We start from the raw sequence: 112,950 nt of genomic DNA on the forward strand, positions 1-112,950 counted from the left end.
CGCGGCGGTGAGCCCGGCGGGACGGGCCAGCTTCTCCGAGACGGCGAGCAGCTGGCCGTTCAGCCGGAAGACCCCGAGCGCGGTGCGGCTGAGGAGCTCCTGGAGGTGCCGTTCGACCGGGGTCACGCGTTCAGCTCCTCGTAGGCGGCGGGGTCCGAGTCGTGGAACAGCCGGTACCAGGCGTCGAGCTTCGCGCCCCCGAACGCGCCCATCCTGCCGAGCACCTCCCGCGCGAACGCCACCGGCTCCGTGGGCCCGGCCGTGATCAGGTCCCCGTCGGTGACGGCGTCCGCCTCGACGTACTCCTCGCCTCCCTTGTAGCCGGTCGCGGCGAGGTAGAAGGGGGCCGCGCTCGTGTGGCGGCGCCCGTCGAGCAGCCCCTCGCGGGCCAGCCCGGCGGTCGCCCCGCATATCGCGGCCACCGGCACGCCCGCGTCCAGGAACGCGCGCGCCTTCGCCGCGAACGGCGCCAGGTCGTCGGAGGTGTCCCACAGGTCGGCGCCCGTGAGGATGAGCAACGAGCTGTCCTCGGGCCGCAGCTCCGCCAGGGCCAGGTCCGGTGTGATGCGCAGACCGCCGATGGTGGTCACGGGGTCGGTGGTGGGGCCGACCGTGCGGACGTCGAAGCCGCTGCGCGCCAGCCAGGCGGTGGCATGACCGGTCTCCCAGTCGGCGAAGGTGTCGTAGACGGCGAGGTGAACGGTCCTGGGCGAACTCTCGGCCGAGGTCTCGGACGAGTACTTGGTCGAGACCTCGGCCGAGTTCTTGGTCGAGCTCTCGGGTGAGGTGGTGCCGGTCATGGTGGCCTCCCGTGCGTCACACACGTCGCACACTCGTGCGGGATATGACTACATGCTGTCATCTCGACAGAATGCTGTCAACGAATTTCCGTGGGCCCGAGCATCTCGTCCTCGTCGTAGCCCAGCTCGTCCTCGATGCCGAGCTCCACCGCCGCGTTCCACCGCAGCACACCGGGATGGTCGCCCGTGGCCACCGCGCGCAGCACCGCCTCCGCCTCGGCGGTGCGGATGCCCCCGAGCGCGTGGACGCACTTCAGGCTCAGCGTGAAGTACGGCGCGTCCGCGCCCGACTCCCGCCGCCCGTCGATCAGCGCCGCCAGCGCCGGGACGGCCTCCACGGCCCCGATCTCACCCGCGATGTCCACCAGATCCTCAAGGAGGCCCCCGGCCCCACCAGCCCCACCCGCCCCGTCAACGCCACCCGCCGCGCCCGACGCGATCACCGGCACCACGACCTCCGCCAGACCCTCCGGATGCAGCTCCGCCGCCAGCAGCGCGAACCTGACGAAGCGCGCCCAGGCCCCGGCCCCCGCCAGCACCCGCAGCCACTCCAGCACCTCCCGAGACGCCGCACGCGGCTCGGCCGCCGCCACCTCCGCCGCCTTCTCCCGGCCGACGTAACCGCCCCTCAGCAGGGCGTCGACCCGTTCGACGACCCCCTCGGCACACTCCACTCCGCCGCCACCCCCGACACCTTGCCGACCCCCGCGCCTTCCGCCATACAAGATGGCCATACCAACCTCCACCAGCACATCTTTACCCTGGGCCGCATGACCCCTCATGCCGATCCCGCCGCCCACGCCGATCCGCAGGCCGGCGCCGCCGTCAAAGCCGCCGACCGCGCGCACGTCTTCCACTCCTGGTCCGCCCAGGGTCTGATCGACCCGCTCGCCGTCGCCGGCGCCGAGGGGGCGTACTTCTGGGACTACGACGGCAACCGCTACCTCGACTTCACCAGCGGCCTCGTCTACACCAACATCGGCTACCAGCACCCCAAGGTCGTCGCGGCCATCCAGGAGCAGGCCGCGAAGATGACGACCTTCGCGCCCGCCTTCGCCATCGACGTACGCTCCGAGGCCGCACGCCTCATCGCCGAGCGCACCCCGGGCGACCTCGACAAGATCTTCTTCACCAACGGTGGCGCCGAGGCCGTCGAGAACGCCGCACGCATGGCCCGGCTGCACACCGGGCGCCCCAAGATCATGAGCGCCTACCGCTCGTACCACGGCGCCACCTCCACCGCGATCAACCTCACCGGCGACCCGCGCCGCTGGGCCTCCGACACCGCCACCGCCGGTGTGGTGCGCTTCTGGGCGCCGTTCCTCTACCGCTCGCCGTTCTACGCCGAGACCGAGCAGCAGGAGTGCGAGCGCGCCCTGCAGCACCTGGAGGACACCATCGCCTTCGAGGGGCCGGCCAGCATCGCTGCGATCATCCTGGAGACCGTCCCCGGCACCGCCGGGATCATGGTCCCGCCGCCCGGCTACCTCGCCGGCGTCCGCGAGATCTGCGACCGGTACGGCATCGTCTTCATCCTCGACGAGGTCATGGCCGGCTTCGGCCGCACCGGCGAGTGGTTCGCGGCCGACCACTTCGACGTCGTACCGGACCTGCTGACCTTCGCCAAGGGCGTCAACTCCGGGTACGTGCCGCTCGGCGGCGTCGCCATCTCCGCCGAGATCGCCGCCACCTTCGACAAGCGGCCCTACCCCGGCGGCCTCACCTACTCCGGCCACCCGCTCGCGTGCGCGGCCGCCGTCGCCACCCTCCAGGTCATGGCCGACGAGAAGGTCGTCGAGAACGCCGCCCACCTCGGCGAGCACGTCCTCGGCCCCGGCCTGCGCGAGCTCGCCGAGCGCCACCCCTCCGTCGGCGAGGTGCGCGGCCTCGGCGTCTTCTGGGCGCTCGACCTCGTCCGGAACAAGGAGACGCGCGAACCGCTCGTCCCGTACAACGCGACCGGCGAGGCCAACGCGCCCATGGCCGCCTTCGGCGCCGCCGCCAAGAAGCACGGCCTGTGGCCCTTCATCAACATGAACCGCACCCACGCCGTCCCCGCCTGCACTCTCACCGAGGCCGAGGCCAAGGAGGGCCTCGCCGCCCTCGACGCGGCGCTCGCGGTCGCGGACGAGTACACCGAGCACGCAGCGTAACGATCTGGAACGCGCCCCCTCCGGCTGGCTTAAGGTGTCCGGAACCGGACGGAGGGGGCCAGAACCATGCCCGCGAGCGGAGGTGTGACCCGCAACACCCTGCGCCAGCAGATCGCGGACGCGCTGCGTGACGAGGTGCTCGCGGGGCGTCTGCAGCCCGGGCAGGAGTTCACGGTCAAGCAGATCGCCGAGCAGTACGGGGTGTCCGCGACACCCGTCCGCGAAGCGCTCGTCGATCTGGCCGCGCAGGGCCTCCTCGACTCCGACCAGCACAAGGGCTTCCGCGTGCACCAGTTCTCCGTCGACGACTACCGGGGCATGGTCGAGGCCCGCGCGCTCATCGTGGACGGGGTCTTCAAGCGGCTCACCGTCCACGTGCACGCCGTGCAGGGCGCGCCGCTGGTGTCCGTGCGCCGGCGCGCGGAGGAGGCCGCGCGGGCGGCGCGCGCCGGGGACCTGGACATCCTCATCGGCTACGACCTGCGCTTCTGGCGCGAGCTCAGCGGCTTCGTGGCCAACCGTTACATCGGCGACTTCCTGCACCGGCTGCGCGTCCAGGCCTGGGTGTTCACCGTGCCCCACCTGCGCGCCGACCGGCGCGCCTGCGACTGGCTGTGGAGCGGCCACGAGGAGCTGGTGAACGCGGTGACGCTCGGCGACCCGGACGCCGTCATGGCCGTGATCGACGCCTACAACGCGCACGCGCTCGCCTGGGCCGACCACCTGGAGGGGCTGGAGGGCGTGGAGCGCCCCGAGCGCCTGGACGGACCGGAGTACCCGGAGCGCCGGGAGCACGGCGACGGCCCGGGCGGTATGCGCCCGTGACCGACCTCAGCGTCGTCGTCCCGGCGTACAACGAAGAAGCCCGCCTGCGTCCCACCCTCGACGCCATCCGCGCCCACCTGACTGCCGACCCCGGCCGCTGGGGCGACTGGGAGGTCATCGTCGTCGACGACGGCTCGACCGACGCCACCGCGCGCGTGGCCCGGGACTTCGCCGCCGAAGAGCCGCGCGTCCACGTCATCACCGGCCTCGACAACCGCGGCAAGGGCCACGCCCTGCGGCGCGGCGTCCTCGCCTCCTACGGGCGCCGCGTGCTCGTCACCGACGCCGACCTGGCCACGCCCATCGAGGAGCTGGACCGGCTCGACAAGGAACTCACCGCGGAGGGCGCGGACGCCGCCATCGGCTCACGCGCACACCCCGACTCCCGCATAGAGGTCCACCAGCACCGTCTGCGCGAGTGGCTCGGGCGGATCGGAAACCGGTTCATACGGGCCGTGGCCGTACCCGGCGTACGCGACACCCAGTGCGGCTTCAAGCTCTTCGACGGCGACAAGGCCCGCGCGGCCTTCGCCGACTCCCGCCTGGACGGGTGGGGGATCGACGTCGAGATCCTGCGCTTCTTCCGGCAGGCCGGCTGGCCGGTGACGGAGGTGCCGGTGCGCTGGTCCCACCAGGCGGGCTCCAAGGTGGCGCCCCTGGACTACGCGCGCGTGCTGGCCGAACTCGTGACGCTGCGCGCCCGCTCCGTCCGGCGGACGGACCTGGCCGTGGCCGGCCTCTTCGTCCTCGCCTCCGTCCTCCTCTACCGGGGCCTGTGGGCGGACCTGGACCGCGCCTACCTGGCCGACGCGGGCCAGGACCAGAACCAGTGGGAGTGGTTCTTCGCGGTCACCGCCGACAACGTGGTCCATCTGCGCAACCCGCTCTTCACCACCGTCCAGAACTACCCGGACGGCGTGAACCTGATGGCCAACACGGTCATGCTCGGTCTGTCCGTGCCCCTGACCCCCGTCACGCTCGCCCTCGGCCCGACCGTCACCTGGGCCCTCGTCCTCACCGGCGGCCTGGCCGCCACGGCCTGCTCCTGGTACTGGCTGCTCGCGCGGCGGGTCGTACGCAACCGGTGGGCCGCCGCGACCGGCGCCGCCCTCGCCGCCTTCGCGCCGCCGATGATCTCCCACGGCAACGCCCACCCCAACTTCCTGCTCCTCTTCATGATGCCGGTCCTGATCGACCGGGCCCTGCGCCTGTGCGAAGGGCGGGCGGTCGTCCGCGACGGGGTGCTGCTCGGGCTCTTCGCGACGTACCAGATCTTCCTCGGCGAGGAGCCGCTGCTGCTCGCCGCCGTCGGCATGCTGCTCTTCGCCCTCTCGTACGCGCTCGCGCGCCGCGAGGTGGCCCGGGCGGCGTGGCGGCCTCTGCTGAAGGGCCTGGGCGTGGCCCTGGCGGTCTGCCTGCCGCTGGTGGCCTTCCCCCTGTACTGGCAGTTCTTCGGCCCGCAGAGCTACCACAGCGTCCTCCACGGCCCGAACGCCGGCAACGGCCCGCTCGCCTTCCTGGAGTTCGCCGGACGGTCGCTCGCCGGGGACGAGGCCACGGCGGACCGGCTCGCCATGAACCGCACCGAGCAGAACGCCTTCTACGGCTGGCCGCTCACCGCCCTCGCCTTCGCCATCGCCGTACGCCTGTGGCACCGGCCCCTGGTGAAGGCGCTGACCGCCACGGCGGTGTGCGCAGCGCTGCTGTCGCTCGGCCCGCGCGTCCGCATCCCGTACACGGACGTCGTCGTCCCCGGGCCGTGGCGACTTCTCGCCGAGAAGCCGCTCTTCGAGTCGGTCATCGAGTCGCGCGTGGCGATGATCTGCGCACCGGTGCTCGGCATGCTGGTGGCCCTCGCCGTGGACCGCCTCGCGGCCTCCCGGACCCCTGCGTACCGGGTCGCGGGCCTCGCGGCGGTGGCGCTCGCGCTGCTGCCGATCCTCCCGACGCCGTACCCGGTGCGCGAACGGGCCCCGGTCCCCGGCTTCCTCGCGTACGGCGCCTGGCGGCAGTACCTGGGGCCCGGCGAGTCGATCGTGCCGGTGCCCCTGCCGGACCCGGGCAGCGCGGACGCCCTGCACTGGCAGGCGCAGACCGGCTTCGGCTTCCCGGTGCCCGGCGGGTACTTCAACGGGCCGTACGGGCCCGAACGGATCGGGATCTACGGCGCCGTGCCGCGCCACACCTCCAACCTCCTGCGGGAGGTGCGCTGGAGCGGCCGCGTCCCGGCGATCGGCCCGCGCTGGCAGGAGCAGGCCCGGGCGGACCTGGCGTACTGGCGGGCGGGCGTGGTCGTCCTCCCGTCGCAGTACAACGAGGGGCCCCTTTACGAGACCGTGTCCAAGCTTCTGGGGCGACCTGGTGAGCGGATCGCCGGTGCGTGGGTATGGGACCTGCACTGAAGCTCCTCAACTCCAACTAGGCTTCCTTGGCTGTCCCGAACTGTCCTGACGTGCCCTTCGTGAGGAGAGCGAGTGTCCCTTGGCCTGTGACCTGTGGTTGGTCCCACTCGTCGACGTGCTGTGCCACAGCCCCGACAACCCCTTCGCGGAAGAGATCGCCGCCTACGACAAGGCGCTGCGCGAGGCGGGCCTGCCGACCGTGCCCGTCTTCGCCTACATGCCCGGCCTGTCGGGCGACGTGGCGCCGGTCGCCGGGTTCGACTACGACGCCCTGCACTTCCTGCGCCGGGCGTACCTGCTGCAGATCTGCGGGCTCGCCGTGACCCCGGTCGACGAACTGGGCGGGGACTACGAGCAGTTGCTGGAGATGTTCGAGTCGACGGCCCAGCAGTCGCACCTGGTGTGGCACTACGACCACGCGGGCGCGTACGTCCCCGTCGACTTCCCCGCGCCGCTGTCCACCGAGGAACTGCTCGCGGGCGGCGGGCCGCTCGGCTCGGCGCAGGGCCTGCTGCGGGAGCTGGAGTACGTCGCCCCCTCGATCGGCATCGACCCGGCGAACCCGCCCGCCGCGCCGCTGCCACCGGAGCGGCCCACGTCGCTGGAGGAGCCGGCGGGGCCGATCCCGTACGACGAGAGCCCCTTCGCGCGGGAGCGGCACGTGTGGCTGGGGCTGCACGCGGCGGCGACGCGGAGCCTGGGGCAGGGCTCGATGATCATCTTCAGCTGAGCGCCGCGCCACCGTGAGAGCCCCCCGGGACCGGCCCTACCGCGGCTCCGGGGGGCGCTGGCGCGGCATGTTCGGGCGGGTGCCCGGCGGAAGGGGGAACCGTCCCGGCAGGGGCGGTGCGTCCTGCCGGGCCGGGGTCGGGAGGGTGGACTGCATCACCAGCGGCGCCGAGCCGGAGCGGAACTCCACCATCCACTCCGCCGTCTCCGTACGCACCAGCTCCGTCACGTCCTCCGCGAACCGGCGCAGCACCCCCAGGCACCGCTCCGCCGCCTCGCTCGCCGTGCCCTCCGTCGGGCCCAGCACCTCACGGATGGACTCCGAGGCCCAGTCGAACTGCAGCGCCTGCAGCCGGCGCTGGACCGCCTGCGCGGTCGCCACGTCCCGCATCCAGCCCGACGTGAGCCCGAAGTACCGGTCGCAGATCAGACAGGCCGCCGCGGCCAGCAGGGAGACGTACCCCCACTCCCAGTGGCCCAGCAGCGGCAGTGCGGCGCCGACGACCGCGCCCAGCGCCGTACCGACGCGCAGGGCACGCGCGCAGCGGCGCTTCCAGACGCGGTCGGAGAGGTACCACTCGGCCGTGCGGAGCGCGTTCGCCTCGACCCAGCGGTACAGCTCGTCCAGGCGCTGAGCAGGCTCGCCCCAGTCCCCCAGCGGAAACGGCCGTCCGGTCAGATCGCCGCCGTACCCCTCCGGGCTTTCGCCCTCCCCCCGGGCGGGGCCCCCGGGCTGCATCTCCGGCTGGCTCACCGGGGCACTCCTCTGCGCTCAACGTGACATATCGATGACGTGACGTGCGGTGACCTACGGTGCGCGGGGTGCGCATGCCCCCTTCCTACCGCCGAATGGGGGGTCGACGGCCGGGAATCCCGGTATTTCCGCCCGCAAGAGGGTCTTGATCAGGTGGGGGGCGCGCCCGTTTTTCACCCGAAGGAGTGGCACCCCATGGATGAGGCACACCGTCCGGCGACCACGTAGGCTCGGCATACCGAATATTCATCGTCATACTCATCGCGAAATGCCAGGAGTGCCCGTGATTCCCGGTGGCGGCCAGCCCAACATGCAGCAGATCCTCCAGCAGGCCCAGAAGATGCAGCAGGACCTCGCCCGCGCCCAGGAGGAGCTGGCGCGCACCGAGGTCGACGGTCAGGCGGGAGGCGGTCTGGTGAAGGCCACCGTCACCGGCTCCGGCGAGCTGCGCTCCCTGGTCATCGACCCCAAGGCGGTCGACCCCGAGGACACCGAGACCCTCGCGGACCTCGTCGTCGCCGCCGTACAGGCCGCGAACGAGAACGCGCAGCAGCTGCAGCAGGCCAAGCTCGGCCCGCTGGCCCAGGGCCTCGGCGGCATGCCGGGCCTGCCCTTCTAGGCCGGGCCCGCCTGGGCCGGCCCGCCCCTCCGGGCCGGGTCATCGGGGCCGGGTCCTCCGGCCCTTCTAAGTCGCCCGTCCAGCAACTACCGTAAGCATCACAGCACTCCAGGAGAGGCTTTCCGTGTACGAAGGCGTGGTTCAGGACCTCATCGACGAACTGGGCAGACTGCCCGGCGTCGGTCCCAAGAGCGCCCAGCGGATCGCCTTCCACATCCTGCAGGCCGAGCCCACCGACGTACGCCGCCTCGCCCACGCCCTCCTGGAGGTCAAGGACAAGGTCCGGTTCTGCGCGGTCTGCGGCAACGTCGCCCAGGAGGAGCGGTGCGGCATCTGCCGTGACCCGCGCCGGGACGACGCGGTCATCTGCGTGGTGGAGGAGCCGAAGGACGTCGTCGCGATCGAGCGCACGCGCGAGTTCCGCGGGCGGTACCACGTCCTCGGCGGCGCGATCAGCCCGATCGAGGGCGTCGGCCCGGACGACCTGCGCATCCGGGAGCTGCTGGCGCGACTCGCCGACGGTACGGTCACCGAGCTGATCCTGGCGACCGACCCCAACCTGGAAGGGGAGGCCACCGCGACGTACCTGGCGCGGATGGTCAAACCCATGGGCCTGAAGGTCACGCGCCTCGCCAGCGGGCTCCCCGTTGGCGGAGACCTGGAATACGCCGACGAGGTCACGCTCGGGCGAGCGTTCGAAGGGAGACGACTCCTCGATGTCTGACGCCACTCTGCACGCGCACACGCTGGACCCGGACAGCTTCGCGGTCCAGATCGCCGACTCGATCGAGTCCTTCATCGTCGCCACCACGGAAGTGGCCAAGGGGGACGAGCCCGACAGCGCGGTGCCCTTCCTGCTGCTGGAGGTCTCCCAGCTGCTGCTCGCGGGCGGCCGGCTGGGCGCGCACGAGGACATCGTCCCCGACGAGCGGTACGAACCGGACGCCGGCCCGGACATGGACGTCGACGAGCTGCGCGAGCGGTTCGCGACGATGCTGGACCCGGTGGACGTCTTCTCGGAGGTCTTCGACCCGTACGAGCCCCGCAAGGCGCCCGTGCCGTTCCGGATCTCCGACAACCTCGCCGCCATCATCATGGACCTGCGCCACGGGCTCGCCCACTACCGCGCGGGCCGCACCTCCGAGGCGCTGTGGTGGTGGCAGTTCTCGTACTTCTCCAACTGGGGCCCGATGGCCTCGGCGACCTTGCGCGCGCTGCAGTCGCTCGTCTCGCACGTGCGCCTGGACCAGCCGCTGGAGGAGCTGGACGGGCTCGACACGGACGAGGACCTCGCGGAGGACGCCCTCGCGGAGGAGGCGGGCCGGGTGATGGCCCGGGAGATCGCGGGCCCGCTGGGCATCCATCCCGCTCCGTAGCCCGGCGGACGGCCCCTCCGGGCGGATCACGCATTCCAGGTCGTACGGACCCGGTCGCGCAGCCAGCTGTGCGCCGGGTCCGCGTCGTTGCGCGGGTGCCACGCCATGCCGAGCGCGACCGGCGGCAGCTCCAGCGGGACCTCGAAGGTGTGCAGGCCGAGCGCTGCGGCGGCGCGGGCCGGTGTGAGGCACACGAGGTCGGTCTCGCGGCACAGGAACAGCGCGGCGGACCAGCTCGGTACGGTGGCGACGACCCGGCGCCGCAGGCCCAGGGCGGCGAGCGCCTCGTCGGCCGGGCCGCGCACCCGGCCCTGCCGGGAGACCCCGACGTGCTCCGCGGCGGCGAAGGCGCGCGCGGTGACCTTCGTGCGGACGGCGGCCAGGGGATGCCCGGGGCGTACGGCGCCCACGAGGCGTATCTCGCCGAGAGCCTCCACCCGCGTCTCCGGGTCGGGGTGGCCGATCACCCCCAGCTCCAGGTCGAGCCGGCCGTCCCGCAGCGCCGGGGTGCCTTCCAGGCTTTCCGGCAGGAAGCGGAGGGTGGCGCCCGGTGCCTCACGGGCGACGGCCGTGATCAGCCGGGCGGCGAACCCGGCCAGGACCAGGTCGCTCGACTGGACGGTGAACGCGCGCACCATCTTCGCGGGATCCGCGGCCGGCGCGGGGACGAGGAGCCCGCGCGCCTGCCGGACCACGGCGCGCACGCGGGGACGCAGCTCCACCGCGCGCGGTGTGGGGACGAGGTGCCGTCCGGCGCGTACGAGGACGGGGTCGCCGAGCGCGGCGCGGATGCGGCCCAGGGTGCGGCTCATGGCGGGGGCGGAGACGTGCAGGCGGGCGGCGGCGCCGGTGACGCTCTCCTCTTCGAGGAGGGCGTCGAGGGCGAGCAGCAGGTTCAGATCGAGGGATTCCACGTGTGACTCCGATCACCGGTTCCGCCGGCGGTCCGCGACACCAGCTCGTGCTTTGCGTACGACGCAAACACACCTTGCCGGCGTTGCACTGGAGTCAATCGCCCGGCCTCCGGAAGCTGAGCCCATGACCGAGATGAACGATGTCCTGGCGGTGGTGAGCCAGAGCGGCCCCACCGTCGCCTTCTTCGACGCGGTGACCTACGAGCGGCTCGGCGAGGTCGCCGTACCGTCCGAACCGCACGAGCTGTGCTTCGACGCGGCGCGGCGCCGGCTGTACTGCACGATCACCTACCGCTCCGGCTACTACCACGCCAACACCGGCCGGGCGCGCGAGCTCGTCGTGATCGACCCCGACGAGCGCCGGGTGGTCGACGTCGTCGACCTGGCGCCCGAGTGGGCGCCGCACGGGCTGGCCCTGGACCCGGCGGGCGAGCTGCTGTGGGTGAGCGTCGAGGCGTACGGCGACGAGGAGGGCGCCCTGGTCGCACTGGACGCGCGGTCGCTGAAGCCGGTGCGCCGGGCGGCGGTCGGGGCGCCCGGGCCGCACTGGTTCGTGCTCACGCCGGACGGCCGGCGTGCGTACACGGCGAACAAGGAGGCGCCGTTCGTGTCGGTCGTCGACGTCGAGTCGGGCGCGCTCGTGGACCGTATCGAGGTGCCGGGCGGCAGCGAGGGCATCACGGTGTCGCCGGACGGGCGGTACGTGTACGCGGCCGGGCCGAAGGGCGACTTCGGCCCGGGCCCGGCGCGAAGCCCCGGGGTCCGGGTCATCGACACCGCGACCGGCGCCGTCGTCCGCACGCTGCCGACGGAGGGGGTCGTCTTCCCGGTGCACGTGACGTCCACCGGGCTCCTGCTGGCGGGCGAACTGCGCATGACGGCGGGCGGATCCGCATTGGGCAGCCAGGGCCCGGGACTGCTGCACGTGTACGACGGCTTCGAGGAGCGCACGCGGGTGGTGGTGGGCGCCTTCCCGCTGACGATCACCTCCTCGCCGGACGGCCGGTACGGATACGTCGCCGCGGTCTCGTCGTCCACGGTGACGGTGGTGGACCTGGGGGAGTGGGCGGTCGTCACGACGCTGGAGGTCGGCAGGTCCGGGGAGCCGGGGGCGCACGGCATGGCCTACGTCCCCTGCCGCGCGCCCCGCGATGCGGAGTGAGCCCGTCGCCGAGTGAACCCGTCGCCGAGTGAGCCCGCCGACGAGTGACCCCCCACACATTCCGCGTACGGCCGCCGGGGAGGGGCAGGCGCCAGCCCGAGCGGCCGTGGGGTCGTCCCCGGGTGCTGGGGCGGATCGCACGCTGAGCGGGACATCTCACCATGTGATATCGGAGAGGCGATTCCCGGCCGCTCGTTAGACTGAGCTGACCGCAAACGGACTGAGCGAGGAGCGCACGTGGGCCTTGTCGTGCAGAAGTACGGAGGCTCCTCCGTTGCCGATGCCGAGGGCATCAAGCGCGTCGCCAAGCGAATCGTCGATGCCAAGAAGAACGGCCACCAGGTGGTCGTCGTGGTTTCGGCGATGGGCGACACGACGGACGAGTTGATCGATCTCGCCGAGCAGGTATCCCCGATCCCTGCCGGGCGTGAGTTCGACATGCTGCTGACCGCCGGGGAGCGTATCTCCATGGCCCTGCTGGCCATGGCGATCAAAAACCTGGGCCACGAGGCCCAGTCGTTCACCGGCAGCCAGGCGGGCGTCATCACCGACTCGGTCCACAACAAGGCGCGCATCATCGATGTCACGCCGGGCCGGATCCGTACGGCGCTGGACGAGGGCAACATCGCCATCGTCGCCGGCTTCCAGGGTGTGTCGGCGGACAGCAAGGACATCACCACCCTCGGGCGCGGCGGGTCGGACACGACCGCCGTCGCGCTCGCCGCGGCGCTGGACGCCGAGGTATGCGAGATCTACACCGACGTCGACGGTGTCTTCACCGCCGACCCCCGGGTCGTGAAGAAGGCCCGGAAGATCGACTGGATCTCCTTCGAGGACATGCTGGAGCTCGCCAGCTCCGGCTCCAAGGTGCTGCTGCACCGCTGCGTCGAGTACGCACGCCGTTACAACATCCCGATCCACGTCCGGTCCTCCTTCTCGGGGCTCCAGGGCACGTGGGTCAGCAACGAACCGCGAGGGGACCGCAAGGTGGAGCAGGCCATCATCTCCGGTGTCGCCCACGACACCTCCGAGGCGAAGATCACCGTCGTCGGGGTGCCGGACAAGCCGGGCGAGGCCGCCGCGATCTTCCGCACCATCGCGGACAACGAGATCAACATCGACATGGTGGTGCAGAACGTCTCCGCCGCGTCGACCGGGCTGACGGACATCTCCTTCACGCTGCCGAAGGCGGAGGGCCGCAAGGCCATCGACGCCTTGGAGAAGCGCAAGGACGTCATCGGCTTCGACTCGCTGCGCTACGACGACCAGATCGCCAAGATCTCGCTCGTCGGCGCGGGCATGAAGACGAACCCGGGCGTCACGGCCGGCTTCTTCGAGGCGCTGTCCGACGCGGGCGTGAACATCGAACTGATCTCGACGTCCGAGATCCGCATCTCGGTCGTGACCCGCGCCGACGACGTCAACGAGGCCGTCCGCGCCGTCCACACCGCCTTCGGCCTGGACAGCGACTCCGACGAGGCCGTCGTCTACGGAGGCACCGGCCGGTGATTCCGGTGATGGCGGGCTCCGCGCGATGAGCGGCAAGCCGACGCTCGCGGTCGTCGGAGCGACCGGGGCCGTCGGCGCCGTCATGCTCCAGATCCTGTCGCAGCACGCCGACGTCTGGGGCGACATCCGCCTGGTCGCCTCCCCCCGCTCGGCCGGCCGCAAGCTGGCCGTGCGCGGGGAGGAGACCGAGGTCCTCGCACTCGCCGAGGAGGCGCTGGACGGCGTCGACGTGGCGCTGTTCCTGGTGCCGGAGGAGATCGCCGCCCGCTGGGCGCCGGTCGCCGCGGCCAAGGGCGCGGTCGTGGTGGACGCCTCGCCCGCCTTCCGGGCGGACCCGGACGTCCCGCTGGTGGTCCCGGAGATCAACCGGCACCGCGTACGCGCACGGCCGCGCGGGATCGTCGCCTGCCCCGGCGACACCACGCTGGCGCTCATCGTGGCGGTCGGCGCGCTGCACGCCGAGTTCGGCGTCGACGAGCTCGTCGTCTCCACCTACCAGGCCGCCAGCGGCGCCGGGCACGCGGGCGTCGAGACCCTGCGCGCGCAGACGCTCCGTGTCTCCGGCGCGGAGCTGGGGACCACCCCCGGCGACGTACGCAGGGCCGTCGGCGACGACACCGGGCCCTTCCCCGCCCCGCTCGCGCTCAACGTGGTGCCCTGGGCCGGGTCGCTCCAGGAGGGCGGCTGGTCCTCGGAGGAGCTGCGCCTGCGCGACGAGACGCGCAAGGTCCTGGACCTGCCGCAGCTGCGGGTGACGGCCACCTGCGTCCGCGTACCCGTCGTGACCACGCACTCCGTCTCCGTCCACGCGCGCTTCGAACGCGAGGTGACCGTCGCCCGGGCGCACGAGATCCTCGCCACCTCGCCGGGCGTGGTGCTGTACGACGACCCGGCCGCCGGGGACTTCCCGACCCCCGCCGACGTCGTGGGCACCGATCCCACGTGGGTCGGGCGCGTACGGCGGTCGTTGGACGACCCCCGGGCCCTGGAGCTGTTCGTGTGCGGCGACAATCTCCGCAAGGGTGCCGCGCTGAACACGGCTCAGGTGGCGGAGGTCATCGCCGCGGAATTGTCGGTGCGCTGAGCTGCACTCTTTGTAGGATCTGTGAACGCCCTGTGAGCAAGTCTTCGGACCGTACCGCTTGAACTGGGGCGATGGCATGTTCGACGATGCTTCTCCCCCTTGCTGCAACCGGTGGTCGGGCGGGAAGCGTCTACGCGGTCGCCCCTGACGCGCCGCTGCGCGAAATGGGCAAAGGGGAAGAGCGAGTACGCATGAGGGCAATCGACGCACCGTTCGCACGGTCAAAACCGGTGGCGTGCGCGTACAACCCTGACGGGGGGCAGCGTGTCCAACAGGCGTGGCACAGGTACTCGACATCACAGCGGCGGTCCCGCTCCGCGGCGCGGCCGTGGCCCCGCTGCGCCCCGGCGGCGGGCCGGCGCAGCCGCTCCGGCGGCCCCGTCAGCGCCGTCAGCCCGGCGGCATGCCGGTGATCGCGCCCATGCCCGCAGCTAGGCGCACCACCCGCATACCGTCCCCCCGCGGCGCCGCCGAGGCCGCCGGCACCGCCGGCGTACCGGGTGCGGCCGCGACCGCGACCGCCGCGGCCGGGACGACCGTCGACCACCTCACCGAGACCTACCGCGCCCACTACCGGTCGCTGCTGGGTCTCGCCGCGCTGCTGCTGGACGACACGGCCTCCTGCGAGGACGTCGTCCAGGAGGCGTTCATCCGCGTCCACTCGGCCCGCCGGCGCGTACGCGACCCCGAGAAGACCCTCGCGTACCTGCGGCAGACCGTGGTCAACCTGTCCCGGTCCGCCCTGCGCCGCCGCATACTCGGGCTGAAGCTGCTCTCCAAGCCGATGCCCGACATGGCGAGCGCCGAGGAGGGCGCGTACGACCAGCTGGAGCGTGACGCGCTGATCAAGGCGATGCGCGGGCTGCAGCGCCGACAGCGCGAGGTACTGGTGCTGCGGTACTTCGCGGACATGACGGAGGCGCAGGTCGCCGAGACGCTGGGCATATCGCTCGGGTCGGTGAAGGCGTACGGCTCACGCGGCATCGCGGCGCTGCGCGTCGCCATGGAGGCCAACGCATGAGCGAGCCGCACAAGGGCGAGGACGGGTTCGAGCAGTACGGGCCGGACGGACCGTTGCACGTGAACGACCACCGGACTGGGAACGGAATTGTGAACGACGGCGACCGCCTGGGCGGTCTGCATGGACTGGGCGGCCTGGACGCCCAGGATGGTTTCGGCGAAGACGAACTGGCCCTGCGCCGGATGCTCCAGGGCGCGGTGGGGGACCTCCGGCCCTCCGACGGAGCCCTCGACCACCTGCGCAAGGCGGTGCCCGCGCGCCGGGCCCGCAAGCGGCAGGCCCTCGTCGGCATGGCGGCCGCAGCGCTGCTCTTCGGTACGGCGGTGCCCGCGTTCGTCCACGTGGCGAGCTCCGGCGGCACCTCCGACGACCGCCCGGTCAACGCCGGGCACGGCGAGGACGCCCAGGGCGGCACGGGCGAGGAGACCGGCGGCGAGGGCGGCGAGGCCGGCCCCGGCGGCGGTGTCACGGGCGGCGGCGAGGGCCCGGGCGGCCCCGGCGGCAGCGGCCGCGGCGACGCGCAGAAGCCGCCGGAGTCCGCCTCCGGCGCCGCGGACGGCACGGTCGGCGGCGGGCAGGTCCCCCCGACCCACTCCGTGCCGCCGAGCACACCGGTGTGCGCGGCGGACCAGCTGGCCGTGGCCACGGCACAGGCCGGGGAGCCGGACGCGGAGGGCAAGGTGTACGGCACCTTCCGCATCGCCAACGTCTCCGGTGGCGACTGCGCCATCCCCGGTGACGGGACCATCGGCGTCCGGACGAGCGGCGCGGCCGACAGCGCGAAGATCACGCGCGTCCGCCACATGCCGGGCGACGCGGCGACCGGCCTTCCGGACCCCTCGGGCCCGGCGGACGGGCCGCTGCTGCTGAAGCCCTCGGGTTCGTACGAGGTGAGGTTCGCCTGGGTGCCGAGCGAGACGTGCCCGACGACGCCGCCGGACGGCGGCCCCTCCCCGGACCCGAGCCCCTCGGCCGACGGGGGCGCGACCTCGACCGGCTCCAGCGGCTCGGACGGCTCGACCGGCACGGCCCCGGAGGGCACCGAGCCCCAGCTCGCCACGGAGGACGGCACTCCGGCGGACGGCAGCGTCACGATCACCCACACCCCGGACGCGGGCTCGCCGACGGCCGAGGCCACGATCCCGAACGCCTGCGCGGGCACGGTGTACTACACGGCAGCGCGGGTCGCGCAGTAGCCGCTCGTCCACCTGTCGGTGGGGCCGGGCCCCGGTGACTCAGCCCCGTGCCGGGGCCGCCGGGGCCTGCTCCGTCTCCGGCGGTTCCGGTGATTCCGGCGACCCCGGCGCCGGTGCGGGTCCCGGTGATTCCGGTGACTCCGGTGCGAGGCCGAGGGCCGCGTCCCGCGCCGCCTCCGCCTCCCGACGGAACAGGCGGAACCACATGAAGAGCACGAAGCCCACGAAGGCGAACCACTCGCCCGTGTAGCCGAGGTTCTGGAACGCCTTCAGGTCCAGCCCGCTGCCCTGCGCCGCCGTCGCCGGCACCGGCGTCAGACCCGCCGGCGACTCCGTCAGCGTGACCCACGCGTCGTACACGTCGTCCGGCACCAGGTTCACCAGCGAGGCCGCGCTGATCATGCCGACCTGCCCCGCCGGCAGCCCGCCCGCCGCGCGCACGCCCTTGGTGCCGGTGTTCTCCGACGCCTGGAGCGCGCCGGTCACCGTGACCTCGCCGGCCGGGGCCGCCGGGGCCTGACGCCCCTCCGGGAGCCAGCCGCGTACCACCGGCAGCGTCTTGCCGCCGTCCGTACGCAGCAGCGTCAGCACGTACGCACCGGTGCGGCCGTCCAGCTCGCGCCCCGGCACCAGGAACTGGGGCCCGTACCGCCCGGTCGCCGTCGCGTGGCGGCCCGAGGTCTCCTGGGTGACCGGCAGCAGCTCGTCCAGCGGCTCCGCGGTCCGCGCCGCGGCGCCCGGGTCGGGGCGCCGCTCCGCCTCCTGGTGGGACTCGACGCGGTCCTCGAACCTGCCGAGCTGCCAGGTCCCCATGAAGACGCAGAAGGGGATCGCCAGCAGGACGAAGATGTTGATCCCCCACCAGCGGGGTGTCGTCAGGAACCGGTACACCCCTCCACGGTACGGAACCCCCTCACCTCCCCGGCGGCGGGGTACCTGGGGGGTGTCTTGCCGATCTTGCCGGGCTCGCGACGCCTGGCACCGTTCCTCGCCGCGTTGTCGTCGGTCGCCGATGGCCCCCGTAGCCCTTCGGGCAACGGGGGAGGCTCCCTCCTCCGCCTTGCGAGCCGTCCCCTCGGCCCCAAGGGGCCTGGGGAGACCCCATGCACCAAACGCCGCTCACTGATCCGGCCTGATCGGCAAGACACCCCCCAGGTGCCGCGCGGCGAAGTCGAGCTCCAGCCGCACCTGCTTGATCCGCTCCTCCACCACCAGCGAGCCGTGCCCTGCGTCGTACCGGTACACCTCGTGCACCGCGCCCCGGGCCGCGAGCCGGTCGACGTAGTTGTCGATCTGGCGGATGGGGCAGCGCGGGTCGTTGACGCCCGCCGAGACGTAGACCGGCGCCCGGACCTCGTCCACGTACGTCAGCGGCGACGACGCCCGGTACCGCTCCGGCACCTCCTCCGGGGACCCGCCGAAGAGCGTGCGGTCCAGCGCCTTCAGCGCCTCCATCTCGTCCTCGTACGCCGTGACGTAGTCCGCCACCGGTACGGCGGCCAGACCCAGCGCCCACGCCTCCGGCTGCGTACCGAGCCCCAGCAGCGTGAGGTACCCGCCCCAGGAGCCGCCCGCCAGCACCAGCTTCGCGGGGTCGGCGAGGCCGGAGGCCACCGCCCACTCCCGGACCGCCGCGATGTCCTCCAGCTCGATCAGCCCGATGCGGTGCTTCAGCGCGTCCGTCCACTCGCGCCCGTAGCCGGTGGAGCCCCGGTAGTTGACGCGGACGACCGCGTACCCGTGGTCCAGCCAGGCGGCGGGCGCCGCGGCGAACGCGTCGCTGTCGTGCCACGCGGGACCGCCGTGGACCTCGAACACCGTCGGCAGCGGGCCCGTGGCACCCGCCGGGCGCTGCACGAGCGCGTGGACGCGGCCGCCGGGCCCGTCCACCCACACGTCCTCGACCGGCACGGAGGCGGGTGCCTTCAGGCCGGGCGGCTCCAGTACGACGCCGCCCGCCGTGGACCGCACCGCCGGCGGGTGCGCGGCGGAGGACCACAGGTACTCCACCGTCCCGTCCGGCCGCGCCGTCGCGCTCGACACCGACCCGGCGGGGGTCTCCACCCGCACCAGCTCGCGCGCCGCGATGTCGTACCGCCACAGATCGCTGCGCGCCTCGAAGCCGTGCACGATCAGCAGCCCGGACCCGTCCGGATACCACTCCGCCGACACGTCGCCGGGCAGGTCGAGCCCCAGCTCCGTCTCGGTCCCGGTGGCCACGTCCCACAGCATCGGCTCCCAGCGCCCGCGCCGCTGGTGCCCGACCAGCAGCCGGGTGTCCCCGTCCACCGGCGCGAAGCCCAGCACCGCGAGCCCGAGCTCCTCCGTACCGCCCTTGGTGTCGTCCAGCTCCGCCACGACCGACCCGTCCAGCCGGACCACGCGCAGCGCCGCGTGCATGGCGTCCCCGTGCTCGGTGTGCTCGATCGCGAGGAGCGTCCCGTCGCGCGACAGGTCGCCGACCCCGGCGGACTCCCGGTGCCGGTAGATCTCCACGGGCGGCCGGCCGGGCCGTATGACGTGGATGGTCGTCCCCTCGTCGTCGGTGGAGCACCCGATCACCGCCGTGCCGTCCCGCCCGATCGCCAGGCCGGCCGGGTACGACGGCTCCAGCCCCGGCGCGGCCGGCTCGTCGGCGCCGCCCTCGAACGGCTGGCGCATCCAGCGGCCGAACTCGTCGCCGTCGGTGTCGGCGAACCACCAGATCCAGGCCCCGTCCGGCGACAGCTCGCCGTCGGTGGTGCCGTTCGGGCGGTCCGTGACCTGCCGCTGCGCTCCGGTCGCGCGGTCCCAGGCGTACAGCTCGTACGTGCCGGTCGCGTTCGACACGAACAGCGCACGGTCGGGGGCGTCCTCGGCCCAGTCGGGCAGGGAGACGCGGGGGGCGCGGAACCGCAGCTCCCAGTCGGGCGTGGCGTGTGCATCCGTCATGCCCCTATCCAACCCGACGGCTCGGGGCGCGGGACACGGTGCCCGGACGTCAGCGCACGGCGGGCGGGGTGTCCTCCGTGCACAGCGCCCAGATGACGAAGACGCCGATCGCGATCGAGACCACGGCCCAGACCGGCTGGTACGGCAACCAGACGAAGTTCGCGATCACGGCGAGCGACGCCAGTGCGACACCGCTCGCCTTGGCCCACGCCGCCCCGCTGAGGATCCCGGCGCCGATGAGCGCGACGAGGATCCCGAGGACGAGGTGGATCCACCCCCACGCGCTGACGCTGAACTCGAAGACGTACTCGCCGACCCGCCCGTACACGTCGTCCTCGGCGATCCCCGCGATGCCCTGCAGCATCCCGAGCACCCCCTCCACCAGCAGCAACACCCCGGCGAACATCGCCCCGGCGGACCCCCACCCCGCCCGCCCGGTCCCCCCGCCCGGCACCCCGTCATGCCGCGCGTACGCATGCCGCTCGGTCCCCCCGACACCCCCGTGCTCCCCGTGCCCCCCGGCCCCGCCGTGCCCCGCGTGTCCCCCGGCGCCCGCGTGCCCCCCGCCGGCCCCGCCGCCAGCCTGACTCATGGCCGCCCCTCTCTCCTCCGGTAACCACCTGAGCTTCCGAGCCTGCGGGGGGCGGGGGGCGGCGTCGACCGGGGGAGTCCGACCGGGTGAGGGGTGCGCGCCGATAGGTCGCGCCTCGTTTCACGGGCGATGGGAGGAGTCGAGGTGCTCCTGGAGCACCTGAGCGATCTCGTCGACGCTGCCGTGGGCAGGAAGAACCTCGTAGGTCTCCTCGCCGTAGCTCAGCGCCAGTTCGCTGGTGAAGTGGACCAGACCAGGAGAGGGGACAAACGAGTCACGCAGCCAGGCGGCGAAGGTCGCGGCCTCGACTGCGGACGCTTGCATCACCATGACCGAGCCGATGCCGGGGACGAGTGTCGTGGCAAGCCCTTCCAGCCATACCCCGTTATCGAATGGCACTTCAAAGGACAATGCGTCGGCGGAGCGCGGGCCGAGGCCTCCACTCAAAGAGGTGGACGCCCCGGGAAACGCTTCGACAAGCCTGGCCGCAAGGTCGTCGAGCCGGAGGTGCCAAGCGGTGGCGTCGTCAACGGGCGGAGCGAAACTGAACGTGCTCCTCGGCGACTCCTGGTCCATCACAGTGTCTCCGTACGGGGCTTCTGCTGGGAAGGACCAGCTCAACCCATCTGCTCGCGCGCGGCCTTGAGGTCGTCGACCAGAAAGACGTCCTGAGACCACTGCCCAGGCCATGCGGCGAGCACGAGGTCCTTCGCACCCGCCTGGGACAGCATCGCCCGCTTCTCCGTTATGCGGGTCGCCTGGGTGACGATCCCCTTGGCGTCGACTCGTATCAAGGTCACGGTCTGACCGCGCCAAGGAAATCCGCCCTCTACTGAGCTGGTACGACGGAGGGACGAGGCATCGAACTCGGCGAACCTAGGCATGGACTGGACTCTACTGGGGGTCCACCCCTGAGGATGACGGAACGTACGGACCCGGAGGACAGCGCTCCGGGGCGACCATCGGAGGATGACGACGTTCATGCGTCGGTGATGCCGATCACCGCGCTCGGATATCCGTACCGGGTTGGCAGTGCGACCGGTGCTGGGCCAGATCCGCACGACGCTCTGGGGGAACGATGTGGCTTCCCGATCCTGGGGGACTGCTCAAGCCAGGTCCTTGCCTGCAGTCAACCGGCGAGGCCACCTCCTGGATCCCCGAAACCACTCACGGGCCCGACCCGCTCTTGCGGAAAGGCCCCTGAACTGGTGCTTCACTGTCGGGGTGGCGGGTTTTGAACCCACGACCTCTTCGTCCCTAAGCAAGTTGAGCGGGCTTTCTTCCTGGGGCTGGTGTGCTTCTCGCCTGCAGCGATGGTCCATAAGTGTGCGCGCTTGTCCGCCGCTGTGTGCTGACGTCGTCACGCAGTGAGACACTCAGCCGTGCCGCGGCTCATGTCATGGGCTGTAGAGCAGCCTGGGGGGTGAGCGGGACACGGCCGAGCACGCATCGCGGCCGGAGTCCTTAGCGAGCATGGGCGAGGCGCAGAGCCGTCACCCGGCTGTGACCCATTCATAGATGGACTTAAGTTCCTGAGAATTCGTGATAAACCATTCAGACCCGCCCGTTTCATCGTGACGGTGTCCGCGCAAGGTGAGGATGCCGTGCAGAACCCTTTCTAGTAGAGCGGCATTATCGGTCCTGATTATTGCCGCAATTTTGGGGATGTCGGGCAAGGCTGTTCGATGGGTTGCCATTCGAGCTTCCAGGGGTCCAGTGGTCATTCCGATTTTTATGGGCCACCGCCGCTCTCCGCGTGACTCGGCCAGCTCTCGGTAGACGTCGAGATAGTATGCGTATACGAGTTGCTTACCGCTTCCAACCTCTACTTCTGCAGGAGGGAGCTCCTGGTCCTCCTGCTCTTGGAAGTCGTCATTACTTAGCGTTTCACTCGTCGGGGCGGGGCTCGTTGGTGTGTACTCGGTAAGTGTCCAAATTCCATGTGCGCCGGTTGGTCGAATGATGCCCTGCGTCTCCAGCTGTTGAAGTGCTTTCTTGACCTTTGCCGTTGCCGAGGTTTTCATTGCTCGCCCCGCCGCCCTTTTCCAGGCGGCTTCTACAGCAAGCAGCAAGTCGACTCTTTTGGACGGGCCATTCGATTCTAGATATTGGACCAGGAATGCCCCTACGGCAGTCGGAGTCGGCTCAGTGTTCATTTGTGCGAGTTCGGAAAAATCCACGTAGGCATGTTGCCACTCGCGGTGACGGCTTGTACGACGATTGCCATAGGTCGGTGGGCGGCTTTGGGCTGGCCACACCCCCGGCGAATCGTGGCTCGCCCAGACCATCGCCCCGGACATCCAAGACGGCCGCCAGTTCGCCCGAGAGATCCGTGCGGACCTCGACGCGCTGGACGGCGGTGGCTGGGATGAGTGACGAGCTGCTGACCGTTCCCGAAGTCATGGCCCGGCTGAAGATCGGCCGCACCGCCGTCTACCACCTGATCCGCACTCGCCGCCTCCCCCCCCCGCTGACGATCGGGCGCAGCCGCCGCATCCCCGCCGACGGACTGCGCGAGTTCCTCGCATCCCGCTTTGAGGAGGCAGCCTGATGGCCCAGCGCCGCAGCCGAGGCGACGGCGGCCTCCACTGGGACGACAAGCGGCACGCTGGATCGCCACTGCGAGCCTCGGGTACCCGAGTGGCAAGCGGATCGTGAAGCGCGCCTGGGCGCCCGGAAGCTGCTGAGTGCGGAGGACGTGGACCGCTGGCTTGCGATCAAGGCCAAGAGTCTCAGCACGCGCATACTTCAGGCGGTTCACTCCTGCCTGAATCGCTCGGTCAAGCGGGCCATGGCACGGGACAAGGTGAACGCAACGTCGTGGAGCTGTACTCCGTACCGCAAGGCCAGCCAGGACGTCCCTCCAAGGCGCTCACCTTTGCCCAGGCTGAGGCGGTGCTGAAGGCCGCTGCCCGGGACCTCGATGCACGCTTACATCGTCGTTGCCCTCCTGACCGCACCACGTACCGAGGAGTTGCGGGCGCTGACCTGTGACCACGTTCTCCTGGAGGGCCCAGCCAGTGTGGCGCTCGGTCCGGCGCGGTGGGGATACCAAGACCCGTAAGTCCTGTCGCACGCTCGCTCTGCCGGCGCGCTGCGTCGAGGTCCTGTGGCAGAACTTCGAGGACCAGGGCTGGGAGCGGCTGGCTGCTGGCGACAAGTGGGAGGAACACAGGCTCGTCTTCTCGTCGGCAGTGGGCAAGCCACTCGACGCCACGGACGTACGACGGGCCTTCCGCCAGGCACTCCAAGGATGTGGTGTCTACCGGAAGCAGATCCGCCCCGTGATCCAGACCGGGGCCGTGGTCATGGACGGCATCTTCAAGCGAGATCCGGAGCGGTAGTCACGCAGATAGACACGCACACGAAACAAGGCCCCCCGACCACTCATGTGAGTAGTCGGGGGACCTTGTGTTTCAGCTGTCGGGGTGGCGGGATTTGAACCCACGACCTCTTCGTCCCGAACGAAGCGCGCTGCCAAGCTGCGCTACACCCCGATGTCGTCCGGTGTCCCGGCGACGTCGTTTACTTTAGCCCACCGGCGCCCGGAGACGAAATCCGGTTTTCGCGGAGCCGCGGCGTGGGCCTGATCCGGTCCAGGCCGACCAGTGCGAAGGCCAGCGCGGCGAAGGCCAGGCCCAGCATCGCCGCGTCCGTCAAGGTGGCGGCGTAGCCGTGGGCGGCGACGTCGAGGAAGGGGTACGGGTAGCGGGCCGGGGTGCCGGGGGAGAGGAGGGCGCCGCGGGTGAGGGCGAAGACGAGGTACGCCAGGGGGTAGAGGAGCCACAGGGTGGCGTGGCGGGCGCGCAGGCCGCCGGGGCGGGTGAGGAGCAGCCAGTCGAGGGCCGCCGCGATCGGCGTCACCGTGTGGAGCAGGTGGTTGGCGAGGAGGTGCCAGCCGGTTGCGGTCGACGGGCCGCCGTCCGTCATCGAGAAGCGCGCCGTGTCGCCCGCCAGCAGCAGGTGGTAGACGGTGCCGGTGATGGTGATGAAGAGCAGCGTGCCGCCCGTGACCAGCGGCGGCAGCGACTGGCGGCGGCGCGACCAGGCGCGGTGGGCCGACGCGGCGAAGACCGCCGCGACCAGCAGGTTGCTCTGGATCGTGAAGTAGCTGAGCACCCGGCCCGGACTGCCGAGGGCCAGGTCGATGGCGATTCCGGTGAGCGCGGCCAGCGCGATCAGGGCGCGGAAGGCGGCCGCGTACGGGCGGCGGACGGGAGGGACGACCGCCGATGCGGGCACATGCGTCGAAAAGGGGGCAGTCATCCCTCCACCGTAGGGGGCCTTGATCAGCACCGGCCGGGCAGGTGGTGCTGATCAGTCCCCGGCGGGCCTGGATAGGGGCCTTGATCGGCGCGGGGCTCGTGAGGTCCCGGTCGGCCCCCGCCGCCAGGGGCCTGAACAGCACCAGGCGGGACCCCCAGTGCCCCCGCTCAGTCCCGCGCCGTCAGCGTCAGCAGCGTCGCCTCCGGCGGACAGGCGAAGCGCACCGGCGTGTACCGGTTGGTGCCGCAGCCCGCCGAGACGTGGAGGTACGCGGTGTTCCCCCCGGCGCGGTGCGTGGAGAGGCCCTTGACACGGTCCGTGTCCAGGTCACAGTTGGTGACCAGTGCCCCGTAGAAGGGGATGCACAGCTGGCCGCCGTGCGTGTGGCCCGCCAGGATCAGCGGGTAGCCGTCCGCGGTGAAGGCGTCCAGGGAGCGCAGGTACGGCGCGTGCACGACCGCCAGGGAGAGGTCCGCGTCCGGTTCCGGGCCGCCGGCGACCAGGTCGTACCGGTCGCGCTTGATGTGCGGGTCGTCCAGGCCCGTGAACGCCAGCTCCAGGCCCTCCAGCTTGAGGCGGCCGCGCGTGTTGGTGAGGTTCAGCCAGCCCGCCGCGTCGAAGGCGTCGCGCATCCCCTCCCACGGGTTGTGCACGGCGCCGACGGCGGGCGCGTTGCCGTTGAGGCCGTGGCGGCCCTGGGCCTTCTCGAACAGGTAGCGGGCCGGGTTGCGCAGCTTGGGCCCGTAGTAGTCGTTGGACCCGAAGACGTACACGCCGGGGAATTCGAGGAGCGGACCGAGCGCGTCCAGGACCTCCGGTACGCCCTCGGGGTCGGAGAGGTTGTCGCCGGTGTTCACGACGAGGTCCGGGCGCAGCCCCGCCAGGGACTGGAGCCAGGCACGCTTCTTGCGCTGGCCGCTCACCATGTGGATGTCGGACACCTGGAGGATCCGCAGGTCGCGCGTGCCGGGTGGCAGTACGGGGACGGTGACCCGGCGGAGCCGGAACGAGCGTGCCTCGAAGCCGGCGGCGTAGACCAGGCCGGCCGCGCCGACCGCTGCGATTCCTGCGGTGACTTTCAGGGGGACTCCGTATCGCGCGCGCATGAGGTCATCGTCCCAGACGGAGCACCGCACGGAAATCAGCGGGCGTGCAGGTCATCGCACCTGCCACACTTGTGCGCATGACCACGCTCAAGTCCAAGCTGCAGGAAGACCTCAACGCCGCGATCAAGGAGCGCGACGAGCTGCGCTCCTCGACCCTCCGGCTCACCCTCTCCGCCATCACCAAGGAGGAGGTCTCGGGCAAGGAGAAGCGCGAGCTCTCCGACGACGAGGTGCAGAAGGTGATCGCCAAGGAGGCGAAGAAGCGGCGCGAGGCCGCCGAGGCCTTCGCGCAGGGCGGTCGCGCCGAGCAGGCCGAGCGCGAGAAGGCGGAGGGCGCCGTCCTCGACGCCTACCTGCCGCAGCAGCTGAGCGACGACGAGCTCCGGTCCATCGTGTCCCAGGCCATCGACGAGGCCAAGGCCGCCGGTGCCGAGGGCCCGCGCGCGATGGGCGCCGTCATGAAGATCGTGAACCCGAAGGTGGCCGGCCGCGCCGAGGGCGGCCGCGTCGCCGCGGTGGTCAAGCAGCTGCTCGCCGGCTGAGTTCCCCGCGCGACCCGGGCTGGCCCCCGCCCAACCCCGGCTGAGGTCCGCGCCTCACAACGGGCCCGCCCCTCACACCGCGCGGGCGCAGCGACAGCCAAAAGGGGGCGCCCACCGGTTTTCACCGGTGGGCGCCCCCTTTCGCGCACGGTCCGGCAGGCTCAGCGGTCCCAGTCCCAACCGCCGTTGCCGCCACCGTTGTTCCCCTGGCCGCCGCGTCCGTTGCCGCCGCCGATCAGGTCCGGCGGGATGGAGATGCCCGGCCACGGCGAGTGGCCTCCGCCGCCCGGCTTGGGGTCGTCGCCCGGCTTGGGCTTCCCCTTGCCGTCGGGCTTCGGCGACGGGTCCGGGATGTCGACGTGGACGAACGGCGGCGAGTCCTTGCCCTCCAGCGCGCCCGACATCGCGTCCTTCCAGATGGGGCCGGGGACCTGACCGCCGAAGACCTTCTCGTGGTACTGCCCGCCGATGGTGATGTACTCCATCTCCACCTGCTGGCTGGCGCTGCCGACCCACACCGCGCCGCTCAAATTCGGCGTGTAGCCGACGAACCACGCGTTCTTCCGGTAGTCCGTCGTACCCGTCTTACCCGCGTTGTCGCGGTCGCTGAGGCCGGCCTGCCGGCCCGTACCGGAGTCGACGACTCCGCGCAGCAGGTGGTTGATCGTGTCGGCCGTCCGCTCCGACATGGCCTTGCTGCACTCGCTCTTCGGCACGTTCAGGCTCTTGCCGTCCGCCGTCTTGATGGACTCGATGGCGATCGGCGTGCAGTACGTGCCCCGGTTGGCGAAGGCCGCGTACGCCGACGCCATCCGCAGCGGCGAGATGCCGGTGGAACCGAGGGTGAGCGGGGACGGCTCCTCGGGCAGCTTCTTGCCGTTGCCCTGGACCACGCCCAGCTTGTCGGTCATCTCGACGACCGGGCACAGACCGATGTCCTCGATCATCTGCACGAAGTACGTGTTGACCGACTTGGCCATCGCCTCCTGGAGCGCGTACGGGCCGACCTCGGACTCGTTCTCGTTCTCCAGCCGCTGCTTGTCCCCGTAGTTGACCCACGGCTTGCCGCTGCACGTCGAGATCGAGCTCGGGTACGGCATCTCGTACGGCGCCGAGTACGTCTGCGTCGGCGGCCTGCCCTGCTCTATGGCCGCCGCCGCGACGAACGGCTTGAACGTCGAACCGACCGGGAAGCCGTAGTTCGAGCCGCCCATGCGCTGGTCGACCGAGTAGTTGATCTGCGTCTCGTCCTTGCCGAAGCCGTACGGCTTGGACTGGCCCATCGCGAGGATCTTGCCGGTGCCGGGCTGGACCATCGTCACCGCCGTCGCGACCTTGTCGCTCTGGTAGACGTGTTCCGTTATCGACGCCTGCGTCGCCTTCTGCGCCTGCGGGTCGAGCGTCGTGCGGATCGTCAGACCGCCGCGGTTCCAGATCTTGTTGCGCTCCTCCCGGTCCTTCCCGAAGACAGGACTGGAGAGGAAGGCCTCGCGGACGTAGTCGCAGAAGAAGCCCGCGCCGTCGACGGCGGTGATGCAGCCGTTCTTCGGCTTGCTGACCTTCAGCTGGATCGGGGTGGCCTTCGCGCGGTCGGCCTCCGCCTGGCTGATGTCACCGACGGCCGCCATGCGCTGCAGCACGATGTTGCGGCGCTTGGTCGCCTCCTCCACGTCGTTGACGGGGTCGTAGCGGCTCGGCGACTGGACGAGGCCGGCCAGCATCGCGGCCTCCTCCAGGTTCAGGTCCTTGGCGGACTTGGAGAAGTAGCGCTTGGCCGCGGCCTCGACGCCGTACGCCTGCTGCCCGAAGAAGGTGATGTTGAGGTAGTTCTCGAGGATCTTCTTCTTCCCGAGCTCCTCCTCCACCTGGATCGCGTACTTCAGCTCCTGGATCTTGCGGCCGAGCGTCTGCTGCGTGGCCTGCGCGACCTTGTCGGGGTCGTCGCCGGCCTCCTCCACGAAGACGTTCTTCACGTACTGCTGCGTCAGCGTCGAGGCGCCCTGCGCCACACCGCCCGACTGGGCGTTGCGGTTGAGCGCGCGCAGCACGCCCTTGAGGTCGATGGCGCCGTGCTCGTAGAAGCGCGAGTCCTCGATGGCGACGATCGCCTTCTGCATGTACGGGGAGATGTCCTTGAGGTCCACGACCGTGCGGTCGCGGGAGTAGACGGTGGCGATCTGGCCACCCTCGGAGTCGAGGATCGTGGTGCGCTGGCTCAGTGGCGGCCGCTTCAGGTCGGCCGGGATCTCGTCGAATCCCTGGACCGTCCCCTTCGCCGCGAGGCCCAGCACGCCGGCGGCGGGCAGGGCGATGCCCGCCAGTACGGCTCCGGAGAGCACGCTGACACCGAGGAACTTGGCGGCCTGCTGGGTGCCGGTCAGGCCTCCGCCCGAGCGCTTCTTTGGCATGGCAGCAGCCTACGTTCTCATTCGCCGGACACGCGTATATGCCTTGGCCTAAGCTGGTCACAACTGTCACAGCAGTCGCGGATCTTTCGGCCCGACCACCGAAGGAGCCTGTACCGCCCCTCTCTTCGTGCCCTCCGGCCGCCCTCGCCGGGCGGTGTCCGTTTCCGCCGCATGCGTCAGCGGACGCCCGTTGTTGATCATCGGACATGTCATGTTGTAGGGGATGAGGGGGATATGTCCACGGGTCACTCCCCTGGGTGATCTGCCGCGTACGCATAGTCCGTTCGGGCCATTCAAGATTGGGCCCGAAGGGGGTGTTGCGCTGTGTCCACCTTCCGTAACGTCCTCAACTGGCGGCGGTGAATATGCCGCTCGCCGCCGTGGGGGAGCCTCGATTCGGGAGAGGACGGCGCCGGTATGGGCTGGGTAGCTGACTGGAGTGCGCAGGCGGCCTGCCGCACTACCGATCCGGATGAACTTTTCGTGCAGGGAGCGGCGCAGAACAGGGCCAAGGCGGTGTGCACCGGATGTCCGGTGCGGACCGAGTGCCTGGCCGACGCGCTGGACAACCGCGTCGAGTTCGGCGTGTGGGGCGGTATGACGGAGCGTGAGCGGCGCGCGCTGCTGCGTCGGCGCCCGACCGTCACCTCGTGGCGCCGGCTCCTGGAGACCGCGCGCACGGAGTACGAGCGCAGCGCGGGCATCCTGCCCGTCGCGCTGAACGACGACGAGACGTACGAGTCGTACGCCGCCGTGGGGTAGCCGCCGACAGCCCGGCTCCGGCGAGGCCCTGGCTCCCCGGCTCCGGCGAAGCCCCTCCGGCAATGCCCCACTCCAGCAAGGGCCCGACTCGGGCCAGGGCCCGGCTCAGGCGAGGGTCAGGGCCCGGCTCCGGCGAGGGCCCGCCGCCGTTAGCGCGTGCCCCCGGTCGTGCCCCCGGTCGCGTCCCTGTCCGGGTTCGCCGTCGCCAGCCGGTCACCGATGGCGCGAAGACCGGCGAGGTCGTGTACGTCGCCGGGCAGAGCGGCCACTTCCGCCACCGCCACCTCAGGGTGGAGCGCGGCGAAGCGGTCACGCGTGCGGCGCTCGCGTGCGAGCACCTGCATGCGCTCGGCGTGCAGGCGGAGCAGACCGGCCGTCACCTGGGCGACGGCGGGCGAGACCTCGACAAGGGCATCGCTGATGGGTGATGCGGGGGGCGGCTCGGGAGAGGTGGCCTCCGACGGGCTGTCGTCGTGGCCGCCACGAACACCAGTCTTCCCGTCGCCCTGATCCACAATGCGGCTCTCGTCAAGATTTTCCGCATGCTCCCCGTCCAGGACCTCCGCCGCCGCCAGCGCCCGCTCGGCCGACAGCCGTGCGGCGCCGCTCCCGTGGACCCGGTTGAGGACCAGACCGGCCAGCGGCATCTCCTCCGCCGCCAGCCGCTCCACGAAGTACGCCGCCTCGCGCAGTGCGTCCCGCTCGGGCGCGGCCACCACCAGGAAGGCCGTGCCCGGCGCCTGGAGCAGCCGGTACGTGGCGTCCGCGCGCGTACGGAACCCGCCGAACATCGTGTCCATCGCCGCCACGAAGGTCTGCACGTCGCGCAGCAGCTGGCCACCGAGCAGCTTGCCGAGGGTCCCCGTCATCATCGACATGCCGACGTTCAGGAACTTCATCCCGGCCCGGCCGCCCACCTTCGCGGGCGCCATCAGCAGCTTGATGAACGTCCCGTCCAGGAACGACCCGAGCCGCTTCGGCGCGTCCAGGAAGTCCAGCGCCGAGCGGGACGGCGGCGTGTCGACCACGATCAGGTCCCACTCGTCGCGCGCCCGCAGCTGGCCCAGCTTCTCCATCGCCATGTACTCCTGCGTGCCCGCGAAACCGGCCGACAGGGACTGGTAGAAGGGGTTGCCCAGAATCGCGCGGGCCCGCTCCGGGTCCGCGTGCGCCTCGACGATCTCGTCGAAGGTGCGCTTCATGTCCAGCATCATCGCGTGCAGCTGGCCGCCGCCTCCGATGCCGTCGACGCGCCGCGGGACGTTGTCCAGCTGGTCGATGCCCATCGACTGGGCGAGCCGGCGGGCCGGGTCGATGGTCAGCACCACCACCTTGCGGCCCCGCTCCGCCGCCCGTACGCCCAGGGCCGCCGCGGTCGTCGTCTTGCCGACGCCGCCCGCGCCGCAGCACACGATGATGCGGGTCGCCGGGTCGTCGAGGAGCGGATCGACCTCCAGGGCCGGGGCCGGGTCCAGGGCTCGGGCCTGGTTCGGAGTCATGCGGTCCCCCCAAGCTGCTCGCGTACGTCCTTGGCCAGCCGGTACAGCCCCGCGATGTCGGCGCCCTCCCCCAGGAAGGGCAGTTCGTACGTCGGGACCTGAAGCTTCGCCAGTACCTCGCGCTGCTCCCGCTCCAGCTCCACCCGGCGCGCGTGCTCGGCGGCCTGGTCGAGGAGCGGGGTGACCAGCCGGGCCGGGGCCTTCACACCCGCCGCGGCGAGCGCCTTGGCGATGTCCTTGCGGTGGTCGCCGGCGGCCGCCCGTACCGCGTGCTCGTCCAGCACGTGCGGCCGGACCATGTTGACGATGACGTTGCCGACCGGGAGCGAGGCGTCGCGCAGCTCGGCGATGCCGTCCGCGGTCTCCTGGACGGGCATCTCCTCCAGCAGGGTCACCAGGTGCACGGCCGTCTCCGGGGACTTCAGCACCCGCATCACGGCCTGCGCCTGGTTGTGTATCGGGCCGATGCGCGCGAGACCGGCCACCTCGTCGTTGACGTTCAGGAACCGGGTGATGCGGCCGGTCGGCGGGGCGTCCATGACGACGTAGTCGTACGTGAACCCGCCGTGCTTCTCCCGGCGGCGTACCGCCTCGCACGCCTTGCCCGTCAACAGGACGTCGCGTACGCCGGGGGCGATGGTGGTCGCGAAGTCGATGGCGCCGAGCTTCTTCAGCGCCCGCCCGGCCGAGCCGAGTTTGTAGAACATCTGGAGGTAGTCGAGGAGGGCGCGCTCGGCGTCTATGGCCAGCGCGTACACCTCGCCGCCGCCCGGCGCGACGGCGATCTTGCGCTCCTCGTACGGAAGCGCCTCCGTTTCGAAGAGTTGTGCGATGCCCTGTCTGCCTTCGACCTCCACGAGGAGGGTCCGCTTGCCCTCGGTCGCGAGGGCGAGCGCGAGGGCGGCGGCGACCGTCGTCTTACCGGTACCGCCCTTGCCGCTGACGACCTGGAGCCTGCTCACGCCTTCGAGCCTAACCAGTGCCCCGGCACGGCTAGCAGGAGGCTGCCCTTGGCGGCGTCGCCGTCGGTGGCAGCGGCTACAGTCGGCACCATGACCAAGTGGGAATACGCGACTGTGCCGCTTCTCGTGCACGCGACCAAGCAGATCCTGGACACCTGGGGCGAGGACGGCTGGGAGCTCGTCCAGGTCGTGCCGGGACCGAACAACCCCGAGCAGCTCGTGGCGTACTTGAAGCGGGAGAAGGCGTGACCGGCCGGGTCGAGGCGACGCTGGCCGAGCTCGGCCTGACGCTGCCGCAGGTCGTACCGCCGCTGGCGGCGTACCAGCCGGCCGTCCAGTCGGGCGTGTACGTGTACACCGCGGGCCAGCTCCCGATGGTGGAGGGCAAGCTTCCGGTCACCGGCAAGGTGGGCGGCGAGGTCACGCCCGAGGAGGCCAAGGAACTCGCGCGCATCTGCGCGCTGAACGCGCTGGCGGCCGTCAAGTCGGTCGCCGGGGACCTGGACCGCATCGCGCGCGTCGTGAAGGTCGTCGGCTTCGTCGCCTCCGCGCCGGACTTCACCGGGCAGCCGGCCGTGCTCAACGGCGCGAGCGAGCTGCTGGGCGAGGTGCTCGGCGACAAGGGCGTGCACGCGCGCAGCGCGGTGGGCGTCGCGGTGCTGCCGCTGGACGCGCCGGTCGAGGTCGAGATCCAGGTCGAGCTCGTCCAGGACTGACGGTCTGGACTGACCGGTCTGGGCTGACGGTCTGGGTTGACCGGTCTGGGACCGACCGTCTTGGACCGACCGTCTTGGACCGACCGTCCGGGACTGGCCGTCGAGGACTGACGGTGCGGGACCGACCGTCTGGGACTGACCCCGTCCGGGACCGGACCGGAGGCGGCGGGTTTCCGGGCTGCCGGGTCCCTCTCGAACATCGGGCCGGATGCGCATAGCATCCGGCCATGTCCAATGGTCAGTGGTACCCACCCGAGTGGCCCGATCGGATCCGCGCGCTCGCCGACGGCTCCCTCGAGGTGGTGCCCCCGCGGCGGGCCGCGACCGTCATGCTCCTGCGCGACGCCGCCGAGGCCCCCGAAGGCGCCGAGAACACCCAGGGCACGCAGGTCCACATGCTGCGCCGGCGCACCTCCATGGCGTTCGCAGGCGGCGCGTACGCGTACCCGGGCGGCGGAGTCGACCCCCGCGACCGGACCCCCGTGCGCTGGGCGGGCCCTTCCCCCGCCGACTGGGCGGCCCGCCTCGGGGTCGCGGACCCCGCCGAGGCGCAGGCCGTCGTCTGCGCGGCGGTGCGCGAGACGTACGAGGAAGCGGGCGTCCTGCTCGCCGGGCCGACGGCGGACTCCGTCGTCGCCGACACCACGGGCGACGACTGGGAGGCCGACCGGGCGGCCCTCGTGGCCCGGGAGCTGGCCTTCGCGGAGTTCCTCGACCGGCGCGGGCTGGTGCTCCGCTCCGACCTCCTCGGGGCGTGGGCGCGCTGGATCACCCCGGAGTTCGAGCCCCGCCGCTACGACACCTGGTTCTTCGTGGCCGCCCTGCCCGAGGGCCAGCGCACCCGGAACGCCTCCACCGAGGCCGACCGCACGGTGTGGATCCGCCCGGCGGAGGCGGCGGCCGGGTACGACCGGGGCGAGCTGCTGATGATGCCCCCGACGATCGCCACCCTGCGCGCCCTCGCGCGGTACGCCACCACGCCCGCCGCCGCCCTGGCCGCGGCACGGGACCAGGACCTCACCCCCGTACTGGCCGAGGCGCGCCTGGAGGGCGACCAGGTGATCCTGAGCTGGCCGGGCCACGACGAGTTCACCAAGCGGGTGTCCTCGCAGCTGCCGACAGGGGGGCCTTCCGCATGACCGACGCCGCCGCGCTTCCCGGACAGCCGCGCGGAGCCGTGATCTCCGGCCCCGCCACCCGACGCGCCGTCAACGTGCTCGCGCCCAACCCGTCCGCCATGACCCTCGACGGCACGAACACCTGGATCCTTTCCGAGCCGGACTCCGCGCTCGCCGTGGTCGTCGACCCCGGGCCGCTCGACGACGGCCACCTGTCCCGGGTCGTCGAGACCGCCGAGCGGCTGGGCAAGCGCGTCGCGCTCACGCTCCTCACGCACGGCCACGCCGACCACGCGGAGGGCGCCGCACGCTTCGCCGAGCTGACCGGGACGCCGGTACGGGCCCTGGACCCGGCGCTGCGCCTCGGCGACGAGGGGCTACGGGCGGGGCAGCTGATCGAGGTCGGGGGCCTGGAACTGCGCGTCGTACCGACGCCCGGGCACACCGCCGACTCGCTCAGCTTCCACCTCCCGGCCGATCGCGCCGTACTGACCGGGGACACCATCCTGGGCCGCGGTACGACGATGGTGGCGCACCCGGACGGCCGTCTCGGCGATTACCTGGACTCGCTGCGGCGGCTGCGCTCGCTGACGGTCGACGACGGGGTCCACACGGTGCTGCCGGGGCACGGGCCGGTGCTGGAGGACGCCCAGGGCGCGGTCGAGTACTACCTGGCCCACCGCGCGAGCCGGCTCGCCCAGGTGGAGACGGCCGTCGAGAACGGCTACCGGACCGCGCCGGAGGTCGTGGCGCACGTGTACGCGGACGTGGACCGTTCGCTGTGGCCCGCGGCCGAGCTGTCGGTACGGGCGCAGCTGGAGTACCTGAGCGAGCACGGCCTGATCTGAGCCCGCCGGGACGTACGAAGGGCCGCTCCGCGGATCGCGGGGCGGCCCTTCGTACGAACGGGGTACCGGCGCGGGTCAGCGCGAGCGCTTCGCCAGCCGCTCCACGTCCAGCAGGATCACGGCGCGGGCCTCCAGACGGAGCCAGCCGCGGCCGGCGAAGTCGGCGAGGGCCTTGTTGACCGTCTCGCGGGAGGCGCCGACGAGCTGGGCCAGCTCCTCCTGGGTGAGGTCGTGCACGACGTGGATACCCTCCTCGGACTGCACGCCGAAGCGGCGCGACAGGTCCAGGAGCGCGCGGGCGACGCGGCCCGGCACGTCGGAGAAGACCAGGTCCGACATCTGGTCGTTGGTCTTGCGCAGGCGCCGCGCGACGGCGCGCAGCAGGGCGCTGGCCACCTCGGGGCGGGCGTTCAGCCAGGGCTGGAGGTCGCCGTGGCCCAGGCCGAGGAGCTTGACCTCGGTCAGCGCGGTGGCGGTGGCGGTGCGCGGGCCCGGGTCGAAGAGGGACAGCTCGCCGATCAGCTCGCCGGGGCCCAGGACGGCGAGCATGTTCTCGCGCCCGTCGGGGGAGGTGCGGTGCAGCTTCACCTTGCCCTCGGTGACCACGTAGAGCCGATCGCCCGGGTCGCCTTCGTGGAAGAGCGCGTCGCCACGGGCGAGCGTCACCTCACTCATCGAGGCGCGGAGCTCCGCGGCCTGCTCGTCATCGAGCGCCGCGAAGAGCGGGGCGCGCCGCAGAACGTCGTCCACGAGTTCTCTCCTATGTCGACCTGCTCAGGGACGTTGGGTGTGGGTCCCATGATGCCGGACGGTAAAACAGTGCGATCAATCACAACAAGTTTGACGCACTGGTACGCGTGTCCGTGCGGCAGGGCCCCGATTGGGTCGTGATCGCCCGTGCCCGGGGCGGATGTCGGTGTCGGCGCTTAGGCTGGCCGGGTGTCCAATTCGCCGGTGAGAGCGCAGGCCAAGGGGGCCGGGAGAGTGTCCGGGGAACAGAATTCCGCTGTGGGCGAACACGCGTCGCCTTCACCGAAAAAATCGGCAAAGGCGGCTCAATCGGGCGGTTCGTCACGAGCGCGTTCGTCCGCCGCGCCGACCGCTGCGTCCAAGCCCGCGCCCAAGCCGTCTCGCGCCGCGGCAGGGAAGACGGCAGGGAAGGCGGCAGGGAAGGCGGCCGGGAAGACGACCGACAAGACCACGGGCAAGGCGGCCGGTAAGACCGCGGGCAAGACCACGGGCGCGACCACGGGCAAGAGCGAGTCGCGGCTGGCGATGGTGCGGCGGGCCCGCCGCATCAACCGGGAGCTCGCCGAGGTGTATCCGTACGCCCACCCGGAGCTCGACTTCCGCAACCCCTTCGAGCTGCTCGTCGCGACCGTCCTGTCGGCCCAGACGACCGACCTCCGCGTCAACCAGACGACCCCGGCGCTCTTCGCGAAGTACCCGACCCCCGAGGACATGGCCGCCGCCGTCCCCGAGGAACTGGAGGAGCTGATCCGGCCCACCGGCTTCTTCCGCGCCAAGGCGAAGTCCCTGATCGGGCTCTCCACGGCGCTCAGGGACACCTTCGGCGGCGAGGTCCCCGGCCGTCTGGAGGACCTCGTCACCCTCCCCGGCGTGGGCCGCAAGACCGCCAACGTGGTCTTGGGTAACGCTTTCGGTGTACCGGGCGTCACTGTGGACACCCACTTCGGCCGCCTCGTACGCCGCTGGAAGTGGACGGAGCAGGAGGACCCGGAGAAGGTCGAGGAGGAGGTCTGCGCGATCTTCCCGAAGTCCGAGTGGACCATGCTGTCCCACCGCGTGATCTTCCACGGCCGCCGGATCTGCCACTCCCGCAAGCCAGCCTGCGGAGCATGCCCCATCGCGCCGCTGTGCCCGTCGTACGGCGAGGGCGAGACGGACCCGGAGAAGGCGCAGAAGCTGCTGAAGTACGAGATGGGCGGCCTGCCGGGCCAGCGCCTGGCCCCGCCGCCGGACTACCCGGGACGGCCCGCCGCCCCGCTCGCCACGGGCGACGACGAGTGACGGACCGGGTGCCGGACCGAGTGACGGATCGGGTAGCGGGCCGAGTGCCGGATCGGGTAACGGACCGAGTGACAGTCCGCGTCACAGCTCGCGTCACAGAGGGTGATGGAACGAACCGGGGAGCGGAACACGTTGGGAAAGCCGGGGGTGCCTATGACGCGCGCTGAGCAAGACGCCCGGCAGGAGGGCGGAGGACACGCCGGCCGTACCGGTACGGCCGGCGGAGCCGGTACGGCGGTGGCCGTCAGTGACGACGGCCTGCCCGCGTGGCTCCGGCCCCTCGCCCGCGCGGCCCGCACCATCGCGCCCGAGGAGCTGAGCCGTTTCCTGCCGCCCGAGGAGGGGGGCCGCCAGGCCGCGGTGCTGATCCTCTTCGGCGAGGGCGAGCGCGGCCCCGAGCTGCTCCTCATGGAGCGCGCCGGCAGCCTGCGCTCGCACGCCGGCCAGCCGTCGTTCCCCGGCGGCGCCCTCGATCCCGAGGACGGCGACCCGGCCACCACCGGTCCGCTGCGCGCCGCGCTGCGCGAGGCGGAGGAGGAGACGGGCCTCGACCCCGCCGGCGTACAGGTCTTCGGCGTGCTGCCGCGCCTCTACATCCCGGTGAGCGGCTTCGTCGTGACGCCCGTCCTCGGCTGGTGGAGGTCACCGAGCCCGTTCCGCGCCGTCGACCCGGCCGAGACCGCCCGCGTCTTCACAGTGCCCGTGGCGGATCTCACGGACCCGGCCAACCGCGCCACGACCGTCCATCCCAGCGGCCACCGCGGGCCGGCGTTCCTGGTCGCGTCCGCCCTCGTGTGGGGCTTCACCGCCGGCGTCATCGACCGCATCCTCCACTTCGCCGGCTGGGAGCGCCCCTGGGACCGGACCAGGCAGGTCCCGCTCGACTGGCGCTCATGACAGGCTGATGACTCCGCTCCGAGGCCGGCCGGGGTGGCCGGAGACGAATCTGCGAGGCTAATGACGGTGAACGTGCTGGACATCCTGTTGCTGGTCGCCGCCGTCTGGTTCGCGATCGTTGGCTACCGCCAGGGTTTCGTCGTCGGAATCCTGTCGGTGATCGGCTTCCTCGGCGGCGGTCTCGTCGCGGTCTACCTGCTTCCGCTCGCCTGGGGGCCGCTGACGGGCGACGCCAAGGTCTCGACGACCGCCGCGATCGTCGCCGTCGTCATCGTCATCGTCTGTGCCTCCGTGGGCCAGGCCTTCACCACCCACCTCGGCAACAAGCTCCGCCGGCACATCACCTGGTCGCCCGCCCGCGCCCTGGACGCCACCGGCGGCGCCCTCGTCAACGTGGTGGCGATGCTGCTCGTGGCGTGGCTGCTCGGCTCCCTCCTCGCCCCCACCACCCTGCCGACCATCGGCAAGGAGGTGCGCGGCTCCAAGGTGCTGCTCGGGGTCGACCGGGTGCTGCCCGACCAGGCCGACACCTGGTTCGACGACTTCCGCTCCGTACTGGCGCAGAACGGCTTCCCGCAGGTCTTCAGCCCGTTCTCCAACGAGCCCATCACCGAGGTCCGCCCGCCGGACCCGGCGCTCGCGGGCAGCCCGGTGGCCGCCCGCGCCCAGAAGTCCATCGTCAAGGTCGTCGGTACGGCCCAGGGGTGCGGCAAGGTCCTCGAAGGGACCGGCTTCGTCTTCGCCGAGCGCCGTGTGATGACCAACGCCCACGTGGTGGGCGGGGTGGACGAACCGACCGTCCAGATAGGCGGTCAGGGGCGGCTGTACGACGCGCGGGTAGTCCTGTACGACTGGCAGCGCGACATCGCCGTACTGGACGTACCGGACCTGCAGGCGACGCCGCTGCAGTTCACGGACACGGACGCGCGGAGCGGGGACAGCGCGATCGTCGCGGGCTTCCCGGAGAACGGCGCGTACGACGTCCGCTCCGCGCGCGTCCGCGGCCGGATCAACGCCAACGGCCCGGACATCTACCACCGCGACGAGGTGCGCCGCGATGTGTACTCGCTCTTCGCGACCGTCCGCCAGGGCAACTCCGGCGGCCCGCTGCTCACCCCGGAGGGCAAGGTCTACGGAGTCATCTTCGCGAGGTCCCTGGACGACGTGAACACCGGCTACGCCCTGACGGTCGACGAGATCCGCGAGGACATCGAGCGCGGCCGCACCGCCAACCAGCAGGTCGACAGCCAGGCCTGCGCGCTCTGAGACGGGCTGCCGGGCTCAACCGTCCACCTGAGCCCGGCGCTCAACCGCCCGGCTGAACCATGTGCTCAACCGCCCGGCCGAGCCCGGCAGTCCGGCAGTCCGGCTCAGTCGCGGGGATGCCGCAGCCGGGCCGAGACCCAGCGGGCCCGGCGGCGCAGGATGCGCGAGATCCCGAGGCGGGGATCGGGCCCCTGGCCCTGCGGGCCGCTCCTCTGCGGGTTCGGCGTGGAAGCCGAGGCCGAGACCGAGCGGCGGTTGCGTGCTGCGTCAGCGTAGTCGTGCGTCCAGCCCATACCCGGACCTCTGCCCGGGCCCCAAGGTCGGTAACCGCCCGCGGCGCCGCCAATCGGCCTATGCGCGAGGCATTTGGCTGTTCGTAGGACAACCGTTCCCTCGTATTTCCGGTGCAACGTCCTACCGGTCCGGCTCGGGGTCCTTCAGCCAGTTGACGAGCTCCGTCGAGAAGGCCACCGGGTCCTCCTCGTGCGGGAAGTGGCCCAGCCCCTCGAAGAGCCTCCAGCGGTACGGCGCTTCCACGTACTCGCCCGAACCGGCCGCGCTGCGCGTCCGCATCACCGGGTCCAGCGCGCCGTGCAGGTGCAGCGTCGGCACCCGCACCGGCCGCTTCATGCGCCGGTTGAACTGGATGCCGTCCGGCCGGGCCAGCGACCGCACCATCCACCGGTACGGCTCGATCGAGCAGTGCGCCGTCGACGGGATGGTCATCGCCCGCCGGTACGCGGCGATCACGTCCTCGTCCGGTTCGTCCGCCCCCGGCCCCGACCAGTCCCGGATCAGCCGGCCGACCAACGCCGCGTCGTCCGCGACGAGCTGACGCTCGGGCAGCCACGGCCGCTGGAAGCCCCATACGTACGCGTTGGCGCGGGTCTGCGCGAAATCGGAGAGCATCGCCGAGCGCCACCGGCGGGGATGCGGCATGGAGGACACCACCAGGCGCCGCACCAGCTTGGGCCGCATCACCGCCGCCGTCCACGCCAGGTAACCGCCGAGGTCGTGGCCGACCAGCGCGGCGTCCGGCTCGCCCAGCGAACGCACCACACCGGTGATGTCGAGGGCCAGGTTGGCGGGGTCGTAACCGCGCGGCGTACGGTCGCTGCCGCCCACGCCCCGCAGGTCCATCGCCACGGCGCGGAAACCGGCGTCGGCGAGCGCCGGCAGCTGGTGGCGCCAGGTCCACCAGAACTGCGGGAAGCCGTGCAGCAGCAGCACCAGCGGCCCGTCGCCCATCTCGGCGATGTGGAAGCGCGCCCCATTGGCGGCCACGTCCCTGTGTGTCCAGGGACCATCAATCCGTACGGGACTGCTGCCAGGGCTGCCCGTGCCGCCCGCGCTGCTTTCAGGGACCGTCATGCGGACGAGCGTGCCACAACCTCGGCCTCACCCTTGACCGGAAGGGCGGGGGTGCCCGCGCCGCGCGGGTGCGGCTTGGCGTTGCCCAGCACCGCCGCCGACCGCTTCGCGGAGGCGATGGACCGCTCCGGCGGCTTGACCTTCTTGAACTTCGACACGGCCAGCAGCGCCGCCAGCGCCGCCAGTACCAGGTACGCGCCGCCCACGATCAGGAAGGACCACGCGAGGCCCAGTCCCAGGTTGTGGATGCCGTACGCGGCCGCGAAGCTCAGCACCGGCAGCGAGAAGAGCGCGAACACGCCCGCGACGCTGAGGGCGGCACCGCCCATCGCACCGCGCTTGACGTCCTGACGCAGTTCGGCCTTGGCCAGCGCGATCTCGTCGTGCACGAGCGCGGACAGCTCGGTGGTCGCCGAAGCGACCAGTTGGCCGAGGCTGCGGTCCGTGCCAGCCGCGCCGAATGCACCGTTGCCGGCGGGGTCGCTCATCGTCTCGCTCCCTCTTCTCTCCTACGGTCCGACCTCAGATCATGCCGGACCGTCGCCGTCCCTGCGCGTTGCCCCCGCCACTTCGGCCTCGGCGGCGGCCGCTTCGGCCGCCCGCCGCCGGTGGTCGGCGGCCTTCTTCTCGTACAGTTCGGCCATTCTCAGGTGGTACGCGGGGTCGCCGATCTCGTACACGTCCGGCACACCGCTGAGGTCCTCGTCGCGCTCCTCCTCCTCGAGCAGCGCCCGGTACCTGCGCACCCGCAGCTTCAGCAGGACCGAGGCGCATACGGCGGCGATGAGGGAGCCCATCAGGACCGCCGCCTTGACCTCGTCGGTCTGCGCCGCGTCCCCGGCGAAGGCGAGCTCGCCGATGAGCAGCGAGACGGTGAAGCCGATGCCGGCGAGCGTGGCGACGGCGAAGAGGTCCGCCCAGGCCAGGTCCTCGTTGAGCGACGCCCTCGTGAAGCGGGCGGTCAGCCACGTACCGCCGAAGATGCCGACGGCCTTGCCGACCACCAGGCCGAGCACCACACCGAGCGTCACGGGCTGGGTGAAGACGTCGCCCAGCGCGTCGCCGGAGACGGACACCCCCGCCGAGAACAGTGCGAACAGCGGCACGGCCAGGCCGGCCGACACCGGGCGCACCAGGTGCTCGATGTGCTCGCCGGGGGAGTGCTCCTCGCCCTCGCGGCGCAGGCAGCGCAGCATCAGGCCCATGGCGACGCCGGCGATGGTGGCGTGGACGCCGCTGTTGTACATCAGGCCCCAGATGACGAGCGCCAGCGGTACGTACACGTACCAGCCGCGTACGCCCTTGCGCAGCAGGAACCAGAAGACGGCGAGGCCGGCGACCGCGCCGCCGAGCGCCGCGAAGTTCAGGTCGCTGGTGAAGAAGACCGCGATGATCAGGATCGCGAAGAGGTCGTCCACGACGGCGAGCGTGAGGAGGAAGGCGCGCAGCGCGGACGGCAGCGAGGTGCCGATGACGGCCAGGACGGCGAGGGCGAAGGCGATGTCGGTGGCGGTGGGCACGGCCCATCCGGCCAGGGAGCCGCCGCCCGCGACGTTGGTCACGACGTAGACGAGAGCGGGGGCGATCATGCCGCAGAGCGCGGCGGCCACGGGCAGGGCGGCGGCCTTCGGGTCGCGCAGTTCGCCCGCGACGAGCTCGCGCTTGAGCTCGACACCGGCGACGAAGAAGAAGATCGCGAGCAGGCCGTCGGCGGCCCAGTGCTGGAGGGAGAGATCCAGGCCGAGTGCGGCCGGGCCTATGTGGAAGTCGCGGACCGTCTCGTAGCTCGCGCTGATCGGGGTGTTCGCCCAGACCAGGGCGGCGATGGCGGCGAGCAGGAGGAGGACGCCGCCGACGGTCTCGGCGCGCAGCGCGTCCGCGACGAACGTCCGCTCGGGGAAGGGCAGCCGATCGAGGAACTTCCGGGCGGCGGACGGGGGTGCGGGGGAGTGGGACGGCTTGGGCGCGGCCACGGGGGACCTCCGGTCGGTACGGCGGCGGGCAGGACGAAACACCTGCCGACCAGACTTCCCGGCGCACCCTTTATCGCTTTGTTGACGTGATCCTTACCCTAACGCGTGCATGCGAAGAGGGCACCCGGCGCGGACTGTGCGCCGAGTGCCCTCCTGCTGCCCGCTGTGTGCCGGGTCAGTCCTCGCTGGAGGCGGCCGGCAGCTTGGACTGGATCAGCTCCATGACGGACGAGTCGGTCAGGGTGGTGACGTCACCCAGCTCCCGGTTCTCCGCCACGTCGCGCAGCAGACGGCGCATGATCTTGCCGGAGCGGGTCTTGGGCAGCTCGGCGACCGGGAGGATCCGCTTCGGCTTGGCGATCGGGCCGAGGGTGGCGCCCACGTGGTTGCGCAGGTCGGCGACGAGGGTGTCGTCCTCGCTCGCGGTGCCGCGCAGGATCACGAACGCGACGATGGCCTGGCCGGTCGTCTCGTCGGCCGCGCCGACGACCGCCGCCTCGGCGACCTTCGGGTGCGAGACGAGCGCGGACTCGACCTCGGTGGTGGAGATGTTGTGGCCGGAGACCAGCATGACGTCGTCCACCCGGCCGAGCAGCCAGATGTCGCCGTCGTCGTCCTTCTTGGCGCCGTCGCCGGCGAAGTACCTGCCCTCGAAGCGCGACCAGTAGGTGTCGATGAAGCGCTGGTCGTCGCCCCAGATGGTGCGGAGCATCGACGGCCACGGCTCGGTCAGGACGAGGTAGCCGCCTCCGCCGTTGGGCACTTCGTTCGCGTCGTCGTCGACGACGGTGGCGGAGATGCCGGGCAGCGGGCGCTGGGCCGAGCCGGGCTTGGTCTCGGTGACGCCCGGCAGCGGGGAGATCATCATCGCGCCGGTCTCGGTCTGCCACCAGGTGTCCACGATCGGCGTCCTGCCGGCGCCGATGTTCTCCCGGTACCAGATCCAGGCCTCGGGGTTGATCGGCTCGCCGACCGACCCGAGCACGCGGAGGCTGGACAGGTCGAACTTGGCGGGGATGTCGTCGCCCCACTTCATGAACGTACGGATCGCGGTCGGCGCCGTGTAGAGGATCGTGACCCCGTACTTCTGCACGATTTCCCAGAACCGGCCCTGGTGCGGCGTGTCGGGCGTGCCCTCGTACATGACCTGCGTCGCGCCGTTGGCCAGCGGCCCGTAGACGATGTACGAGTGGCCCGTCACCCAGCCGATGTCGGCGGTGCACCAGTAGACGTCGGTCTCCGGCTTGAGGTCGAAGACGGCGTGGTGCGTGTAGGCCGCCTGGGTGAGATAGCCGCCGGAGGTGTGCAGGATGCCCTTGGGCTTCCCGGTCGTGCCGGAGGTGTAGAGGATGAAGAGCGGCTGCTCGGCGTCGAACGCCTCGGGCGTGTGCTCGGTGGACTGGCGGCCCACGACGTCGTGCCACCACAGGTCGCGGCCCTCGGTGAAGGCGGTGTCCTGACCGGTACGGCGGACCACGAGCACGTGCTCCACCTGCGGGCACCTGGTCACGGCTTCGTCGATGGCCGGCTTCAGCGCGGACGGCTTGCCGCGCCGGTAGCCGCCGTCGGCGGTGATGACCAGCTTGGCGTCGGCGTCCTGGATGCGGGACGCGACGGCGTCGGCCGAGAAGCCGCCGAAGACGACGGAGTGCGCGGCGCCGATGCGGGCGCAGGCCAGCATGGCGATGGCGGCCTCGGGGATCATGGGCATGTACACCGCGACCCGGTCGCCCTTGCGGACGCCGAGCTCGGTCAGCGCGTTGGCCGCCTTGGACACCTCGTCCTTGAGCTGGGCGTAGGTCAGGGCCCGGCTGTCGCCCGGCTCACCTTCGAAGTGGAGGGCGACGCGGTCGCCGTGACCCGCCTCGACATGGCGGTCCACACAGTTGTACGCGACGTTGAGCTTGCCGTCGGCGAACCACTTCGCGAAGGGCGGGTTGGACCAGTCGAGGGTCTCCGTCGGCTCGGTGGCCCAGCTCAGCCGCCGCGCCTGCTCGGCCCAGAACCCGAGCCTGTCCGCCTTGGCCTGCTCGTACGCGTCCGCCGTCACATTGGCGTGCGCGGCCAGCTCGGCGGGCGGAGCGAAGCGCCGCTCCTCCTTCAAAAGGTTGGCCAAGCTCTCGTTGCTCACGACATCTCCCATTCCCAGGGCGTCCGATGTGTCCCAGCCCATACCTCATCAGCCCGGTGCCCGGGATGACAAGGGTTTCCCGAGCATTGGTTTAGACCTGTCGGTGTCTGAGGCGGGGCGTCGGTGTGGTTCCCCTTCCCCGGGCGGTGGGGAGGAGGAACCACACCGACGTGCACGGCCGCCGACCGCCGGAGGTTCACCCAGCGGGGCCGGGGCCGGGGTCCCGGCCCCGGCCCCTGGCCATGGCGAGCGCCACCGGGACGGGACCGGTCATGCCGGAGCTTCCTCCCGGAGCGTGGCGGTCACGGGGTCGAAGACCTCGTCGAACCCGTCCGAGCCCGACAGCAGATACGCCTGCGCCTCGCCGACGTGGAAGTACATGCCGTGGAGCTCCAGCGTGCCCTCGGCCAGCCGGCGTGCCACCGACTCGTGGGCCTTCAGGTGCTCCAGCTGCTGGACCACGTTGGTCAGGCACAGCTGCTCGACCACGTCCGCCGGCAGGCGGCCGGAGAGCCGCGTCCAGGTGCGGTGCTTGCTCTTCATGCGGTCCACGCTCGGCTGCGCGTGCCGCAGCCAGCGCCGCAGCGGGGTCTGCGCCGCCTGCGGCGTCCCGGGCGGGGCGTTCAGCAGCGTCTGCATCGCGCCGCAGCCGGAGTGGCCGCACACGGTGATGGACTGCACCTGCAGCACGTCGACCGCGTACTCGATCGCGGCCGCCACCGAGTCGTCCCCGGACTCCTCCCCCGGCAGCGGCACCAGATTGCCCACGTTCCGCACGGTGAACAGATCACCCGGCCCGCTCGCCGTGATCATGCTGGTTACCAGGCGGGAGTCGGCGCAGGTGAGGAAGAGCTGCGACGGCCGCTGCCCCTCGCGCGCGAGCCGCGCCAGCTCGTCCCGCACCAGCGGGGCCGTGTTGCGCTGGAAGGAGCTGAGCCCACTGGCCAGTTGGCGGCCGGTCGGACCCGACGCGTCCGCCATGGCGCCCGCCGGCTCCGGCCGGTCGGCGTCCGGGTGCTCGCCGCAGTGGTGGTTGCGCCACGCGGTCCAGGGCCGGCAGCAGGCGTCCGCACTCGAGCCGAGCTCTCCGATCCGCACCCCGGAACGCCCGGCCACCTCGACCTGCCCGCCCCGCGCCAGGTGCGTCATCTGCCAGTCCTGCAGCGTTTCGTAGGCGGCGTGGTCCATGAAGGACCCGTCCAGCTCGACGATGACGTACGCGCCCTGCGGGATCTGGTGCAGCGCCCGGCTCAGCCGGGGCACGGCGAGGAACGTCAACTGCCCGCGCACCCGCACGTGCTCGGCGTCGTCCCTGCTTTCGACGGTGATGCGGGTCTTGGACAGCCGGTGCAGCGCGAGGCCCGTGGCCGTCACGATGCCGAGCGCCACGCCCTCCAGGATGCCGATCAGCACGACACCGGCCACCGTCACCGCGTACACGATGACCTCGCGGTGGCGGGTGACGCTGCGGATGTGGGTGATGCTGACCATCTGGATGCCGACGATCATCACGAGCGCGGCGAGCGCCGGCAGCGGAATCAGGTCCAGGACGGGGACGAGGAAGAGGGCGGCCAGCACCACCCACAGGCCGTGCAGCATCGTGGAGTTGCGGCTGATGGCGCCCGCCGACACGTTGGCGACGCTGCGCACCGCGACACCGGCGACCGGCAGACCGCCCAGCGCCCCGGAGACGATGTTCGCCGCTCCCTGCCCGGCCAGCTCGCGGTCGAGGTTCGAGCGCGGCACATGGACCTTGGGCTCCTTGCGGGCGGCCACCAGCTTGTCGACGGCCACGGCGGACAGCAGGGACTGGACGCTGGTGACGAGCGCGATGGTCAGGACGCCGGCGGCGATGCCGAGCGCCGGCCCCTCGGGCAACCCGGGCAGCGCGTGACTGCTCCAGGAGGGCAGGTCCACGCGCGGCACGCGCATCCCGGAGGCGACGGCCAGCAGCGTCGCCGCCGCCACGGCGGCCAGCGCGGCGGGCACCTTCCGCAGGAGCCGGCCGGCGGTCCCCGGAATCCGTGGCCACAGCAGCAGGAGGGCGATGGTGAGCACGCTCACGGACAGCCCCGCGAGGTGGGGGTCCAGCAACTGGGCCGGAAGCCCGAGGGCGTTGTCCACGGCGGAGCTCTGCGGCGTACCTCCGAGGACGACATGGAGCTGGGCGAGGGCGATCGTCGTCCCGATGCCCGCCACCATGCCGTGCACGATCGCGGGGGAGACGGCGAGCGCGGAACGCGCCACCCGTAGCGTGGCAAGGCCGAGTTGAGCGATTCCCGCGAGGACGGTGATGGCGCAGGTGGTGCGCCAGCCGTATTTCTGGATCAACTCGGCGGTGACGAGCGTCAGTCCGGCGGCGGGCCCGCTGACCTGGAGCGGCGAACCGCCGAGCCGGCCGACGACGATGCCGCCGACCGCGGCCGCGACCAGGCCGGCCTGGAGCGGCGCGCCGGTGGCGAGCGCGATGCCGAGGGAGAGCGGCAGCGCGATGAGGAAGACGACGATGGACGCGGACAGGTCGGTGCCCGCGATGTGGAACCGGCCGCGGAGGCGGGCCTGGCGCGGCGCGCGGAACCGGCCGTCGCCGGGCGGGCTGTGGGGTCGCTGGGATGGGGGTGGTGCGTCACCGTCCGCGCTGGACGTACGGCCAGAACGGGACAGGCGCGGGGGGATGCAGGCGGTCATGGTTCCCATGTCCTCCGGGGCGGCGCGGTCGCGGTACGTGCGAATCGAACGAACGTGTGGGGGTCGCGGCCGTGTGTCACGGCGGCCGTGGGCTACGGCGCTAAGTAGCGGGTTTGCCAACTCTCAGTAAATTGATCGTAATGCAGAGTAAAGATTCAGGCATGACTTTCGGGGCAAATAGTGCAGTGATTCACCCGATTCAGTGATTAATCGTTCTAGTACGGCTTGTCATACATTCACACTCACGCCCGCGATGCGAGGTTGACGGCGCTCTCAGCAGACCCCTGGGCCCCTGGGAGCACTCGCAAGCACCCGTAAGCACAGAAGGGCGGGCGGATGATGGCCGTCACGAAGAGGTTCACTGTCGGTACGGCCGCGGCCGCTGCCGCGACCACGGCGGCGCTCGTCGCCGGGCTGACCGGATGCGGCGGCTCCGGTCAGGCCGCCCGCACCGAGGGCGCCCCCGGCCCGAAGAAGGCGGCGGCCCCCAAGAACGCGGTCCGGCTCATCGGTGACGGCTCCACCGCCTTCACCGGCGTCCAGCCCGGCCTGCGCAAGGCGGAGCGCCTGAAGCCCGGTCAACGGCCGCCGCAGTTCGTCGTCTTCTCCTGGGACGGCGCCGGCGAGGACAGCCAGAAGCTGTTCTCGCACTTCCGCAAGGTGGGCAAGAAGTACGGCGCGACGATGACGTACTTCCTCAGCGGCGTCTACCTGCTGCCGGAGGAGAAGGCGGCGCTCTACCACCCGCCCGGACACGCGCCCGGCCGGTCCGACATCGGCTTCAACGACCGCGAGGGCATCCGCGACACCGTGCGCCAGCTGCGCGGCGCCTGGCAGGAGGGCAACGAGATCGGCACCCACTTCAACGGCCACTTCTGCGGTCCGGAGTCGGGGGTGGGCACCTGGTCGGTCGATGACTGGAAGAGCGAGATCACGCAGGCCAAGGCCTTCGTCAAGAACTGGAAGACCAACGCCGGCCTGACGGCCGAGCAGCCGCTGCCGTTCGACTACGACAAGGAACTCATCGGCGCCCGCACACCCTGCCTGGAGGGCCGGGAGAACTTCGTACGCGCCGCGAGCGAGCTGGGCTGGCGCTACGACACCAGCGGCATCAACAACCAGATCTGGCCGGAGAAGGAGCGCGGGCTCTGGGACCTGGGCCTGCAGATGATCCCCGTCCCGGGGCGGCAGTTCGAGACGCTGTCGATGGACTACAACTTCATGGTCAACCAGTCCGGCACCGCCAAGGGCGCCCCCTCGATGCACGCCTACTGGGGCGACCAGTTCCGCGACGGCATGCTCCAGGCCTTCGACCGCGCGTACCACGGCAACCGTGCCCCGCTGATCATCGGCAACCACTTCGAGTCGTGGAACGGCGGCACCTACATGCGCGCCGTCGAGGAGACGATCGCGCAGGTCTGCGGCCGGCAGGAGGTGCGCTGCGTCTCCTTCCGGCAGCTCGCCGACTGGCTGGACGCCCAGGACCCCGCCGTACTGGCGAAGCTGCGCACCCTGAAGGTCGGGGAGGCACCGAAGGGCGGCTGGGCGGAGTTCCTCGCCGCCCGCCCGGCCGCCCCGGCGGCCTCACCCGTCAAGGCCCGTCAGGCGGGCTGAACGGCACCGATCCCCTCACGCAGGACGAAGGCGGGGTCGACCTGGGCCGCCAGGTCGGCGCCCGTCTTCGCGTTGCCCCAGCTCTCGGCGTTCTTGAGGTGGAAGTGCACCATCTGGCGCGTGTAGCGCTCCCAGTCGCGCTGCCCGTACGCGTCCGCCACCGCCCGGTGGAGCGTCCGCAGCGCCGCCTGGTTGTCGGACTCCAGCAGATCGAACCGGGCCGGACGGCCCTTCTCCATCGCGCGCACCCAGTCGGAGTGGCCGACCGTCACCAGCAGGTCGTCGCCGACCTCCTCGCGCAGGAAGTCCACGTCGTCCAGGCCCTGCACCTTGTTGCCGACGACCCGCAGGGCGACGCCGAAGTCGCGGGCGTACTCCTTGTACTGACGGTAGACGGACACACCCTTGCGGGTCGGCTCGGCCACCAGGAACGTCATGTCGAAGCGGGTGAACATGCCGGACGCGAAGGAGTCCGAGCCGGCCGTCATGTCGACGACCACGTACTCGTCGGGTCCGTCGACCAGGTGGTTGAGGCACAGCTCCACCGCCCCGACCTTCGAGTGGTAGCAGGCGACCCCGAGGTCCGTCTCGGTGAAGGGGCCCGTCGCCATCAGCCTGATCTCCCCGTCGTCCAGCCGTACGGGGCGGGCGCAGGCGTCGTAGACGGGGTTGTCCTCGCGGACCCGCAGCAGGCGGGAGCCTTCGCCCGGCGGGGTCGTCTTGATCATCGTCTCGGCGGACGCGATCCGGGGATTCGAACCCCGCAGGTACTCCTTGATCAGGGGCAGGTGCGCACCCAACGCGGGCAGCGCGGCGGCCTCGGACTCGTCCAGGCCGAGAGCGGTGCCCAGGTGCTGGTTGATGTCGGCGTCGACGGCGATGACGGGTGAACCGGTGGCGGCGAGGTGGCGGATGAAGAGCGAGGACAGCGTGGTCTTGCCGCTGCCGCCCTTCCCAACGAAAGCGATCTTCATATTCATATAGAGTAGCGGTGTGTAGCGGCACGATTGCGTCATGTTGTGCCGCGTATGAGGCTCGCCACTCGGCGGTGGGGCGCCAGGCGCCGGGCGCGTAGCCTCCCTACTTATGAGTACGAGTGCCGCTGACCCCCTGGCCGCCCTGGGCGCCCTTCCGGGCGTGCCCGATGCCGTGGAGTCCGTACGCAAGGCCGTCGACCGCGTCTACGGCCATCGGGTGATGCGCCGCCGGAGCAGTGAGATCACCTCCGAGGCCGCGCTGCGCGGCGCACGCGCGTCGGCGGCGCTGGCGGGCGCCGACTGGGCGCTGGAGGAGGTACGCCGGCGCACGGACTTCAGCGGTGACGCGGAGGCCCGGACGGTCGGAGCGGCGCTGCGCCTGGGCGCCGAGGCGGGCCAGCTGCTGTCCATCTGGCGGCAGTCGCCGCTGCGTGTGCTGGCGCGGCTGCACCTGGTGGCGGCCGGCGACCCGGGTGACGCGGGCGCCTCCGGCGGGTCCGCGGCCGAGGTCGGCAGGCCCCGGCAGGAGGGCGAAGCCGTCGACGAGCCGCTGATCCGGGCGCCGTTGCCGGACGCCGCCGAGGCCGTCGGCCGACTGGAGGGGCTGGCGGATTTGCTCATCGCGGGCAGCTCGGCTCCGGCGCTGGTGACGGCCGCGGTCGTGCACGGCGAGCTGCTGGCGCTGCGGCCCTTCACCACGTACAGCGGCCTGGTGGCGCGGGCGGCCGAGCGCATCGTGCTGATCGGCAGCGGGCTGGACCCGAAGGCGATCTGCCCGGCGGAGGTGGGCCACGCCGAGCTGGGGCGGGAGGCGTACGTGGCGGCCTTCGACGGCTATCTGTCCGGGACGCAGGACGGCATGGCGGCGTGGATCGCGCACTGCGGACGCGCGGTGGAGCTCGGCGTGCGCGAGTCGACGGCGGTCTGCGAGGCGCTCCAGCGCGGCGCCGCCTAGAAGCGGGGAGAAGGGTTGCGGCGGTACCGATATCGGTACCGCCGCTGGCACGTCCGCCGGGTTACCATGCGTCCTCGATATATGCCCATCAGGCGGGGTACTTTGCCCGACGCCTGGTGCGGCTGGCCCGTAATCGACGGGTCGACGTCGCGTGGGTGCTCGGCTTCTGTGCTTCGGTCCGTGGGGCCTTCTTGCTTAACAGGTGATCCTTTCGGAGCCTCTGGTCTCGCGGGCCGTTACCTCCTTTGTACTCCCGTCGGGGAGGAAGTGAAAGCCCTGGCTCCGCTTATTGGTTTTTCTTATCAAGCAGGGGCGAAGCGGGCGCCCCTGGGGCGTGTGACCGCGGGCTACGCCGGCTGCCGCCGCCGGCTCGCGTACCAGACGAGCCCGGCCGTGGCCGCCGCCGCGCCCACCGCGGCCGCCGCGACCAGCGCCGGGCGGGGCGGCATCCGCAGCGCGGGCAGTCGCTGCTTGAGCCGCACCGGGCGGGTGAAGACGAGAACCGGCCATCCTCGGGCTGCCGCCTCGCGGCGCAGCGCACGGTCCGGGTTGACCGCGTACGGGTGCCCCACGGTCTCCAGCATCGGTACGTCGGTGGCGGAGTCGCTGTACGCGTAGCAGCGCGACAAGTCGTACCCCTCCGACTCGGCCAGCTCCCGGATCGCCTCCGCCTTCGTCGGGCCGTAGGCGTAGTACTCGACCTCTCCGGTGAAGCAGCCGTCCTCGCCGACGACCATGCGGGTCGCCACGACCCGGTCCGCCCCGAGGAGCTCCCCGATCGGCTCGACGACCTCGGCACCGGACGTGGAGACGATCACCACGTCCCGGCCGGCGGCGTGGTGTTCCTCGATGAGGGAGGCGGCCTCGTCGTAGATGATCGGGTCGATCAGGTCGTGCAGGGTCTCGGCGACCAGTTCTTTGACCTGCTGGACGTTCCAGCCTTTGCAGAGTGCGGAGAGGTACTCCCGCATCCGCTCCATCTGATCGTGATCGGCGCCCCCGGCGAGGAAGACGAACTGGATGTAGGCAGTCCGCAGGACGGCGCGGCGGTTGATCAGGCCGCCTTGGTAGAAGGACTTGCTGAAGGTCAGAGTCGATGACTTCGCAATGACCGTCTTGTCCAGGTCAAAGAAGGCTGCGGTGCGCGGCAAGGAGTGGTTTTCCACGAGCCTGAGCATAGGTGCCCGCCATTCGGCGTACGCTGGGGCGCGTGGGTTTGCCTGAGAGGGCTCTCGGGTACACCATGGAAGTCACGGATCGTTCGCGACCGTGCTAACCCGGTCCGACTCCTCCCCCCCCGAGTCGGCCGGAGAAGACGACCCCCGCTCTCCCCCCCGGCGGGGGTCGTCGCATGTCCGGACGCGTTTTCGCGCGTCGGGCCCCTTTGGCTGCGCTCATGCCGCCCTCCTCCGCGTCTCGGTCGCGCCCGTCCCTGACGCGATGCGTTCCTCACTCAGCGTAGCGGAAGTGCTGCGCTCCGGAAGTCGCTGGTATGGGCGAACGGGATATTCACAAGTGGCGAGTTGTCCACAGTTTCCGAGCAAGATCCACTTCTTTTCCGGAAGCCGTGCACGGTGATTCCAGCCGCGAAGTCCGCGGTCGGCGGGATTCGCGGATCTCGCCTCGCGTACGAACACCGTCGAAGGTGACGCGGAGACCGTGCGGAGAGTCCGCGAACGCGCCGCGAACACCGCGCGAATGAACGCACCGACGACGCCTGCGCAAGCGCGGACGAAGTACGGGCGAAGCGGCGGGCGAAGACCAGGCGAAGACCGGGATGAAGAGCTGGGTGAAGACAGTGAGCAGGGGGCGGAATTATGGCCGGATCACACACATCCGACAGAGCGCCGGCATCCGACGCGCGGCAGGCCGGGCCGCTGATCATCACGGAGGACGCGGAGCTCCTCGACGACCTGCTGCGGCTGTGCGCCGCGGCCGGCGCGCACCCGGAGGTCCACCCCACGGTGCCGGAGCACCGGGCGGCCTGGGAGAGCGCCCCGCTGATCCTGGTGGGGGACGACGCGGCCGTCAGGTGCCGGGGGGCCACACGCCGGAGCGGCGTCCTGCTCGTCGGTCATGACCAGGACGATCCCGGGGTGTGGCGGCGCGCGGTGGAGATCGGCGCCGACTGCGTGCTGCGGCTGCCCGACGCGGAGAGCTGGCTCGTCGACCGGATCGCGGACGTGGCGGAGGGCGTGGGGCGACAGGCGCTCACCGTCGGGGTGATCGGCGGCCGGGGCGGTGCGGGGGCCTCGACGCTGGCCTGCGCGCTGGCGGTCACCGCGGCCCGTGGCGGGCGGCGCACGATGCTCGTGGACGGTGATCCGCTGGGCGGCGGCCTCGACGTGCTGTTCGGCGGCGAGCAGGCGGAGGGCCTGCGATGGCCTGATTTCGCCGCCTCCAAGGGCCGGGTCGCGGCCGGGGCGCTGGAGGAGTCCCTGCCCTCCCTGCGGGGTCTGCGGGTGCTCAGCTGGGACCGGGGCGACGCCGTGACGATCCCGCCCGAGGCGATGCGGTCGGTGCTCGCGGCGGCGCGCAGGCGCGGTGGCGTGGTCGTCGTCGACCTGCCGCGCCGGATCGACGAGGCCACCGCGGAAGCGCTGGCGCAACTGGACCTCGGCCTGCTGGTCGTGCCCGCTGAGCTGCGCGCCGTCGCGGGCGCAAAGCGGGTGGCGTCGGCGGTCGGCATGGTCCTGCGGGATCTTCGGGTCGTGGCACGCGGACCGTACGCCGCGGGGGTGGACGAACAGTGGATCGCCGACGTGCTCGGGCTGCCGCTCGCCGGTGAACTGCCCCTGGAACCGGGTCTCATGGCCGACCTCGACGCGGGTGCCCCGCCGGGTGACGGCGCGCGCAGCCCGCTGGGGCGGTTCTGCGCGGCGTTCTGGGAGCGCGCACTCGCCGGGGAGGGGGTGTCATGACGGCGGGCCTGCTGGAATCCGTACGCCGCCGGCTCGCGGAGAGCGGCTCGGAACCGACCCCGGCCGGAGTGGCGGCGGCCCTGCGGGCGCAGGGCAGGCTGCTGGGCGACGCCGAAGTGCTCGGGGCTGCCGAGGTGTTGCGGTCCGAGCTCGTCGGCACGGGTCTGCTGGAACCGCTCCTGACCGATCCCGCGGTGACGGACGTCCTGGTGTCGGCGCCGGACCGGGTGTGGGTGGACCGGGGCGGTGGGCTGGAGCTGACGGACGTGGCCTTCCCGGACGCGGCGGCCGTGCGCAGGCTGGCGCAGCGGCTCGCCGCGGTGGCCGGCCGGCGGCTGGACGACGCCCGGCCCTGGGTGGACGCCCGTCTGCCGGACGGGACGCGGATGCACGCGGTGCTGCCCCCGGTGGCGGTCGGTTCGACGTGTCTGTCGCTGCGGGTGGTCCGGCCGCGCGCGTTCTCCGTGCGGGAGTTGGTCTCGGCGGGGACGGTGCCGCCGGGCGGGGACCGGGTGCTGAGGGCGCTGGTGGAAGCCCGCGTCTCGTACCTGGTCAGCGGCGGGACCGGGTCCGGCAAGACGACGCTGCTGTCGACCCTGCTGGGTCTGGTCGGTGAGGGCGAGCGGATCGTACTGGCCGAGGACTCGGCCGAGTTGCGGCCCGATCATCCGCACGTGGTGCGGCTGGAGGCGCGGCCGCCGAACCAGGAGGGCGCCGGCCGGGTGACCCTGCGGGACCTGGTGCGGCAGGCGCTGCGGATGCGGCCGGATCGGCTGGTGGTGGGCGAGGTGCGCGGAGCCGAGGTGACCGATCTGCTGGCCGCTCTGAACACCGGCCACGAGGGCGGCTCATGCACCGTCCACGCCAACACCGCGGCCGATGTGCCGGCCCGGCTGGAGGCGCTCGGCACGGCGGCGGGGCTCGACCGGGCGGCGCTGCACAGCCAGCTGGCGGCCGGCCTGTCGGTGGTGCTGCACCTGGTGCGCGACCGGGGCGGGCGGCGGCGGATCGCCGAGGTGCATGTGCTGGAGCGGGACCGCCAGGGGCTGGTGGTGACGGTGCCCGCGCTCCGGTGGGGCGCGGACGGGTTCCTGTACGAGCGGGGCTGGGAGCGGTTGCGGTCGCTGATCGGAGGTGCGCGGTGGTGACGGGACAGCCGGTGTACGCGGCGGTGGTCTGCGCCGGTGCGGCGGCGTGGCTGCTCATGGAGCGGCAGCGCGGTCTGCGGCGGGCGCGGCTGCTGTTCGCCGGAGCGGGAGGGGAAGCCGTCGCGGGAGGAGGCGCCGTGGAGCCCGCGCCCTGGTCCTGGCGGCGGTGGTGGCCGGCGCTGCGGCTGCGACGCGAATGGCTCTGCCTGGCGGCGGGTGGTCTGATCGCGGTGCTCGGGGCCTCCGTACTGCCGCTGCTGGCGGGCGGCGCGGCGGTGCCGCTGGTGCGGCGGCGGCTCGCGGCCCGCGAGCGCGCCAGGGCACGCGACCGGCGGGCGGAGGCGGTGATCGCGCTGTGCGGGGCCGTCGCGGCCGAGCTGCGCGCCGGGTGGCAGCCGGGGCAGGCCTTGCGCTTCGCGGCCGGCTCCACGGGCGCGTTGGGTTCCGAGGAGGCTGCTGTCCTGGCGGCGGCGCGGTTCGGCGGCGACGTCCCGGAGGCCCTTCGGCGGGTGGCCCGGGAGGACGGCGCGGACGGGCTCGCCGGGATGGCCGCCTGCTGGCAGGTGGCGGCGGACGGCGGCGCCGGGCTGGCCGCCGGACTCGACCGGTTGGAGGCGGCACTGCGGGAGCAGCGCGACCAGCGCGAGCGGCTGAGGGCGCAGCTGGCGGGCGCCTGGGCCACGGTCGGACTGCTGGCCGTCCTGCCGGTCGTGGGGCTGGCCATGGGCTGGGCCATGGGGGCCGATCCGCTGCGGGTGCTCCTGCACACTCCGGCGGGCGCGGGCTGCCTCGTCGTGGGCGGACTGCTGGAGGCGGCCGGTCTGTGGTGGGCCGGCCGGATCGTACGGGCCGGGGAGGAGCCGTGAACGCCGAACTCTTCCACAGGCTGGGGACAGCGCTCGCGCTCGCCGCCGTCGCGGTCTGGGTGGTGTGGTCGGTGGCGGCCCTGCGCCGTGAGCGCCGGGGGCGCGGGCGGATGGCCGCGCTGCTGGAGGCGCGCTGCGCCCGGCGTCCGTCACGGCGACCGCCGTACGGGGCGTGGGCGCGGCGCTGGACGGCGCCCGTGGCCGCGGCCCTCGCCGGATACGTCCTGGTCGAGGGGCTGGTCGGCGGTGTGGTGGCGGTCGCGTGCGCCTATGGCGTACGGCGCTGGCAGCGGCGCCCGAGACGGTTGTCCGACGACGGGCGGGCGGCACAGGGCCTGCCGTTGGCGGCGGACCTGCTGGCGGCGTGCCTGTCGGCGGGCGCGGGGCCGCGCGAGGCGGCCGAGGCGGTCGGCGAGTCCCTGGGCGGCCCCGTCGGGGAGCGGCTGGCCCGTACGGCCGCCGAGCTGCGGCTGGGCGGCGAACCGGCCGAGGCGTGGGGCGGGTTCGCCGCGATACCGGGCGCCCAGGGGCTGGCCCGCTGTCTGGAGCGGGCGTCGGCCTCGGGCGCACCCGCCGCCGACGCGGTGTCCCGGCTCGCCGCCGGGCTGCGCGCGGAACGGGAGCGGTCGGCGGCGGCCCGGGCCCAGCGGGCCCAGGTGCTGATCACCGCGCCGGTGGGTCTGTGCTTCCTGCCCGCGTTCCTCGCGGTCGGGGTGGCGCCGGTGCTCGTGGGGCTGGCCGGCGGATTGCTGTGAACGGGTGAGATTCGGATCGATGCAAGGGGGATTGCGATGTGGAAGCGGTTGAAGGCCGGGCTCGCCCGGCTGCGCGGGGACGCGGGCATGACTACCAAGCGTGTCGCGGCACTCGCCGTGTCCCACCTTGCCAGAGTCGCATTAGGCGGGGGCTGTGACTCGTACAGGCGCAGTGACGTGCGGGGTCATGGTGTCTCTTTCCGGCCTGGCTGGCGTGGCGCATGTCACATGGCGCCTTGAGTGGCCACGCCTGACTCTGCTGGCGCCGCAGGTTCGGTGACTGGGAGGTGACAGGTGCCGCATCGGTCGGCTGTTCCGGAGCGCAGTCGTGTCGCGGCCCCTGCCGCGCGCGACAGCCTTCCCCGACTGTGACTGGGTGAGATGGGAAGCCCGTAGTCGAGCGCCAGGTCGTCGTGGGCAGGTGTATCCAGGGCACGTGTTTCCGTTGCGCGAAAGCCACTGAAAGTCCAGCGTGATGATCACCAGGGACAAGATCGATTTTCAAGGAGACCCTAGGCCTCCTCGCCGGGGCCCTCGTTCTGCAAAGTGCGCAGAGTGTCCGAGAGCTGGTCGGTCACCTCACTGGCCATCTGGCCGTGGCTGAAGATCTGGCCGATCGCCGCCTGCATGGACCTGAGGTCGCGTACCGACCCCGCGGCCAGACGTTCCAGGGTGACCCGGAACTCCGGGTTCTCAAACAGCCTCCGCGCTGCCGCGATCGCAACCGGGTCGTCTGCGACCCGGGGGACCTCCGGCAATCTGGGGACATCCTCCGGTGAGATGGGGCCCGGGCGCCTGAAGTCGAGGACCGTCAGGGCCTTGTCGGCCGTCGTGCTCAACAGGACCCGCGTCTCCCAGACGTACGCCAAGCGATCGTTTGGGAAGGCTAGGCGCGGCTTGCTCTCGGTGAGCACCCACCGCACCCACGCGGTGAACCAGTGGTGACCACCAACCTCACGGCCGCTCACCTCCAGCACCTTAAGCATCGCCACTTCGGTCGGTCGCCAAGGGGAGGCCAAGTCGGGACGCAGCCTGTCCATGCTCGCGACAGCATCTGCGGCAAGGGTTACCCGTAGGCCGTGAATCGTTCGGTAGCGCTTAGAAGCGGCCCGGGCCGCTTCCAAGATGGTCGCACGGGTCTCCTCGGTGTTGAGGAGCCCCTGAATCTCCTCGGCGCTGGCCTCCAGCTCCCGTGCGAACTTCGTCACGATGCCGTCGAGCGACGTGAACAGGAAGAACCGGTCTTCCATGCCGGCGATGTCCTTGTTCATCGGCACCGGGAACGACGTACCGTCGCCGAAGTCCGTCGTGTTGTCGCTGACGAAGTAGACCGTCTCTTCTGGATGGACGCGCGCATACTCGACCGCCGTCAGCCAGATCGCGGCATCGCGGGCGCCGGTCTTGTTCTTGCCGCTGTTGACGGTCTTGCACGGGGCGATCAGGTTCGTCTCCCGGAACATGGCCTGCTGATAGACCTCCGCGGAGGTCTCGATGACTTCCGCGATGGACGAATACCGCTCCCGCCAGTGATCACGCACGTGCTCGGCAGACCACCTACTGGGGTCGGGGACATGTGCCCAGGGTGTGGCCTTCCGGAGCTCGTCTATGGCATCCATGGCCACGTCGAGCTTCTTCCGGTAGGCCAGCGCTTGTTGTGCGGCGACCTCCTCCATGGCAATCCATGGAGCAGCCACGCGCTCGCCGTCCGCCGCCCGGATGGCACGGAGCACGTCCGCGGCGGGACCCCGCAGAGAGGTCCCCTTGAGGATGTTCGCGTCCAGGATGATCAATGCGCGGCACTCCGTCTTTCTCGGCTCCGAGGCATACGGCTCCAGCCTCTCAAGTTCTGATGCCGTCGGTCGATTCGATGTACTCGGTTTCTCGTTGCACTTTCGGCCATGCTCCGACACGCTTCGCGGCAGTCGTTCAACGCCAGTCCTTGCGGAACCCCGCTGAACCCCGCGGAACCCCGCTGAACCCTGCGGAAGCGAACGCGAGGCCCCTGGCCGAGAGCCGCTCGGGGCGCTTCGGGATCCGTGGCCGAGCTGCGAGACTCCCCTCGGGGCGAGCGGATCAGGCCAATCTGCTGAGATCTCTCCGGAGCGCTCTGCCATCACTCTGGCGACACTCTGAGACCCCTTACGCGCACTCTGAATACACCCTGGCCACACTCTGCCTACGCGCGGTTCATGGCGGGTTCCTACGGCGCCTCACGGCGCTGTCGGTTCCCGTTCTCTACCCTCGCGGTGAAAGGTCGATTCCGGCCTCCACCTCCACGATTACGCCCCGGCAGGAAGGATCTTCGTCATGCCCTAAAACCTCTCCGCGAGGGCGAGGTATAGACAACCGCTGCGTTCTGGCCAAGTTGGTGTGCAAGTACCTCGCAGGAGTTAGTCACAGTTAGCCGTAGTTGGTCATTACGTCCCCTTGCAGAACCTTGCACGGCCTTTCACCTGCGGTAACGCAGTCGCTTCCTATTTCCGCAGCCGGCACTCGCCAGCCTCGGCGGCCGGACTCTACGCTCCAGCCACACCCGGTTCTCGCGAAGTCCACCCGCCCCGCCCTCACGAGGGGAACGTTGCTGCACCCAAAGCTGCTTCGCCGTAAGACAAGTTGACGAGATCCAGCCAACTTGGCGTCCGGTCGCCTAGAGCTTTCTAGAGCCGACTAGACCCTGATCGACCTGATTGGTCTGTTCCGTTGGGTTCCTTTGAGTTCTCTTGCGGGTGACCTGCTGGAATGCGGTTTCCTGTGGTGCTTCCAGCCGCCGCTCGCCAGGGTTCAGGCCACGGTTCTACTCTCCAAACACGCTCCGGTTTCGCGGGGCTGTTCCCCCTTCAACGCGCCTTCCAACAAGGAGATTTCGCCATGCCCTCACGCCCTCGTGCCACCTGCCCCGTCTGCGGCCGAAACATCGCCCTGATGCCCACGCGCCGGACCGGGTACGGCTCCCTTGTCGATCACAAGCGGGAGCGTCAGCGCAAGGCCCTAGTGCTCTGCCCCGGCTCGGAAACGCACATGCCGTACACCGAGGCGTCCGGGTGGCAGCTCGAGTTTTCGAAGGACGCCGAGGCTACTCCACCCTCATCCGGAGAAGACTTGCTGCTGTTTTAAGGACGAGACAATTCCGGTTCATCCGTACGTCCAGGCTTGGCCGGTCTGCCGGTATTCCTCCACCGGGATCGGGCCGACGCCGGTCCTCATGCGGGCGGTGTACAGCAGCCCGTCGAGGTGGTCGATCTCGTGGTGGATGAGGCGGGCGAGGCCGCGCTCGTACACGGTGGTCACGGTTTCGCCGGTCAGGTTCGTGGTCTCGACGGTGATCTTCAGGGGGCGGGGGACGAGGCCGCGGACGTCGAAGAAGCTCAGGCAGCCCTCGTACTGCTCGTCCGCATCGTCGGAGCGGTCAGTGATCCGCGGGTTGAGCAGGATGATCGCCGGCGCATCAGCGGGCGGCTGGACGACGGCCGCAGCACGGCCGATGCCGATCTGCGGGGCGGCGATGCCCATGCCCTTGGCGAAAGGGTGCACCTGGCCGATCCGCTCCATCGCGGCGAAGAGCTCGTCGGTGATGCGCTCGGCCTCGTCGCGCTCGGCGGGCAGGGTGAAGGCGCGGGCCGGTTCGGCGAGAATGCCGGCGCCGTGCTGGACGACTCCGAGGTCCCGCATCCGCTGGCTGGGCCGCACGTCAATCACCTGAAGTCCCCTTGATCCGTGTTGTGTTCGGGCCGCGCCCGGAACCTCCACTCAAGACGGTACCGAGCATGCAGGGCGGGTGTGGTCGTGATCCATGTGAATTGCCGTAGTTCACCGTCATCGCTGCGGACGGGAGGGGTCCGCAGCGGTGAAGCTTCGGCGGTCATGGAGGTCTCGGTTCCCCACACGACCGGATCAAGGGCGGCGGGGAAGGCAAGCTGGACTTCCAGTTGTTCGGTGGGCAGGCGTACGGCCCGCTGGAACCAGTTCCCCCACTTCTCGTCACCGACGGTGTAGGCGTACTCGATCCACACCGATTCGCCCGGGTAGAGCGGGAAGCGGCCGTGTTCGTTGTCGAACAGCAGCCAGACCTCCTTGAAGGCGTCACGGTCGTGCTTGGCCTGCCACCGCATCGTCTCGCCCCGGCAGGTGGCCGTGAGGTCGAGTTCGTCCCAGGTCAGCGGGTGGGCCCGGTAGTGCGCGTTGGACCGCTCGGGGTCGCCGGGGTAGCGGTCGACGGAGATGCGGATCAGGTAGCGGGTCACGGGCTCCTCGCCGGTGTTCCGCAGCAGCCGCCGCATCGTGAGCCGGTACGAGCGTCCGTCGTACTGGAGCCTGGCGGCGTCGTGTTCAACGACAAGCGCGGAGCCGGTGGCGTACGGCTGCTCGGGCCTGCGCGGGGCCGGCGGGGCCACGGCCGGGCGCCGGGCTCTCGTCCGGGCCTGCTCGTAGTCGCACCAGCGCCGCCAGATCGCCTTCCCGGCGTTCAGCGTCTCTTCGGCGAGCCGGGCGAATTCCTCGCTCGGCTTGTGGCGACCGGACTCCATGTGGCTGACGTACGACGGGTCGAAGCCCATGGCCAGCGCTAAGCCCCGCTTGGACATGCCGCGTACTTCCCGCCACCGCGCGAGCTCGGCCGCGAAGTCCTCGGCCGCCTGCTCGACGGTGATCTCCTCGCTGTGCGCGTCCATCGAAGCCCCGCCCCGCGTCACTTGTTGGTGAGCATGAATGAACCGTGAGTGATCCAAGTTCATCATCCCGTCACGGCCCGCGTCGCCGTTTTCCTTCCCTCAGCGGCCCGGATCGACCCCCGGGCAGATGAGGGAGGCGACGCATCATGCGCGTGCTGTACCTGCTGAACATCTCCAACCCCGACCAGCTGTCCGCGGATTCGGGGTGGATCTTCGCGGACCTGCTCGGCCCGGCCCTGGCCGACGCCGGGGCCGAGGTAACCGTCGCGGCCCCAGCTCCGGCCGGGGACGACCGCTGCGGCTTCCACCAGACCAAGGTGCCCGGAACGAAGTACCGGGCCCGGTTCTCGGCGGACATCGACGAGCTGGTGGCGCTCATCCGGGCTGAGAAGCCGGATGTGGTGGTGGCCAACCAGGTCGAGGAGGCTCCGGCGATCCGCACGGCCCTGCTGGAGGCCGGATCGAACGCGCTGCTGGCCGGGTACTGCCACTACCTGCCGTTCTCCTTCACCGGCGGCGGCCAGCTCATGCTCGACCCCTCCCTGAACGACGCGGGGCTCGGGCGGCCGGTGCTGCTGGCCTTCGCCGCCGGCCTCGCCGCCTGCGACCGCGTGATGGTCCACTCCGCCACGGCCGCCTCCTGGGTGTCGGCCGCCGCCGCCCGGATGACCGTAGACCTCGGCGAGAAGCTGCGGGTGGTACCCGCCCCGCGCGACGAACGCCTGGTCCGCGACCCAGCCACCACCCGGCCCGCCTCCGGCACGGCGATCGGCATCTACAACCACCGGCTGTACGCGCACTACGGCACCGGGCAGTTCGTGGACCTCGCCCGCGACCTGGTGGCCTCCGGCACGGTACGGCTGCGGGTCATGGACCTGTTCGGCCAGCGCCGCGCCGAGCGCAAAGGCCTGGACGACAGCCCCGAAAGGATGCGGGACCAGCTCGCCGCGTTGCCGCACGTCCAGGTCGTCTCCGACCGCGGTGACCGCGTCCGCTACAAGAACCTGCTGGCCGGCGCCCGCTTCGGCATCGCCCCCTTCCGGCCGGGCTGCCCCTGGTCGATGAGCGTGATCGACTGCCAGGGCATGGGCCTGCCGGTCATCGCCCCGCGTCTGGGCTGGCTGGCCGAGCACATCGACCCCGAGCTGTGCTTCGCCACCCCGGCCGAGGCCGTCGTCCTGGCCGAGCGCCTGGCCACGGATGACGAGTTCCACGCCGTCCACGCCAAGCGGGCCCACGCCTCCACCGCCGACTTCGCCCCCGGCCTGGTCGCCGCCCGCTACCTGGAGGCCATCTCGTGACCAGCTTCGACGCCGTCTTCCTGTCGTACGACGAGCCGATGGCTAACTCCCTGCACTCCCGGCTCCAGCGGACGCTGGGCGGCACCGTCAAGCGGCTGCACGGTGTGCACGGGATGCGCCGGGCCTACCGGCTGTGTGCCGAGGTTGTCGAGCGCGAGCAGTTCTTCCTCGCCGACGGCGATTTCGCCATCGACCACGGCTTCGATGTGGCGGCCGTCGAGCCGCTGGATGAGTGCATCTCCATGCGGGTGTGGCGGGCGGCTAACCCGGTCAACGGCCTGACCTACGGCTACGGCGGGCTGAAGCTGATCCGCCGCAGTGCCCTGCGCGAGATGGGCGAGGCCGTGGACGTGCTGGCCGCCCTGCCGGGACGCATCGAGTTCGCCCAGGAGACGGCCGGGATCACCAGGTTCAACCAGAGCCCCTTCCACGCCTGGAAGGCCGGTTTCCGCGAGTGCGCGATGCTTTCGCGCGGCAGCGAGTACGGCATGGCCGACGACGACGCGCACAAGCGCGTCGAGGCATGGACGCTCAGCCGCAGCGGCGAGTTCGCCGCCTACGCCGCAGCCGGGGCCCGTGAGGGCGTCACCTTCGCCCGCCAGACCGCGCGCGCTCCGCAGCAGTTCGATCATCTCAACAATCCCACCTGGCTGCGGGAGAGGTTCACCGCCGCCCACGGGGACCAGGCGGTCTCGGGGTGACCGGCCCGCTCGTGCTCATCGAGCCGTACGCGAACCGCCTGGGCGGGCACCATCAGCGCACGCTGGTGGCCCTCGCCCAGGCCCGGCCCGGCAGCCTTGTCATCGCCCCGCACGGCGCCGCCCGAGACGCGGTGGTGGCCCTGCGCGAGGCGGGGGCCCGGCTGGCGACCGCGCCGGCCGGGCGGCGGGCAGCCGTGCTGCTGGCCGCCGCCCGGCTCGCAGCCGGGCTGTCGGCCGCCGGACAGCGGGTCTTCCGGTCGCGACGCTGGCCCCGCCGCCTGCGGCGGCTGCCGCACCAGATCACCCTGATCACCCGCTGCCTGACCGAGGCGTCCGCGTTGCGGTCCGCCCGTCGTCTGGAGTCCGGCGCCGACGCGGTGGTGATCCTGACCGCGAGCGAGGCCCTGCACGGGGCCGCCGCCCTCCTCGGCGGCCAGCCGCACCTTCGGTTCCTCCACGAGGCTGTGACCACCGAGGACGCCGTCGTGAGGCTGCTTGGCCGGCTCACCTGCCGGGGCGAGCAACGGGTGATCGCGGTGTACCCGACCCAGGCCGTCGGCGCTCAGTTCACTGCGGCCTTCCCCCACCTGCCAGCAGTGGTACAGGCCTTCGCGGTCGACGACGGCCGCCGCCTGACCGACGCTGAACGCAACGGCGGCCGGAAGGCCTTCGGCATTTCCGCCGCCGAAGCCACGGTGTGTCTGGTGGGCGGCTGGTGGCCGTACAAGGACATCGACGTCATCGACGCCGCCCTGGCCCGGCTGAAGGAGCCGCTGCACCTAGTGGTGGCGGGCGATCCGCTCGACGAAGCCGTACTCCAGCGGTGGCGGACCCTGCCCCACCTCCGCCTGCACACCGTGCCCGGTCCCGTCGCGGAAAGCGTGCTGCGGCTGGTCTACGGCGCCGCCGACGCTGCCCTGGTCGCCCGCCACCCCGGCGTCGGCAAGGAATCCGGGCTCGTGATGGACGCCGCCCGCCTCGGCGTCCCCCTCATCGTCTCCGACCACGACCCCGCCCTCACCGGCCGTCTGCACAGCCAGCCCTGGGCCCTGACCTTCCCCGCCGGCGACCCGGACGGTCTCGCCGCTGCCCTGCACGCCGTCATCCACCAGCCGCCCAAGCCTCCCGGCTCCGAGGCACCCGGCCTCGTCGGGATGTGGACGGCCGCCGAGCAAGCCGACTTCCTCACCCGAACCTTCACCCCGCTCACGGCCAAGGAGTCCCGATGCTGAGCACACCTCCAGCCCTGATCGCCGTCATCGGCCCCATCGAGCCTCCCCTGCTGGCCGCCTGGGTCCGCCACTACCGGTGGCTCGGCGTCGAGCGGTTCCTGATCGCCTTCCACTTCCCCGACCACGTCCCCGACACCCAGCGACACGAGCTCCAGGCCGCCTGCCGCGAACTCGGCATCATCCCCACCGGCACCAGCACCGGACCCTGGCACGAGCACACCAACACCCAGCTCCGCGACACCCTGCGACACCAGGCCGGCCCCGGCTGGCACCTGCTCGCCGACGCCGACGAGTTCCAGCAGTACCCCGCCCCGCTCTACGAGGTGATCGCCCAGGCCGAGAAGACCGGACACCGGGTGGTCGGCGGGCTGATGCTCGACCGCGTCGCCGCCAGCGGACGCCTGACCGGCTGGAGGCCCGAAGGCGGCCTCGACCTGGCCTATCCCCTCGGCGGCCACCTCACCCACCGGCTCCTGCACGGCGACCCGAGAAAGATCGTCCTCGCCCGCCACGACGTCACCGTCTCCTCCGGCAACCACCGCTCCCCCGGCCACCGGCCGAACGCGGACCGCATCTGCGCGGTTCACCATTTCAAGTGGCGCTCGGGCGTCCTGGACGACCTCCGCCGCCGGGTGCAGCACTTCACCTCCGGCACCTGGCAGGAACACACCCCAGCCGTCCGCGACGAGGCCAACCGCCTGCTCACCCACGTCGGCCAGCACGGCGGCGTGATCAACACCAGCGATCCGCGCTTCGCCCTCCGCCGAGTCAGCCTGGACCGAATGCCCTTCGGCTGGCCCTCCGAGGCCCGCAACATCTTCACCACCTGGCGTCCCCACGCCCACAGCGGCCAGGATTGACAGGCAGCACCCGCGCTCGCGGACACCATGTCGCGAAAGGATGACCACGTGCCCCTCGCCGTACTCCTGGCCGGCCTCACCGGCTCCGGGAAGACCACCGTCGCCCAAGCCCTGGCCGACCGCGGCTACCTCCGGCTGTCCGTCGACGAGGAGGTCCACCGACTCCACGGCCGCTACGGCGTGGACTACCCCGAGCACACCTACTTCGAGCGTGAACGGCCCGTGGTCGAAGCGATCCGGGACCGGTTCACCAAGGAGATCGAAGCCGGGAACGACGTCGTCCTCGACCACGGCCTGTGGCGCCGCAGCGAGCGCGATACCTGGCGGCAAGCCGCCCGCGAAGCGGGCGGCCACCCCCTGGTCGTCTACCTCCCCGCCGACCGCGACGAACTGCTGCGACGCCTGGCCGAACGCAACCAGCGCGAGGACGCCAACGCGCTGACCGTCTCCCCACAAGCCCTGGACGACTTCTTCGCCCGCTTCGATGCCCCGGCCGACGACGAAGACGTGATCGTCTACACCGGTGACCTGGACGTGCTCGTGACGGACCTCACCGAGGTCCGGGGGCAATAGCTCTGGGCTCGGTGAGGGCAGTCAGCTGCACGAACCGTACGGGGCCGTGTCGCTGCGGGATGCGGGCAGGCGGTGGACGTTGCCGACTGTGGCGGCCTGTTCCCTCAAACGCTCGATCTCCTCGTGCTGGGCCGTGAGCCGGGAGATGGCGAGGGTCTTGAACGCCGTGAGCTCGGCCAGTGCCTCGTCCCGTTTCGCGAGCCGGTCCTTGAGCTCGACGACCTGGGCCTTGAGCCGCTCGATCTGCGCCGCTCTGGGGTCGACCATCTGCCCGGCCTCCTGCAAAGTTTGAAGGCGTCGCTCGAACTCCTCAGCCAGGTGCTGGTAGGGGCCTGGCCGGGTGCTGCCGTCGCGGTTCTTCTTCGGGTAGAAGCCGGTGCGGGGCACCCCCGCTTCGGCGGCCAGGGTCTTCAGATCGCATTTCCCGCCGGGCGGAAGTTCCCCCCGCAGCAGCCGGTCCGTCGCGGCGCGGATAGCTTCCTCGTTGCGGGCCCGGTCCGCGTCACTGATCCGTGGCATGTCACTTGTCTCCGTCCGATGTACCGGCCGCCGTCATGATTTCGTCCACCACCCGCTGGGCCCGTTCCACCTCGGGCTCGAGCCGCTTCTTCTCGCCCTTGGGGAAGCGCGGGTTGGCCAGGAAGACCTTTCCGGTGCCGACCTGACTCTGCCAGACAGGCAGGTGACAGGGGTGATGGGTGGCCTGCGGGCAGCGGGCCGAGTCGCACATCCCACCCAGTGGCTTCGTCGCTTCCGGGGTGCCCGCCAGCTTCAGGCACAGGGCCTTGTGCGGGTCACGGAACCAGCAGTAGTTCGCGGTCTGCAGATGTAGGTGCTTGGACTGCTGCCTCAGCAAATTCTCCAGCCGACGCTCGGCCTCCAGCACGGCCGCAGTGCCCGGCTCGTGATCCTTGAGCGCCGCGTCGATGTGCTCGAACGCTGCGATTAGCTCCCGGGCCCCGGGACCCGCCGGCATGCGGCCCGCCCGGTAGTCCTCGAAGGCCTCCTTCGTGAGCTTCAAGTGGTTCTTGTCCTGCTCCCGCTCCACCTCGGCCAGCAGGTTGCCCTGGGAGCCGCCGGGCCGCATCGCATAGCCCTCGGTGGTGACCACGGAGACGTGCTTGAGGTGGATCTTCGCGGCCAGCAGCCCGCCGGGGCGGTGGGCCAGCGACAGAGCGAGCGTTCGCCGCAGCATCCGTCCGTTCACCGGACCAGCCGGGATCGGCGCCAGGCCGAGCCGCTGGCCGGCGGGGCTGTTGACCCACTCCCGCAGTCTCTTGTGCAGGAAGTCCATCGGCGAGCGGGCGAAGGCCCGCTGAGCGTCCCGGGCCTGGTTGAGGTGGGCGGCGAGCTTCACCGCCCGCCAGGCCGGTTCCAGTACCACCCATTCCTCGGCGACGCCGCCGAACTCCTGCCCCTTGATCAGCTTGCTGCCCAGCTTGAAGCGCTGGGTGCCGCCGGAGACGGTGACAGGCGGCTGCGGGGAGTCCGCGGTCAGCTCGTCCAGTTCCCCGGCCCGCATGCCGCTCAGGGCCGCGGCCAGGACCCGGCAGGCGGCCAGTAGAACGATCTGCAGGCTCCGCAGCTCGTCCCCGGTCAGCGGCAGAGTCCACGGCACCAGCTGCTGCGAGTCATCGGCTCGGGGCACCTGGGAGGCTTTCCGGCCGAACATGCCTGCGACCCCAACCTTGGCCACCACAGGCTCCAGGTACGGGCGAAGATCGTCGACCAGGTGGTCCGCGATCTTCGCGTATCTGGAACGGGTCGCCTGGCCGAAAAACTCGCCGATGTCGACGTTCAGGAGCGGATCGTCGGGCCGCCAGCCTCGTTTGACGCGCCGCGTGACCTGCCGGGCGTCGATGGTCAGCAGCGGTACCTGCTCGCGGACATGCCAGTCGGCGGCGGCCATGACAGCGGCGCGGTGCTTCGCCGTGACGGCCCGGGGGTTCTGCCCGCCCCTGCCGGCCCGGAACTCCAGCATGCGCTCGAGCTCCTCGGCCACCAGCGGCCCGAGCGTCTCCACCAGATACAGAGCCGCCGCCACCGTGGGCTGGAACACCTCCTCCGCCACCGGCGGCGTCGACGACAAGGCATAGGTTTCCCAGCCCGCGACCTCGCTGACCGTGTGCCCCTCCCACGGCGTGAACCCGGACCGGTAGGCGTCCACTGTGAACAACTCGCGGTAGATGGCCAGGTCCACGACCGGCCGCAGAATCGTCAACATGGTGCCCGGTGTGATCGGCCCGCTGCCCTGCCGCCGCTTGCGAGTACGGTGCGAGCGGAGCTCTCGGTAGACCTCGCAGTGTTCCTGCATCACCTCACTCAGTGAGGACATGCCTTGCTCGGTCACAAAGTTCATCCACCGCACGAGCTGCACGCAGAAGTTGAACGCCGACTCCGGCTTGTATGGCTCCCGCCGGGCCTCCGGCAGGGCCAGGACACGCTCGTGGCCGGGCACGACCAGCGCGAACACGTACTCCTTGGCGGTCAGCCGCAGGGCCGGGTTGGTGATGCCCGTGAAGTCCAGGCGCTTGACGTTGCTCCGCACCCCCTTGGGGAACTTCACTCCTGACAGGTCCCAGAAGTCCTCGTCGAACACGGGATACGGACCGTCCGACCACATGTCCCATCCGGCCTCGCGGCACACGTCCAGACCCGCGAACGGGGACTGCTGGGCCCACTGCCGGGGGATGGGACCGGCCAGGCTCTCCACGACCAGGGCACTAGCGGGGGTCACTGGGTTCCTTCCTCGGGCCGCAGGGGCAGCTCAGAGTCGATGTCGTCCACCTCGCCGGCTGCCTTCTCCAGCAGGCAGGCGTCGAAGCGAGGCAGGATGTCGTGGTCGAGGCGGTCGGCGTACGGGCCGAACACGGCCAGGAATTGCTGCACGGTCAGCTGCCGCGACTGACGGGCGAAGTAGGCCTTCAGCCGCAGCAGGTTGGGCGCGTGTCGAGGTGTGAAGACGGCCAGCGGACACAGCAGGCACACCCACGGCCGGGCCGGACACGGTTTGCCCTTGGGGCCGTGGAGTCCGGCAAGCTGGTTGGCGCACGCCGCGGTGAACACGTCCATCTCACCGCCCAGCAGCTCGGCCATCGCCTCGGCGTCCAGGCCCAGGCGGGCCGCCTGCTCGGGCTGCTCGGTGACGAAGTCGGCGGCCTCCTCATCGCTCAACACGATCGGCGGGCGACTGCGCCGCAAGATGTCAGCCTGGGCGTCCTCGATGATGGTCTCCACCGACTCGGCCTGCGCTGGCGTCGTGGACGAGACGTAGTGGCTGCCCTCCACCGCGGCCGTGTGATTCGGGTCGATCCTCGTACGACCAGTCCACCCCCGACGCGCCAACACATTGTGGTAGGTCGTGCGGATCCGCGCCGAGTGCAACAGCAGCGGCTCTCCCACGTCCGAACGCAGATTCAGCTCCTTCGCCAGCTGACGCCGGGCCTTCTCCCCGCTCTTGACGGCGGCCCGGGTGGACAGCACCGACAACTGGGCCTTCGCGCCGTCCGTGCTGCGGTACTCGGTGTCCAGGTAGACGAACAAGTCGCCGGCCATCGACTCCGGAGCCAGTCGCCGCACCGGCTCCGACAGCTCCAGCCAGCGCTCCAGCAGCCGCACGGCCCGAGCTGGAAGGTTCACCGATTCCGGGCCGCGGCGTCCCTTGACGTAGTCCATCAGCACCGTGCGGTCCCCGGTCCAGGTGAAATCGTGCAGCCCCAGATCCCGGATCCCGTCCGGGACAACGCCGCTGTAGACGCCGAACAGCAGACGCATGGCCGTCGCCACCTGCACCGGTGGGTACATCGCACTCCGCACAGCCCGGTACTGGCCGCCGACCCCGTCGCGGAAGTAGTCCACGGTCAGCCCCATAACCCTGGCCGCATCCGGGACCTTCAGCGGCCCATGCTCATGCACCAGCCACGCGAAGTTCTGCCGGTTCCGGCCGAGGTCGGAGCTGTCAGGGCCCAGTGCGGCCAGGTCGAGAACCTCACGCTGACGGACCATGATCTGCTGCAGATAGTCCCGCAGCCCAGTCTCGATCTGCCGCCACTCGCCGTCGGTGTACGGCTGCAGAGGCTTGCTCCGAGGCGGGCTCTTGACGGCCTTCCCGTCCAGATAGACCCGGATACCCGCGTCCACACGGTCCCCGCAGCCAGCCAGCAGGCGGCGGGTGTGGAAGACACGCCTGCCACCGACGGACATCCAGTACGACAGAACGTGGCTCGTGCGCAGATCCGCCAAGCGACCGTGAAAGCCCAGCGCAGCCAGCTCCGCGACCATCCGCCGGATCGTCGACGTGTACGTTACCGCGCTCTGACGTGCGGTGATGCGGCCCAGCGGATGCACCATCTGAACGAGGCCATGAGCGAGGTCCTCCGCCAGCTCCTCGTTGGCCGTGGCGCTCAAATCCCCTGTCCAGGCGGTGCCGTTAGGGAACGTGAACTCAATGCGCAGCGGAGCGTGCTCGACCCGGGTCACCATGTGGCATCCTCCTCGTCGTCGAACTCGGCGTCCGCTTCGGCAGCGGCCTGGCCGCTGTACTTGCCCGCCTCGTCGTAGAGCTCGCGGTAGATCCGCTGCACGTCCAGGCGCTGGATGTAAATCTCCGTGGTCGTCACGCTGGAGTGCCCGAGCAAATCGCGCAGCACCATCAGCGGGTCCGCCTTCGTCAGGTACAGCGACAGCGCGGCGTCCTCACCTGCGTCAGCTACCAGAGCGGCAGCCCGCTGATAGTGGCCCTTGACCAGCTTCTCCAGCGTCGCCATCGCAAACGTATGACGCAGCACGTGGGGGCCGACCGTCGGGAACCGCGGCTCGAAGTCCCGCCGGATGCGCTCCGAGGTTCGACGGAAGACGGTCGCCCAGTCGGTGAACGGGGTCCCGTCCGACTGCACCGCGATGATCGCGGGCGTGCCCTCCGGTGTTACCAGCCGCAGCCGCTCGTTCAAGGTCAGCTTGCGCCAGGAGACTCGGCGGCCGTTGACCTTCCCGCCCTCCCAGTCCGGCTCGGTGATCACCAACGGCTCGCCCAGGCGTGGGTCGGGGCGGTATGGGCGGCCCTCCGTCAGCATCGCGCGGTCCAGCTCGATGTACTGGTGCACCTCGGCCAGCGGGTCGTAACTGACCCACGTCTCCCGCGGCTTCTTGCCCTTGGTGATCTGCGCGGCTAGCGGGAACCGGACAGGAACCACGCTGCGGCGAGCCGGGAGAGCAGGCAGCTCGTACGTCAGCAGGTGCGTGAACTCCTGGGCCCGCAGGCCGCTGGAGGGCACCAGCGCACCCATCGCGGCGTTGCGCCCCAGGTGACGGCCGCGGAACGAGTCCGGCTCACCATCCGGGCGCAGGCCGGCCAGCGCCCGAAGGAACAGCTCAAGGAAGTCGCTCTCCAGATACTTCACCGTGACGTGCGGTTTCGCCCGCCGAACCGTGGCCGTGTTCCGTCGCGCGAGCTGCACGCCGGCCTCGGTGTACCGCCGGACCACCTGGTACGTGAACGGCACAGCCGGGCAGAGCCCCTCATCCTCAGCCCACGCATAGAAGCGGGCCACGGTATTGATGTTCTGGTCCCACGTGCCCTCGTCCCAGCGGGCCTCCAGCGGCCCCGCGAACCGGTACTCCGAGAACGCGCTCAAAGCGTCCCGCAAGGGCTGCCGCTCCCCGAGCGGATCAACGCCGAGCCGGGCGAGGAACTCCAGCCAGCACCGCAGAGCCTGCGCGTAGTTCTTCCAAGTCCGTGGCGACCGCGCCCCGTTGAGAGGTAGATCGCGCAGCCAGCGGTTGGCCGCCACTGTGGGCCGGGGTGCGCCATCGTCCTCGAAGGTCAAGTCCTCGTCGATCAAGACCGGCATGCCTTCTGGGATCAGCGGCTGACGCCCAAGCCCCCAACACTCCCAGCCCGCGCGGCTGTAGAAGATCAGATGCATGCCGTGCACCGTAAGATTGAGACTAGAGAGAGTGCAAGAGACTTTCGCAGCTTGCTCGTTCTCGGACTACCTCAATGAGACATAGAAACTAAGCAAGGATTACGTCCGAGTACGCGATGGGGACGCTGGCGGCCTGCGCCTTCGCGGCCGTGCTCTACAAGATCGTCACGAGCGACGCGGTGTCGGGACGGCTGGAGTCGGTGATCGGGAGGGCGCTCGATGCGCAGTTCTGAAGCCGCGCCCGCCGGCGGTGACCGGGGCTTCGCGCTCGCCGTCGATGACCGGGGCTCCGTGACCGCCGAGGCGGCGGTGGTGATCCCTGCCCTGGTGGCCTTCACGATGGTGCTGATCTGGGCGCTGGCGGCGGCCGCCGCACAGATCCAGTGCGTGGACGCAGCACGCGCCGGGGCGCGGGCGGCGGCCCGCTCGGAGCCCCGCGAAACCGCTGTGGCAGCCGCCCGCTCGGCGGCCCCGACGGGGGCGCGTGTGTCGATGGAGCGGGCCGGTGAGCTGTGGCGGGTACGGGTGGAGGCCCCGGCGCCGGGGCCGGGCACGCTCGCCTTGACCCTGCGCGCGGAGGCGGCCGCGCTCGCCGAGGACACCGTGGGGGTGGAGCCGTGAGGGGGCCGGCCCGGCCGCCGGCCCCGGCGGTCGCCCGGAGCGCGTGCCGCCGCGAGGACCGGGGCAAGGTGAGGGGCGCCGCCGACCGGGGTGTCGCCACCGTGTGGGTCGTCATGGCGGCGAGCGTGCTGTGCACGGTCTTCGCGGTGGTCCTGGCCCTGGGCCAGGCCGTGGCCGCCCGGCACCGGGCGGGTGGAGCGGCCGACCTGGCCGCCCTCGCGGCGGCCGACCTGGCCCTGTGGGGCGGCGAGCACCCCTGCGCCGCGGCGGCCCGGGTCGCCCGCGCCCAGCAGGCCGAGGTGGTGCGGTGCGCCGTGCGCGGCGAGATCGCCGACGTGACCGCACGGGCCCGTTTCGGGCCGTACGCGCCGCAGGTCAGGGCGAGGGCGGGGCCTCCTCGGGGGCAGCCGGGGCTCCCCGCAGCAGTTCCGTGAGCAGGCGCACGGCGCCGCGCTTGTGCAGCGGGTCGTTGCCGTTGCCGCACTTGGGCGACTGGATGCAGGAAGGGCAGCCCGCCTCGCACTCGCACGACGCGATCGCCTCACGGGTCGCGGTGAGCCACTCACGGGCGGTGTGGAAGGCGCGCTCCGCGAAGCCCGCTCCGCCCGGATGGCCGTCGTACACGAAGACCGTCGGCAGCAGGGTGTCCGGGTGGAGCGGGACGGACACCCCGCCGATGTCCCAGCGGTCGCAGGTGGCGAAGAGCGGCAGCAGGCCGATGGAGGCGTGCTCGGCGGCGTGCAGGGCCCCGCCCAGCTGCTCCGGGTTCACCCGGGCGGCGTCCAGCTGGTCCTCGGTGACGGTCCACCACACGGCGCGGGTGCGCAGGGTGCGCGGCGGCAGGTCGAGTTTCGTCTCGCCGAGCACCTCGCCGGTGATCAGGCGGCGGCGCAGGAAGGAGACGACCTGGTTGGTGACCTCGACGGAGCCGTAGCAGAGGCGCCCGTCGCCCCACGGGATCTCGGTGTCGGTCTCCAGCACGGAGATGGAGGTGGTGTCGCGGGCGGTGGTGGAGTACGGCGGATTGGCCTCCTCGACCAGGGCCACCGAGTCCTTCAGGTCCAGCTCCTTCACCAGGTAGGTGCGGCCCATGTGGAGGTGGACGGCGCCTTCGTGGACGGCGGCGTGGGAGGCGGGCTCGTCGACCGTGCCCAGCAGCCGGCCCGTGCCCGCCTCGACGATCCGGACGGGGCTGCCGCCCTCGCCCCGGATGTCCGTCAGGTCGGCGGCCCGTTCGCGGCGCGTCCAGTACCAGCCCGACGCGCGTCGCCGGAGCAGGCCGGCCGACTCCAGCTGCGGCAGCAGGTCCGGAGCGGCCGGGCCGAACAGCGCCATGTCGGATTCGGTGAGCGGCAGCTCGGCCGCCGCCGCGCACAGATGGGGGGCGAGGACGTAGGGGTTGTCCGGGTCGAGGACGGTCGACTCGACCGGCCGGCGGAACAGCGCCTCGGGGTGGTGCACGAGGTACGTGTCCAGCGGGTCGTCGCGGGCGACCAGGATCGCGAGCGCCCCCTGGCCGGAGCGCCCGGCGCGGCCCGCCTGCTGCCACAGCGAGGCCCGGGTGCCGGGGTACCCGGCGATCACGACGGCGTCCAGGCCGGAGACGTCGATGCCCAGCTCCAGGGCGGTGGTCGCGGCGAGCCCGAGCAGCTCGCCGGAGTGCAGGGCCCGCTCCAGCGCCCGGCGCTCCTCGGGGAGGTAGCCGCCCCGGTAGGCGGCGACCCGCTGGGCCAGCGAGCGGTCGACCTCCGCCAGGCGCTCCTTCGCGATGACGGAGATCAGCTCGGCGCCGCGCCGGGAGCGTACGAAGGCGACCGACCGGACGCCCTGGACGGTCAGGTCGGTCAGGAGGTCGGCGGTCTCCGCGGTGGCGGTACGGCGGACCGGGGCGCCCTGTTCGCCCTGGAGCTCGGTCAGCGGCGGCTCCCACAGGGCGAAGACCAGCTCGCCGCGCGGCGAGGCGTCGTCGGCGACCTCGGCCACGGGCAGACCGGTGAGGCGCCCGGCGGCCAGGGCCGGCTGGGCGGCGGTGGCGGAGGCGAGGAGGAAGACGGGGGAGGAGCCGTAGCGGGCGCAGAGGCGGCGCAGGCGCCGCAGCACCTGGGCGACGTGGGAGCCGAAGACGCCCCGGTAGGTGTGGCACTCGTCGATGACGACGTAGCGCAGGGCGCGCAGGAAGGAGGACCAGCGGGGATGCGACGGGAGTACGCCCCGGTGGAGCATGTCCGGGTTGGTCAGCACGTAGTTGGCGTACTGGCGGACCCACTCCCGCTCCTCGATGGGCGTGTCGCCGTCGTAGACGGCGGGCCGGACGCGGTTGCCCAGGGGGGCGGCCAGCGCCTTGACCGAGCGCCGCTGGTCGGCGGCGAGGGCCTTGGTGGGGGCGAGGTACAGCGCGGTGGCGCCCCGGCCGTTGGGCGCCTCCGAGCCGTCGAGCAGTGCGGACAGGACGGGCGCCAGATAGGCGAGCGACTTGCCGGAGGCGGTGCCGGTGGCGATGACGACCGACTCCCCGTCGAGGGCCAGCTCCGCGGCGGCGGCCTGATGGGCCCACGGATGGTCGATACCGGCCGCCCCGATGGCCTTGATCACCTCCGGCCGGATCCGATCGGGCCAGAGGGCATGCCGACCCGCCCGAGGGGGCAGGTGCTCCGTATGAGTGATGCGCGCAGCCCGGTTCGCCCCCGCGGTGAGCCGGTCGAGGACCGTGCCGGGGGAGGGGCGGGAGCCCACGTTCTCGGGAGGTCGACTGGGGCGGTGATTCATGGCCATCGGCACCGAGTGTGTCACCGGCCTGACCGACAATGCTCCCAAGGCGTCGTGCATGGCTGCTGGTAAGTGATTGAATGCCATCGCGGCTGGCGATCGGTCCCCGGGCTCCGCTGGGGAGATCCGAGGGACGACCGCTCGATAGCAAGGTGCTGGAGGATCCGTGGACCTGTCCCTGTCGACTCGCAATGTGGGCGACCGTACGGTCGTCGAGGTCGGTGGCGAGATTGATGTGTATACCGCGCCCAAGCTGCGCGAGCAGTTGGTCGAGTTGGTGAACGACGGCAACTACCACCTGGTCGTCGACATGGAGAGCGTGGACTTCCTCGACTCGACCGGCCTCGGCGTGCTCGTGGGTGGCCTCAAGCGCGTCCGCGCGCACGAGGGTTCCCTGCGCCTGGTCTGCAACCAGGAGCGCATTCTCAAGATTTTCCGGATCACCGGTCTGACCAAGGTGTTCCCCATCCACACCTCGGTGGACGAAGCCGTCGCGGCGACCGACTGAGCCGGCCGGAGCCTTCCGGTACGAGCCTCCGGAGGCAGGGCCTCCGGAGGAGCTCTCCGGGGCCCTGACCGTCGCCCGGGCCCGGTTTCGGAGCAGGTTTCCGGAACCAGGTCTGGACAAGGCCCGGGCCGGAAGGGCCCTTCGAGGGCGCACACAGCCCCCGCGAGGAGCCGGCCTCCGGAGGGCAGGGCAGAGGTGCCGGGCGTCCAGCCCGGTCCTCTCAGACGCACGCTCGCACGCTCTCATGTCCGAGGGGGATCGCATGGCCACCGTTGAACTCCGCTTCAGCGCCCAGCCCGAGCACGTCAGGACCGCCCGTCTGGTGGCAGCCGCCGTGGCGCGCAGGGCCGGAGTCGACGAAGCCGTGCTGGACGAGGTCCGGCTCGCCGTGGGTGAGGCCTGCTCCCGCGCGGTCGGGCTGCACCGCAGCAACGGCGTGACCGCCCCCATCCGCGTCGCGCTGACCGAGGAGGACAAGGCGTTCTCCATCGAGGTCGCCGACGACGTGCCGGGCGCGGCCGTCGCCGACGCCGACGCCGCGGGGGTTCCGCTCACCGGCGGCTCCTCCGTGCCCGCCGAGGACTTCGACGACGCGGAGGGCGAGGACGAGATGGGCCTCGCGGTCATCAGCGGGCTCGTCGACGACGTGGAAGTCTCGGCCGATGAGCACGGCGGCGTCATCCGGATGAGCTGGCCGGCGAGCCCCACCACCACGCTTCCCTGACCTCACCCACCGCACCCGTCACCGGTGACGTGAGCAGTCTCGAAAGGCCCTGCTGAGCAGGGCCTTTTTCCATTTCCCGGGCAATGGCCGATCACTGGAATTGATCGTCGATCACCGTAGGGAAGATCAAAAGTATTACTGCGTTCGAGTGGTTTCCCGAAACCGATCATTTGCCGACCGGCCAGGGAAGGTCAATTCTGTTCTACGGCGCCCTGTTTTGATCGGGTTCCGCTCCCTACAATCCGTCCACATCTTGAGCTCTTCTGACGTCAAGGAGGACGAATGGCGGGGCTCTTCGAAACACAGCTGTCCGGGCACCCCACTTCTCTCGCCGCCGCGGTACTCACCGACGACAATCGCGTCATCGTGATCGTCATCGTGGCCGTGGCGCTCGCCGCGCTGGTCGTGGCCCAGCTCCTCGTACGGCAGGTCCTGGCCGCCGGTGAGGGCACCGACGCCATGAAAAAGATCGCGGCAGCCGTACAGGAAGGCGCGAACGCCTATCTGGCGCGGCAGTTGCGGACCCTCGCGGTCTTCGCCGTCGTCGTCTTCTTCCTGCTGATGCTGCTGCCGGCGGACAACTGGTCGCAGCGCGCGGGCCGCTCGCTCTTCTTCCTGGTCGGCGCGCTTTTCTCGGCGGTGACCGGATACATCGGCATGCGTCTGGCCGTACGCGCCAATGTGCGCGTGGCGGCGGCCGCGCGGGAGGCCACTCCCGCACCCGGCCAGCCGGAAAAGGACCTCACGGTCGTCTCCCACCGGGCGATGAAGATCGCTTTCCGTACGGGCGGCGTCGTCGGCATGTTCACGGTGGGCCTCGGCCTGCTCGGCGCCTCCTGCGTGGTCCTCGTATACGCCGCCGACGCCCCCAAGGTGCTGGAGGGCTTCGGCCTCGGCGCGGCGCTCATCGCCATGTTCATGCGCGTCGGCGGCGGCATCTTCACCAAGGCCGCCGACGTCGGCGCCGACCTCGTCGGCAAGGTCGAGCAGGGCATCCCCGAGGACGACCCCCGCAACGCCGCCACCATCGCGGACAACGTCGGCGACAACGTGGGCGACTGCGCCGGCATGGCGGCCGACCTCTTCGAGTCGTACGCCGTGACGCTCGTCGCCGCGCTGATCCTCGGCAAGGCCGCCTTCGGCGACCTCGGACTGGCGTTCCCGCTGATCGTTCCGGCGATCGGCGTGGTGACCGCGATGATCGGCATCTTCGCGGTCGCCCCGCGGCGCGCCGACCGCAGCGGGATGACCGCCATCAACCGCGGGTTCTTCATCTCCGCGCTGATCTCGCTCGCGCTCGTCGCCGCCGCCGTCTTCGTCTACCTGCCCTCCTCCTACGCCGCCCTCGACGGCGTCACCGAGTCGGCCATCCGCACCCACGGCGGCGACCCGCGCGTCCTCGCCCTGGTGGCCGTCGCCATCGGCATCGTGCTCGCCGCCCTGATCCAGCAGCTGACCGGGTACTTCACCGAGACCAGCCGCCGCCCGGTCAGGGACATCGGCAAGTCGTCGCTGACCGGTCCGGCCACGGTCGTCCTCGCCGGCATCTCCGTGGGCCTGGAGTCCGCGGTCTACACCGCGCTGCTGATCGGGCTGTCGGTGTACGGCGCCTTCCTGCTGGGCGGCGCGTCGATCACGCTCGCGCTCTTCGCGGTGGCGCTGGCCGGCACCGGCCTGCTCACCACCGTCGGCGTCATCGTCGCCATGGACACCTTCGGCCCGGTCTCCGACAACGCCCAGGGCATCGCCGAGATGTCCGGCGACGTCCAGGGCGCCGGCGCCCAGGTCCTCACCGACCTCGACGCCGTCGGCAACACCACCAAGGCCATCACCAAGGGCATCGCCATCGCCACCGCCGTCCTCGCGGCGGCCGCGCTCTTCGGCTCGTACCGCGACGCCATCGCCACGGCGGTCGCCGACGTGGGAGCCCTGGCCACCGAGCGCAATCTCGTCATGGACATCTCCCAGCCCAACAACCTGGTCGGGCTGATCCTCGGCGCCGCCGTCGTCTTCCTCTTCTCCGGGCTGGCGATCAACGCGGTGTCGCGGTCGGCCGGAGCCGTGGTCTACGAGGTGCGCAGGCAGTTCCGCGAGCACCCCGGGATCATGGACTACACCGAGAAGCCGGAGTACGGGCGCGTCGTCGACATCTGCACCAAGGACGCGCTGCGCGAGCTGGCCACGCCCGGCCTGCTCGCGGTCATGGCCCCGATCGCCGTCGGCTTCAGCCTCGGCGTCGGCGCCCTCGGCGCGTACCTCGCGGGCGCCATCGGCACCGGCACCCTGATGGCCGTCTTCCTCGCCAACTCCGGCGGCGCGTGGGACAACGCCAAGAAGCTCGTCGAGGACGGCCACCACGGCGGCAAGGGCAGCGAGGCGCACGCCGCGACCGTCATCGGCGACACCGTCGGCGACCCCTTCAAGGACACCGCCGGACCGGCCATCAACCCGCTGCTGAAGGTCATGAACCTGGTGGCACTGCTCATCGCGCCCGCCATCGTGCAGTTCAGTTACGGCGACGACGCCAGCCCCGGCGTACGGGCGGGGGTGGCGGCGCTGTCGATCGTCGTCATCATCGCGGCGGTGTACGTCTCCAAGCGGCGCACCGTGTCGATGGGTGATGAAGACAACAACTCGCCGGAAAGGGTGGCGAGCAAGGCGCCCGCGATCTAGCGCCTGGTCAGCAGGCGGGCGGAGCGAAATGACGTTCCGTCCGCCCGCTCGCGTGTCGGCGTGAGCCGTCTCTCCCTTGGTGCAAACGGTGCAAGAGCGTACGAAATGGTCGCACGACACGCGGATGTCGCCCACTTGGCGTGTATGTTCCGGGGCCGAGAGCCTTGGAAGGGACCGATCCGGTGAACAAGAAGCTTGCGGCCGCACTGTCCGGCGGTGCGGTACTGATGCTCGTGCTGTCGGGCTGCGGCGGCGACGACGAGGACGGCGGCAAGGTGGACGCCTGGGCCAAGAAGGTGTGCGACCAGGCGCAGCCGCAGATCCAGAAGAGGGCCAACGCCCAGCAGGCCATCATCTCCACGGCCGCCGACGGCAAGCCCGCCGACATCCAGGCCGCGGACTCGAAGGCCTTCCAGGACATCGCCGACGCCGACAAGGCGCTCGCCAAGGCCGTACAGGAGGCCGGCGCGCCGCCCGTCGAGAACGGCGAGAAGCTCCAGCAGGACGCGGTCAAGGAGCTCAACGACACCGCCACCGCGTACGAGGGGCTGAAGAAGCAGGTCGACGCGCTCGACCCCAAGGACCAGCGGAAGTTCGCCGACGGGCTGTCCGCCGTCGCCGACGGGCTGAAGCGCATCGAGAAGATGGACCAGGACGCGCTGGCCAAGCTGCAGTCCGGCGAGCTGGGCCAGGCGATGGCGAAGCAGCCCGGCTGCCAGAAGGCCAAGGCGACGGCCTCGCCGACGCCCCCGCCGGCCAAGCCCGGCTCCGCCGCCTCTCCTTCGGCCGCGGCGGGCGCTTCCGCCGCGGCGAGCGCTTCGCCGAGCGGCGGCAAGGGCTCCGAGTAGCGCGACGCGCCCGCTCGCCTCAGGTCCGGCGCCACCGGTCCGCGGCCGGTTCGGCATCCGTCCGCGGTCGGTTCGGCATCCGTCCGCGGTCGGCCCGGCGCCGGGCCCATCGGCGCCGGGCCGATCGGCGGTTGTCGGTGGTGGCGGTCACAATGAACAGGTGAGTACGACCAGCCTTCTCGCCAGCCTCCCGGTGCCCGACCGCGCCGCCCGCCTCCGCGACGCCCTGCTCGCGGCCGACTTCACCGCAGACGGGCTGCTGGAGCGCCTCGGCGCAGCCGCCTACGCCGCGCTCGCTCGCAGCGAGACGGTGCCCGCCCTGCGCGCCACCCGCGGGGACGGGCCTCTCGACACCCTCGTGCGGCTGTTCCTGCTCCAGCGGCCCGTGCCGCGGGACCGGGCGCGCGCCGTGCTGCCGCTGGAGGAGGCGCTCGCCGACGGCTGGGTCGCCGAGGAGGGCGAGGAGATCCGCGCCACCGTGGACGTACGCCCGTACGGCGGCCCCGAGGGCGAGGACTGGTTCATCGTCTCCGACCTCGGCTGCGCCGTGGGCGGCGCCGGCGGGGCGAGCGGTCACGGCGAGGGCGTGGTCCTCGGTGTCGGCGGCGCCTCCACCACGCTCGCCGGGATCACCGTGCGCACGCCCGTCGGCTCCGCGCTGGACCTCGGCACCGGCTCCGGCATCCAGGCGCTGCACGCCGCGCAGCACGCCACCCGGGTGACGGCGACCGACCTCAACCCGCGGGCGCTGGGCTTCACCCGGCTCACCCTCGCGCTGTCCGGGGCGCCGGAGGCCGACCTGCGCACGGGCTCGCTCTTCGAGCCGGTGGAGTCGGAGTCGTACGACCTGATCGTGTCGAACCCGCCGTTCGTCATCTCTCCCGGCGCCCGGCTGACCTACCGGGACGGTGGCATGGGCGGCGACGACCTGTGCCGCACGCTCGTCCAGCAGGCGGGCGACCGGCTCAACGACGGGGGGTACGCGCACTTCCTCGCCAACTGGCAGCACGTCGAGGGCGAGGACTGGCAGGAGCGGCTGCGCTCCTGGGTGCCGCTCGGCTGCGACGCCTGGATCGTGCAGCGCGAGGTGCAGGACATCACCCAGTACACCGAGCTGTGGCTGCGGGACGCGGGCGACCACCGGGCGGGACGGGAGGCGTACGAGGCGCGGTACGAGGCGTGGCTGGACGAGTTCGAGGCGCGCAAGACCAAGGCCGTGGGCTTCGGGTGGATCACGCTGCGCAAGTCCGGTGCCGAGCAGCCGTCGATCGTGATCGAGGACTGGCCGCACCCGGTCGAACAACCGCTCGGCGAGACGGTCCGGGCGCACTTCGCCCGCCAGGACTACCTGCGGTCGCGCGACGACGCGGCCCTGCTCGCCGACCACTTCCTGCTCGCACCCGAGGTCGTGCAGGAGCAGGTCGGCCTGCCCGGCGCCGAGGACCCCGAGCACGTGGTGCTCCGTCAGCACCGCGGCATGCGCCGTGCCACCAAGGTGGACGCCGTCGGCGCGGGCTTCGCCGGCGTGTGCGACGGATCCCTGAGCGCCGGGCGGATCCTCGACGCGATCGCGCAGCTGCTGGGGGAGGACCCGGTGCTGCTGCGGGACCGCACCCCGGAAGCGATCCGGCTGCTGGTGGAGGAGGGCTTCCTGGAGCCGGCGGCCAGGTGACACCGGTCGTGTCACCCGCCGGGAAAGGGAGGAAACCGGCCAAGATCGTGAAGGCGCCGCGCGGGTGAACCGGAGCCGTCCACCCCGCGCCGTTCACCCGCAATTCGCGCTCCTGACGTCCGAAGGTGTCAGCCTCGCCCCTGAGGGCACGCAAGCACCTGGGAACGGAACGGGGTACGGGCATGGAGAGCGGACCGGCCATCTTCGCCGGCGTGGCGTTCACGCTGTTCGGAGCGGCGCTGCTCGTGTGGACCGGAGCGCGTGTACTGCACCGCGCCCCGGTGGCGTACGGAGTCAGCCCGGTGGCGGCGGTCACCTTCGCGACCTGCCTCGGAGCGTCGTTCGTGATCCTCGGGGCGTGGTGCTTCGGCCGGGTCTGAGAACCGATCCGAGAACCGCTCCCTGGAGGAGCGGCAGCCGCGGCGGACGCCGTGGCGAGCACCACGGCAGCAGCCGCCACCGGAGTCTTCCGGGACCGCCGCCGGAGCCCCGTCCGGGGTGACGGCGGAATGGGCGGCTCCGTGCCGTGAGGGGAGTCCGGGCGGCAGGAATGGCCGGACTCGGGTTACCGTTCGAGTGGCCGTTGCGGTCTTTTGCCGTTTGACACGGGGGCGGGTTGTACCGTCACACTCCGCAGCGACAGCAGCATCACAGCTGTGAGCGAGCAGAAGCGAGCAGAAGCGAGCACAGTGCGTGAGCAGTGTGTGAGCAGTGCAGACGGTGCGCGGGCAGGCCATGCGCACGCACCGCGCCGCACACTCCACCGAGCGTCGACCGGAGAGAAGAGCGAAGTTGTCCCCGACCAGCGAGACCGCACAGGGCGGCCGCCGACTCGTCATCGTCGAGTCGCCTGCCAAGGCGAAGACGATCAAGGGCTACCTCGGCCCCGGTTACGTCGTCGAGGCGAGCGTCGGGCACATCCGCGACCTCCCCAACGGCGCCGCCGAGGTGCCCGAGAAGTACACCGGCGAGGTGCGCCGCCTCGGGGTGGACGTCGAACACGACTTCCAGCCCATCTACGTCGTCAACGCCGACAAGAAGGCCCAGGTCAGGAAGCTCAAGGAGCAGCTCGCCGAGTCCGACGAGCTCTTCCTCGCCACCGATGAGGACCGCGAGGGCGAGGCCATCGCCTGGCACCTGCTGGAGGTCCTCAAGCCCAAGGTCCCGGTCCACCGGATGGTCTTCCACGAGATCACCAAGGACGCGATCCAGGCCGCCGTCGCCAACCCGCGCGAGCTGAACAAGCGCATGGTCGACGCCCAGGAGACCCGCCGCATCCTCGACCGCCTCTACGGCTACGAGGTCTCGCCGGTCCTGTGGAAGAAGGTCATGCCCCGGCTGTCGGCCGGCCGCGTGCAGTCCGTCGCCACCCGCCTCGTCGTCGAGCGCGAGCGCGAGCGCATCGCCTTCCGCTCCGCCGAGTACTGGGACCTGACCGGCACCTTCGCCACCGGCCGCGCCGGGGACCCCTCCGACCCGTCCACCCTCACGGCCCGCCTCGCCACCGTCGACGGCCGGCGCGTCGCCCAGGGCCGCGACTTCGGCTCCGACGGGCAGCTGAAGTCCTCCGCCGGCCAGGTCCTGCACCTGGACGAGGCGAACGCGCGCGCCCTGGCCGCCGCCCTCGCCGACACCTCCTTCAGCGTCCGGTCGGTCGAGTCGAAGCCGTACCGCCGCTCCCCGTACGCCCCCTTCCGCACCACCACACTCCAGCAGGAGGCCAGCCGCAAGCTCGGCTTCGGTGCGAAGGCGACCATGCAGATCGCCCAGAAGCTGTACGAGAACGGCTTCATCACCTACATGCGTACGGACTCGACGACCCTGTCCGAGACCGCCATCGCGGCGGCCCGGGCCCAGGTCACGCAGCTGTACGGCGCCGGCTACCTGCCCGACGCGCCCCGCGTGTACGCCGGCAAGGTCAAGAACGCGCAGGAGGCGCACGAGGCGATCCGCCCCTCGGGTGATCGTTTCCGCACGCCCGCCGAGACCGGACTGACCGGTGACCAGTTCAAGCTGTACGAGCTGATCTGGAAGCGGACCGTCGCCTCCCAGATGAAGGACGCCGTCGGCAACTCCGTCACCGTCAAGATCGGCGGCCACGCCGGCGACGGCCGGGACGTCGAGTTCTCCGCGTCCGGCAAGACGATCACCTTCCACGGCTTCATGAAGGCGTACGTCGAGGGCGCCGACGACCCGAACGCCGAGCTCGACGACCGCGAGCGCCGGCTGCCGCAGGTCGCCGAGGGCGACGCGCTGAGCGCCGAAGAGATCACCGTGGACGGCCACGCCACCAAGCCGCCGGCCCGCTACACCGAGGCCTCGCTGGTCAAGGAGCTGGAAGAGCGCGAGATCGGCCGCCCGTCGACGTACGCCTCGATCATCGGCACGATCCTCGACCGCGGATACGTCTTCAAGAAGGGCACGGCCCTCGTGCCGTCCTTCCTCTCCTTCGCCGTCGTCAACCTGCTGGAGAAGCACTTCGGCCGGCTCGTCGACTACGACTTCACCGCGAAGATGGAGGACGACCTCGACCGCATCGCGCGCGGCGAGGCGCAGGCGGTGCCGTGGCTGAAGCGCTTCTACTTCGGTGAGGGCGACGCGGCCGGAGCCGCGGGTGCCGCCGCCGAGGCCGGGAACGGCGACGGCGACCACCTCGGCGGCCTGAAGGAACTGGTCACCGACCTGGGCGCGATCGACGCCCGCGAGATCTCCTCCTTCCCCGTCGGCAACGGCATCGTGCTGCGCGTCGGCCGCTACGGCCCGTACGTGGAGCGCGGCGAGAAGGACCAGGAAAACCACCAGCGCGCCGACGTCCCGGACGACCTCGCGCCCGACGAGCTCACCGTCGAGCTCGCGGAGGAGCTGCTCGCCAAGCCGAGCGGCGAGTACGAGCTGGGCACGGACCCGGCGACCGGTCACACGATCGTCGCGAAGGACGGCCGCTACGGCCCGTACGTCACGGAGATCCTCCCCGAGGGCACCCCGAAGACCGGCAAGAACGCGGTCAAGCCCCGCACGGCCTCCCTCTTCAAGACCATGTCCCTCGACACGGTCACCCTGGAGGACGCGCTCAAGCTGATGTCGCTGCCGCGCGTCGTGGGCACGGACGCCGAGGGCGTGGAGATCACCGCGCAGAACGGCCGCTACGGCCCGTACCTGAAGAAGGGCACGGACTCGCGGTCCCTGACGGATGAGGAGCAGCTCTTCACGATCACGTTGGAGGAGGCCCTCGCCATCTACGCCCAGCCGAAGCAGCGCGGGCGCGCCGCCGCCAAGCCCCCGCTGAAGGAGCTGGGCACCGACCCGGTGAGCGAGCGCCCGGTCGTCGTCAAGGACGGCCGCTTCGGACCGTACGTCACGGACGGCGAGACCAACGCCACCCTGCGCACCGGCGACAGCGTGGAGACGATCACGCCGGAGCGCGGTTACGAGCTGCTGGCGGAGAAGCGCGCGAAGGGCCCGGCGAAGAAGACCGCGAAGAAGGCGCCGGCCAAGAAGGCGGCGGCGAAGAAGACGACCACCGCGAAGACGACCACCGCGAAGAAGGCCACCGCCAAGAAGACGGCGGCGAAGACGACCGCGGCGAAGAAGACGGCGACCAAGACCGCCGCCAAGAAGACCGCCGCCAAGAAGGCCACGGCCTCCAAGGCGTCGTCGGAGGAGTAGGGACGAGCAGGGCGAGGACGGGCGAGGGTGAGTGCGCCCGGCGAGCGCGGGCGTCTGTTCGGGCGGGAGGACTGGGTGTCGGTCCGGCCGGATAGGCTGAGGGGATGACGCGAGCCGAGCAGCCAACGGTCTTGAGCCCCACCTCAGACTCCGACGCCGCACTAGCCGCGGACTCCCGCGAGCGCGCCGTACGGGCTCTGTTGCGCAACCAACCGCTGCGGCGGTTGTGGAGCGCGCAGCTCGTCGGCGGGGTCGGAGACGCCCTCGCCCTGCTGGTCCTGGTGTTGCTGGCCCTGCAGGCCGCGATCGCCGAGGACGCCCTCGGAGGCGGCTACCGGGGCGCGGCGTTCGCCGTCGCGGCCGTGTTCGGGGCGCGGATCCTGGCCACGCTGCTCTTCGGCGCCGTGCTGCTCGGGCCCATGACCACGCTCACCGCCCCCGGAGGTCCGCTCGACCGGCGCTGGACCATGGTGGGCGCCGACGGCGTGCGCGTCGCGCTGCTGATCGTCGCACCGCTGTGGATCGACTGGACACCGGACAAGGCGCTCGCCTTCCTGCTGTCCACCGCCTTCCTCTCCGGCGTGGCCGAGCGGTTCTGGACCGTCGCCAAGGAGAGCGCAGCCCCCGCGCTGCTGCCCGCCCCGCCGCCCGAGGGCGCGGCCGTACGCCCGCTGCCGGACCACATGGACGCGCTGCGGCGCCTGTCGCTGCGTACCGGCTTCGCCGCCATCCCCGCCGCGGCCGCCGTGCTCCTCGTCGCCACGCTCGTCGGGAACGTGCTGGGGGCGGGCATCGACTGGTTCTCCGGCCACCAGGCGGCCCTCGGCTCGTACGTCGCGGCCGGGCTCTTCGCCGCCTCGGTCTCCGTCCTGTACTTCCTGGAGTTCCCGGACACCCAGACCCCGCGCCCGCGCTCCCCGCTGGAGGGCCTGCGCCGCCCGTCGACCGGCAGCGGCCCGGACAAGGGCCGCACGGGCGCCATACCGCTGCTCGTGCTCGGCTGCGTCGCCGTCGCCGCGGCCATCGCGGCCGCCGCCGCCGTCTCCGTACTGCACGCCAAGGACCTGGGCGGCGGGCCGGTCGCGTTCGCGCTGCTGATCCTCGCGCTGATGGGCGGGACGGGCCTCGGCATCCGGTCCGCGCGGGCCGTGCTGCCCGCGCTGTCCCGCCGCCGCCTGCTGGCGCTGGCGCTGGCCGCCACCGGAGTCGCGCTGCTCGCGATGGGGCTGGTGCCGGACACCGCGACCGTGCTGTTCCTCGCGCTCGGGGCGGGCCTGGCGGCCGGTGTCGCCGCCCACACCGGGCACGCGCTGATCGACCAGGAGAGCGAGGAGTTCCGGCGGCCGCGCGTCACCGCGCACCTCCAGGCGGTCGTACGGGTTGCCATCGCGCTCGGCGCGCTCGCCGCCCCGCTGCTGGCCGCCGCGATCGGACCGCACCGGCTCGCGAGCGGCGACTTCGTCTTCGCGCACGGCGGCGCCGCCTTCACGCTGATGCTGGCGGGCGCGCTGCTGCTGCCCGTCGCCGTCCTGGTCCTGGCCAGGACCGACGACCGTTCCGGCGTGCCGCTGCGCCGCGACCTGCGCGACGCGCTGCGCGGCGCGGACCCGGCGCAGGCGCCGTCGAAGACCGGCTTCTTCATCGCCCTGGAGGGCGGCGACGGAGCCGGCAAGTCCACCCAGGTCGAGGCGCTCGCCGAGTGGATCCGCGCCAAGGGCCACGAGGTCGTCGTCACCCGTGAACCGGGCGCCACGCCCATCGGCAAGCGGCTCCGCTCCATCCTGCTCGACGTGTCGAGCGCCGGACTGTCCAACCGCGCGGAGGCGCTGCTGTACGCGGCCGACCGCGCCGAGCACGTCGACTCGCTGGTCCGCCCCGCCCTGGAGCGCGGCGCGATCGTGATCTCCGACCGGTACATCGACTCGTCGGTCGCCTACCAGGGCGCCGGCCGCGACCTGTCCCCGACCGAGATCGCCCGCATCAACCGCTGGGCGACCGGCGGTCTCGTACCCCACCTGACCGTGCTGCTGGACGTCTCGCCGGAGACCGCGCGGGAGCGGTTCACGGAGGCGCCGGACCGGCTGGAGTCCGAGCCCGCCGAATTCCACCGGCGGGTACGGGGCGGGTTCCTCGCCCTCGCGGCGGCCGACCCCGGCCGCTACCTGGTGGTGGACGCGGGGCAGGAGCCGGCGTCCGTCACCACCGTCATCCGCCACCGGCTCGACCAGATGCTGCCGCTCTCCGAGGCCGAGGTGAAGGCTGCGGAGGAGGCGCGCAAGGCCGCCGAGGAGGAGGCCCGGCGCAAGGCGGAGGAAGAGGCCGCCCGCAAGGCCGAGGAGGAGCGCCTGGAGCGCGAGCGCCAGGAGCAGCTCGCCAAGCTGCGCGCCGAGGAGGAGGAGCGCAAGCGCCGCGAGGAGGAAGAGGCGCGGCGCCGCGAGGCCGAGCGTCAGGCCGAGGAGGCCCGGCGGCGGGCGGAGGAGGCCCGCCGGCTCGCCGAGGAGGAGCGGCAGCGGCGCGAGGCCGAGGAGAAGGCCCGCCGCGAGGAGCAGGAGCGGCTGCGCAAGCTGAAGGAGGAGCAGGAGCGGCTGCGCGTCGAGGCCGAGGAGCGGCGCCTGGAGAAGCAGCGCAAGGCCGAGGAGGCCCTGCTGCGCGCGGAGGAGGCCCGTCGCCGCGCCGAGGAGGCGGCGGCTGCGGCCGCGGCTTCGGCGTCGCACGCGTCGCCGGGGGTGTCCCCCACCGAGACCACGGTGCCGACCCCGGTCGTGAACCCGGACGAGGAGACCCAGGAGGTCCCCGTCCCGCGCGTCGACATGCGGAAGACCGTCGACATGCGCAAGGACGACGAGACGGCGGTTCTGCGTCCCGTCCCGGCGGAGCCGGGCCCCGAGGCCGCCGGTCCGGCGGACGAGACGGCGGTCCTGCCTCCCGTACGCGACCCCCGCGACCCCCGCGGCACCGGCGACGCCCGCGACCCCCACGCCACCGGCGCCACCGGTGACCCCCGTGGTACCGGCGCGGACGCCGCTCTCGACGAGACCGCCGTCCTGCCGCCCGTACGGGCCGACCGGCCCGCCGACCGCGTACCGCCCGGGTTCTTCCGGGAGGAGGAGCCGGACGGCGTCGCGCCGGCCGAGCGCACCCGCGAGCTGCCGCAGATGGACGAGCAGGGGCGGCCGCGGCGGCGCTCCGACTGGGCGGAGGAGACGCCTCTCGACGACCTGCCGTCGCTCGCGGACGAGCTGTTCGGCCCGCACGACGACGAGGACGACGACCCGCGGGGCGGCCGCCGCCGGCGCTGAGGGGCGGGCGTTGTCAGACCCGTCCCCCACAATGGGAATCCACACCGACACGATCAGCACGGTCAGCATGAGCAGCACGTACGCAGGAAGGCGGTGACCCGTGCCCGTATGGGACGACCTGGTCGGCCAGGACCGCGTCCAGGCGCAGCTCGCCGCCGCGGCGCGTGACGCCGACGCGCTCGTCACGGCCGACGCGCAGGGCACGCCGCCGCCCGACGCGTCGAAGATGACGCACGCATGGCTGTTCACGGGCCCGCCGGGATCCGGGCGCGAAACGGCCGCCCGGGCCTTCGCCGCCGCCCTGCAGTGCGTCAGCCCCGACCGGGCGCTCGGCGCGGAGCCCGGCTGCGGGTTCTGCGACGGGTGCCACACCACCCTCGTCGGGACGCACGCCGATGTGGAGATCATCCGCACCGACCTCCTCTCCATCGGCGTCAAGGAGACCCGCGAGCTCGTCCGGCGCGCCCAGCTCTCGCCGGCCGTCGGGCGCTGGCAGGTCATCGTCCTGGAGGACGCCGACCGCCTCACCGAGGGCGCGGGGAACGTGCTGCTGAAGGCCGTCGAGGAGCCCGCGCCCCGCACGGTCTGGCTGCTGTGCGCGCCCTCCATCGAGGACGTGCTGCCCACCATCCGCTCCCGCTGCCGACACCTCACGCTGCGGACGCCTCCGGTGGACGCCGTCGCGGACGTCCTCGTCCGGCGCGACGGCATCGAGCCCGAGGCCGCGGCCGTCGCCGCCCGCGCCACGCAGGGGCACATCGACCGCGCCCGCCGGCTCGCCACCGACGAGCGCGCCCGCGCCCGCCGGGCCACCGTGCTCAAGGTGCCGCTGCGGGTCGAGGACGTCGGGGGCTGCCTCAAGGCCGCGCAGGAGCTGATCGACGCCGCGGCCGAGGACGCCAAGCAGGCGTCCGAGGAGCTCGACGTCAAGGAGACCGAGGACCTGAAGGCGGCGCTGGGCGCGTCCCAAGGCGGCCGCATGCCGCGCGGCACGGCGGGCGCCATGAAGGAGCTGGAGGACAAGCAGAAGCGCCGCAAGACGCGTACGCAGCGCGACAGCCTGGACCTGGCACTCAGCGACCTGACGGGGTTCTACCGCGATGTGCTGGCCCTCCAGCTCGGTACCCGAACCGCCATCGCCAACGAGGACGTACGGGACGCGCTGGACCGCATAGCCCGGGAGTCCACCCCCGAGCGGACCCTGCGCCGGATCGAGGCGGTCCTCGCCTGCCGCGAGGCCCTGGACCGCAACGTGGCGCCGCTGCTCGCCGTGGAGGCGATGACGATGGCGCTGCGCGCGGGCTAGTCACCCGTACGGGTACGAAGAGGAACACTGCGTCACCATCCGGCTACGCTCCGGGAATGGACTCCGCTCGCCTGTTCCGCGTCACCGCCGTCACCCTCTCCGCCTTCGGTCTGCTCGCCGCGGGCTGCACCGACGGCGGCACCACCCTCTCCGCGTCGGCCACCGCGTCGCGCGCCATCGCATCGACCGAGGAGCTCAAGGAGTACTACGGCCAACGCCTGAGCTGGCGCGCGTGCGGCTCGCCCGGCTTCGAGTGCGCCACGCTGCGTGCCCCGCTCGACTACGCGAAGCCGCACGGCGAGCAGCTGGAGCTGGCCGTCTCCCGCGTCCGGGCCACCGGCCCGGGCAAGCGCCTCGGCTCCCTGCTGGTCAACCCCGGCGGCCCGGGCGGCTCGGCCGTCGGGTTCCTCCAGGGGTACGCCGGCATCGGCTACCCGGCCAAGGTCCGGGCCCGGTACGACATGGTCGCCCTCGACCCGCGCGGCGTGGCCCGCAGCGAGCCCATCGAGTGCCTCGACGGCCCGGAGATGGACGCGTACACGCAGGTGGACCAGACGCCGGACGATCCGCGCGAGCGGAACCTGCTCACGGGGTCGTACCAGCGCTTCGCGGAAGGCTGCGCCAAGCGCTCCGGCAAGCTCCTCCCGCACGTCTCGACGGTCGAGGCGGCGCGCGACATGGACATCCTGCGCGCGGTCCTCGGCGACCGGAGGCTGACCTACGTCGGTGCCTCCTACGGCACCTTCCTCGGCGCCACGTACGCCGAGCTCTTCCCGTCCCGCACGGGCCGGCTCGTCCTGGACGGCGCGATGGACCCGTCCCTCCCGACCGCCGAACTCAACCGCGACCAGACGGCCGGCTTCCAGCGCGCCTTCGAATCGTTCGCCGCCGACTGCGTCCGGCAGCCCGACTGCCCGCTCGGCACCGTCTCACCCGCCGACGCGGGCCATCGCCTCACCGCCTTCTTCCGGCGGCTCGACACCCGTCCGGTCGCGACCGGCGAGAACCGCCTCCTCGGCGAGTCCCTGGCCACCACGGGTGTGATCGCCGCCATGTACGACGAGAGCACCTGGTCCCAGCTGCGCGCGGCCCTCACGAGCGCGATGGACGGCGACGGCTCCGGCCTGCTCGCCCTCGCCGACGCCTACTACGAGCGCGAGTCCGACGGCACCTACTCCAACCTGATGTACGCCAACGCCGCCGTGAACTGCCTCGACCAGCCGCCCGCCTTCACCACCACCGCGGAGGTGACCGCCGCCATGCCCTCCTTCGAGAAGGCGTCCCCCGTCTTCGGCAGGGGCCTGGCCTGGGCCTCGCTGAACTGCGCCCACTGGCCGACCAAGCCCACCGGCACCCCGCACCGCATCGAGGCGAGGGGCGCGGCCCCCATCGTCGTCGTCGGCACCACCCGCGACCCGGCGACCCCCTACAAGTGGGCCGAGGCCCTCGCCGCCCAGCTCGACTCCGGCACCCTCCTCACCTACGACGGCGACGGCCACACCGCGTACGGCCGCGGCAGCGAGTGCGTCGACACCGCGATCAACACCTACCTCCTCACCGGCACGGTCCCCCCGGCGGGCAAGCGCTGCCGCTAGCGACCGGCAGGTGTGCGAGGCACCCACTGGACCTGTGTAGACTTGGGCTCGCTGCTGCACCCCCTGGGCATCCACGGGGATTGCAGGGCGGTGCCGCCTTAGCTCAGTTGGCCAGAGCAACGCACTCGTAATGCGTAGGTCTCGGGTTCGAATCCCGAAGGCGGCTCCACTGAAAACCCGACCTAGGAACGTTCCTACGTCGGGTTTTCTCGTTCAGCGGATACGCCGTCGGCGGCGCGCACGGGCTGCGCGGGTGTCCGTGGTCTCAGTTGTGGTCTCAGTAGGGGCCGGAATGGGCTGCTGGGGCTGGGGCAGGAAGACGCTGCCCATCTGCCGCATGGCGGCTCGCGACAGCTCGGAGCGTCCCTTGACGTACCGCCTCGTCTGGCTGATCTGGGTATGCCGAAGGATCTCCATGATGGTCACGATGTCCACGCCGAGTTCGTTCAGGATCGTGCCGGCCGTGTGGCGGCTCCCGTCGTAGAGGCGCCGGTCATCAATCCCCGCCTCTTCGAGCAGTTCCTTGAACTCCTCGTAGTCCTGCCGCGGGTCGAGCGGTCGGCCATCCGGGCGCGCGAACACGACGTCGTGCTCCTGCCAAAGGTCACCAGCGGCCACCCGCATCTCCTCCTGCAGGGCCCGGAGCTCCCGCAGGGGCGGGATGAAAGGTGGGGGGATCGGCACTGGGTTCTGGCTCTTCTTCGTCTTGGGGCGAGTGAAGACCAGGCCACCGCCTTTCCGCTCCGGGCAGGCACTCGCGTGCTTGGTGCACCCCTTCGCGCACGGCTCGGGGCAACCACGCTTGTAGGCCTTGTGGACGGTGCACTCCGGCGGGCACGGCTCGAATCGGTGCAGCCGCTCACCACACGCATGCGGGTCGGCGCAGCCGTGCTTCCAGGTGAGCCGTTGAAGCTGCCAGCGGGGGTGGAAGAGCCCAGCGTCCAGGTCGACGTACGGCCACCGGAAGCCGAGCGCCTCGCCCTGCCGGAATCCCATCCCGACACCGACGAGCCAGCGCACGAAGGTGGGGCGCCTTGACGCTGCCTCCAGAAACGCGCGCGCTTCCTCCTGCGTGAACGGATTCGCCTCCGTCTCATCCAGCGTTGGCGGGTCGACCAGCGTTGCCACGTTTTCCACGATCATCCGTCGCCGATGGGCGATCTTCAGCGCCCGGGACAGGATGCGGTGCACCTTGAGCACGTGGGAGGGCGCGTGCCCCTCTTCCAGCATCGCCGCGTACATGGCCTCCAGATGCTCCGGCTCCAGCTTGTTCAGCCGGTGCAGGCCTACCCCGGGAATGATGTCGTTGCGGGTCTTGGACCAGTAGTCGTCCAACGAGCGCTGCTTGAGCTTCAGGCTCGCGATCGTGGTCAGGTAGGTCTCCATCCACTCAGCCACGGTCGGCACGCGGCCCGCCTTCGGCGCGCGCTGCTCGTCGCGCAGCTTCTCCAGCGCGCGAACCTTACGGGTCACCTCGGCTTCCGTCCTGCCCGTCCGGTGGCGGCGGTCTGGGCTTCCGTCGGACTTCACGCCCATGGTCACGCGGCCGTGCCACCGGCCGTCGGTGCCCAGGTAGATGGATGACTCCATGTTCGGCTTGCGGGGGCTCATCGCTTCCTCTCATGAGCGAGGCGGCCCCGGTGAAGGCCGGGGCCGTCTCGGGTGGTTCGGGGGTTCAGACGGTCTGCTGCGGGAGTCCGGCGGCGAACGCGTCCAGGTCGGTCCGCCGGACGCGCCGGGCGCGGCCGACCTTCACGTACGGCAGGACGCCAGCGGCCATCAGCTCGTAGAGGGTCGAGCGGCCGAGGGAGAGGTAGTCGGCGGCGTCCTTGACGGTGAACAACGCGCGACTGACGGTGGGCTCCATCGCGGTAGTCACTGGGTGCTCCTTCATGGCGGAGTTCCGGGGCTCGTGCCCGGGAGTTGCGGCGGTGGAGGGTGACGTCTGGGCAGGCGGCATCTGTCCGAGGTGGGGATTTCTGCGTCACGGCGTCATCAGCGTCATTTGGGCCTTTGACCTGCGGGTTTGGGTGACGCAGGGCGTAAGGGGTTGTGTCACTGGTGACGGAGCCGTCCGTCATGGGGTGACGCAGGTGACGAAGGGTGACGCAGAGATTCGGGTTCTGCGTCACCCCCGTTGCTGCAGGCCAGGGCCGGTCTTCGGGACCGTTGTGACGCGGGTGACGCAGCGTCTTACTACTTAGGAAAAAGAGGGCTCTGTGTCTGTTGTTGTGCGCGCGTTCGGGCGTGAAGAAGGAGCCGCAGAGCGGCACGCCTTTTGAGCGGCGGCGAGCCGCCGAAGAGCAAGAGGAGCACCGGGCGCCGCCGGGCGGGGGTGCTCCTCTTGCTTGTGCGGACGCCGTGCGGCGCGGGGTCTAGAACATCTGCTGTGGCTCGCCCTGCGGGGGCTTGGGGCGGGCCATTTCGATGTAGCGGGCGGAGCGGGTGCGGCCCCAGTCGATGAGGACGCCGCGGGCGGCGAGGACGGGCTGGAGGCGCTTGAGGCGGTCGGAGAGGACCTTGCCGGTGGTGGGCCAGCCCTTGGGCAGGGGCCGGAACTCTCCCTCCCCGGTGTAGAGCTGGGTCAGACCGTGCAGCCACTCGGCGGACGTCATCCGGACCTCGGTGCCGGGCTCGATGTCGGCGGCGCGCTTGAGGACGGTCTGGGCGAGGAGGTCGCCCTCGATGACGTCGTCGTTGAGGTCGTCGAGACTGGCCCGGTAGGCGTCCAGGGCCCCGAAGTTCTTGGCGGCGTCGAGCTGCGCGCACAGGTGGGCGAAGTCGGCCATCCGCAGGTCGGTGGGGATGTCGGCCTGGGTCGCGCGGACCTCGACGGCCAGGTCGAGCACGGACCCGAGGATCACGGGCAAGTCGCGTGCGAACTCCGCCCAGAGCTCCGCCTCGGTCCGCCGTACGCGGGGGCGTTCCAGGCGGAGGGGGAGGAGGCGTTCGGCGAGGTCGGGGCGGATGACGCCGACGTCGATGCCGGTCAGCAGCATGGGGCGGCGGTAGCGGGCGCGGACGACGTCGCCGTCGGTGAACAGGGCCCGTTTGATGTTCTCTGCGCCGGTGACGATGCAGCACATCAGGTCGGACAGGTCGGGGCCGAGGTGGGAGAGGTTGTCCAGGCCGGTGACCCATCCGGCCGCGACGGCGGTGATGAGGTTTTCCTCGTCCTTCGGCGCGCGGCGCAGGTCGCCGCTCATGCCCTCGATGATCCGCACGAGCATCTTGCCCGCGGTGGACTTGCCCGCGCCCTGGGGGCCGGTGAGGAAGGGGGCGGGGACGGGGACGTCGGGGCCGAGGCAGCCGATCAACCACGCCAGGGCCAGGGACTCGGCGCGGGCGTCGGAGAAGTTGCACAGCCGCAGCAGCAGGTCGATGCCCTTGCCGTCGGTGTCCTTGACCGGCAGCGGGAGTTCGCCGGTGAGCTGGGTGCGGCGCCAGCACACCTCGCGCGGGTCGGGGGTGAGGATGTCCCAGCCGGTGGGGTGGATGCGGACGGACAGGCCGTCGTCGCGCCCGAGGTCGAGCCAGGTGGCGCCGTCGAATCCGGGGGCGACGCGGATGTGGACGGGCTGGACGTCCTCGGTGAGCGCGAGTGCTTCGATCAAGTCGAGTGCCTCCTTCAAGGCGGTTCCGTTGAAGACGCCCAGGCCGTCGCGGAACAGGCCGACCATGAGTTCCTGGCGGTGGCTGCCGGTGGTGCCCTGGGAGCGAATCGGGCGGGCGACGGGGTGGCCGTTGCGCTGGGCGTAGACGGTGCCGTCGACCGTGCGGAAGTACCGGAAGTGCTGCTGCGCGTAGTCGGTGATGACCTCGCGGGCCGGGTTCTTCTCGTCCTCGGACATCTCACATCCCCAGAGCCGCAAGGGCGTTGGACCAGGCGGTCGTGCAGTGCCGCGGAGACTCCCCCTTGGCCTGCGCGGCCGTGAACAGCCGCGCGATGTGGGCCTCGGTCAGGCAGCCGCACCGGCCGTGGGCGGACAGCACCGCGAGGAACGTGGCGTACACGGTGTTGTGGACCGCGCTGGTGGCGTCGGTGATGCGCTGCTCGGCCATGGCGATCCCCCGCTCCAGATACGCGGGCGAGCGGTGGGAGCACTTCCCGCCCCCGACCGGCGCAGACACGGCGGTCGGCACGGGCCGGACCGTGGAGGGCTTCTCCTCGACCAGAGCCCGGACGACCGGCGGCAGGGGCGCCATGGTTCCGGTCCCAGGTCCGAGCCAACGGGCGTAGGACATCAGGGACTTGATGTCGACACCGGCGCGGACGTGGTTGACCGAGCGCATCACGCCGCTGTAGAGCCAGTGCTCCCCACGCGTGGTGTTCACGGTGAGGGTCGGCGGCAGGGCGGTGCGGGCCCAAGCGACGGCGTCCGCGTCGTCCAGGTCCACCACGGTGACGCCGGCGCCGCCGGGGTGGTAGGCGACGGCCCTGGCACGCCGCCACACGGCCGCCCAGGGGGTGGAGGACAGCACCGTGAGGTCGGTGGTGGCGGCGGCCCATCCGTGGCAGGGACGCGGGCACTGGCAGGGGCCGGGGGTCTTCATGTTCGGCCGCCCGCCGCACCGGTTATCCGAGCAGTTGGGGCAGTTGCCGAACGGTCGCTTATCGGCACTCAGCGGCAGTACCGGAAGCCCGCTGGCCGCGAGCCGGAGCGCGACATCGACAAGGCGACCGGCCAGGACATCTCGCCGGACCGGGGTGGCATGGGTCATGCTGGGTGTCTCCAGTTCTCTAGGCAGTGCTGGCAGGCGAGGGCGGCCCCGGGGTCTTGGCGGATTCAGGGGGCCGCCCTCGGCGTAGCTACGGGTGGCTGTGGCGGGCGCGGGCACCGAGCAGGGCGTAGCTCAGGCCGGACTCGGCGAGGACGCCGTAGGCGTAGGCGGCGTCCGCCAGTCCCCGGGCCTCGCCGTTCGCCTCGTACATCTCGTACGCCTGGTGGTCGGCGAGGTACTCCTCGTCGGCGAGGGCAGAGGCGTACTCACCGGCGGAGTCGCAGTCCCACCACCGCTGGCGGGCCTTTTCGAACTTGGCGTTGTCGCGCCAGCGGTCCAGGCCCTCGATCACGGGCGGGATGGGGGCGAGCTCGCCCGGGATGCTCAGATACCCCTCGGCGGTGAGAGCGAGCTCCACCCGGGGCGGCTCCTGGCCGTCGAGAACGCGCAGGATGGCCCAGGCGGTGCCGGAGGCGTAGCTGAGGGCCGCCTCGGTGTAGAGCCGCTCGATCCGGTCCCGGCACTCGTTCAGCGTCTTGCCGATACCCATCACGGCACGGTCGTGCGGGCGGGGCGGGGTGAAGCGGCCGGGGACGGTGATTTCGCCGTCGAGGAGGCGGATGCGGTCGAGGTCGTACTGCGCGCTGGCGGACTGGGCGGCCTGGTGGGCGGTGCGGGTCTCGCGGGCGGCGGCACCGAGGGCGAAGACGCTGTCGGTCAGCGTCTCGAACCAGGGCAGCGACTTGTTGGGCACTGGGGCTCCTCAGAGGTTGGGGATGGCGTCGAGGACGGCGTTGGCGAGCTGGTTGATGGGCGTGGCGGCGCCGGTGGAGGCGAGGAAGAAGCCGAATCCGGCGGCGATGAACGCGGAGCCGTAGCCGAGGGTGTTGGAGCGCAGGAGGAAGAACAGGACGAGTCCGAACAGGGCGACCAGGGAGATGGTCACGGCCATGCCGGAACCTCCTTCAGGTGTGGGCGAGGTGGGTAAGGGTGGGGGTTAGCGGGTGCCAGCGCGGTAGGTGGCGGTGGCGCGGTTGTAGAGCCAGCGGCCGACGCGGATGCGCTTGCCGGTGTTCTGGCAGCGGCGGCAGTCCTTGCCGCGCTTGGGGCGTCCGTTGCGGTCGGTCTTGAGCGCGTGACCGAGGCCGCGGCACTTGCGGCAGGTCCCGAACGGCGACGCCGCACACCTCGCGAAGTGACCGAGGGTGACAGCAAGTAGGCAGGCGATAGCGAGCAGGGCGGGGGTCATGACGGGCCCTCCCAGGCGGTTTCCAGAGGTTTTCGCAGGTGGGCCGCTATCCGCTAGCAGCCTGATCAGAGGTGGTTTTGGGTGCTAGCGGAGCCGCTAACGTTAGCGGGGACTGCTGCTAGCGCTAGCGGCTCCGGGTGGTCATCCCGCGTCCCGCTTTCCGTTACGCTCCGCGACTACGTCGGCGATGTGGGAGCGGGTGATGCCGCGCCGGTTGACGACCTTGCCGTCGATGCGGCGGCCGACCTGGACGGTGGAGATGCCGTGCGGCTTGAGCGCGGCGGTGAGCGCGTCGGGCTCCCACCCGTCGTAGACGTCGGGGCGGAGCTCGGCGAGGCGGGCCACGACGGTCTCGGACCACACCTTGGCCTCGGCGGCGGGGACGACGGCGAGGATGTCGGCGAGCAGGTCGTAGGCCGGGCCGGTCACGGCCTCCGGGGACTCGCCCATGGCGTAGCCGGTCAGCAGTCCGGCCTTCTCGCGGGCGGCGCGGGCGCGGGCGCCGATGGCCTCGGCGCCGGGGGCGTCGATGTAGACCGAGGCGACGATCCGGGCGTTGGAGCCTTCACCGACGAAGTAGTGGATGCCCTTGTCGCCCCAGGCGAACATCGTGGCCCGCACGCCGCGCTTGTAGGCGGAGGTGCCCAGCACCATGTCGTTCTCGGTCTGGCCAATGACCTTGAGGCACTAGCGGGCACCGGCGTTGGCCGAGATCCCCGTCGGGAGCGACTTGGCGTCCGGGCGCTGGGTGGCGAGCAGCAGCACGATCCCGGTGGCCGGGCCGCGCTTGACCAGGTCGGTCGCGATCTCCTCGAACTCCTTGCCGTGGTCGGCGTGCTCGAAGAGGACCTGGCACTCGTCCACGCCGACGACGATCGGGTGGAGTCCCAGCGACCGCTTGTCCGCCAGCTGCGACGTGACCTTCGACTCGGGGCAGATGTCACGGGGCAGGCCCCGGATCACCTTGGTTCGGCGCCGCAGTTCCTCGCGCAGGGCGCGGAAGTCGGCGAGCGCGTACTGGATGGACTCGTCGTCGTCGCCTGCGGCGTGCCGGTGGGAGACGGCGTTGCCGACGGGGTCGAGGTCGCCGGTGCCCTTCATGTCGTAGGTGTGGACCTCGGCCCGCGGGTCGAGGGCGGCGATGAGGAGCAGCAGGCGGAGCAGGAAGGTCTTGCCCATGCGGGGGATCGCGCCGATCACCCCGGCGATGTACATCAGGGTGACCTCGACCCAGCGTCCGCGCTGGTCGGTGCCGTAGGCGACGGGCTTGAACAGGTCGACCAGTCCCGACTTGGCCAGCGGCCACGCGGGCTTCTTCGCCTGGTTCATGTCCTGATCGCCCACCCACAGCACCAGCCGCCCGGTGTGCTCGTTGGGCACCGCCTCGGGCCACACGCACCCCAGCGGGCGACGCAGGCCGGACGCGAGGCGCTCGCGGCGTTCGATGATGTCCGTGACCGTCACGCCGAAGGGGAGGTTGCCCTCGGCGCGCCAGCCGGGGCCGTCGCGGGTGATCGGGGCGGTGAACTCGAACCCGTCCCGCCCCTTGGCCTGCGCCTGGTTGATCGCGGGGATGCCGAGAGCGCCGAGCGCCCGGAGCACGATGTCACTGGTGAGCTTGGTCGCCTTGGGCAGCTCGACCGCGCGGTGGACGACGGGGTTGTCGGCCTTGCGGCCGGCGGCGCCGAGGGCGAGCACCAGCGTGCCGACCGAAATGGCCTGCACCCAGCCCGGGGCGAGCACGTAGATGGCGAGCGCGGTGACCAGTCCGACGAACAGTGTGAGCGCGGCCACCATCATCCGCAGCCGCACGCGGCTGTCGCGCTGCGCGGACAGCCGCAGGTACTCGGCCGCATCCTCCCGCCGCACGGCGGCGGCGCGGACCGGTTCACCTTCACGGTCGGCCACCCACCGCATCACGCCCCCGACGAACCGGGCCGCACCCGCAGGCGACTGGAGTGCGAGACGGGCGGCGTAGATCGGGGCACGCAGCGCGTGATAGCCGACGGTGTGGGTGTAGTGGCGGGCCACCCACCCGGCGGCGGTACGCAGTTCAGAGGTGGACCTCAGCCAGACCGGAATGACGTCCCGGCGCTTGGCTCCGGCCAGTCGGCCCAGGTAGCCCGGTCCGGTCGCGACCGGCGTCGGCAGGTCGACCAACGGCCGCTCACCCTCGGGCTCGGTCGGGTTGGCCGTGGTGGTGGAGGTGGTGGTGTCGCGGGCGGCTCGGGCCTTGTCCAGGTCGACCACCTCGGCTCCGCCCTCGGCGGCCATCTCGGCTTCGAGGCGGTCGAACAATTCGCTGTCGTCCTCGGGGTGCTTCACTGAGATGTCTTCCTCTCTCGACAGTGGGACGGAAGAGGCCCGGGGCGGTCGGGATGCTTGGCGGCTGTCGGCCGCCCCGGGGCACAGCTACTTGCGGCTGTTCTTGGCGCTCTTCTCCTCGCGCTGGCGGGCGCCGTCGATGACGCGCTCGACCTTGCGTTCCAGGTCGGTCTGGTGGACGGTCTCGCCCGCGAGACCGCGCTTGCACATGCGGGCCACGTAGTAGGCGACCTTGGCCTTTTCGGTGGTGCTGAGCTTGGGGTCCGACTCGTGCTTGCCCATGGCGGATGCCTTCCTGGGACCGGTCTGTCCGGCTCCCCACCCGCCCCCGGTGGGCCGGGGGCGGACAGGCAGCCGTCAGTCGCTGACCTTGCGGATCTCGTGGCTGTGGACCAAGACCGGGGCGATCCAGAAGCTGATCCGGTCGACGGTCCAGCGACCGTCGGTGAGCGGGCCGGGCGGGACCTCGTCCAGCACCCGGCCGGTCTTGCCGACCGCGCGGGGATCGTCCTCGCACGCGACGATCAGCACCTTGTCTCCGGCGTTGAACATCACTTCCCCTTCCGACGGGCACGGGTGAGGGTGTTGGCGGCGGCCTTGCCCTCCGCGCCACCGACCGACCGGACGACGCTCACGACGCCCCAGGCCATGGCGACGGCGAGGAAGGCGAGGATGGCGAGGTTGGCGGCGATGGCGGTCAGGGCGCCGACGAGCAGGGGGCCGAAGTAGACGCCGGCCGCGACCGCGCCGGCGCCGATGCCGGTGCCGAGCGCGATGCGCTGCACGGTGCGGTCGGGCGGGGCCTGGTGGATGTGCTGGTGCACCACCTGCGGCACGGCGGTGGACTGGATGGCGGGCAGGTGGTCGGCGTAGGTGTAGGTGCCGTCCGGGAGCTGGACGATCCGGGCGGGTTCAGGCAGCGATTCCATGGGTGCTCCTCGATGAGGTCATGGAGGCGACCGGTCCGGTCGCGGACTGGGCGAGCAGGAGACGAATGGCGGCTTCGGCCTGCTGGGGGACGACGCCGTTGCCGAGGGCCTTGAGCTGCTGGGCGCGGGTCAGGCCGGGCACGGTTGTGACGTGGCCGGCGGGCAGGCCCATGAGCCACTCGACGAAGACCGGGTTCAGGCGGCGTCGATCGTCAGTTGCCCAGGGGGCACGTCGTCCGGTGACGCGTTCCCAGCGCTGGATAGCGGGGGCGTAGGGGCCCCAATCGCGTTCACCGCAACTTCGTTCAGCGGCCTGGCGTTCGTGCCGATGAGGTTCGACTCCCCGGATTTCCAGTCCCTCGCGGCCGGTGTGGGCAGAAGCGTGACCGTGGTCCGCAGGTCCAGCCCACCGTCGCCATGTGTCCCGACCCCGTTCGTGTCCGAGGTCCGCGGTGTCGGCAGCAGTGGCGAGGAGGAAGAGCCGGTTTCGCTGGTGGGGAGCGCCGACCTCCGACGCGCGGACACAGCACCACTCCGCATCGAACCCGAGGCGGGCAAGGTCGGCGAGGACGTCGGCAAACCCAAGTCGAAGGTGGTTTGCGACGTTCTCAAAGACCGCGACGCGGGGTCGTAGAACGCGAAGGGCGTCGGCGATCGACGGCCAAATGTGCCGCTCATCGGCGGTTCCTTTCCGCTTGCCCGCGGTGGAGAACGGCTGGCAGGGATACCCGCCGACGAGGACATCGACGGGCTCGACCTCGGCCCACTCGACGACCGTCAGGTCGCCGAGGTTCGGCACTTGGGGGTGGTGGTGGGCCAAGATGCGGGCCGCGCCGGGGTCGATGTCCGAGACCCAGGCGAGCGTGCCGCCCATGACGGCCTGGGCGGCCATGTCCAGGCCGCCGTAACCGGTGCACAGCGAGCCGATCCTCAGCCCGCTCACGCCGCCCTCCGCTCGGTCTTGAGGGTGTCGCGCAGCCACCGCCCGTTCGCCGGAGACGTCCGCAGCTCCCTGCGGATCCGGTCGGCCGTCAGATGCTCGACCGGCCATGACTCGGTGAACTGCCTTGCCTCGGCGAGTAGTTCGTCCTTCGTGCGGCGCGGTTGGGGCGACTTCGCGGCCTCGGGCACCCGGCGGGTCACCCGACGCGTGGTCGCCTGCTCGGCGGCGACTGCGCGGACCGCGGTCGGACCGGTCGATTCCTCCGGCGCCGCAGGAGCGGGCGGGCTGGCGGGCTCCAGGGCGGGAACGGCCTGCTCAGAGGTAGACCGTTCCGTGCTGGTCTGGGTCGATTGCTCCGTATTCGCCGGGATGGCCGGGCGGGTGGACCGGTCGACCTCCAGCTCCACCGTCACCGCGTCCGGCTCGTCGACCGATCCAGCGATGTTCGGGGCGGCGAGCGTGGCGCCGAACATGGCGGCGAGCGCCTGCTCGGCTCCGGTGGTGAGCTGGGTGCGCTGGACGCCGAGCAGCTTCTCGCCGAGGGCGAGGTCGCCCGTGCCGACCTTCCGCGCGAGCTTCCACGACGTGAGGTCCGACTTCCGCCGTACGTTCTCGTCGGGGTGGTTCGCGGCCCGCGCCCGGTGGTAGGCGAGCGCCTGTACGACCTCGGCGGCACGGCGCTCGGCTTCGGCGTCCCGGCCGTCGCGGTAGACCACGATCCTTCGGGCCAGGAACGCGGCACCTTCGGCGGACGTGGTCATGCCCAGCGGTGTGAGTGCGTAGATGACGATCTCGCCCACGGTGGTAGCGGCCATGGCCGACATGGCGGACGCGGCGGCGGGAAGAGCCCACAGCCCCGCCCGGATCACCAGCGGAGCGGACTGACCCAGCAGCGTCAGGCCGAGCAGCACGACCGCGAGAACGGCGGTCGCGCCTTCACCGGCCGCGACCGCACCCACCGCCGTGCCGGACCCGTAGGCGGTCTTGATGTTGGTGTAGGTGCCGTAGGCGCCTGCGCCGCCCGTGGCGAGCATCGGCGCGAACGCGAGACCGAGCACGGCCTTTTGCACCCGGCTCAGGGGCTTGCCGGTGGCGTTCACGCCGCACCTCCGTCCTCGCACTCGTCGGCGCGGATCAGGAGGTAGTTCACGCCGATGACGCCAGCTTCGATGAACGCTCCAAGGCCGAGCAGGTCCCAGTTGCCGATGGCGGCGCCCCAAGTCCCGACGGCGATGCAGGGCAGCACTAGCATCCAGAAGGCGATGCGGCTCATGCGGCACCGCCCGCGTGCGCCAGGCTGGCGCGGTTGGTCAGGTTGCGGCGCTCGGCGAGGACCCGGTTGCGGGTCCGGCGGATGCGCCGCTCGTCCAGCACCGTGGCCGGACGGTCCAGCGTCATGATCTGCGCGTCGAGCAGGTCGACCTCCGCCAGGATCAGCGGCATCTCCTGCTCGATCGCGTCCAGCTCTGCGTCCGACGGCTCACCGTCGAACGCGACGGCCGTAACAGCCGTCTGAAGTGCAGCGATGGACTTCATTGGGCTTGCTCCTTCCAGAGAGGAACGGCCCGAACCGAACCCCCGGTGTTCCCGCATCGGGGGTTCTCGCCGTTGGAACCGACTTCCGGCTCCCCTCAGCCCCGCCCGTACGGCAGCCCGCGAAGGGACCGGACGGGCGGAGGAGGCAACCGCCGCAGCCGAGCGGCTGCGGAGGGGTTGAGCGCGCGGACTTTGCTCCGCGCCGGCCGCCTTATCGGAGGAGGCGGCTACCTCATCACGCTGTTCAGTTCTCAAGCACCAGTCGCTTCCATCGAGCCGACCCGCCTACGCGGAGCCCTCCGGGCGTCGGGGCAGGCCAAAGAAGGCCTCTCCCGCACCCGCTGTCCTAGGACTGCGGAGCGCGAGAAGACAATGGCGCACAGTCCCAGGACTGTCAACAGTCCTGGGACTGTGTTTGACTGGACTCGTCGAGAGGAGTTGCGCGTGGCACCCAAGTGGCGCGAGTTGGCAGACAAGCTGGCCGAGCAGATCAGGAGCGGCCAGTACGCCCCTGGCCAGCAGCTTCCGCACATCCGAGACCTGGTGGAGGCCGGTGAGGGCTCGAAGTCCACGGTCCATGCCGCGTACAAAGCTCTGGAGGCGGAAGGCCTCGTGACCTCATCGCGCGGTCACGGCACCGTCGTGCGACAGAAAGCCCCGCTGAAGCGACTGGGCATCGCTCGCTACGACAAGGCCAAATGGCGTGACGGCGACGAAGTGGCGTTCATCGCCGACCGCGTCGCGTCGGGCCGGTCGTACCGCCGTAACGAGCAGACGCAGACGGTCAGCCGCGTGCCGGCGCCGCCGCTCGTCGCGGCCGCGCACGGCTTGCCCGAAGGCGCTGACGTGTACTCGAGGGCTCGTCTCGTGAAAGAGGGCGACCAGCCGACACACACCCTCACCAGCTACTACCGACCCGAACACGTCGAGGGGACCCGCCTGGTGGACCCGACGCCGGGACCGGCCGGCCGGGGCGGCGGATTCCGCGTGCTCTACGACGCTGGGTATGAGATCGACCGCATGCGCGAGGAGCTGTTCGCGAGGGCCGCCACGTCGGAGGAAGCGGCGCTTCTCCAGCTGGCGCCCGGCGAGTGGGTGGTAGAGCTGCACCGCACCACCTACACCGCCGACGGGACCGTGGTGGAGTTCGCCATCGGCATCCACGCCGCAACTCGGTTCGCGTGGGCATACGACTTCAAGGTGCCCGATTCCGCGAACGACCAGGAGGGGCAGTGATCTCGGCACAGAACTGGTCCGATGCCCAGCGGTTGTGGGACTTCCAGCAGATGAATCACGAGCCGCGCCCCTGCTCGGTCGGCATCGGTCTCGGCAGCCACGACCTCGGAGTCGCGGACACCACGGTCGACCTGTACCGGCGCGGCATGATGCCGCTCATCGTCTTCACGGGTGCCACGAGCCGCACGACACGCGACCGCATGCCCCGTGGCGAGGCTGAGCACTACCGCGAGCGTGCCCTGGAGCTGGGCGTCCCGGAGGCGGCTGTGCTGGTGGAGCCGAATGCCCGCAACACGGGCGAGAACGTCCGATTCTCCCGCTGCCTGCTGGAAGAGCGGGGGCTGGATGTGTCGTCGGTGCTGCTGGTTAGCAAGCCGTACGAGGAACGTCGGGCGTACGCCACGGCCCGCAAGTTGTGGCCGGAAGTGGAGGTCGTATGCGCCTCCACGCCGATGACGCTGAACGAGTACGTGGACACCATCCGAGACGCGCACCTCGTGATCGACATGCTCGTCGGCGCCCACCAACGGCTACTGGTGTACCCGGATCAGGGATTCACGATCCGGCAAGAGGTCCCCGAGGCCATGTCAGCAGCGTATGAGCGCCTCTGCGCGGCCGGGTTCACCAGTCGCCTTGTCGGTGACCAAGCGAAAGCTTTCTGAGGCGCTCCCTGGGCGGCCGCAGGCCATGTGCGGGCGGCGAGGACGCCAGGCGTAGCGCTCCTCAGGACCGTCCGTTGTCCGAGGCGGTGGACTCTCCCTGCTTCATCACGGCCCGCGCAGGGCGCGGGCGCGCGCTGCCTCTGCGGACAGGCTGCCCGACGCGCCGCAAGCTTACGGGGCCATGATCACTCGCCCCAAAGCAGCTCCAGCCCGAAGCCGTTCGGCCGGCCTGCTAGTCACGCACCGCCAAGAGGCTGGAAGCGCGCGGAATCGTTCGATAGACAGCGAACGGAATCACAGAGAAGCCCGGATTCTGCGGAAGGTCGATAAAACCCATTCCTCCCAAAGTTTTCATGAGGCCATTAATATTGTCCGCAAATCGAGCCCTATTTACGGTCCCATCCGGCCTGAAGAAATCAAATTCAGGCAAGCCTGTATCCTTCGGGCCGTAGCTTCCAACGCTACCTACTAGTGTCCACTCTTGCGGCTCTGTCCCGTAGCGCGCGAATAGGATGTCCGCTTCTGTATCCAGGTACTGTCGCCCTTCCTGCAGGCGAGATCCGATTAGTACGCCTCCCGCATCGACGGGTGAGAGGTTGATGTGCAGTCCTGGAGCAAAGATTCCCCTCGCCATGCGGATGATGGAGCGTAGCGAATTCCCATCCATACCTCCGACCCCTGCGAAGTCAGGGATGGAGTCTTCCAGCTGCCGATCCGGCTGCACTTCTCCGGGCCTCGACGGCTTCGACCCCTGCTGCCCGCCTCTGGCCTTCCCTTTTCCGGGCTGCGCCTTACTCGCATCAGGGTCCAAGCTCACGCCCATTCCCTGAAGACCAAGCGCAACGGAGGCGAAGGCCGAAAAGACACTGGCTGTATATCGAGTGTCGAAGAGGGAGCCCATGGCGGTGATGCGAACGAGTGAACCGGGCGGGGCGATTTCTGCAATATCCCCTGTGGTCCACTGAGAGAGATCGGACACCTCTTCTGAGATATCTTTAAGCAGGCCTTCCGACTCCAAAGCCTCTTCCAGCATGGGGAAAAGAGCATCGCCAAGCGACTTTTGTGTGTACCTTTCGCTACCAGTCACCTGCAGATGCTGGGCGAAGCTTCGAGGCCCAACCGTGGACCTCTTCTCTTGGGTGCTGGTCTCTCGCTCCTCCTCTGCAACACCTCCATCAAGTTGGGCCAGCATTGCCCGCACCTTATCGGTGTCCACGTACAAGAACTCACGCAGAATCAAGTGGCACATCCTCACCAGGTTGGAGTGCGATGCTATATCCAATCCGGTGACACGGATGCGTTTTTCTGATTCTGATCTCAGCATGGAGCAGTCTGGTGCCGACGGAACCGCATCCATCGAGCCGAAGACCGGCGCAACACGAGCGCTCTTCCGGGCCGTCCGCGGGCCGCGGAAGGGCGCTCAGTGGTGACCAACGTCGACAACTGCCGACAGCTCAGCAGCACGTCAAAGCGTTGATCGGATAGGCCCTCCGCAGGTCGCGGCCGCCCGTGATCAGGGGTGGCCGAACTGAGCCTTGGTCAGTCTTAGGCTCAGCGCTCCTGTGCACGAGGCTGCCGGAGGAGAAGAACCAGGCCACGACCCTGTGACGCGCGGCCCGAGGGTCACTGCTGTTGACGGTCTCAGTTCTGGTCTCATACGGCGCCTCGTCCGCCACTGTCCGCCGAGGTTCGCCAGCCGCACGTGCGGCCTCTGGCCAGCGGTGCAAGGCTCTTCGCGGACGGACGTGGACAGCCCCGGACCAAGATCGGACAACTCGTAATGCGTAGGTCTCGGGTTCGAATCCCGAAGGCGGCTCAGCCGAAAGCCCGGCTCGGACCTCATCCGAGCCGGGCTTTTCGTTGTGCTCAGGGTGCGATGCGCCACACCGGGCCCGGCCGGGCAGCCGTGCCTGATCGGCACGCCGGCGCACAGTCGCAGCAGCGAAAACATGCCTACGCCGTGCCTGTGATCATGCACGCTTGGACCACTCCACTTTGATCAGCTGTTCCTCGCCGGAGAACCACCAGACCCTCTTCTGCGTACACCGTTTGCCAACCCGAAGCCTCTGCCTGGTTGATGACGCGGAGCACCGCCCCCACCGGGAAGGGCTCCCGGGTGTCCGCCACCACCCAGTCGATCTCTTCACGTTTGTCCAGGACTCCATCCGCGACGAGGTAGACCACGGCCTGATCCGTCAGGTGCGGGGACAGGCTGTTGCTCGCTGCGACACGGGCGCCGTCCGGGATGGTCTCGATCGCGGTGCGTGCGGCGGTCTCCCTGGCGCCGGTACGCCAGAAGTCGGCGGTCACCAGGTCGCGGAACGGCTGCACGGAGAGCAGGAGAAGTGCAACGAGGAGCGGAGCCACCACAGTGAGGCGGACTCCCCGGCGCAGTACGTCGATCATGGCGAGGAAGACGATGGGCATGAGGACCGCCGAGTAATGCAGCTCGATCCCCCAGTACGCGGGATTGGGCGAGGTGAGGCGCCACAACAGGGTAGGAAGCACCAGGAGGACCAGCGGGCTGCGCAGCGCACGTCCAAGGGTGAGTGCGCAGAGGGCGGCGAGCATCGCGGCCTTCACGGCCCAGCCGTCGAGAACTCCGTAGGTGTACTGCTGCGTCAGGTATCCGTACCGCCCGTCCGGAGCGAGGGCGGGTATCACCACCCATACGACCAGCGCGGTGATCACTGTGCTCGCCCCGCACAGAAGCAGGCCGACACGGCGGTGATGGCGCATCAGCAACAGTCCGAAGACGGCCGTGGTCGCCCCGAGATCCTCCTTCACCAGCAGCAGCGCCGCGGCCCACAGAGCAGCTTTTCCCCAGCGCCCGTCGAGGTAGGCCGAGCATGCCAGTGCCAGGATGGGGACGGCGAAAGCAACTTCGTGGAAGTCGAAGGCGATCAGCTGCTGCAGTCCCCAGGACAGGCCGTACGAGGCTCCGATGGTGAGTGCCCAGCCAGGGTTGGGCAGGTGCCGCTGAGCGGCACGGGTGACCACATGGACCGAAACCGCCAGGAGCGCCGCCTGGGACACGAGCAGGGTTTCCGCGTACGGCGCCAGCACATAGACCGGGGCCAGCAAGGCCAGTATCGGGTGGAAGTGGTCGCCGAGCAGCGGGTACGCGGCACCGTCGAATCCGTCGGGAGCCGTGGCCGTACGGATTTCCGACACGGGTAGATGACCAGCTGCGTATGACGTGATCGCCTGGCTGAAAATGCCGAGGTCGTAGCCGCTGGTGCCGAAGCGGGCATGCTCCCGGAGGGCGTACAGGGTGTAGATCAGGAACAAGGCGGTGGCGAGGAAGAGCGGCACCGCCGGGGACGAGGCAAGCCGCCGGGCGGTATAGCTGCTTTCCCCCTCGGGCGGCGTCTGCCCGCGAGTCGGCGGGCGCGCGGGGACGATCGTCTGCGGCATGCCGTGACCATGCGGGGCAGGGCCTGAGGATCGAGTGAAGAGGGCTGAGGATTTCCTCAGGGTCCCTTCCATCCGCCAGGCCATACTGAGGCGTGCGCTTGCTGGTGATCGAGGATGAGGAACGGCTCGCCGCCTCGCTGCAGCGGGGGTTGTCGGCGGTCGGCTACGTGGTGGACGTCGCACACGACGGAGTGACCGGCCTGCACCTGGCCCGCGAGCATCCCTACAACGCGATCGTGCTGGACATCATGCTGCCCGGCCTCAACGGCTACCGGATCTGCTCTCAGCTCCGGGCCGATGGCAGCGACGTGCCGGTGCTCATGCTGACGGCGAAGAGCGGCGAATACGACGAGGCCGAGGGGCTCGACACCGGTGCCGACGACTACCTGGCGAAGCCCTTCTCGTACGTGGTTCTGGAGGCTCGCATCCGGGCCCTCCTCCGTCGGGGCGGCACGCGAAGGAACAGCACCGTCCTCGAATGCGGTGGTCTCTGGCTCGATACCGCGCAGCGGACCTGCGGCCGGGGGGAGGCCAGGATCACGCTGACGCCGAAGGAGTTCGGGGTGCTGCACAGTCTGATGCGCCGGGAAGGGGAGGTGGTGACCAAACTGGACCTGTTGGACGAGGTCTGGTCGGCGGACTTCACCGGAGACCCCAACATCGTGCAGGTCTACATCAGCGCGGTGCGCAAGAAGGTGGACGGCCCGTTCGGCACGGAGACCATTCAGACCGTTCGGGGCGGCGGCTACCGCATCAGCGGGCGGGCCGATGGCTGACTCCGCGCTCCGACGGTCCCGACCGCCCCGACCACCCCGGCCGGCCTGGGCGACCGCTGCCGTGGCCGGCCTCGTCGTCGTGGCTGCGACAGCATGGCTTCAGTACGCCGACCGGTCGGCGGGGCCCCTGGCCGCGACGCTTCCGGAGCGACTCGCCACGGACCGCGTGGGTCCGGAGCTCGCGCTTCTCCACTGGCCGGGAACTCTGGTGGGAGCGCTGGTCGTAGCCGTCACCTGCTATGGAACGGCCAGGCCACGCCCGTCGTTCAAGCGCGCCTGTGCGGCACTGCTCGCCGGGGGCATCGCCGGCGTCCTGTACTTCACGGCCGCACAGGCCCTGACCGACGTGAACGGCAACCGTCCCCACGACACCGCGCACTCCGCCTTGCGGTGGGGTCTGTTCCTCATCGCGCCGACGGCCGGACTGCTGACCGGAGCAGCGACGTGGGCGGCGCTCGGGCGGGGAGCGGACCGCGTCCCGTTTCGCAGCCGACTCGCCCTCACCTCAGCCGTGGCCACCGCCCTGCTCCTGCTGATGGCCGTGCAGCTACTGCACGACATCCAGGACGAGCAAGGCAACATCGACAACGTCTACTGGGTGGCGCTCACCTCCGGCGTCCCGCTCGTCGGACTCCTGGCCGGACTTCTGGTCCATTTCACCGCCGCTCGCGCGCTCCGGCCGGTGGAGGCGATGCGCAGCCAGCTGGAAGCGATCACCAGCACGTCCCTCGATCGCCGAGTTCCCGAACCCGGCACCGGTGACGCCATCGCACGTCTGGCCCGCACCACCAACGACACCCTGCACCGGCTCGAGCAAGCCACCGTGCGGCAGAAGGAGTTCATCGCCGACGCCTCACACGAGCTGCGGAGCCCGTTGGCGGCGCTGCGTGCCCAGCTGGAATCGGCTGTACGCCATCCCGAGGGTGTGAACTGGCCGGACACGGCGTCCGACGCACTGGCCGACGTCATCCGCCTGCAGGCCCTCACCAACGACCTGCTGCTCCTCGCAGACATGGACGGCGCCCGGCGCTCCGCTCCGCACGATGACCAGGTCGACCTCTCCCCACTCGGCGAGGACCTCGTACGGGAGTACCAACACCTTCCGGCGGCCGAGCACCTGCACGTGGCGCACGCCACCAAGGAGGTGCCGCCGGTACTCGGCAATGCACTCCACCTGGAACGGCTGTTGCGCAACCTCCTCGACAACGCCTGTCGATATGCCGACTCCCTGGTCGCCATCCGAGTCTGGGCGGATGACGACGGGCACGTGACGGCGGAGGTCGTCGACGACGGACCGGGGATACCAGCGGCCGACCGGGAGCGGGTCTTCGAACGCTTCACCCGGCTGGACGCCGCCCGCGGCCGGGACGCCGGTGGCACCGGTCTCGGCCTGCCCATCGCCCGTGAAATCGCCGCACGTCACGGCGGCACGCTCACCGTTGCGGACAGCGCCGCAGGCACCCGCATGGTGGTCCGCCTGCCGGTCTGTCGGCAATGCCCCGCGCATACCGTGGTCGACTCCGAAGGCGCCTCAGCCGAGAGCCCGGCTCGGACCTGCTCTCGTCCGAGCCGGAATCCGGACGGCGCCGTCAGCTGATCCAGAAGTCCCACCAGCGCGTCAGGATCAGCATCCCGATGATCCCGAGGTGCAGGACGGGGAGCACCCAGGTGAACTCGTCGAGGAAGCCGCGCAGCGCGCGGGGTGCGGGCAGGAGGCCGTTGCGGATGGTGTGCGAGGTCACGTACCAGAACATGACGATCGTGGCGGTCCAGGCCAGGGAGCACCACAGGCACAGGGCGTTGATCTCGTACAGGGACTGGTACATCAGCCACATGCAGAAGCCGACGCCGAAGAGCGTGCCCGCGTTCAGTCCGAGCCAGTACCAGCGGCGGTAGCGGGCACCGGCGAGGAGGGCGGCGCCGATGGCGGTCACCATGGCGTACGTGACCAGGCCGAGCAGCGGGTTGGGGAAGCCGAAGACGGCGGCCTGCTCGCTCTTCATGATGTTGCCGCAGGAGACGACCGGGTTCAGGCTGCAGCCCGGCTGGAAATTCGGGTCCTCCAGCAGCTTGAACTTGTCCAGGGTGATCACCCAGGCCGCGAGGAGTCCCGCCGCGCCCGTGGTGATCAGCATCCATGCGAACGCCCGGCCCGCCCCCGTGCTCATGGTGGGGGCGGACCGGGCGTGCGACACCGTGTCCTTCGTGGTGGTCGTGGTCATGGTGGCGAGGGCGGTCAGACCCGTACCCGGCGGACCGGCAGCAGGCAGTGGGCGCTGGACTGGAGCAGCTCGTCGTCGGAGACGAAGGCACGCAGACGGTCCGGGCCGACCTCCTGGCCCGCGACGGCGTCCGGCCAGGGGCGGGTCGCGATGATCAGGTAGACCGTGCCGGTCTCGTGGGCGTCCTTCTCCCACTCCGGCGGGACCGGGCACTGCGCCTTCGCGAACGGCAGCTCCAGGACGGCCCGCTGTGCCTCCACCAGCAGCGAGACCGGGATCTGCCGGGCGCGGCTCAGATCGGTCAGGCGATCGCCGATCGACAGGCCCAGCTTCTCCAGCTCGGCCCGCATCGCCTCCCCGCCGGCCTCGGGGCCTTCGGCGCCGTCCCCGAGTGAGTACACCATGAGGAACGGCGTGCGCGGTGTCTCGGATTCGGCGGTGGGATCACCGGTCCAGGGGATGACGGCGAGGGTTCCCAGAAGGGAACGCCGCCGGCCCGGCGATTCGACGGTGGAAGAGGTCATGCCGCCGGATATTAGTGGTGTTGTCATGAGTGCTCGGGCGCGTTTCCACCCGTTCGGCCGATGGCACCGGGGCTCATTTCACTCTCCGGAACGGTTTTCGCGCCCTGTCGTTGTGCCCGGTGAAACCCCACCGGTAAGGGAGGTCGTCGATGGGCGTCATGAGGCGCCGTACCGCGCTGCGCACGCTGTTCGCGCTCACCGTCGCGGCGGTCACCGGCGCCGCCCTCTCCCGCGCCGTGCTCTTCGACGAGACGTACAAGGGACGGCGCATCCAGGGGCGGCGGTTGTACGGGGACGAGCTCGACGTCCGCGTCGACGGGCGCCGGCTGCATCTGATGCGGTGCGCGGACGGCGGCTATCTCAGCCCCGTCGACCACTACCGGTCGTACCCCACACCGCTCGCCGCGACCCGCGCGGCGGTGGACGAGTTGGGCCCCGCGCGGCTGGCCGAAGGAGGCGCGGCCCATGGTGTACACGCGTAAGGACCAGCGCGATCTCACCGGCGCCGAGCGCAGGCGGTTCGTCGCCGCCGTGCTGGAGCTGAAGCGCGCCGGCCGGTACGACGACTTCGTCCGGACGCACGTCGAGTACTACCGCTCGGACGGCGACAAGAGGCTGCGGGTCGCGCACATGGCCCCGTCCTTCCTGCCCTGGCACCGGCAGTACCTGCTGGAGTTCGAGCGGGCGCTGCGGGAGGTCGACCCGAAGGTGACCGTCCCGTACTGGGACTGGACGCGGGACAACACCCGCTCCTCCCCGCTCTGGGGCGAGGACTTCATGGGCGGCAACGGGCGCCGGCGCGATTTGCAGGTGATGACCGGCCCGTTCGCGTATGCCAAGGGCAACTGGACCATCAAGGTCGGGGTCACCGAGAACCGGTTCCTGACGCGCGACTTCGGCAATCCGGCCGACCCCGTCGACCTGCCCACCCGGCGGGAGCTGGAGGGTGCGATGGACGAGAGGGTCTACGACTCGTACCCCTGGAACTCCACGAGCCGTACGGGCTTCCGCAACAGGCTGGAGGGCTGGACGCGGGAGCGCGGCAATGGGCGGTGGCGCAACCACAACCGCGTCCACCGGTGGGTCGGCGGCCTCATGCTCGGCGGCGCCTCCGTCAACGATCCGGTCTTCTGGCTGCACCACGCCTTCGTCGACCTCGTCTGGTCGCGCTGGCAGTCGAAGAACCCGAGGGCCGGCTACCTGCCCGACACCCCACCGCCGCGCGGCTCGGACCAGCACCGGCGCGTGGTCGCACGGGACGAGCGGATGCCCCCGTGGAACGTCACGCCCGCCGAGCTCGCCGATCACCGCCGTATCTACCGGTACGGATGAGACGGAGGGCACGAGGGAGGGACGGATACGGGGGGACAGCCGAAGGCCCCCCGGCCGCTGGGGGCCGGGGGACCTTGACGGGGTGGAACGCGTGGAGCGAGCGCGGCTGGGTCGCGGGTCAGCGCATGTGGCTGTCGCCGCCGTAGCCGTTGTCGCCGTTGTTGTAGTCGTCGTGGCCCTTGCCGTCGCCGCCGTTGTTGTAGTCGCCGTTGCTGTAGTCGCTGTCGGCCTTCTTCTTGTCGTCGTCCTTGTTG

At 71.1% G+C, this 112,950-nt stretch carries 103 protein-coding genes, 2 tRNA genes and 3 pseudogenes (2 of these 108 cut by a window edge); 54 read left to right on the top strand and 54 right to left on the bottom strand.

Annotated elements, in window-relative coordinates; translation table 11 throughout:
• From ACZ42X_RS10950 to ACZ42X_RS10960, 3 genes are all read right to left on the bottom strand, one after another.
• Nucleotides 1–126: the start of a MarR family winged helix-turn-helix transcriptional regulator gene (locus ACZ42X_RS10950; protein WP_361426094.1), read on the bottom strand. 357 nt of this gene lie to the left of the window's left edge; only the first 126 of its 483 coding nucleotides appear in the window; its start codon is at nt 124–126; its stop codon lies beyond the left edge, outside the window.
• Nucleotides 123–800 (bottom strand): type 1 glutamine amidotransferase family protein, encoded by a 678-nt coding sequence (locus ACZ42X_RS10955; protein WP_468286900.1) that lies wholly within the window; start codon nt 798–800, stop codon nt 123–125. Before ACZ42X_RS10955 ends, ACZ42X_RS10950 begins: the two co-directional genes overlap by 4 nt.
• Before the next feature lie 77 nt (nt 801–877).
• Nucleotides 878–1,474 (bottom strand): hypothetical protein, encoded by a 597-nt coding sequence (locus ACZ42X_RS10960; protein WP_468286903.1) that lies wholly within the window; start codon nt 1,472–1,474, stop codon nt 878–880.
• A gap of 96 nt (nt 1,475–1,570) precedes the next feature.
• Here ACZ42X_RS10960 and ACZ42X_RS10965 point away from each other — a divergent pair, with 96 nt between their 5' ends.
• From ACZ42X_RS10965 to ACZ42X_RS10980, 4 genes are all read left to right on the top strand, one after another.
• Nucleotides 1,571–2,953, top strand: a complete 1,383-nt coding sequence (locus ACZ42X_RS10965; RefSeq protein ID WP_468286906.1) for an aminotransferase class III-fold pyridoxal phosphate-dependent enzyme — start codon at nt 1,571–1,573, stop codon at nt 2,951–2,953.
• A 66-nt stretch (nt 2,954–3,019) separates the two neighbouring features.
• Nucleotides 3,020–3,778 carry a GntR family transcriptional regulator gene (locus ACZ42X_RS10970; RefSeq protein WP_468286909.1) on the top strand — a complete coding sequence of 253 codons (759 nt, stop codon included), beginning with the start codon at nt 3,020–3,022 and terminating at the stop codon, nt 3,776–3,778.
• Nucleotides 3,775–6,180 carry a dolichyl-phosphate beta-glucosyltransferase gene (locus ACZ42X_RS10975; protein WP_468286912.1) on the top strand — a complete coding sequence of 802 codons (2,406 nt, stop codon included), beginning with the start codon at nt 3,775–3,777 and terminating at the stop codon, nt 6,178–6,180. The genes ACZ42X_RS10970 and ACZ42X_RS10975 overlap by 4 nt, the downstream gene beginning before the upstream one ends.
• Nucleotides 6,181–6,259: 79 nt before the next feature.
• On the top strand, nt 6,260–6,910 hold the full coding sequence (locus ACZ42X_RS10980; protein WP_361426076.1) for a hypothetical protein: 651 nt from the start codon (nt 6,260–6,262) through the stop codon (nt 6,908–6,910).
• Between the two features lie 36 nt (nt 6,911–6,946).
• Here ACZ42X_RS10980 and ACZ42X_RS10985 read toward each other — a convergent pair whose 3' ends face one another.
• Complete coding sequence (locus ACZ42X_RS10985) at nt 6,947–7,663, bottom strand: SLATT domain-containing protein (protein WP_468286915.1); 717 nt, start codon at nt 7,661–7,663, stop codon at nt 6,947–6,949.
• A gap of 283 nt (nt 7,664–7,946) precedes the next feature.
• Here ACZ42X_RS10985 and ACZ42X_RS10990 point away from each other — a divergent pair, with 283 nt between their 5' ends.
• From ACZ42X_RS10990 to ACZ42X_RS11000, 3 genes are all read left to right on the top strand, one after another.
• A complete protein-coding gene (locus ACZ42X_RS10990; RefSeq protein WP_361426348.1) occupies nt 7,947–8,282 on the top strand; it encodes a YbaB/EbfC family nucleoid-associated protein in 336 nt (111 codons plus the stop codon).
• A gap of 124 nt (nt 8,283–8,406) precedes the next feature.
• The gene (gene recR / locus ACZ42X_RS10995) at nt 8,407–9,006 is read left to right on the top strand and encodes a recombination mediator RecR (protein ID WP_189549944.1); all 600 of its coding nucleotides are present in this window, start codon (nt 8,407–8,409) and stop codon (nt 9,004–9,006) included.
• Nucleotides 8,999–9,658, top strand: coding sequence for a DUF5063 domain-containing protein (locus ACZ42X_RS11000; protein WP_468286920.1), 660 nt, complete (start codon nt 8,999–9,001; stop codon nt 9,656–9,658). Before recR ends, ACZ42X_RS11000 begins: the two co-directional genes overlap by 8 nt.
• A 26-nt stretch (nt 9,659–9,684) precedes the next feature.
• Here ACZ42X_RS11000 and ACZ42X_RS11005 read toward each other — a convergent pair whose 3' ends face one another.
• Nucleotides 9,685–10,572 (bottom strand): LysR family transcriptional regulator, encoded by an 888-nt coding sequence (locus ACZ42X_RS11005; protein ID WP_468286922.1) that lies wholly within the window; start codon nt 10,570–10,572, stop codon nt 9,685–9,687.
• A 124-nt stretch (nt 10,573–10,696) separates the two neighbouring features.
• Here ACZ42X_RS11005 and ACZ42X_RS11010 point away from each other — a divergent pair, with 124 nt between their 5' ends.
• From ACZ42X_RS11010 to ACZ42X_RS11030, 5 genes are all read left to right on the top strand, one after another.
• Nucleotides 10,697–11,734, top strand: a complete 1,038-nt coding sequence (locus ACZ42X_RS11010) for a YncE family protein (protein ID WP_468286925.1) — start codon at nt 10,697–10,699, stop codon at nt 11,732–11,734.
• A gap of 237 nt (nt 11,735–11,971) precedes the next feature.
• The gene (locus ACZ42X_RS11015; protein WP_468286927.1) at nt 11,972–13,243 is read left to right on the top strand and encodes an aspartate kinase; all 1,272 of its coding nucleotides are present in this window, start codon (nt 11,972–11,974) and stop codon (nt 13,241–13,243) included.
• Nucleotides 13,244–13,268: 25 nt separating this feature from the next.
• Nucleotides 13,269–14,327 carry an aspartate-semialdehyde dehydrogenase gene (locus ACZ42X_RS11020; RefSeq protein ID WP_468286930.1) on the top strand — a complete coding sequence of 353 codons (1,059 nt, stop codon included), beginning with the start codon at nt 13,269–13,271 and terminating at the stop codon, nt 14,325–14,327.
• A gap of 277 nt (nt 14,328–14,604) precedes the next feature.
• Complete coding sequence (locus tag ACZ42X_RS11025) at nt 14,605–15,348, top strand: SigE family RNA polymerase sigma factor (protein ID WP_468286932.1); 744 nt, start codon at nt 14,605–14,607, stop codon at nt 15,346–15,348.
• Nucleotides 15,345–16,544 carry a hypothetical protein gene (locus ACZ42X_RS11030; RefSeq protein ID WP_468286935.1) on the top strand — a complete coding sequence of 400 codons (1,200 nt, stop codon included), beginning with the start codon at nt 15,345–15,347 and terminating at the stop codon, nt 16,542–16,544. The genes ACZ42X_RS11025 and ACZ42X_RS11030 overlap by 4 nt, the downstream gene beginning before the upstream one ends.
• A gap of 39 nt (nt 16,545–16,583) precedes the next feature.
• Here ACZ42X_RS11030 and ACZ42X_RS11035 read toward each other — a convergent pair whose 3' ends face one another.
• The 6 genes from ACZ42X_RS11035 to ACZ42X_RS11060 form a co-directional block, all read right to left on the bottom strand.
• Nucleotides 16,584–17,435: an SURF1 family protein gene (locus ACZ42X_RS11035; RefSeq protein ID WP_468286938.1), complete on the bottom strand. Its 852-nt coding sequence runs from the start codon at nt 17,433–17,435 to the stop codon at nt 16,584–16,586.
• Nucleotides 17,436–17,663: 228 nt separating this feature from the next.
• On the bottom strand, nt 17,664–19,475 hold the full coding sequence (locus tag ACZ42X_RS11040; protein WP_468286941.1) for a S9 family peptidase: 1,812 nt from the start codon (nt 19,473–19,475) through the stop codon (nt 17,664–17,666).
• Nucleotides 19,476–19,524: 49 nt separating this feature from the next.
• Nucleotides 19,525–19,881, bottom strand: a complete 357-nt coding sequence (locus ACZ42X_RS11045) for a DUF7144 family membrane protein (protein WP_468286944.1) — start codon at nt 19,879–19,881, stop codon at nt 19,525–19,527.
• Between the two features lie 306 nt (nt 19,882–20,187).
• A complete protein-coding gene (locus ACZ42X_RS11050) occupies nt 20,188–20,643 on the bottom strand; it encodes a hypothetical protein (RefSeq protein WP_468286947.1) in 456 nt (151 codons plus the stop codon).
• A gap of 41 nt (nt 20,644–20,684) precedes the next feature.
• Entirely contained in the window at nt 20,685–20,867 is a 183-nt protein-coding gene (locus tag ACZ42X_RS11055) for a hypothetical protein (RefSeq protein WP_468286950.1), read from the bottom strand.
• Nucleotides 20,868–21,560: 693 nt separating this feature from the next.
• Nucleotides 21,561–22,247: a GIY-YIG nuclease family protein gene (locus ACZ42X_RS11060; RefSeq protein ID WP_468286953.1), complete on the bottom strand. Its 687-nt coding sequence runs from the start codon at nt 22,245–22,247 to the stop codon at nt 21,561–21,563.
• Nucleotides 22,248–22,435: 188 nt separating this feature from the next.
• Here ACZ42X_RS11060 and ACZ42X_RS11065 point away from each other — a divergent pair, with 188 nt between their 5' ends.
• On the top strand, nt 22,436–22,618 hold the full coding sequence (locus ACZ42X_RS11065) for a helix-turn-helix transcriptional regulator (RefSeq protein WP_468286955.1): 183 nt from the start codon (nt 22,436–22,438) through the stop codon (nt 22,616–22,618).
• A pseudogene (locus ACZ42X_RS11070) lies at nt 22,618–23,411 on the top strand (site-specific integrase). The gene ACZ42X_RS11065 and the pseudogene ACZ42X_RS11070 overlap by 1 nt, the downstream one beginning before the upstream one ends.
• A 79-nt stretch (nt 23,412–23,490) precedes the next feature.
• Here ACZ42X_RS11070 and ACZ42X_RS11075 read toward each other — a convergent pair.
• The 3 genes from ACZ42X_RS11075 to ACZ42X_RS11085 form a co-directional block, all read right to left on the bottom strand.
• Nucleotides 23,491–23,564: transfer RNA gene (locus tag ACZ42X_RS11075), tRNA-Pro, on the bottom strand.
• A gap of 28 nt (nt 23,565–23,592) precedes the next feature.
• Nucleotides 23,593–24,333, bottom strand: a complete 741-nt coding sequence (locus tag ACZ42X_RS11080; RefSeq protein ID WP_468286958.1) for a Pr6Pr family membrane protein — start codon at nt 24,331–24,333, stop codon at nt 23,593–23,595.
• A gap of 167 nt (nt 24,334–24,500) precedes the next feature.
• Nucleotides 24,501–25,439 (bottom strand): metallophosphoesterase, encoded by a 939-nt coding sequence (locus ACZ42X_RS11085; RefSeq protein ID WP_361426036.1) that lies wholly within the window; start codon nt 25,437–25,439, stop codon nt 24,501–24,503.
• A gap of 77 nt (nt 25,440–25,516) precedes the next feature.
• Here ACZ42X_RS11085 and ACZ42X_RS11090 point away from each other — a divergent pair, with 77 nt between their 5' ends.
• Nucleotides 25,517–25,981, top strand: a complete 465-nt coding sequence (locus ACZ42X_RS11090; RefSeq protein ID WP_468286961.1) for a GatB/YqeY domain-containing protein — start codon at nt 25,517–25,519, stop codon at nt 25,979–25,981.
• 161 nt (nt 25,982–26,142) lie between these two features.
• Here ACZ42X_RS11090 and ACZ42X_RS11095 read toward each other — a convergent pair whose 3' ends face one another.
• Nucleotides 26,143–28,389, bottom strand: a complete 2,247-nt coding sequence (locus ACZ42X_RS11095; protein ID WP_468286964.1) for a transglycosylase domain-containing protein — start codon at nt 28,387–28,389, stop codon at nt 26,143–26,145.
• Nucleotides 28,390–28,806: 417 nt separating this feature from the next.
• On the opposite strand from ACZ42X_RS11095, the gene ACZ42X_RS11100 reads away from it, so the two are divergent.
• Complete coding sequence (locus ACZ42X_RS11100; protein WP_355361744.1) at nt 28,807–29,151, top strand: WhiB family transcriptional regulator; 345 nt, start codon at nt 28,807–28,809, stop codon at nt 29,149–29,151.
• 149 nt (nt 29,152–29,300) lie between these two features.
• Here the strand turns inward: ACZ42X_RS11100 and bagB are convergent, their stop codons facing one another.
• Together bagB and bagA are read right to left on the bottom strand one after the other, a co-directional pair.
• A complete protein-coding gene (bagB, locus tag ACZ42X_RS11105; RefSeq protein ID WP_468286968.1) occupies nt 29,301–30,650 on the bottom strand; it encodes an ATPase BagB in 1,350 nt (449 codons plus the stop codon).
• Nucleotides 30,647–31,612 (bottom strand): ATPase BagA, encoded by a 966-nt coding sequence (gene bagA / locus ACZ42X_RS11110; RefSeq protein WP_361426023.1) that lies wholly within the window; start codon nt 31,610–31,612, stop codon nt 30,647–30,649. Before bagA ends, bagB begins: the two co-directional genes overlap by 4 nt.
• A 90-nt stretch (nt 31,613–31,702) precedes the next feature.
• Here bagA and ACZ42X_RS11115 point away from each other — a divergent pair, with 90 nt between their 5' ends.
• The 4 genes from ACZ42X_RS11115 (at nt 31,703) to ACZ42X_RS11130 (ending at nt 34,294) form a co-directional block, all read left to right on the top strand.
• Nucleotides 31,703–31,861 carry a DUF4177 domain-containing protein gene (locus ACZ42X_RS11115; RefSeq protein ID WP_003967454.1) on the top strand — a complete coding sequence of 53 codons (159 nt, stop codon included), beginning with the start codon at nt 31,703–31,705 and terminating at the stop codon, nt 31,859–31,861.
• Complete coding sequence (locus tag ACZ42X_RS11120) at nt 31,858–32,328, top strand: RidA family protein (protein WP_355361738.1); 471 nt, start codon at nt 31,858–31,860, stop codon at nt 32,326–32,328. Before ACZ42X_RS11115 ends, ACZ42X_RS11120 begins: the two co-directional genes overlap by 4 nt.
• Before the next feature lie 227 nt (nt 32,329–32,555).
• A complete protein-coding gene (locus tag ACZ42X_RS11125) occupies nt 32,556–33,467 on the top strand; it encodes an NUDIX hydrolase (protein ID WP_468286973.1) in 912 nt (303 codons plus the stop codon).
• The gene (locus ACZ42X_RS11130) at nt 33,464–34,294 is read left to right on the top strand and encodes an MBL fold metallo-hydrolase (protein WP_468286976.1); all 831 of its coding nucleotides are present in this window, start codon (nt 33,464–33,466) and stop codon (nt 34,292–34,294) included. Before ACZ42X_RS11125 ends, ACZ42X_RS11130 begins: the two co-directional genes overlap by 4 nt.
• A gap of 75 nt (nt 34,295–34,369) precedes the next feature.
• Here the strand turns inward: ACZ42X_RS11130 and ACZ42X_RS11135 are convergent, their stop codons facing one another.
• A complete protein-coding gene (locus ACZ42X_RS11135; RefSeq protein ID WP_010473292.1) occupies nt 34,370–35,044 on the bottom strand; it encodes a Crp/Fnr family transcriptional regulator in 675 nt (224 codons plus the stop codon).
• Nucleotides 35,045–35,302: 258 nt separating this feature from the next.
• On the opposite strand from ACZ42X_RS11135, the gene nth reads away from it, so the two are divergent.
• The 3 genes from nth to ACZ42X_RS11150 all read left to right on the top strand — a co-directional run bounded on the left by nth (nt 35,303) and on the right by ACZ42X_RS11150 (nt 38,488).
• Nucleotides 35,303–36,325, top strand: a complete 1,023-nt coding sequence (gene nth, locus ACZ42X_RS11140) for an endonuclease III (protein WP_468286979.1) — start codon at nt 35,303–35,305, stop codon at nt 36,323–36,325.
• A 153-nt stretch (nt 36,326–36,478) separates the two neighbouring features.
• On the top strand, nt 36,479–37,222 hold the full coding sequence (locus tag ACZ42X_RS11145; protein ID WP_468286981.1) for an NUDIX hydrolase: 744 nt from the start codon (nt 36,479–36,481) through the stop codon (nt 37,220–37,222).
• Between the two features lie 66 nt (nt 37,223–37,288).
• Complete coding sequence (locus tag ACZ42X_RS11150; RefSeq protein ID WP_468286983.1) at nt 37,289–38,488, top strand: MarP family serine protease; 1,200 nt, start codon at nt 37,289–37,291, stop codon at nt 38,486–38,488.
• Nucleotides 38,489–38,592: 104 nt separating this feature from the next.
• Here the strand turns inward: ACZ42X_RS11150 and ACZ42X_RS11155 are convergent, their stop codons facing one another.
• From ACZ42X_RS11155 to ACZ42X_RS11180, 6 genes are all read right to left on the bottom strand, one after another.
• A complete protein-coding gene (locus ACZ42X_RS11155; RefSeq protein ID WP_468286985.1) occupies nt 38,593–38,781 on the bottom strand; it encodes a hypothetical protein in 189 nt (62 codons plus the stop codon).
• Between the two features lie 121 nt (nt 38,782–38,902).
• Nucleotides 38,903–39,859, bottom strand: coding sequence for an alpha/beta fold hydrolase (locus tag ACZ42X_RS11160; protein WP_468286988.1), 957 nt, complete (start codon nt 39,857–39,859; stop codon nt 38,903–38,905).
• Entirely contained in the window at nt 39,856–40,347 is a 492-nt protein-coding gene (locus ACZ42X_RS11165) for a phage holin family protein (RefSeq protein ID WP_468286990.1), read from the bottom strand. Before ACZ42X_RS11165 ends, ACZ42X_RS11160 begins: the two co-directional genes overlap by 4 nt.
• 39 nt (nt 40,348–40,386) lie before the next feature.
• Nucleotides 40,387–41,832, bottom strand: coding sequence for a Na+/H+ antiporter NhaA (gene nhaA / locus ACZ42X_RS11170; RefSeq protein ID WP_468286993.1), 1,446 nt, complete (start codon nt 41,830–41,832; stop codon nt 40,387–40,389).
• Between the two features lie 175 nt (nt 41,833–42,007).
• Nucleotides 42,008–43,963 (bottom strand): acetate--CoA ligase, encoded by a 1,956-nt coding sequence (gene acs, locus ACZ42X_RS11175; protein WP_468286995.1) that lies wholly within the window; start codon nt 43,961–43,963, stop codon nt 42,008–42,010.
• A 270-nt stretch (nt 43,964–44,233) separates the two neighbouring features.
• On the bottom strand, nt 44,234–46,651 hold the full coding sequence (locus tag ACZ42X_RS11180; protein WP_468286998.1) for a bifunctional SulP family inorganic anion transporter/carbonic anhydrase: 2,418 nt from the start codon (nt 46,649–46,651) through the stop codon (nt 44,234–44,236).
• 336 nt (nt 46,652–46,987) lie between these two features.
• On the opposite strand from ACZ42X_RS11180, the gene ACZ42X_RS11185 reads away from it, so the two are divergent.
• Complete coding sequence (locus ACZ42X_RS11185; RefSeq protein ID WP_468287001.1) at nt 46,988–48,265, top strand: polysaccharide deacetylase family protein; 1,278 nt, start codon at nt 46,988–46,990, stop codon at nt 48,263–48,265.
• Here ACZ42X_RS11185 and ACZ42X_RS11190 read toward each other — a convergent pair.
• Nucleotides 48,253–49,245 (bottom strand): ATP-binding protein, encoded by a 993-nt coding sequence (locus ACZ42X_RS11190; RefSeq protein WP_468287004.1) that lies wholly within the window; start codon nt 49,243–49,245, stop codon nt 48,253–48,255. The two genes, ACZ42X_RS11185 and ACZ42X_RS11190, sit on opposite strands and share 13 nt — an antisense overlap.
• Before the next feature lie 106 nt (nt 49,246–49,351).
• Here ACZ42X_RS11190 and ACZ42X_RS11195 point away from each other — a divergent pair, with 106 nt between their 5' ends.
• Nucleotides 49,352–50,197 (top strand): Fic family protein, encoded by an 846-nt coding sequence (locus ACZ42X_RS11195; RefSeq protein WP_468287007.1) that lies wholly within the window; start codon nt 49,352–49,354, stop codon nt 50,195–50,197.
• Between the two features lie 347 nt (nt 50,198–50,544).
• On the opposite strand, the gene ACZ42X_RS11200 is transcribed toward ACZ42X_RS11195, so the two are convergent.
• Nucleotides 50,545–51,375 (bottom strand): HAD-IB family hydrolase, encoded by an 831-nt coding sequence (locus ACZ42X_RS11200; protein ID WP_468287010.1) that lies wholly within the window; start codon nt 51,373–51,375, stop codon nt 50,545–50,547.
• A 639-nt stretch (nt 51,376–52,014) separates the two neighbouring features.
• On the opposite strand from ACZ42X_RS11200, the gene ssd reads away from it, so the two are divergent.
• Genes ssd through ACZ42X_RS11220 form a run of 4 tightly spaced genes read left to right on the top strand, consistent with a single transcriptional unit; the run spans nt 52,015 to nt 55,887 of the window.
• The gene (gene ssd / locus ACZ42X_RS11205) at nt 52,015–53,118 is read left to right on the top strand and encodes a septum site-determining protein Ssd (RefSeq protein WP_468287011.1); all 1,104 of its coding nucleotides are present in this window, start codon (nt 52,015–52,017) and stop codon (nt 53,116–53,118) included.
• On the top strand, nt 53,115–54,266 hold the full coding sequence (locus ACZ42X_RS11210) for a TadA family conjugal transfer-associated ATPase (protein ID WP_468287014.1): 1,152 nt from the start codon (nt 53,115–53,117) through the stop codon (nt 54,264–54,266). The genes ssd and ACZ42X_RS11210 overlap by 4 nt, the downstream gene beginning before the upstream one ends.
• Nucleotides 54,263–55,132 (top strand): type II secretion system F family protein, encoded by an 870-nt coding sequence (locus ACZ42X_RS11215; RefSeq protein ID WP_468287016.1) that lies wholly within the window; start codon nt 54,263–54,265, stop codon nt 55,130–55,132. The genes ACZ42X_RS11210 and ACZ42X_RS11215 overlap by 4 nt, the downstream gene beginning before the upstream one ends.
• Nucleotides 55,129–55,887: a type II secretion system F family protein gene (locus ACZ42X_RS11220; protein ID WP_468287019.1), complete on the top strand. Its 759-nt coding sequence runs from the start codon at nt 55,129–55,131 to the stop codon at nt 55,885–55,887. Before ACZ42X_RS11215 ends, ACZ42X_RS11220 begins: the two co-directional genes overlap by 4 nt.
• Nucleotides 55,888–56,399: 512 nt before the next feature.
• Here the strand turns inward: ACZ42X_RS11220 and ACZ42X_RS11225 are convergent.
• From ACZ42X_RS11225 to ACZ42X_RS11235, 3 genes are all read right to left on the bottom strand, one after another.
• A complete protein-coding gene (locus ACZ42X_RS11225) occupies nt 56,400–57,677 on the bottom strand; it encodes a PIN domain-containing protein (RefSeq protein WP_468287022.1) in 1,278 nt (425 codons plus the stop codon).
• A 1,342-nt stretch (nt 57,678–59,019) separates the two neighbouring features.
• Nucleotides 59,020–59,583, bottom strand: coding sequence for a peptide deformylase (locus ACZ42X_RS11230; RefSeq protein WP_468287025.1), 564 nt, complete (start codon nt 59,581–59,583; stop codon nt 59,020–59,022).
• Nucleotides 59,580–60,554: a helix-turn-helix domain-containing protein gene (locus ACZ42X_RS11235; RefSeq protein ID WP_468287028.1), complete on the bottom strand. Its 975-nt coding sequence runs from the start codon at nt 60,552–60,554 to the stop codon at nt 59,580–59,582. The genes ACZ42X_RS11230 and ACZ42X_RS11235 overlap by 4 nt, the downstream gene beginning before the upstream one ends.
• Nucleotides 60,555–60,700: 146 nt before the next feature.
• Between ACZ42X_RS11235 and ACZ42X_RS11240 the strand changes: the two genes are divergently transcribed.
• Genes ACZ42X_RS11240 through ACZ42X_RS11260 form a run of 5 tightly spaced genes read left to right on the top strand, consistent with a single transcriptional unit; the run spans nt 60,701 to nt 65,221 of the window.
• The gene (locus tag ACZ42X_RS11240) at nt 60,701–61,855 is read left to right on the top strand and encodes a glycosyltransferase (RefSeq protein WP_468287031.1); all 1,155 of its coding nucleotides are present in this window, start codon (nt 60,701–60,703) and stop codon (nt 61,853–61,855) included.
• Complete coding sequence (locus tag ACZ42X_RS11245; RefSeq protein WP_468287034.1) at nt 61,852–62,556, top strand: hypothetical protein; 705 nt, start codon at nt 61,852–61,854, stop codon at nt 62,554–62,556. Before ACZ42X_RS11240 ends, ACZ42X_RS11245 begins: the two co-directional genes overlap by 4 nt.
• Nucleotides 62,553–63,788: a glycosyltransferase gene (locus tag ACZ42X_RS11250; protein ID WP_468287037.1), complete on the top strand. Its 1,236-nt coding sequence runs from the start codon at nt 62,553–62,555 to the stop codon at nt 63,786–63,788. The genes ACZ42X_RS11245 and ACZ42X_RS11250 overlap by 4 nt, the downstream gene beginning before the upstream one ends.
• Nucleotides 63,782–64,648, top strand: coding sequence for a glycosyltransferase family 2 protein (locus ACZ42X_RS11255; protein WP_468287040.1), 867 nt, complete (start codon nt 63,782–63,784; stop codon nt 64,646–64,648). The genes ACZ42X_RS11250 and ACZ42X_RS11255 overlap by 7 nt, the downstream gene beginning before the upstream one ends.
• Nucleotides 64,649–64,696: 48 nt before the next feature.
• Nucleotides 64,697–65,221 carry a P-loop nucleotide/nucleoside kinase family protein gene (locus tag ACZ42X_RS11260; RefSeq protein ID WP_468287042.1) on the top strand — a complete coding sequence of 175 codons (525 nt, stop codon included), beginning with the start codon at nt 64,697–64,699 and terminating at the stop codon, nt 65,219–65,221.
• Between the two features lie 21 nt (nt 65,222–65,242).
• Here the strand turns inward: ACZ42X_RS11260 and ACZ42X_RS11265 are convergent, their stop codons facing one another.
• The 4 genes from ACZ42X_RS11265 to ACZ42X_RS11280 form a co-directional block, all read right to left on the bottom strand.
• On the bottom strand, nt 65,243–65,740 hold the full coding sequence (locus tag ACZ42X_RS11265) for a hypothetical protein (protein ID WP_468287045.1): 498 nt from the start codon (nt 65,738–65,740) through the stop codon (nt 65,243–65,245).
• A gap of 1 nt (nt 65,741) precedes the next feature.
• Nucleotides 65,742–67,820 carry a hypothetical protein gene (locus ACZ42X_RS11270; protein WP_468287047.1) on the bottom strand — a complete coding sequence of 693 codons (2,079 nt, stop codon included), beginning with the start codon at nt 67,818–67,820 and terminating at the stop codon, nt 65,742–65,744.
• Between the two features lie 134 nt (nt 67,821–67,954).
• On the bottom strand, nt 67,955–69,703 hold the full coding sequence (locus tag ACZ42X_RS11275; RefSeq protein ID WP_468287050.1) for a hypothetical protein: 1,749 nt from the start codon (nt 69,701–69,703) through the stop codon (nt 67,955–67,957).
• Nucleotides 69,697–71,145, bottom strand: a complete 1,449-nt coding sequence (locus ACZ42X_RS11280; protein WP_468287052.1) for a tyrosine-type recombinase/integrase — start codon at nt 71,143–71,145, stop codon at nt 69,697–69,699. The genes ACZ42X_RS11275 and ACZ42X_RS11280 overlap by 7 nt, the downstream gene beginning before the upstream one ends.
• A 101-nt stretch (nt 71,146–71,246) precedes the next feature.
• Here ACZ42X_RS11280 and ACZ42X_RS11285 point away from each other — a divergent pair.
• The 3 genes and pseudogenes from ACZ42X_RS11285 to ACZ42X_RS11295 all read left to right on the top strand — a co-directional run.
• Nucleotides 71,247–71,378, top strand: a pseudogene (locus tag ACZ42X_RS11285) (DUF4244 domain-containing protein); the annotation flags it as partial.
• 58 nt (nt 71,379–71,436) lie between these two features.
• Complete coding sequence (locus tag ACZ42X_RS11290) at nt 71,437–71,766, top strand: TadE family type IV pilus minor pilin (RefSeq protein ID WP_468287497.1); 330 nt, start codon at nt 71,437–71,439, stop codon at nt 71,764–71,766.
• Nucleotides 71,763–72,200: an Rv3654c family TadE-like protein gene (locus ACZ42X_RS11295; RefSeq protein ID WP_468287055.1), complete on the top strand. Its 438-nt coding sequence runs from the start codon at nt 71,763–71,765 to the stop codon at nt 72,198–72,200. Before ACZ42X_RS11290 ends, ACZ42X_RS11295 begins: the two co-directional genes overlap by 4 nt.
• On the opposite strand, the gene ACZ42X_RS11300 is transcribed toward ACZ42X_RS11295, so the two are convergent.
• Complete coding sequence (locus tag ACZ42X_RS11300) at nt 72,142–74,619, bottom strand: DEAD/DEAH box helicase (RefSeq protein WP_468287058.1); 2,478 nt, start codon at nt 74,617–74,619, stop codon at nt 72,142–72,144. The two genes, ACZ42X_RS11295 and ACZ42X_RS11300, sit on opposite strands and share 59 nt — an antisense overlap.
• 79 nt (nt 74,620–74,698) lie before the next feature.
• On the opposite strand from ACZ42X_RS11300, the gene bldG reads away from it, so the two are divergent.
• The 11 genes from bldG to ACZ42X_RS11355 all read left to right on the top strand — a co-directional run bounded on the left by bldG (nt 74,699) and on the right by ACZ42X_RS11355 (nt 90,992).
• Nucleotides 74,699–75,040 carry an anti-sigma factor antagonist BldG gene (gene bldG, locus ACZ42X_RS11305; RefSeq protein WP_468287061.1) on the top strand — a complete coding sequence of 114 codons (342 nt, stop codon included), beginning with the start codon at nt 74,699–74,701 and terminating at the stop codon, nt 75,038–75,040.
• Nucleotides 75,041–75,302: 262 nt separating this feature from the next.
• A complete protein-coding gene (locus tag ACZ42X_RS11310) occupies nt 75,303–75,764 on the top strand; it encodes an ATP-binding protein (RefSeq protein WP_361425949.1) in 462 nt (153 codons plus the stop codon).
• Between the two features lie 282 nt (nt 75,765–76,046).
• A complete protein-coding gene (locus tag ACZ42X_RS11315) occupies nt 76,047–78,437 on the top strand; it encodes a sodium-translocating pyrophosphatase (protein ID WP_468287065.1) in 2,391 nt (796 codons plus the stop codon).
• Nucleotides 78,438–78,619: 182 nt separating this feature from the next.
• Complete coding sequence (locus tag ACZ42X_RS11320; RefSeq protein ID WP_468287068.1) at nt 78,620–79,285, top strand: small secreted protein; 666 nt, start codon at nt 78,620–78,622, stop codon at nt 79,283–79,285.
• Between the two features lie 160 nt (nt 79,286–79,445).
• A complete protein-coding gene (locus ACZ42X_RS11325; RefSeq protein WP_468287070.1) occupies nt 79,446–80,957 on the top strand; it encodes a DUF7059 domain-containing protein in 1,512 nt (503 codons plus the stop codon).
• A gap of 182 nt (nt 80,958–81,139) precedes the next feature.
• Nucleotides 81,140–81,337 carry a hypothetical protein gene (locus tag ACZ42X_RS11330; protein ID WP_361425937.1) on the top strand — a complete coding sequence of 66 codons (198 nt, stop codon included), beginning with the start codon at nt 81,140–81,142 and terminating at the stop codon, nt 81,335–81,337.
• Nucleotides 81,338–81,749: 412 nt separating this feature from the next.
• Nucleotides 81,750–84,623: a type I DNA topoisomerase gene (gene topA / locus ACZ42X_RS11335; protein WP_468287073.1), complete on the top strand. Its 2,874-nt coding sequence runs from the start codon at nt 81,750–81,752 to the stop codon at nt 84,621–84,623.
• Nucleotides 84,624–84,727: 104 nt separating this feature from the next.
• The gene (gene tmk, locus ACZ42X_RS11340; RefSeq protein ID WP_468287075.1) at nt 84,728–87,922 is read left to right on the top strand and encodes a dTMP kinase; all 3,195 of its coding nucleotides are present in this window, start codon (nt 84,728–84,730) and stop codon (nt 87,920–87,922) included.
• 100 nt (nt 87,923–88,022) lie between these two features.
• Nucleotides 88,023–89,228 carry a DNA polymerase III subunit delta' gene (locus ACZ42X_RS11345; protein ID WP_361425928.1) on the top strand — a complete coding sequence of 402 codons (1,206 nt, stop codon included), beginning with the start codon at nt 88,023–88,025 and terminating at the stop codon, nt 89,226–89,228.
• Between the two features lie 56 nt (nt 89,229–89,284).
• Nucleotides 89,285–90,823: an alpha/beta hydrolase gene (locus ACZ42X_RS11350; protein WP_468287080.1), complete on the top strand. Its 1,539-nt coding sequence runs from the start codon at nt 89,285–89,287 to the stop codon at nt 90,821–90,823.
• A 92-nt stretch (nt 90,824–90,915) separates the two neighbouring features.
• Nucleotides 90,916–90,992 (top strand) — tRNA-Thr (locus tag ACZ42X_RS11355).
• Nucleotides 90,993–91,036: 44 nt separating this feature from the next.
• Here ACZ42X_RS11355 and ACZ42X_RS11360 read toward each other — a convergent pair.
• The 15 genes and pseudogenes from ACZ42X_RS11360 to ACZ42X_RS11430 form a co-directional block, all read right to left on the bottom strand.
• Nucleotides 91,037–92,434, bottom strand: coding sequence for a tyrosine-type recombinase/integrase (locus tag ACZ42X_RS11360; RefSeq protein WP_468287083.1), 1,398 nt, complete (start codon nt 92,432–92,434; stop codon nt 91,037–91,039).
• 64 nt (nt 92,435–92,498) lie between these two features.
• Nucleotides 92,499–92,702: a helix-turn-helix domain-containing protein gene (locus tag ACZ42X_RS11365; RefSeq protein WP_361417146.1), complete on the bottom strand. Its 204-nt coding sequence runs from the start codon at nt 92,700–92,702 to the stop codon at nt 92,499–92,501.
• Nucleotides 92,703–93,198: 496 nt separating this feature from the next.
• Nucleotides 93,199–94,674, bottom strand: a complete 1,476-nt coding sequence (locus tag ACZ42X_RS11370; RefSeq protein WP_468287086.1) for an ATP-binding protein — start codon at nt 94,672–94,674, stop codon at nt 93,199–93,201.
• 1 nt (nt 94,675) lies between these two features.
• Nucleotides 94,676–95,545: a bifunctional DNA primase/polymerase gene (locus ACZ42X_RS11375; RefSeq protein ID WP_468287088.1), complete on the bottom strand. Its 870-nt coding sequence runs from the start codon at nt 95,543–95,545 to the stop codon at nt 94,676–94,678.
• A gap of 88 nt (nt 95,546–95,633) precedes the next feature.
• Nucleotides 95,634–96,299 (bottom strand): hypothetical protein, encoded by a 666-nt coding sequence (locus ACZ42X_RS11380; protein WP_468287090.1) that lies wholly within the window; start codon nt 96,297–96,299, stop codon nt 95,634–95,636.
• A 9-nt stretch (nt 96,300–96,308) separates the two neighbouring features.
• Nucleotides 96,309–96,497, bottom strand: coding sequence for a hypothetical protein (locus tag ACZ42X_RS11385; RefSeq protein WP_468287093.1), 189 nt, complete (start codon nt 96,495–96,497; stop codon nt 96,309–96,311).
• 45 nt (nt 96,498–96,542) lie between these two features.
• On the bottom strand, nt 96,543–96,794 hold the full coding sequence (locus ACZ42X_RS11390) for a hypothetical protein (protein WP_468287096.1): 252 nt from the start codon (nt 96,792–96,794) through the stop codon (nt 96,543–96,545).
• 141 nt (nt 96,795–96,935) lie between these two features.
• Nucleotides 96,936–99,119 (bottom strand): annotated as a pseudogene (locus ACZ42X_RS11395) (cell division protein FtsK).
• Between the two features lie 87 nt (nt 99,120–99,206).
• Nucleotides 99,207–99,401 (bottom strand): DUF6257 family protein, encoded by a 195-nt coding sequence (locus tag ACZ42X_RS11400; RefSeq protein WP_468287098.1) that lies wholly within the window; start codon nt 99,399–99,401, stop codon nt 99,207–99,209.
• Between the two features lie 75 nt (nt 99,402–99,476).
• Nucleotides 99,477–99,671: a hypothetical protein gene (locus ACZ42X_RS11405; protein WP_361417167.1), complete on the bottom strand. Its 195-nt coding sequence runs from the start codon at nt 99,669–99,671 to the stop codon at nt 99,477–99,479.
• Nucleotides 99,671–100,048: a DUF6251 family protein gene (locus ACZ42X_RS11410; RefSeq protein WP_468287102.1), complete on the bottom strand. Its 378-nt coding sequence runs from the start codon at nt 100,046–100,048 to the stop codon at nt 99,671–99,673. The genes ACZ42X_RS11405 and ACZ42X_RS11410 overlap by 1 nt, the downstream gene beginning before the upstream one ends.
• Nucleotides 100,032–100,991 (bottom strand): DNA cytosine methyltransferase, encoded by a 960-nt coding sequence (locus tag ACZ42X_RS11415; RefSeq protein WP_468287104.1) that lies wholly within the window; start codon nt 100,989–100,991, stop codon nt 100,032–100,034. The genes ACZ42X_RS11410 and ACZ42X_RS11415 overlap by 17 nt, the downstream gene beginning before the upstream one ends.
• Nucleotides 100,988–102,091, bottom strand: coding sequence for a conjugal transfer protein (locus tag ACZ42X_RS11420; RefSeq protein ID WP_468287107.1), 1,104 nt, complete (start codon nt 102,089–102,091; stop codon nt 100,988–100,990). The genes ACZ42X_RS11415 and ACZ42X_RS11420 overlap by 4 nt, the downstream gene beginning before the upstream one ends.
• Nucleotides 102,088–102,264: a hypothetical protein gene (locus ACZ42X_RS11425; RefSeq protein WP_468287110.1), complete on the bottom strand. Its 177-nt coding sequence runs from the start codon at nt 102,262–102,264 to the stop codon at nt 102,088–102,090. Before ACZ42X_RS11425 ends, ACZ42X_RS11420 begins: the two co-directional genes overlap by 4 nt.
• A complete protein-coding gene (locus ACZ42X_RS11430) occupies nt 102,261–102,527 on the bottom strand; it encodes a DUF6284 family protein (RefSeq protein WP_468287113.1) in 267 nt (88 codons plus the stop codon). The genes ACZ42X_RS11425 and ACZ42X_RS11430 overlap by 4 nt, the downstream gene beginning before the upstream one ends.
• A 444-nt stretch (nt 102,528–102,971) precedes the next feature.
• Between ACZ42X_RS11430 and ACZ42X_RS11435 the strand changes: the two genes are divergently transcribed.
• Nucleotides 102,972–103,763 (top strand): GntR family transcriptional regulator, encoded by a 792-nt coding sequence (locus tag ACZ42X_RS11435; protein WP_468287116.1) that lies wholly within the window; start codon nt 102,972–102,974, stop codon nt 103,761–103,763.
• The gene (locus ACZ42X_RS11440; protein ID WP_468287119.1) at nt 103,760–104,425 is read left to right on the top strand and encodes a YdcF family protein; all 666 of its coding nucleotides are present in this window, start codon (nt 103,760–103,762) and stop codon (nt 104,423–104,425) included. Before ACZ42X_RS11435 ends, ACZ42X_RS11440 begins: the two co-directional genes overlap by 4 nt.
• Before the next feature lie 232 nt (nt 104,426–104,657).
• On the opposite strand, the gene ACZ42X_RS11445 is transcribed toward ACZ42X_RS11440, so the two are convergent.
• Together ACZ42X_RS11445 and ACZ42X_RS11450 are read right to left on the bottom strand one after the other, a co-directional pair.
• On the bottom strand, nt 104,658–105,749 hold the full coding sequence (locus ACZ42X_RS11445) for a DUF6414 family protein (RefSeq protein ID WP_468287122.1): 1,092 nt from the start codon (nt 105,747–105,749) through the stop codon (nt 104,658–104,660).
• Between the two features lie 629 nt (nt 105,750–106,378).
• A complete protein-coding gene (locus ACZ42X_RS11450) occupies nt 106,379–107,842 on the bottom strand; it encodes a DUF2079 domain-containing protein (RefSeq protein WP_468287124.1) in 1,464 nt (487 codons plus the stop codon).
• A 92-nt stretch (nt 107,843–107,934) separates the two neighbouring features.
• On the opposite strand from ACZ42X_RS11450, the gene ACZ42X_RS11455 reads away from it, so the two are divergent.
• Together ACZ42X_RS11455 and ACZ42X_RS11460 are read left to right on the top strand one after the other, a co-directional pair.
• The gene (locus ACZ42X_RS11455) at nt 107,935–108,618 is read left to right on the top strand and encodes a response regulator transcription factor (protein WP_468287127.1); all 684 of its coding nucleotides are present in this window, start codon (nt 107,935–107,937) and stop codon (nt 108,616–108,618) included.
• 79 nt (nt 108,619–108,697) lie between these two features.
• Complete coding sequence (locus ACZ42X_RS11460; RefSeq protein ID WP_468287130.1) at nt 108,698–110,215, top strand: sensor histidine kinase; 1,518 nt, start codon at nt 108,698–108,700, stop codon at nt 110,213–110,215.
• Here ACZ42X_RS11460 and ACZ42X_RS11465 read toward each other — a convergent pair.
• Entirely contained in the window at nt 110,208–110,786 is a 579-nt protein-coding gene (locus ACZ42X_RS11465) for a vitamin K epoxide reductase family protein (RefSeq protein ID WP_468287500.1), read from the bottom strand. The two genes, ACZ42X_RS11460 and ACZ42X_RS11465, sit on opposite strands and share 8 nt — an antisense overlap.
• A 68-nt stretch (nt 110,787–110,854) precedes the next feature.
• The gene (locus ACZ42X_RS11470; protein WP_468287133.1) at nt 110,855–111,364 is read right to left on the bottom strand and encodes a DUF5949 family protein; all 510 of its coding nucleotides are present in this window, start codon (nt 111,362–111,364) and stop codon (nt 110,855–110,857) included.
• 149 nt (nt 111,365–111,513) lie between these two features.
• Between ACZ42X_RS11470 and ACZ42X_RS11475 the strand changes: the two genes are divergently transcribed.
• Nucleotides 111,514–111,846 carry a tyrosinase family oxidase copper chaperone gene (locus ACZ42X_RS11475; RefSeq protein WP_468287136.1) on the top strand — a complete coding sequence of 111 codons (333 nt, stop codon included), beginning with the start codon at nt 111,514–111,516 and terminating at the stop codon, nt 111,844–111,846.
• Complete coding sequence (locus ACZ42X_RS11480) at nt 111,830–112,696, top strand: tyrosinase family protein (protein ID WP_468287139.1); 867 nt, start codon at nt 111,830–111,832, stop codon at nt 112,694–112,696. Before ACZ42X_RS11475 ends, ACZ42X_RS11480 begins: the two co-directional genes overlap by 17 nt.
• Nucleotides 112,697–112,814: 118 nt before the next feature.
• Here ACZ42X_RS11480 and ACZ42X_RS11485 read toward each other — a convergent pair whose 3' ends face one another.
• Nucleotides 112,815–112,950 carry the 3' portion of a chaplin gene (locus ACZ42X_RS11485; RefSeq protein ID WP_468287142.1) on the bottom strand. It continues 230 nt past the right edge of the window, so the window shows 136 of its 366 coding nt (coding positions 231–366); the start codon falls outside the window, past its right edge; the stop codon is at nt 112,815–112,817.

The organism is Streptomyces sp. NPDC030862, from assembly GCF_055571835.1.

Bases quoted from the DNA above. Each gene is read 5' to 3' on its own strand.
- ACZ42X_RS10955 (WP_468286900.1), bottom strand. From the start codon at position 800: ATGACCGGCACCACCTCACCCGAGAGCTCGACCAAGAACTCGGCCGAG.
- ACZ42X_RS10965 (WP_468286906.1), top strand. From the start codon at position 1,571: ATGACCCCTCATGCCGATCCCGCCGCCCACGCCGATCCGCAGGCCGGC.
- ACZ42X_RS10970 (WP_468286909.1), top strand. From the start codon at position 3,020: ATGCCCGCGAGCGGAGGTGTGACCCGCAACACCCTGCGCCAGCAGATC.
- ACZ42X_RS11000 (WP_468286920.1), top strand. From the start codon at position 8,999: ATGTCTGACGCCACTCTGCACGCGCACACGCTGGACCCGGACAGCTTC.
- ACZ42X_RS11010 (WP_468286925.1), top strand. From the start codon at position 10,697: ATGACCGAGATGAACGATGTCCTGGCGGTGGTGAGCCAGAGCGGCCCC.
- ACZ42X_RS11020 (WP_468286930.1), top strand. From the start codon at position 13,269: ATGAGCGGCAAGCCGACGCTCGCGGTCGTCGGAGCGACCGGGGCCGTC.
- ACZ42X_RS11030 (WP_468286935.1), top strand. From the start codon at position 15,345: ATGAGCGAGCCGCACAAGGGCGAGGACGGGTTCGAGCAGTACGGGCCG.
- ACZ42X_RS11040 (WP_468286941.1), bottom strand. From the start codon at position 19,475: ATGACGGATGCACACGCCACGCCCGACTGGGAGCTGCGGTTCCGCGCC.
- ACZ42X_RS11045 (WP_468286944.1), bottom strand. From the start codon at position 19,881: ATGTTCGCCGGGGTGTTGCTGCTGGTGGAGGGGGTGCTCGGGATGCTG.
- ACZ42X_RS11050 (WP_468286947.1), bottom strand. From the start codon at position 20,643: ATGGACCAGGAGTCGCCGAGGAGCACGTTCAGTTTCGCTCCGCCCGTT.
- ACZ42X_RS11065 (WP_468286955.1), top strand. From the start codon at position 22,436: ATGAGTGACGAGCTGCTGACCGTTCCCGAAGTCATGGCCCGGCTGAAG.
- ACZ42X_RS11080 (WP_468286958.1), bottom strand. From the start codon at position 24,333: ATGACTGCCCCCTTTTCGACGCATGTGCCCGCATCGGCGGTCGTCCCT.
- ACZ42X_RS11085 (WP_361426036.1), bottom strand. From the start codon at position 25,439: ATGCGCGCGCGATACGGAGTCCCCCTGAAAGTCACCGCAGGAATCGCA.
- ACZ42X_RS11090 (WP_468286961.1), top strand. From the start codon at position 25,517: ATGACCACGCTCAAGTCCAAGCTGCAGGAAGACCTCAACGCCGCGATC.
- ACZ42X_RS11095 (WP_468286964.1), bottom strand. From the start codon at position 28,389: ATGCCAAAGAAGCGCTCGGGCGGAGGCCTGACCGGCACCCAGCAGGCC.
- ACZ42X_RS11100 (WP_355361744.1), top strand. From the start codon at position 28,807: ATGGGCTGGGTAGCTGACTGGAGTGCGCAGGCGGCCTGCCGCACTACC.
- bagB (WP_468286968.1), bottom strand. From the start codon at position 30,650: ATGACTCCGAACCAGGCCCGAGCCCTGGACCCGGCCCCGGCCCTGGAG.
- ACZ42X_RS11115 (WP_003967454.1), top strand. From the start codon at position 31,703: ATGACCAAGTGGGAATACGCGACTGTGCCGCTTCTCGTGCACGCGACC.
- ACZ42X_RS11125 (WP_468286973.1), top strand. From the start codon at position 32,556: ATGTCCAATGGTCAGTGGTACCCACCCGAGTGGCCCGATCGGATCCGC.
- ACZ42X_RS11130 (WP_468286976.1), top strand. From the start codon at position 33,464: ATGACCGACGCCGCCGCGCTTCCCGGACAGCCGCGCGGAGCCGTGATC.
- ACZ42X_RS11145 (WP_468286981.1), top strand. From the start codon at position 36,479: ATGACGCGCGCTGAGCAAGACGCCCGGCAGGAGGGCGGAGGACACGCC.
- ACZ42X_RS11155 (WP_468286985.1), bottom strand. From the start codon at position 38,781: ATGGGCTGGACGCACGACTACGCTGACGCAGCACGCAACCGCCGCTCG.
- ACZ42X_RS11160 (WP_468286988.1), bottom strand. From the start codon at position 39,859: ATGACGGTCCCTGAAAGCAGCGCGGGCGGCACGGGCAGCCCTGGCAGC.
- ACZ42X_RS11165 (WP_468286990.1), bottom strand. From the start codon at position 40,347: ATGAGCGACCCCGCCGGCAACGGTGCATTCGGCGCGGCTGGCACGGAC.
- ACZ42X_RS11180 (WP_468286998.1), bottom strand. From the start codon at position 46,651: ATGACCGCCTGCATCCCCCCGCGCCTGTCCCGTTCTGGCCGTACGTCC.
- ACZ42X_RS11185 (WP_468287001.1), top strand. From the start codon at position 46,988: ATGATGGCCGTCACGAAGAGGTTCACTGTCGGTACGGCCGCGGCCGCT.
- ACZ42X_RS11190 (WP_468287004.1), bottom strand. From the start codon at position 49,245: ATGAATATGAAGATCGCTTTCGTTGGGAAGGGCGGCAGCGGCAAGACC.
- ACZ42X_RS11195 (WP_468287007.1), top strand. From the start codon at position 49,352: ATGAGTACGAGTGCCGCTGACCCCCTGGCCGCCCTGGGCGCCCTTCCG.
- ACZ42X_RS11200 (WP_468287010.1), bottom strand. From the start codon at position 51,375: ATGCTCAGGCTCGTGGAAAACCACTCCTTGCCGCGCACCGCAGCCTTC.
- ssd (WP_468287011.1), top strand. From the start codon at position 52,015: ATGGCCGGATCACACACATCCGACAGAGCGCCGGCATCCGACGCGCGG.
- ACZ42X_RS11210 (WP_468287014.1), top strand. From the start codon at position 53,115: ATGACGGCGGGCCTGCTGGAATCCGTACGCCGCCGGCTCGCGGAGAGC.
- ACZ42X_RS11235 (WP_468287028.1), bottom strand. From the start codon at position 60,554: ATGGACGCGCACAGCGAGGAGATCACCGTCGAGCAGGCGGCCGAGGAC.
- ACZ42X_RS11240 (WP_468287031.1), top strand. From the start codon at position 60,701: ATGCGCGTGCTGTACCTGCTGAACATCTCCAACCCCGACCAGCTGTCC.
- ACZ42X_RS11255 (WP_468287040.1), top strand. From the start codon at position 63,782: ATGCTGAGCACACCTCCAGCCCTGATCGCCGTCATCGGCCCCATCGAG.
- ACZ42X_RS11265 (WP_468287045.1), bottom strand. From the start codon at position 65,740: ATGCCACGGATCAGTGACGCGGACCGGGCCCGCAACGAGGAAGCTATC.
- ACZ42X_RS11275 (WP_468287050.1), bottom strand. From the start codon at position 69,703: ATGGTGACCCGGGTCGAGCACGCTCCGCTGCGCATTGAGTTCACGTTC.
- ACZ42X_RS11280 (WP_468287052.1), bottom strand. From the start codon at position 71,145: ATGCATCTGATCTTCTACAGCCGCGCGGGCTGGGAGTGTTGGGGGCTT.
- ACZ42X_RS11300 (WP_468287058.1), bottom strand. From the start codon at position 74,619: ATGGCATTCAATCACTTACCAGCAGCCATGCACGACGCCTTGGGAGCA.
- ACZ42X_RS11310 (WP_361425949.1), top strand. From the start codon at position 75,303: ATGGCCACCGTTGAACTCCGCTTCAGCGCCCAGCCCGAGCACGTCAGG.
- ACZ42X_RS11315 (WP_468287065.1), top strand. From the start codon at position 76,047: ATGGCGGGGCTCTTCGAAACACAGCTGTCCGGGCACCCCACTTCTCTC.
- ACZ42X_RS11330 (WP_361425937.1), top strand. From the start codon at position 81,140: ATGGAGAGCGGACCGGCCATCTTCGCCGGCGTGGCGTTCACGCTGTTC.
- tmk (WP_468287075.1), top strand. From the start codon at position 84,728: ATGACGCGAGCCGAGCAGCCAACGGTCTTGAGCCCCACCTCAGACTCC.
- ACZ42X_RS11350 (WP_468287080.1), top strand. From the start codon at position 89,285: ATGGACTCCGCTCGCCTGTTCCGCGTCACCGCCGTCACCCTCTCCGCC.
- ACZ42X_RS11360 (WP_468287083.1), bottom strand. From the start codon at position 92,434: ATGAGCCCCCGCAAGCCGAACATGGAGTCATCCATCTACCTGGGCACC.
- ACZ42X_RS11370 (WP_468287086.1), bottom strand. From the start codon at position 94,674: ATGTCCGAGGACGAGAAGAACCCGGCCCGCGAGGTCATCACCGACTAC.
- ACZ42X_RS11375 (WP_468287088.1), bottom strand. From the start codon at position 95,545: ATGACCCATGCCACCCCGGTCCGGCGAGATGTCCTGGCCGGTCGCCTT.
- ACZ42X_RS11385 (WP_468287093.1), bottom strand. From the start codon at position 96,497: ATGGCCGTGACCATCTCCCTGGTCGCCCTGTTCGGACTCGTCCTGTTC.
- ACZ42X_RS11390 (WP_468287096.1), bottom strand. From the start codon at position 96,794: ATGACCCCCGCCCTGCTCGCTATCGCCTGCCTACTTGCTGTCACCCTC.
- ACZ42X_RS11400 (WP_468287098.1), bottom strand. From the start codon at position 99,401: ATGGGCAAGCACGAGTCGGACCCCAAGCTCAGCACCACCGAAAAGGCC.
- ACZ42X_RS11405 (WP_361417167.1), bottom strand. From the start codon at position 99,671: ATGTTCAACGCCGGAGACAAGGTGCTGATCGTCGCGTGCGAGGACGAT.
- ACZ42X_RS11410 (WP_468287102.1), bottom strand. From the start codon at position 100,048: ATGGAATCGCTGCCTGAACCCGCCCGGATCGTCCAGCTCCCGGACGGC.
- ACZ42X_RS11425 (WP_468287110.1), bottom strand. From the start codon at position 102,264: ATGAGCCGCATCGCCTTCTGGATGCTAGTGCTGCCCTGCATCGCCGTC.
- ACZ42X_RS11430 (WP_468287113.1), bottom strand. From the start codon at position 102,527: ATGAAGTCCATCGCTGCACTTCAGACGGCTGTTACGGCCGTCGCGTTC.
- ACZ42X_RS11445 (WP_468287122.1), bottom strand. From the start codon at position 105,749: ATGCTGAGATCAGAATCAGAAAAACGCATCCGTGTCACCGGATTGGAT.
- ACZ42X_RS11450 (WP_468287124.1), bottom strand. From the start codon at position 107,842: ATGCCGCAGACGATCGTCCCCGCGCGCCCGCCGACTCGCGGGCAGACG.
- ACZ42X_RS11465 (WP_468287500.1), bottom strand. From the start codon at position 110,786: ATGAGCACGGGGGCGGGCCGGGCGTTCGCATGGATGCTGATCACCACG.
- ACZ42X_RS11470 (WP_468287133.1), bottom strand. From the start codon at position 111,364: ATGACCTCTTCCACCGTCGAATCGCCGGGCCGGCGGCGTTCCCTTCTG.
- ACZ42X_RS11475 (WP_468287136.1), top strand. From the start codon at position 111,514: ATGGGCGTCATGAGGCGCCGTACCGCGCTGCGCACGCTGTTCGCGCTC.
- ACZ42X_RS11480 (WP_468287139.1), top strand. From the start codon at position 111,830: ATGGTGTACACGCGTAAGGACCAGCGCGATCTCACCGGCGCCGAGCGC.